Annotated in this window: 105 protein-coding genes, 1 tRNA gene and 1 pseudogene (2 of these 107 running past the window's edge); 36 read left to right on the top strand and 71 right to left on the bottom strand. The window is 65.2% G+C overall.

Annotated elements, in window-relative coordinates; genetic code table 11:
- Positions 1–1167: the 5' portion of an IMP dehydrogenase gene (guaB, locus tag XH93_RS18650; protein WP_194474672.1), read on the bottom strand. 324 nt of this gene lie to the left of the window's left edge; the window shows 1167 of its 1491 coding nt (coding positions 1–1167); it begins with the start codon at positions 1165–1167; the stop codon falls past the left edge of the window.
- Between the two features lie 204 nt (positions 1168–1371).
- Entirely contained in the window at positions 1372–1617 is a 246-nt protein-coding gene (locus tag XH93_RS18645) for a hypothetical protein (RefSeq protein ID WP_194474671.1), read from the bottom strand.
- Between the two features lie 140 nt (positions 1618–1757).
- Here XH93_RS18645 and XH93_RS18640 point away from each other — a divergent pair, with 140 nt between their 5' ends.
- From XH93_RS18640 to XH93_RS18630, 3 genes are all read left to right on the top strand, one after another.
- Positions 1758–3245: an MFS transporter gene (locus tag XH93_RS18640; protein WP_194474670.1), complete on the top strand. Its 1488-nt coding sequence runs from the start codon at positions 1758–1760 to the stop codon at positions 3243–3245.
- A 325-nt stretch (positions 3246–3570) separates the two neighbouring features.
- The gene (locus XH93_RS18635; RefSeq protein ID WP_194474669.1) at positions 3571–4029 is read left to right on the top strand and encodes a phasin family protein; all 459 of its coding nucleotides are present in this window, start codon (positions 3571–3573) and stop codon (positions 4027–4029) included.
- A gap of 109 nt (positions 4030–4138) precedes the next feature.
- On the top strand, positions 4139–4333 hold the full coding sequence (locus XH93_RS18630) for a hypothetical protein (protein WP_194474668.1): 195 nt from the start codon (positions 4139–4141) through the stop codon (positions 4331–4333).
- A gap of 73 nt (positions 4334–4406) precedes the next feature.
- On the opposite strand, the gene XH93_RS18625 is transcribed toward XH93_RS18630, so the two are convergent.
- From XH93_RS18625 to XH93_RS18615, 3 genes are all read right to left on the bottom strand, one after another.
- The gene (locus XH93_RS18625; RefSeq protein WP_246799659.1) at positions 4407–5189 is read right to left on the bottom strand and encodes a Crp/Fnr family transcriptional regulator; all 783 of its coding nucleotides are present in this window, start codon (positions 5187–5189) and stop codon (positions 4407–4409) included.
- A gap of 161 nt (positions 5190–5350) precedes the next feature.
- Positions 5351–6040, bottom strand: a complete 690-nt coding sequence (locus XH93_RS18620) for an RlmE family RNA methyltransferase (RefSeq protein WP_139482946.1) — start codon at positions 6038–6040, stop codon at positions 5351–5353.
- 194 nt (positions 6041–6234) lie between these two features.
- The gene (locus XH93_RS18615; protein ID WP_194474667.1) at positions 6235–7278 is read right to left on the bottom strand and encodes a Ppx/GppA phosphatase family protein; all 1044 of its coding nucleotides are present in this window, start codon (positions 7276–7278) and stop codon (positions 6235–6237) included.
- A 202-nt stretch (positions 7279–7480) separates the two neighbouring features.
- On the opposite strand from XH93_RS18615, the gene XH93_RS18610 reads away from it, so the two are divergent.
- A complete protein-coding gene (locus XH93_RS18610; protein ID WP_194474666.1) occupies positions 7481–9853 on the top strand; it encodes a xanthine dehydrogenase family protein molybdopterin-binding subunit in 2373 nt (790 codons plus the stop codon).
- A 336-nt stretch (positions 9854–10189) separates the two neighbouring features.
- Here the strand turns inward: XH93_RS18610 and XH93_RS18605 are convergent, their stop codons facing one another.
- Entirely contained in the window at positions 10190–10984 is a 795-nt protein-coding gene (locus tag XH93_RS18605) for a hypothetical protein (RefSeq protein ID WP_194474665.1), read from the bottom strand.
- A gap of 132 nt (positions 10985–11116) precedes the next feature.
- On the opposite strand from XH93_RS18605, the gene XH93_RS18600 reads away from it, so the two are divergent.
- From XH93_RS18600 to XH93_RS18590, 3 genes are all read left to right on the top strand, one after another.
- Positions 11117–11611 (top strand): YaiI/YqxD family protein, encoded by a 495-nt coding sequence (locus XH93_RS18600; RefSeq protein WP_194474664.1) that lies wholly within the window; start codon positions 11117–11119, stop codon positions 11609–11611.
- Positions 11612–11615: 4 nt separating this feature from the next.
- Positions 11616–13430 carry an ABC-F family ATP-binding cassette domain-containing protein gene (locus XH93_RS18595; RefSeq protein ID WP_194474663.1) on the top strand — a complete coding sequence of 605 codons (1815 nt, stop codon included), beginning with the start codon at positions 11616–11618 and terminating at the stop codon, positions 13428–13430.
- A 125-nt stretch (positions 13431–13555) separates the two neighbouring features.
- The gene (locus XH93_RS18590) at positions 13556–14635 is read left to right on the top strand and encodes a D-TA family PLP-dependent enzyme (RefSeq protein WP_194474662.1); all 1080 of its coding nucleotides are present in this window, start codon (positions 13556–13558) and stop codon (positions 14633–14635) included.
- Between the two features lie 112 nt (positions 14636–14747).
- On the opposite strand, the gene XH93_RS18585 is transcribed toward XH93_RS18590, so the two are convergent.
- On the bottom strand, positions 14748–15650 hold the full coding sequence (locus tag XH93_RS18585; protein ID WP_194474661.1) for a LysR family transcriptional regulator: 903 nt from the start codon (positions 15648–15650) through the stop codon (positions 14748–14750).
- 92 nt (positions 15651–15742) lie between these two features.
- On the opposite strand from XH93_RS18585, the gene XH93_RS18580 reads away from it, so the two are divergent.
- Positions 15743–16960, top strand: coding sequence for an MFS transporter (locus tag XH93_RS18580; RefSeq protein WP_194474660.1), 1218 nt, complete (start codon positions 15743–15745; stop codon positions 16958–16960).
- A 91-nt stretch (positions 16961–17051) separates the two neighbouring features.
- Here the strand turns inward: XH93_RS18580 and XH93_RS18575 are convergent, their stop codons facing one another.
- The 8 genes from XH93_RS18575 to XH93_RS18540 form a co-directional block, all read right to left on the bottom strand.
- Positions 17052–18227 carry a TIGR03862 family flavoprotein gene (locus XH93_RS18575; RefSeq protein ID WP_246799717.1) on the bottom strand — a complete coding sequence of 392 codons (1176 nt, stop codon included), beginning with the start codon at positions 18225–18227 and terminating at the stop codon, positions 17052–17054.
- Between the two features lie 165 nt (positions 18228–18392).
- Positions 18393–19310, bottom strand: a complete 918-nt coding sequence (locus XH93_RS18570; protein WP_194474658.1) for an SDR family NAD(P)-dependent oxidoreductase — start codon at positions 19308–19310, stop codon at positions 18393–18395.
- Between the two features lie 250 nt (positions 19311–19560).
- On the bottom strand, positions 19561–20040 hold the full coding sequence (locus tag XH93_RS18565) for a MaoC family dehydratase (protein ID WP_139861382.1): 480 nt from the start codon (positions 20038–20040) through the stop codon (positions 19561–19563).
- A 3-nt stretch (positions 20041–20043) separates the two neighbouring features.
- On the bottom strand, positions 20044–21774 hold the full coding sequence (locus XH93_RS18560; RefSeq protein WP_194474657.1) for an AMP-binding protein: 1731 nt from the start codon (positions 21772–21774) through the stop codon (positions 20044–20046).
- Between the two features lie 133 nt (positions 21775–21907).
- Complete coding sequence (gene mmsB / locus XH93_RS18555; RefSeq protein WP_194474656.1) at positions 21908–22795, bottom strand: 3-hydroxyisobutyrate dehydrogenase; 888 nt, start codon at positions 22793–22795, stop codon at positions 21908–21910.
- Positions 22796–22819: 24 nt separating this feature from the next.
- Entirely contained in the window at positions 22820–23902 is a 1083-nt protein-coding gene (locus XH93_RS18550) for an enoyl-CoA hydratase/isomerase family protein (RefSeq protein WP_194474655.1), read from the bottom strand.
- The gene (locus XH93_RS18545; protein ID WP_194474654.1) at positions 23899–25044 is read right to left on the bottom strand and encodes an isobutyryl-CoA dehydrogenase; all 1146 of its coding nucleotides are present in this window, start codon (positions 25042–25044) and stop codon (positions 23899–23901) included. Before XH93_RS18545 ends, XH93_RS18550 begins: the two co-directional genes overlap by 4 nt.
- Positions 25045–25168: 124 nt before the next feature.
- Positions 25169–26665, bottom strand: a complete 1497-nt coding sequence (locus tag XH93_RS18540) for a CoA-acylating methylmalonate-semialdehyde dehydrogenase (RefSeq protein WP_194474653.1) — start codon at positions 26663–26665, stop codon at positions 25169–25171.
- Between the two features lie 121 nt (positions 26666–26786).
- Between XH93_RS18540 and XH93_RS18535 the strand changes: the two genes are divergently transcribed.
- On the top strand, positions 26787–27725 hold the full coding sequence (locus XH93_RS18535; protein WP_194474652.1) for a LysR family transcriptional regulator: 939 nt from the start codon (positions 26787–26789) through the stop codon (positions 27723–27725).
- A gap of 235 nt (positions 27726–27960) precedes the next feature.
- On the opposite strand, the gene XH93_RS18530 is transcribed toward XH93_RS18535, so the two are convergent.
- Both XH93_RS18530 and XH93_RS18525 read right to left on the bottom strand, forming a co-directional pair.
- Positions 27961–28575: a TetR/AcrR family transcriptional regulator gene (locus XH93_RS18530; RefSeq protein WP_139484114.1), complete on the bottom strand. Its 615-nt coding sequence runs from the start codon at positions 28573–28575 to the stop codon at positions 27961–27963.
- A gap of 72 nt (positions 28576–28647) precedes the next feature.
- Entirely contained in the window at positions 28648–29184 is a 537-nt protein-coding gene (locus XH93_RS18525) for a PaaI family thioesterase (protein ID WP_139861390.1), read from the bottom strand.
- A 133-nt stretch (positions 29185–29317) separates the two neighbouring features.
- On the opposite strand from XH93_RS18525, the gene XH93_RS18520 reads away from it, so the two are divergent.
- Positions 29318–30088 (top strand): enoyl-CoA hydratase, encoded by a 771-nt coding sequence (locus XH93_RS18520; protein WP_194474651.1) that lies wholly within the window; start codon positions 29318–29320, stop codon positions 30086–30088.
- A gap of 114 nt (positions 30089–30202) precedes the next feature.
- Here the strand turns inward: XH93_RS18520 and XH93_RS18515 are convergent, their stop codons facing one another.
- Entirely contained in the window at positions 30203–31612 is a 1410-nt protein-coding gene (locus XH93_RS18515; RefSeq protein ID WP_194474650.1) for a sensor histidine kinase, read from the bottom strand.
- A 558-nt stretch (positions 31613–32170) separates the two neighbouring features.
- Positions 32171–33211, bottom strand: a complete 1041-nt coding sequence (locus XH93_RS18510) for an IS110 family transposase (RefSeq protein WP_194474649.1) — start codon at positions 33209–33211, stop codon at positions 32171–32173.
- A 340-nt stretch (positions 33212–33551) separates the two neighbouring features.
- Here XH93_RS18510 and XH93_RS18505 point away from each other — a divergent pair, with 340 nt between their 5' ends.
- Positions 33552–33956, top strand: a complete 405-nt coding sequence (locus XH93_RS18505) for a hypothetical protein (protein ID WP_194474648.1) — start codon at positions 33552–33554, stop codon at positions 33954–33956.
- An 85-nt stretch (positions 33957–34041) separates the two neighbouring features.
- Here the strand turns inward: XH93_RS18505 and XH93_RS18500 are convergent, their stop codons facing one another.
- Positions 34042–35304, bottom strand: coding sequence for an MFS transporter (locus tag XH93_RS18500; RefSeq protein ID WP_139861394.1), 1263 nt, complete (start codon positions 35302–35304; stop codon positions 34042–34044).
- 263 nt (positions 35305–35567) lie between these two features.
- On the opposite strand from XH93_RS18500, the gene XH93_RS18495 reads away from it, so the two are divergent.
- Complete coding sequence (locus XH93_RS18495; RefSeq protein WP_194474647.1) at positions 35568–35735, top strand: hypothetical protein; 168 nt, start codon at positions 35568–35570, stop codon at positions 35733–35735.
- Between the two features lie 12 nt (positions 35736–35747).
- Here the strand turns inward: XH93_RS18495 and XH93_RS18490 are convergent, their stop codons facing one another.
- The 9 genes from XH93_RS18490 to XH93_RS18450 all read right to left on the bottom strand — a co-directional run bounded on the left by XH93_RS18490 (position 35748) and on the right by XH93_RS18450 (position 46031).
- Complete coding sequence (locus tag XH93_RS18490) at positions 35748–36110, bottom strand: hypothetical protein (protein ID WP_194474646.1); 363 nt, start codon at positions 36108–36110, stop codon at positions 35748–35750.
- 295 nt (positions 36111–36405) lie between these two features.
- The gene (gene arcC, locus XH93_RS18485) at positions 36406–37365 is read right to left on the bottom strand and encodes a carbamate kinase (protein WP_194474645.1); all 960 of its coding nucleotides are present in this window, start codon (positions 37363–37365) and stop codon (positions 36406–36408) included.
- A 4-nt stretch (positions 37366–37369) separates the two neighbouring features.
- Positions 37370–38878, bottom strand: coding sequence for an acyl-CoA synthetase FdrA (gene fdrA, locus XH93_RS18480; RefSeq protein WP_194474644.1), 1509 nt, complete (start codon positions 38876–38878; stop codon positions 37370–37372).
- Positions 38875–40125: a DUF1116 domain-containing protein gene (locus tag XH93_RS18475; RefSeq protein WP_194474643.1), complete on the bottom strand. Its 1251-nt coding sequence runs from the start codon at positions 40123–40125 to the stop codon at positions 38875–38877. The genes fdrA and XH93_RS18475 overlap by 4 nt, the downstream gene beginning before the upstream one ends.
- Before the next feature lie 10 nt (positions 40126–40135).
- Complete coding sequence (locus XH93_RS18470) at positions 40136–40324, bottom strand: hypothetical protein (RefSeq protein ID WP_139861399.1); 189 nt, start codon at positions 40322–40324, stop codon at positions 40136–40138.
- 182 nt (positions 40325–40506) lie between these two features.
- On the bottom strand, positions 40507–41448 hold the full coding sequence (locus XH93_RS18465) for a DUF2877 domain-containing protein (RefSeq protein ID WP_194474642.1): 942 nt from the start codon (positions 41446–41448) through the stop codon (positions 40507–40509).
- Positions 41449–41462: 14 nt separating this feature from the next.
- The gene (locus XH93_RS18460; protein ID WP_194474641.1) at positions 41463–43997 is read right to left on the bottom strand and encodes a branched-chain amino acid ABC transporter ATP-binding protein/permease; all 2535 of its coding nucleotides are present in this window, start codon (positions 43995–43997) and stop codon (positions 41463–41465) included.
- Complete coding sequence (locus XH93_RS18455) at positions 43994–44869, bottom strand: branched-chain amino acid ABC transporter permease (RefSeq protein WP_139861402.1); 876 nt, start codon at positions 44867–44869, stop codon at positions 43994–43996. Before XH93_RS18455 ends, XH93_RS18460 begins: the two co-directional genes overlap by 4 nt.
- A gap of 40 nt (positions 44870–44909) precedes the next feature.
- Positions 44910–46031, bottom strand: coding sequence for an ABC transporter substrate-binding protein (locus XH93_RS18450; protein ID WP_246799716.1), 1122 nt, complete (start codon positions 46029–46031; stop codon positions 44910–44912).
- Between the two features lie 221 nt (positions 46032–46252).
- On the opposite strand from XH93_RS18450, the gene XH93_RS18445 reads away from it, so the two are divergent.
- The 3 genes from XH93_RS18445 (at position 46253) to XH93_RS18435 (ending at position 49354) form a co-directional block, all read left to right on the top strand.
- The gene (locus tag XH93_RS18445; RefSeq protein ID WP_194474639.1) at positions 46253–47236 is read left to right on the top strand and encodes a polysaccharide deacetylase family protein; all 984 of its coding nucleotides are present in this window, start codon (positions 46253–46255) and stop codon (positions 47234–47236) included.
- Positions 47237–47253: 17 nt separating this feature from the next.
- Positions 47254–48474, top strand: coding sequence for an amidohydrolase family protein (locus XH93_RS18440; protein ID WP_194474638.1), 1221 nt, complete (start codon positions 47254–47256; stop codon positions 48472–48474).
- A 142-nt stretch (positions 48475–48616) separates the two neighbouring features.
- Complete coding sequence (locus XH93_RS18435; protein WP_139861406.1) at positions 48617–49354, top strand: TetR/AcrR family transcriptional regulator; 738 nt, start codon at positions 48617–48619, stop codon at positions 49352–49354.
- Between the two features lie 151 nt (positions 49355–49505).
- Here the strand turns inward: XH93_RS18435 and XH93_RS18430 are convergent, their stop codons facing one another.
- On the bottom strand, positions 49506–51098 hold the full coding sequence (locus XH93_RS18430) for a gamma-glutamyltransferase family protein (protein ID WP_194474637.1): 1593 nt from the start codon (positions 51096–51098) through the stop codon (positions 49506–49508).
- A 244-nt stretch (positions 51099–51342) separates the two neighbouring features.
- On the opposite strand from XH93_RS18430, the gene XH93_RS18425 reads away from it, so the two are divergent.
- Positions 51343–52539, top strand: a complete 1197-nt coding sequence (locus XH93_RS18425; RefSeq protein WP_194474636.1) for an acetyl-CoA C-acyltransferase — start codon at positions 51343–51345, stop codon at positions 52537–52539.
- A 278-nt stretch (positions 52540–52817) separates the two neighbouring features.
- Positions 52818–54122, top strand: a complete 1305-nt coding sequence (locus tag XH93_RS18420; protein WP_194474635.1) for an MFS transporter — start codon at positions 52818–52820, stop codon at positions 54120–54122.
- An 8-nt stretch (positions 54123–54130) separates the two neighbouring features.
- Here the strand turns inward: XH93_RS18420 and XH93_RS18415 are convergent, their stop codons facing one another.
- The 3 genes from XH93_RS18415 to XH93_RS18405 all read right to left on the bottom strand — a co-directional run bounded on the left by XH93_RS18415 (position 54131) and on the right by XH93_RS18405 (position 57472).
- Entirely contained in the window at positions 54131–55480 is a 1350-nt protein-coding gene (locus XH93_RS18415; protein ID WP_194474634.1) for a carbohydrate porin, read from the bottom strand.
- 24 nt (positions 55481–55504) lie between these two features.
- Complete coding sequence (locus XH93_RS18410; protein WP_194474633.1) at positions 55505–56524, bottom strand: transporter; 1020 nt, start codon at positions 56522–56524, stop codon at positions 55505–55507.
- A 165-nt stretch (positions 56525–56689) separates the two neighbouring features.
- Positions 56690–57472: an acetoacetate decarboxylase gene (locus XH93_RS18405; protein ID WP_194474632.1), complete on the bottom strand. Its 783-nt coding sequence runs from the start codon at positions 57470–57472 to the stop codon at positions 56690–56692.
- Positions 57473–57694: 222 nt separating this feature from the next.
- Between XH93_RS18405 and XH93_RS18400 the strand changes: the two genes are divergently transcribed.
- Positions 57695–58870 (top strand): patatin-like phospholipase family protein, encoded by a 1176-nt coding sequence (locus XH93_RS18400; RefSeq protein WP_194474631.1) that lies wholly within the window; start codon positions 57695–57697, stop codon positions 58868–58870.
- A 143-nt stretch (positions 58871–59013) separates the two neighbouring features.
- Here XH93_RS18400 and XH93_RS18395 read toward each other — a convergent pair whose 3' ends face one another.
- Positions 59014–60573, bottom strand: a complete 1560-nt coding sequence (locus XH93_RS18395; protein WP_194474630.1) for an acyl-CoA carboxylase subunit beta — start codon at positions 60571–60573, stop codon at positions 59014–59016.
- On the bottom strand, positions 60503–61474 hold the full coding sequence (locus XH93_RS18390) for an IclR family transcriptional regulator (protein WP_194474629.1): 972 nt from the start codon (positions 61472–61474) through the stop codon (positions 60503–60505). Before XH93_RS18390 ends, XH93_RS18395 begins: the two co-directional genes overlap by 71 nt.
- Positions 61475–61619: 145 nt before the next feature.
- On the opposite strand from XH93_RS18390, the gene XH93_RS18385 reads away from it, so the two are divergent.
- The 4 genes from XH93_RS18385 to glsA all read left to right on the top strand — a co-directional run bounded on the left by XH93_RS18385 (position 61620) and on the right by glsA (position 67254).
- A complete protein-coding gene (locus tag XH93_RS18385) occupies positions 61620–61841 on the top strand; it encodes an acetyl-CoA carboxylase biotin carboxyl carrier protein subunit (RefSeq protein WP_194474628.1) in 222 nt (73 codons plus the stop codon).
- Between the two features lie 155 nt (positions 61842–61996).
- Positions 61997–63160: a TAXI family TRAP transporter solute-binding subunit gene (locus tag XH93_RS18380; RefSeq protein ID WP_194474627.1), complete on the top strand. Its 1164-nt coding sequence runs from the start codon at positions 61997–61999 to the stop codon at positions 63158–63160.
- A gap of 148 nt (positions 63161–63308) precedes the next feature.
- The gene (locus tag XH93_RS18375) at positions 63309–65372 is read left to right on the top strand and encodes a TRAP transporter permease (RefSeq protein WP_194474626.1); all 2064 of its coding nucleotides are present in this window, start codon (positions 63309–63311) and stop codon (positions 65370–65372) included.
- A 22-nt stretch (positions 65373–65394) separates the two neighbouring features.
- A complete protein-coding gene (gene glsA, locus XH93_RS18370) occupies positions 65395–67254 on the top strand; it encodes a glutaminase A (protein ID WP_194474625.1) in 1860 nt (619 codons plus the stop codon).
- 273 nt (positions 67255–67527) lie between these two features.
- On the opposite strand, the gene XH93_RS42345 is transcribed toward glsA, so the two are convergent.
- The 17 genes from XH93_RS42345 to XH93_RS18290 all read right to left on the bottom strand — a co-directional run bounded on the left by XH93_RS42345 (position 67528) and on the right by XH93_RS18290 (position 83716).
- Complete coding sequence (locus tag XH93_RS42345) at positions 67528–68097, bottom strand: class I SAM-dependent methyltransferase (protein WP_246799658.1); 570 nt, start codon at positions 68095–68097, stop codon at positions 67528–67530.
- Positions 68060–68317: a hypothetical protein gene (locus XH93_RS42340; RefSeq protein ID WP_246799657.1), complete on the bottom strand. Its 258-nt coding sequence runs from the start codon at positions 68315–68317 to the stop codon at positions 68060–68062. Before XH93_RS42340 ends, XH93_RS42345 begins: the two co-directional genes overlap by 38 nt.
- Before the next feature lie 31 nt (positions 68318–68348).
- Positions 68349–68876: a carboxymuconolactone decarboxylase family protein gene (locus tag XH93_RS18360; RefSeq protein WP_194474624.1), complete on the bottom strand. Its 528-nt coding sequence runs from the start codon at positions 68874–68876 to the stop codon at positions 68349–68351.
- A gap of 544 nt (positions 68877–69420) precedes the next feature.
- Positions 69421–69780 carry a Zn-ribbon domain-containing OB-fold protein gene (locus XH93_RS18355; protein ID WP_194474623.1) on the bottom strand — a complete coding sequence of 120 codons (360 nt, stop codon included), beginning with the start codon at positions 69778–69780 and terminating at the stop codon, positions 69421–69423.
- Positions 69777–70913: a thiolase family protein gene (locus tag XH93_RS18350; RefSeq protein ID WP_194474622.1), complete on the bottom strand. Its 1137-nt coding sequence runs from the start codon at positions 70911–70913 to the stop codon at positions 69777–69779. The genes XH93_RS18355 and XH93_RS18350 overlap by 4 nt, the downstream gene beginning before the upstream one ends.
- A gap of 29 nt (positions 70914–70942) precedes the next feature.
- Entirely contained in the window at positions 70943–72109 is a 1167-nt protein-coding gene (locus XH93_RS18345; protein WP_194474621.1) for an acyl-CoA dehydrogenase family protein, read from the bottom strand.
- 11 nt (positions 72110–72120) lie between these two features.
- On the bottom strand, positions 72121–73323 hold the full coding sequence (locus XH93_RS18340; protein WP_194474620.1) for a CaiB/BaiF CoA-transferase family protein: 1203 nt from the start codon (positions 73321–73323) through the stop codon (positions 72121–72123).
- Between the two features lie 136 nt (positions 73324–73459).
- Positions 73460–73666: a hypothetical protein gene (locus XH93_RS18335; RefSeq protein ID WP_194474619.1), complete on the bottom strand. Its 207-nt coding sequence runs from the start codon at positions 73664–73666 to the stop codon at positions 73460–73462.
- A gap of 56 nt (positions 73667–73722) precedes the next feature.
- Positions 73723–75255: a class I adenylate-forming enzyme family protein gene (locus XH93_RS18330; protein ID WP_194474618.1), complete on the bottom strand. Its 1533-nt coding sequence runs from the start codon at positions 75253–75255 to the stop codon at positions 73723–73725.
- A 127-nt stretch (positions 75256–75382) separates the two neighbouring features.
- On the bottom strand, positions 75383–76555 hold the full coding sequence (locus tag XH93_RS18325) for an acetyl-CoA acetyltransferase (RefSeq protein WP_194474617.1): 1173 nt from the start codon (positions 76553–76555) through the stop codon (positions 75383–75385).
- Between the two features lie 45 nt (positions 76556–76600).
- Complete coding sequence (gene eda, locus XH93_RS18320; protein WP_194474616.1) at positions 76601–77251, bottom strand: bifunctional 4-hydroxy-2-oxoglutarate aldolase/2-dehydro-3-deoxy-phosphogluconate aldolase; 651 nt, start codon at positions 77249–77251, stop codon at positions 76601–76603.
- Positions 77248–78204 carry a sugar kinase gene (locus XH93_RS18315; protein WP_194474615.1) on the bottom strand — a complete coding sequence of 319 codons (957 nt, stop codon included), beginning with the start codon at positions 78202–78204 and terminating at the stop codon, positions 77248–77250. The genes eda and XH93_RS18315 overlap by 4 nt, the downstream gene beginning before the upstream one ends.
- A gap of 30 nt (positions 78205–78234) precedes the next feature.
- The gene (gene denD, locus XH93_RS18310) at positions 78235–79221 is read right to left on the bottom strand and encodes a D-erythronate dehydrogenase (protein WP_194474614.1); all 987 of its coding nucleotides are present in this window, start codon (positions 79219–79221) and stop codon (positions 78235–78237) included.
- 49 nt (positions 79222–79270) lie between these two features.
- Entirely contained in the window at positions 79271–80194 is a 924-nt protein-coding gene (locus XH93_RS18305; protein ID WP_139482887.1) for a carbohydrate ABC transporter permease, read from the bottom strand.
- On the bottom strand, positions 80187–81146 hold the full coding sequence (locus XH93_RS18300) for a carbohydrate ABC transporter permease (protein ID WP_139861428.1): 960 nt from the start codon (positions 81144–81146) through the stop codon (positions 80187–80189). Before XH93_RS18300 ends, XH93_RS18305 begins: the two co-directional genes overlap by 8 nt.
- A gap of 107 nt (positions 81147–81253) precedes the next feature.
- Positions 81254–82573, bottom strand: coding sequence for an ABC transporter substrate-binding protein (locus XH93_RS18295; protein WP_139861429.1), 1320 nt, complete (start codon positions 82571–82573; stop codon positions 81254–81256).
- A gap of 75 nt (positions 82574–82648) precedes the next feature.
- Entirely contained in the window at positions 82649–83716 is a 1068-nt protein-coding gene (locus tag XH93_RS18290; RefSeq protein WP_194474613.1) for an ABC transporter ATP-binding protein, read from the bottom strand.
- A gap of 206 nt (positions 83717–83922) precedes the next feature.
- Here XH93_RS18290 and XH93_RS18285 point away from each other — a divergent pair, with 206 nt between their 5' ends.
- The 4 genes from XH93_RS18285 to XH93_RS18270 all read left to right on the top strand — a co-directional run bounded on the left by XH93_RS18285 (position 83923) and on the right by XH93_RS18270 (position 88836).
- Positions 83923–84951, top strand: a complete 1029-nt coding sequence (locus XH93_RS18285; RefSeq protein WP_139861430.1) for a LacI family DNA-binding transcriptional regulator — start codon at positions 83923–83925, stop codon at positions 84949–84951.
- 212 nt (positions 84952–85163) lie between these two features.
- Positions 85164–87014: an IlvD/Edd family dehydratase gene (locus XH93_RS18280; protein ID WP_194474612.1), complete on the top strand. Its 1851-nt coding sequence runs from the start codon at positions 85164–85166 to the stop codon at positions 87012–87014.
- Positions 87015–87131: 117 nt separating this feature from the next.
- Positions 87132–87863, top strand: coding sequence for an SDR family oxidoreductase (locus tag XH93_RS18275; RefSeq protein ID WP_194474611.1), 732 nt, complete (start codon positions 87132–87134; stop codon positions 87861–87863).
- A 226-nt stretch (positions 87864–88089) separates the two neighbouring features.
- A complete protein-coding gene (locus tag XH93_RS18270; RefSeq protein WP_194474610.1) occupies positions 88090–88836 on the top strand; it encodes an SDR family NAD(P)-dependent oxidoreductase in 747 nt (248 codons plus the stop codon).
- A 229-nt stretch (positions 88837–89065) separates the two neighbouring features.
- On the opposite strand, the gene XH93_RS18265 is transcribed toward XH93_RS18270, so the two are convergent.
- Entirely contained in the window at positions 89066–89935 is an 870-nt protein-coding gene (locus XH93_RS18265; protein WP_194474609.1) for a LysR substrate-binding domain-containing protein, read from the bottom strand.
- A gap of 89 nt (positions 89936–90024) precedes the next feature.
- On the opposite strand from XH93_RS18265, the gene XH93_RS18260 reads away from it, so the two are divergent.
- The 4 genes from XH93_RS18260 (at position 90025) to XH93_RS18245 (ending at position 93637) form a co-directional block, all read left to right on the top strand.
- Positions 90025–90921 (top strand): DMT family transporter, encoded by an 897-nt coding sequence (locus XH93_RS18260; RefSeq protein ID WP_194474608.1) that lies wholly within the window; start codon positions 90025–90027, stop codon positions 90919–90921.
- 69 nt (positions 90922–90990) lie between these two features.
- On the top strand, positions 90991–91671 hold the full coding sequence (locus XH93_RS18255; RefSeq protein ID WP_194474607.1) for a site-2 protease family protein: 681 nt from the start codon (positions 90991–90993) through the stop codon (positions 91669–91671).
- Positions 91672–91717: 46 nt separating this feature from the next.
- A complete protein-coding gene (locus XH93_RS18250) occupies positions 91718–92131 on the top strand; it encodes a hypothetical protein (protein ID WP_194475216.1) in 414 nt (137 codons plus the stop codon).
- Between the two features lie 285 nt (positions 92132–92416).
- Positions 92417–93637 carry an ABC transporter substrate-binding protein gene (locus XH93_RS18245; RefSeq protein WP_194474606.1) on the top strand — a complete coding sequence of 407 codons (1221 nt, stop codon included), beginning with the start codon at positions 92417–92419 and terminating at the stop codon, positions 93635–93637.
- 112 nt (positions 93638–93749) lie between these two features.
- Here the strand turns inward: XH93_RS18245 and XH93_RS18240 are convergent, their stop codons facing one another.
- The 7 genes from XH93_RS18240 to XH93_RS18210 all read right to left on the bottom strand — a co-directional run bounded on the left by XH93_RS18240 (position 93750) and on the right by XH93_RS18210 (position 100449).
- Positions 93750–94550 carry an energy transducer TonB gene (locus XH93_RS18240; RefSeq protein ID WP_194474605.1) on the bottom strand — a complete coding sequence of 267 codons (801 nt, stop codon included), beginning with the start codon at positions 94548–94550 and terminating at the stop codon, positions 93750–93752.
- 12 nt (positions 94551–94562) lie between these two features.
- Entirely contained in the window at positions 94563–95024 is a 462-nt protein-coding gene (gene exbD / locus XH93_RS18235; RefSeq protein ID WP_194474604.1) for a TonB system transport protein ExbD, read from the bottom strand.
- 3 nt (positions 95025–95027) lie between these two features.
- Positions 95028–96017 (bottom strand): tonB-system energizer ExbB, encoded by a 990-nt coding sequence (exbB, locus tag XH93_RS18230; protein ID WP_194474603.1) that lies wholly within the window; start codon positions 96015–96017, stop codon positions 95028–95030.
- A 3-nt stretch (positions 96018–96020) separates the two neighbouring features.
- Entirely contained in the window at positions 96021–96710 is a 690-nt protein-coding gene (locus tag XH93_RS18225; protein ID WP_139861439.1) for a Fe2+-dependent dioxygenase, read from the bottom strand.
- Between the two features lie 15 nt (positions 96711–96725).
- Positions 96726–99272, bottom strand: coding sequence for a TonB-dependent siderophore receptor (locus XH93_RS18220; protein ID WP_194474602.1), 2547 nt, complete (start codon positions 99270–99272; stop codon positions 96726–96728).
- A 360-nt stretch (positions 99273–99632) separates the two neighbouring features.
- Positions 99633–99872 carry a hypothetical protein gene (locus tag XH93_RS18215; RefSeq protein ID WP_139482822.1) on the bottom strand — a complete coding sequence of 80 codons (240 nt, stop codon included), beginning with the start codon at positions 99870–99872 and terminating at the stop codon, positions 99633–99635.
- A 115-nt stretch (positions 99873–99987) separates the two neighbouring features.
- Positions 99988–100449 carry a MarR family winged helix-turn-helix transcriptional regulator gene (locus tag XH93_RS18210; protein WP_139482752.1) on the bottom strand — a complete coding sequence of 154 codons (462 nt, stop codon included), beginning with the start codon at positions 100447–100449 and terminating at the stop codon, positions 99988–99990.
- A 183-nt stretch (positions 100450–100632) separates the two neighbouring features.
- On the opposite strand from XH93_RS18210, the gene XH93_RS18205 reads away from it, so the two are divergent.
- Genes XH93_RS18205 through XH93_RS18195 form a run of 3 tightly spaced genes read left to right on the top strand, consistent with a single transcriptional unit; the run spans position 100633 to position 105578 of the window.
- Positions 100633–101814 carry an efflux RND transporter periplasmic adaptor subunit gene (locus XH93_RS18205; RefSeq protein ID WP_194474601.1) on the top strand — a complete coding sequence of 394 codons (1182 nt, stop codon included), beginning with the start codon at positions 100633–100635 and terminating at the stop codon, positions 101812–101814.
- Positions 101811–104954: a multidrug efflux RND transporter permease subunit gene (locus XH93_RS18200; protein ID WP_194474600.1), complete on the top strand. Its 3144-nt coding sequence runs from the start codon at positions 101811–101813 to the stop codon at positions 104952–104954. The genes XH93_RS18205 and XH93_RS18200 overlap by 4 nt, the downstream gene beginning before the upstream one ends.
- Before the next feature lie 57 nt (positions 104955–105011).
- Complete coding sequence (locus XH93_RS18195; protein ID WP_194474599.1) at positions 105012–105578, top strand: invasion associated locus B family protein; 567 nt, start codon at positions 105012–105014, stop codon at positions 105576–105578.
- Positions 105579–105589: 11 nt separating this feature from the next.
- Here the strand turns inward: XH93_RS18195 and XH93_RS18190 are convergent, their stop codons facing one another.
- Positions 105590–105685, bottom strand: coding sequence for a GNAT family N-acetyltransferase (locus XH93_RS18190; protein ID WP_194474598.1), 96 nt, complete (start codon positions 105683–105685; stop codon positions 105590–105592).
- A gap of 47 nt (positions 105686–105732) precedes the next feature.
- On the opposite strand from XH93_RS18190, the gene XH93_RS18185 reads away from it, so the two are divergent.
- From XH93_RS18185 to XH93_RS18175, 3 genes and pseudogenes are all read left to right on the top strand, one after another.
- Complete coding sequence (locus tag XH93_RS18185) at positions 105733–105900, top strand: hypothetical protein (RefSeq protein WP_194474597.1); 168 nt, start codon at positions 105733–105735, stop codon at positions 105898–105900.
- Between the two features lie 175 nt (positions 105901–106075).
- Positions 106076–107896 carry a hypothetical protein gene (locus tag XH93_RS18180; protein WP_194474596.1) on the top strand — a complete coding sequence of 607 codons (1821 nt, stop codon included), beginning with the start codon at positions 106076–106078 and terminating at the stop codon, positions 107894–107896.
- Positions 107897–108175: 279 nt separating this feature from the next.
- Positions 108176–108312, top strand: a pseudogene (locus tag XH93_RS18175) (invasion associated locus B family protein); the annotation flags it as partial.
- 11 nt (positions 108313–108323) lie between these two features.
- Here XH93_RS18175 and XH93_RS18170 read toward each other — a convergent pair.
- The 10 genes from XH93_RS18170 to XH93_RS18125 form a co-directional block, all read right to left on the bottom strand.
- Positions 108324–108731, bottom strand: a complete 408-nt coding sequence (locus tag XH93_RS18170; protein ID WP_194474595.1) for a GNAT family N-acetyltransferase — start codon at positions 108729–108731, stop codon at positions 108324–108326.
- Between the two features lie 165 nt (positions 108732–108896).
- Positions 108897–108970 (bottom strand) — tRNA-Gln (locus XH93_RS18165).
- Positions 108971–109082: 112 nt separating this feature from the next.
- On the bottom strand, positions 109083–110270 hold the full coding sequence (locus XH93_RS18160; RefSeq protein WP_194474594.1) for a hypothetical protein: 1188 nt from the start codon (positions 110268–110270) through the stop codon (positions 109083–109085).
- Positions 110257–110550, bottom strand: coding sequence for an AlpA family transcriptional regulator (locus XH93_RS18155; RefSeq protein ID WP_194474593.1), 294 nt, complete (start codon positions 110548–110550; stop codon positions 110257–110259). Before XH93_RS18155 ends, XH93_RS18160 begins: the two co-directional genes overlap by 14 nt.
- 30 nt (positions 110551–110580) lie before the next feature.
- Complete coding sequence (locus XH93_RS18150; RefSeq protein ID WP_194474592.1) at positions 110581–111321, bottom strand: DUF5131 family protein; 741 nt, start codon at positions 111319–111321, stop codon at positions 110581–110583.
- Between the two features lies 1 nt (position 111322).
- Positions 111323–111466 (bottom strand): hypothetical protein, encoded by a 144-nt coding sequence (locus XH93_RS18145; protein ID WP_194474591.1) that lies wholly within the window; start codon positions 111464–111466, stop codon positions 111323–111325.
- On the bottom strand, positions 111463–111837 hold the full coding sequence (locus XH93_RS18140) for a hypothetical protein (RefSeq protein ID WP_194474590.1): 375 nt from the start codon (positions 111835–111837) through the stop codon (positions 111463–111465). Before XH93_RS18140 ends, XH93_RS18145 begins: the two co-directional genes overlap by 4 nt.
- Positions 111837–112262, bottom strand: coding sequence for a hypothetical protein (locus XH93_RS18135; RefSeq protein ID WP_194474589.1), 426 nt, complete (start codon positions 112260–112262; stop codon positions 111837–111839). The genes XH93_RS18140 and XH93_RS18135 overlap by 1 nt, the downstream gene beginning before the upstream one ends.
- A 1-nt stretch (position 112263) precedes the next feature.
- Complete coding sequence (locus XH93_RS18130) at positions 112264–112530, bottom strand: hypothetical protein (RefSeq protein WP_194474588.1); 267 nt, start codon at positions 112528–112530, stop codon at positions 112264–112266.
- Between the two features lie 2 nt (positions 112531–112532).
- Positions 112533–114088: the 3' portion of a ParB/RepB/Spo0J family partition protein gene (locus tag XH93_RS18125; protein WP_194474587.1), read on the bottom strand. It continues 79 nt past the right edge of the window; the window shows 1556 of its 1635 coding nt (coding positions 80–1635); its start codon lies off the right edge, out of view; the stop codon is at positions 112533–112535.

Here is a 114088-nt window from a genome sequence, read left to right as displayed (position 1 = left end):
GTAGGAGCGGCCCTGCCACAGGAACACCTCGCCCGGCGTCTCGTCGGTGCCGGCGAGCAGCGAGCCGACCATCGCGATGTCGGCGCCGGCGGCAAGCGCCTTGGCGAGATCACCGGAATATTTGATGCCGCCATCGGCGATCACGGGCACACCGGCCTTCTTGGCGGCCGCCACCGCATCCATGATCGCGGTGAGCTGCGGCACGCCGACGCCGGCAACGATGCGGGTGGTGCAGATCGAGCCGGGCCCGATGCCGACCTTGATGCAGTCGGCGCCGGCATCGATCAGGGCCTGCGCGCCGTCCTCGGTCGCGACATTGCCGGCCACCACTTGCACGGAGTTGGAGAGCCGCTTGATGCGGTCGACGGCGTTGAGCACGTGCTGGGAATGGCCATGCGCGGTGTCGACCACGACGACGTCGACGCCGGCATCGATCAGCCGCTCGGTGCGCTCATAGCCGGTCTCGCCGACCGTGGTGGCGGCGGCAACACGGAGACGGCCATGCTCGTCCTTGCAGGCGAGCGGATGCGCCACCGCCTTCTCGATGTCCTTCACGGTGATCAGGCCGACGCAGCGATACTGGTCGTCGACCACCAGCAGCTTCTCGATGCGATGCTGGTGCAGCATCCGCTTCGCCTCGTCCTGGCTGACGCTCTCGCGCACCGTGACGAGCTTCTCATGCGTCATCAACTCCCGGACCTTCTGCCGGGGATCGCTGGCAAAGCGCACGTCGCGGTTGGTCAGGATGCCGACCAGCTTGCCCGGCACGTTCTTCTCGGCGCCGGTGACGACCGGAATGCCGGAGATGCCATGGTCCTTCATCAGCGCCAGCGCGTCCGCCAGCGTGGCGTCGGGGCCGATGGTCAGCGGGTTAACCACCATGCCGGATTCGAACTTCTTGACCTGCCGCACCTGCGCGGCCTGGCCGTCGGGATCGAAGTTGCGGTGGATGACGCCGAGGCCGCCGGCCTGCGCCATCGCGATCGCCATGCGCGCTTCGGTGACCGTGTCCATGGCCGAGGCCATGATCGGGATGTTGAGCGGGATGGCGCGGGTGACGCGCGAGCGAATGTCGACTTCGGAGGGGAGAACGTCAGACAGACCGGGCTTCAGAAGCACATCGTCGAACGTAAAAGCTTCGCGGATAGCCGGAAATCCCGTGGCCATTGCCAACTCCTTTCGGCGGCCTCAGCCGCTTGCAAATCTGACGATGAACGTCTCCGGCGGCGACGCTGGCAGCGTCACCGGGGAATCGGTGCCCATCGATGGGGTTGACGCCGGTCGATAGCATGGCGGCATGACGAATCAAAGTGTTTGCCAGCCATGCACAGGCTTTTTACGGCGCCCGAGGCTTGGCGCCCGGTAGCCCCTTTAGCGGTAGCCTTGCGGCCGCCCGTGCCGGCGGATCGCCTCGACCACCTCCCGGTGGCGCCGGTCCTCGCGCTTCATATGGACCGCGATCACCGCATGGGCCGAGGGCACCAGCAGCAACACGTGGAAAAACAGCCCGAAAATCGCGCAAAACACGATCAGGACCAGATTGAAGATGGCCGAAAACGGCTGTCCGTTCAGGAGCAGCCCGATCGGCGGCAGCAGGACAGCAAGCACGTAGATCAATGCACACCTCTTTACGCCGGGGGATGCATACCAGCGTCACGCTGGATCTAGGTGGTTTGCCCGGTTCCGCAATGGCATGGCTGGCGGCAGGATGATATGGCCCCCTCGCCCGCCCTTTTCAGCACAGGCGTCCCATTTCGATGAACAAAGAACGCCTGATCCCGCTCATCGTGGCCACAGCTCTTTTCATGGAGAACATGGACTCCACGGTGATCGCGACCTCGTTGCCCGCGATCGCCGCCGACATCGGCACCAGCCCACTGACGCTGAAGCTGGCGATCACGTCCTACCTGCTGTCGCTCGCGGTGTTCATCCCGGCGAGCGGCTGGACCGCTGATCGATTCGGCGCGCGGATCGTGTTCGCCGGCGCGGTCGGCGTGTTCATGCTGGGCTCGATCGGGTGCGCGCTGTCTGGCTCGGTGACCGATTTCGTGTTCGCCCGCATCCTGCAGGGCCTCGGCGGGGCGATGATGACGCCGGTCGGGCGGCTGGTGCTGCTGCGCTCGGTCGACAAGAGCGCGCTGGTCAACGCGATGGCCTGGGTGACGGTGCCGGCGCTGATCGGCCCGGTGATCGGGCCGCCGCTCGGCGGCTTCATCACCACCTATTTCTCCTGGCACTGGATCTTCCTGATCAACATCCCGATCGGGCTGCTCGGCATCTTCCTGGCGCTGAAATACATCGACCCGATCAAGAGCGTCGATCCCGAGCGCTTCGATCTCTATGGCCTGGTGCTGGCCGGTATCGGGCTTGCCGGCATCGCCTTCGGGCTTTCGGTCGCCGGGCTCAACCTCTTGCCCTGGCCGATCGTCGCCGCCCTCGTCGGGGTCGGCACGGTCTCGATGACGCTCTATGTCATTCACGCGAAGCGCACCGGCTCACCGGTGCTGGATTTTTCGCTGCTGCGGCTGCCGACGATGCGCGCCTCGATCGTCGGCGGCTTCATGTTCCGCCTCGGCATCGGCGCGCTGCCGTTCCTGCTGCCGCTGTTGATGCAGGTCGGCTTCGGCCTGTCGCCGTTCCAGTCGGGTTTGGTGACCTTTGCCTCCGCGGTCGGCGCCATGGGCATGAAGACGCTGGCGGCGCGCATCATCAAGGCCTTCGGTTTCCGCAACATGATGACGGTCAATGCGGTGGTCAGCGCTGCCTTCCTCGCCGCCTGCGCCCTGTTCACGATCTCGACGCCGCTGATGCTGATCTTCACCATCCTGGTGGTCGGCGGTTTCTTCCGCTCGCTGCAGTTCACCGCGATCAACACCGTGGCCTATGCCGAGGTCGAGGCGCCGCAGATGAGCCGCGCCACCACCCTGGTCAGCGTCAACCAGCAGCTCGCGGTGTCCGCCGGCGTCGCGGTCGGCGCCTTCTCGGTCGAAACGACGCTGGCGTTGCATCACCAGACCGAGCTCACCGCCGACGTGTTCGGGCCGGCCTTCATCGTGGTGTCGCTGATCTCGGCAGCCTCGGCCTGGTTCTTCTGGCAAATGCCTGCCGATGCCGGCAACGAGATCGCCGGTCGCAAGGCGATCGACATTTCGAGCCGCAAGGGCGCCGAGAAGCGCGCCGCCACTGACGCCGTCAAGGCAGCGACCGAGGACACCCAGAACGCAAGGGATCAGCGGCTGGGGTAGTCGATCAAGGCCTTGTCCCGCGCGGCCCGGTCAGGCCGGTGCCGGGCCGCCATCTTTCCGGGGGCGATCACGGGCGATACCGGCGGCACGACCGCGGCCGATCGCCACGGCAAAAAATCTTCGCGAGAGTCAGAAAGCGAACGGAAGCTCCGCCCCCGATCCGGCATAGTCCGGCTCAGGCGGGCACGCAGTGATCCCGCATCAGCAGAAAATCACACGGAGGAAACGCTCCGGGCTCCCTTCCATGGCGTCCTCGCCATGGAAGGGCCGGGCCTTGCCAATTTAGCCCTTGCCAATTTAGCCTTTTCTGAAGGGATCAGAGCCAGTGAGTGATGCGCATACGACGGAAGTGAACGAAAATCCGAAAGCCGACGGCTTCAATCTGCCCCTGTTCGCCCTGCCCGAAGCGTTCCAGGGCGCCGCGGAGCAAAACGCGACACGGGCCAGGCAACAGATCGACAAGGTGAAGGAGGCGTCGTCGGAGATCGCCCTCCTGCTCAAGGAGGCATACGCAATCAATGCCAAGGGCGCTGCGGATTACGCGGCCAAACTGATCGAGATATCGAACACCAATACCAGCTCGGCTCTCGCATTGATGACCAATCTCATCAGCACCAAGTCGCTGTCGGAAGCGATCCAGCTTTCGGCCGACCACGGCCGCAAGAATTTCGAGATCACCGCCACGCAGAGCAAGGAGCTTTGGGACCTCGCGAAGAAGGTCACGACAGAAGGCTCCGAGCCCCTCAAGAAGGGCTTTGCAAGGGCGCTGCAGACCCTGTCCTGAGCCGCCCCCGCCCCGACATTCGGCTGGAAGCCAAGCGTTTCCGTTGAGAAGGGACGCACTCCGGCCGACGGCGCGCGGGTTCGACAATCTGACATTGCGGAGGAGCGAGATGGGCGTGATCATGATCAAGTGCCCGCGGACGGGACGCGCGATCACAACCGGTATGAATACTGACCGCGAGACATTCCAATGCAGTGCGGTGTTCTTCTCGCGCACCTACTGCACGACCTGTCGTATCACCCACGAGTGGTTCGCCCGGGACGCCTGGGTTGACGAACCCGAAGCGATGCGCAAGGCAGGCTGACGACAGCGCCCGAACCTGACCCTGACTTCAATGGCGACTTGTTCGCTCGCCTGCGATACGGGCTCCAGCCTTATTACCATTGCTCCAGGCGTGCCCGTGGGAACGCGCCGGTCCATGCGCCGGCGCGCCACGACCGGACTGTCTCATCCCTTCGGCCGAAACGATGCGATCGATCCTGCTCCCGCATGATCTCGTAGCACTCGCAGACGGCAGCCTCGAGCCGTCCCCTGTCGACCTCGATCGAGCTCCGGCGGTTTGATCGGATCGCCCCCGATCCGCGAAGCTTGGACACGACATGGGTCACGGTCGTGCGCCGCACGCCCAGCAATTCCGATAGCGTGTCCTGCGTCAGCGGGAGCGTGTCGTAACCGACCTGATCGTGAACCTGCAAAAGCCAGCGGGCCAGGCGAGCCTCCACCGAGTGCAGCGCATTGCACGCGGCGATGTGTTGGAACTGCACCAAAAGCGACCGCATATGGAGCTGGACCGCATCCTCAAGTGCGCGGCAGTGGGTGAGCGCGGCATGAAATCGCGCCGGCGAGATCTGCCAGGTCGTCCCGGCTACGCGAACCACCGCCGTCATCGGGGAGCGTCTTGACCCGAGTGTCGACAACACGCCTACCGCCCCCTCATTGCCGACCATCGTCGTCGCGACCGACTGCCCGTTCGGCATGTCCATGACGAACGCGATCAATGCCGTGCAGGGGAAATAGATCTGCTGGACGGGATCACCCGACCGCACCAGCACGACGTCACGCTCGAGCGATATCCTGCGCAGATGGGGCACAAGCAGCTGGAAATCGGCGGGCGACAAGGCCGCCAGGAGACGATTGCCTATGTTCGACCTGCGCTCCATCACGGGGAAACTCCGTGAGGCACGGCTCACTGCGCAAACCAGTCGGGGGGCGCCGGGCTGCGCTACGCAACGGACAGACCGCACCGAGAGAGTAGAATACGCCGTAAGGGCAAGAGTTCCAACGGTTTCAGAGCGACACACGTCGCCGGGCGGCGCGGCGGCTAGCCTCTGCCGGGCTGTCCGCGAAATCCCGTCGCCAGCACGTAGCGCTCCGACGAATCCTGCCGGCTGGCCGCCGGCTTGACGTGACGCACCGTGGCAAAATCGCGCTTGAGCTGCGCCAGCAGTTCGGCGTCGGCGCCGCTCTGGAACACCTTTGCCAGGAACGCGCCGCCGGGATTGAGCACCTCGCAGGCGAAGTGGGCGGCGGTCTCGACCAGGCCGATGATGCGGAGCTGGTCGGTCTTGCGGTGGCCGGTGGTGTTGGCGGCCATGTCGGACATCACGATGTCGGCGCGGCCGCCCATCATCGCGATCAGCTTTTCCGGCGCGTCATGATCGAGGAAGTCGAGCTGCGCGAAGGTGACGCCGGGGATCTCGCCCATCTCCAGGAGATCGATCGCGACCACCTTGCCCTTGCCGTCGGCTGCTCCCGTGCGTTTCGCCGCGATCTGGCTCCAGCCGCCGGGCGCGGCGCCGAGGTCGACCACCGTCATGCCCGGCTTGAGCATGCGGTACTTGTCGTCGATCTCGAGCAGCTTGAACGCCGCGCGCGAGCGATAGCCCATCGCCTTGGCCTTGGCGACGTAGGGATCGTTGAGCTGGCGCTCGAGCCAGAGTTTTGACGACAGCTTTCGCTTGCCGCCGCTCTTGACCGTGACGTGCAGCCGCCCGGTGGTGTCTTTCGCCATGACCTTCTCTTCTCCCTCGCCCCGCTCTTACGGGGAGAGGGCATAGGCGGCCTTTCGGCCGCCGTTCCTAAAAAATGCGTGAGGGGCTGCCTCAGCGATGGTGAGAGATGAGTTCGTGGAGAGTCCCCCTCACCCGGATCGCATTTCATGCGATCCGGCCTCTCCCCGCAGGCGGGGAGAGGCGAAGAAAGCGTCTAGCATGCCCGCAGCGCGCCGTCCTCGCGCATCATCTCGACCAGCATGCCCTCGCGCAGGCCGCGGTCGGCGACGCGCAGCCGCGGCAGCGGGAAGGCGTTGCGGATGGCATCGAGGATGGCGCAGCCGGCCAGCACGAGGTCGGCGCGCTCGACGCTGATGCAGTTGTTGTGGACGCGCTGCTCGTAGCTCATGCAGAGCAGCTTCTGGATCGTCGCCGTGACGTCGAAATCGTTCATCCAGATGCCGTCGATGCGGCGGCGGTCGTAGCGCGGCAGATTGAGGAACACGCCGGCGAGCGTGGTCACGGTGCCGGAGGTGCCGAGCAAGTGCATGTCGCGCAGATCCTGGCCGTGCTCAGCCGCGAACGGCGCGACGTGCTGGGCGACCTCATCGATCATGCGGGCATACAGATTCGGCGTGACGTTCCTGCCGCCAAAATGCTCCGCCAGCGTGACGACGCCGAGCGGGATCGACATCCACGCCTTGATGCGCGGCGGCGCGTCCGGCGTCGCGGGATCGCGCTCGATCCGTACCAACTCGGTCGAGCCACCGCCGATGTCGAACAGGATGGCGCCTCGCCCCCTAGGGTCGAGCAGCGGCGAGCAGCCGATCACGGCCAGCGTCGCCTCGGTCTCGCGGTCGATCACTTCGAGCTTGATGCCAGTCTCGGCGGCGACGCGGGCGCGAAAACTCTCGGCGTTGCCGGCGGCGCGGCAGGCTTCGGTGGCGATCAGCCGCAGCCGGCGCGCCTTGCGATAGCGGATCTTGTCGCTGCAAATGGCGAGCGCCGCGATGGCGCGCTCGATCGCCGCCTCGCTGATGGAACCGGTCGCGGCAATGCCCTCGCCGAGCCGGATGATCCGCGAGAAGGAATCGACCACGCGGAACCCGTCGCCCGCGGGACAGGCGATCAGGAGCCGACAGTTGTTGGTGCCAAGGTCGAGCGCTGCGTAGACACCGGTCTCGGCGCCCGCCGCAGCGAACCTTGACAGGGCTTCGGCGGCCGGAATGCCGTCGCAAAGCCGCACTTCGTCATTCATCAAACTGTCTTTCCGCGGGACCGCGGTTCGGGCCCGCCGAAGAAAATTGTCGTTCACGGAAACTTTAGCAGCGCCAAGGGCCTACGCAAACTCTGTTCACATTGGCTCCATGTCCAATCGGGCGTTGTCGTTAAGAGGGGTGTGCGTTATCTCGGGAATGCCCGCAAAACCCACCAAATCCGGGCATTTCAGGTCATTTCCGATGCAAGATCATACGTCGCCCCGCTCGCTCGAGAACTCCATCGCACTGCAAAAACACGGTGTCGGCCAACCGGTCCGACGAAAGGAGGACGACACCCTGGTGCGCGGCAAGGGCCGCTACACCGACGACTTCTCGCTTCCCGGCCAGGCCTACTGCTGGATGGTCCGATCGTCCCATGCCCACGGCATCATCAAGGGCATCGACACGACGGCCGCCCGCACGATGCCGGGCGTGCTCGGGGTCTGGACCGGCGCCGACCTCGCGACTGCCGGTTACAAGCCGCTGACCTGCGGGATCCCGTTCAAGAGCCGCGACGGCTCGCCGCTGCTGCAGACCAACCGCCCGGTGCTGCCGACCGACAAGGTGCGCTTCGTCGGCGATCCCGTCGCCTTCGTGGTCGCCGAGACCGCGGCCCAGGCGCGCGATGCGGCGGAGGCAGTCGAGCTCGACATCGAACCGCTGCCTGCGGTGACCGACGCCGCCGAGGCAGCAAAGCCCGGCGCGCCGCAGCTCTATGATCACATCCCGAACAATGTCGCGCTCGACTATCACTATGGCGATGCCGAGAAGATCGAGGCGGCGTTCGCCAGTGCCGCGCATGTGACGAAGCTCGACATCGTCAACACCCGCGTCGCCGTGGTCTCGATGGAGCCGCGCGTTGCGCTTGCCGCCTACGACGGCAAGACCGAGCGCTATACGCTGCAGGTGCCGACCCAGGGCGTCTCCGGCAACAAGGCGATTCTGGCGCGCATCCTCAACGTGCCGCCGGAGAAGGTGCGCATCCTCACCGCCAATGTCGGCGGCTCGTTCGGCATGAAGAACCTCAACTACCCCGAATACACCTGCATCGCGCATGCGGCGAAGGCGTTGGGCCGGCCGGTGAAGTGGCTGGACGAGCGTTCGACCAGCTTCCTTTCCGACAGCCACGGCCGCGCGCAGTCGATCCATGCCGAGCTGGCGCTCGATGCCGACGGCAAGTTCCTGGCGGTGCGGCTGTCCGGCTACGGCAATCTCGGCGCCTACATCACCGGCGTCGCGCCGGGCCCGCTGTCGGTCAACACCGGCAAGAACCTGGCCAGCGTCTACCGCACGCCGCTGCTCGGCGTCGACATCAAGACGGTCGTGACCAACACCACGCTGATGGGCGCCTATCGCGGCGCCGGCCGGCCCGAGGCCAACTACTACATGGAGCGGCTGATCGACGCCGCCGCCGACGAGATGGGCATCAACCGTCTCACCTTGCGCAAGCGCAATTTCATCAAGCCGCAGCAGCTGCCGTTCCCGGCTGCGTCGGGCGTGACCTATGACAGCGGCGATTTCGGCGGCGTGTTCCAGAAGGCGCTGGAGATCGCCGACTACGAGAATTTTGCCAGGCGCAAGAAGGATAGCAGGAAGAACGGCAGGCTGCGCGGCATCGCCGTCGGCTCCTATCTCGAGGTCACCGCGCCGCCGAGCGGCGAGCTCGGCAAGATCACCTTCGAGCCTGATGGTTCGGTGAAGCTCACCACCGGCACGCTCGACTACGGCCAGGGCCATGCCACGCCGTTTGCGCAAGTGCTGGCGGATCAGCTCGGCGTCCCCTTCGAGAAGATCACACTGGAGCAGAACGACAGCGACCTCGTCCGCTTCGGCAACGGCACCGGCGGCTCGCGCTCGATCACCGCGACCGGGCAAGCGATCGTCGAAGCCTCCGCGCTCGTGGTCGAGAAGGGCAAGCAGGCCGCGGCGCACATGCTGGAGGCGTCCGAGGCCGATATCGAGTTCCGAGGCGGCCGCTTCACCATCGCCGGCACCGACCGCTCGATCGGCATCATGGAGCTCGCCGAGCGGATGCGCGACGGTAAGCTGCCGGAAGGCACGCCCGAGACGCTCGACGTCGATCACGCCACCAAGGAGACTGCGTCGACCTTCCCGAACGGCTGCCACGTCGCCGAGGTCGAGATCGACCCTGATACGGGCGTGATCAGGATCGTGCGCTACGCCGCGGTCAACGACTTCGGCACCGTGGTCAACCCGATGATCGTCGCGGGCCAGCTGCATGGCGGCGTCGCGCAGGGCATCGGCCAGGCGCTGATGGAGGAAGTGAACTACGACGGCTCAGGCCAGCCGATCACCGGCTCGTTCATGGACTACGCGCTGCCGCGCGCCGGCGACGTGCCCTCGATGCAGATCGGCGACCACCCCTCGCCCGCCAAGTCGAATCCGCTGGGGACAAAGGGCTGCGGCGAAGCCGGCTGCGCCGGCAGCCTGGTCTGCATCGTCAATGCGGTGGTCGACGCGCTGTCGGAGTACGGCATCAAGCACATCAACATGCCGCTGACGCCTGAAAAGGTCTGGCGCGCGATCCAGGATGCGAAAAAGACGGCGGCGTAGCTCTCTCGACTCCCTCTCCCCGTTCTTACGCGGTCGAGACGAGCGAAGCTCGCTCTTAGAGGGTTGGGGTGAGGGGCTGCCTCCGCGTGTGATGCAAGCGGACGCACCTGTACCCCCTCACCCGGATCGCATCTGCGATGCGATCCGACCTCTCCCCGCAAGCGGGGCGAGGTGAAAGGACAGGCCGTCGCCGCCAACACCACTGTCATCACCCGCGAAAGCGGGTGATCCAGTATTCCAGAGACGTCAGCGATAGAGCCGAGCGGCCGCGGCGTACTGGATACCCCGCATGCGCGGGGTATGACACCTGTGGCGTGGAGACGGCGCGCCCCTTCCCTACGCCGCGGCCTGCTCGCGCGGCTGGACGATTGCGATGTGCCAGCAATGCGCCAGCGGGGTGGTGCCGTTGGCGACGACCAGCGCGTCGAGCTCGACGAACCGGTGGCCCTTCTTGTCGTAATTGCCGGTGACTTTTGCGCGCGCCGTGAGCTCGTCGCCGATCTTGGCGGCCGACAGCAGCTGCATCCTGGTGCCGACGTGAATCCAGGGCCCGAGGATGGCGTTGTCGACCAAAACCTTGTTCATCACCCGCGGCAGCAGGCCGGGATGGCCGAGACCTTCGCGCAGATAGATCGGATCGGTCTCCCTGATATCGGCGAGATACTCCTTCGCGGCGTCGCCCGACCAGTCGCGCGGGATGGTGCCGAGCCATTTGCCCTGCTCGTAGGACGCTGCGCTCACCGGCTTGCGCTCGGCGACGGCAGCGACCCGCTGGTAGTCGTCGATCGCGAATTTCGGCGCCTCGGCCGGCAGCGAGGCAGTGCCGGTGGCGCAGAGCTCGCCGCGGCTGTGCAGCTCGATCGTCATCCCGTTGCCGGTCTCCTGTCCCGTCAGCTCGGCGATCTCGCCGTCATAGACCGGCTTCACGAACCGCGCCTCGATCAGGCCGCGTTCGAGGAAATCGCGGCCCCATGCCTCCGCCGGCAGATGCATCATGTAGGCCATGACGTCGACGCCGGGCACCAAGCCACCGGAAAAGCCGAATTTCCGCGCCACCGTGTCGTCATGGATCTTGTTCTCGGACAGTTTTGAGGTGTTGTACGCCGAGACGCGGTAGGTCTGCGAAGGCATCAGTTTCCCCTTATTTTGGTGGTTTTTCTGATGCAATCGTAGTCGAACCGAACAGCGTGGCAAGCCTCTCGTTCTGCTCGCAATTTTCCGCCCGATGGAGTACATGGAGCGCGCTTGCCAACCCATGAATCGATGACCGAAGCCACAGCCCCCACCCGAATCTATGTCGATGCCGACGCCTGCCCGGTGAAGGACGAGATCTATCGCGTCGCGATCCGGCTCGGCGTTCCCGTCAGCGTGGTCGCCGGCAATTTCATCCGCGTGCCGCAGGATCCGCTGATCGAGCGCATCGCGGCGGGCGCCGCGATGGATGCCGCCGACGACTGGATCGCGGAACGCGCCCATGCTGGCGACGTCGTGATTACCGCTGATATCCCGCTGGCGAGCCGCTGCGTGAAGGCCGGCGCCGAGGTGATTGCGCCGAATGGCAAGCCGTTCACCGAGCAGTCGATCGGCATGACGCTCGCCGTGCGCAACCTGATGACCGATTTGCGCTCGTCGGGTGAAGTCACCGGCGGACCGAAATCGTTCTCGCCGCGCGACCGCTCGACCTTCATCTCGACGCTCGACCAGACCATCCGCCGCATCCAGCGCCGCCGCACCGAGCCGGCGGCGGGCCAAGGTTAGCGCGATGGCTCCGCCTCTCATCCAGCTCAAGGACATCAGCCTGACTTTTGGCGGCACGCCGCTGCTGTCGGGCGTCGAGCTGTCGGTCTCCGCGGGCGAGCGCGTCTGCCTGATCGGCCGCAACGGGTCCGGCAAATCGACCTTGCTGCGGATTGCTGCCGGGCTCGTCGAGCCTGACGCCGGCAGCCGCTTCGTGCAGCCCGGCGCCACCATCCGCTACCTGCCGCAGGAGCCGGATTTCGGCGACCACAAGACGACGCTGTCCTATGTGGAAGCCGGCCTCGGCCCCGGCGACGACCACTACCAGACGCGCTATCTGCTGGAGCAGCTCGGCCTCACCGGCGAGGAAGACCCCGCGCACGTCTCCGGCGGCGAGGCGCGGCGCGCGGCGCTCGCTCGCGTGCTGGCGCCCTCGCCCGACATCCTGCTGCTGGACGAGCCGACCAACCATCTCGATCTGCCGACCATCGAATGGCTGGAGGCCGAGCTGGAGAGCCGCCGCTGCGCGCTGGTGCTGATCAGCCACGACCGCCGCTTCCTCACCAATCTGTCGCGCAGCACCGCCTGGCTCGACCGCGGCCAGATCCGGCAGATCGACCGCGGCTTTGGCGCCTTCGAGGCCTGGCGCGACGAGGTGTTGGAGGAGGAGGAGCGCGAGCAGCACAAGCTCGACCGCAAGATCGTCAACGAGGAGCATTGGCTGCGCCACGGCGTCTCCGGGCGCCGCAAGCGCAACGTCAAGCGGCTCGGCAATCTCTTCGCGCTGCGCGACCAGCGCCGCAACTATCGCGGCGCCACCGGCAATGCCACCCTCACCGCCTCGGAAGCCGACAAGTCCGGGCGCCTCGTGATCGAGGCCAAGAACATCAGCAAGGCGTTCGGCGAGCGCGTGATCGTCGACGGCTTTTCCACCCGGATCCAACGCGGCGACCGGCTCGGCATCGTCGGCCCGAACGGCGCCGGCAAGACCACGCTGGTGCATCTTCTGATCGGCAACGATCCGCCCGACTCCGGCTCGGTGCGGCTGGGCGCCAATATCGAGATGGCGACGCTGGATCAGCATCGCGAAAGCCTCGATCCAAAACTGACGCTGGCCGAAGCTTTGACCGGCGGCCGCGGCGACCATGTGATGGTCGGCGACAAGCCGAAGCACGTGATCGGCTACATGAAGGATTTTCTGTTCGCGCAGGAGCAGCGCGGCACGCCGCTGGAGGCACTGTCCGGCGGCGAGCGCGGGCGGCTGATGCTGGCGCGCGCGCTGGCAAAGCCGTCAAACCTGCTGGTGCTGGACGAACCGACCAACGACCTCGACCTGGAAACCCTTGACGTGCTCGAGGAAATGCTCGGCGACTATGAGGGCACCGTGATCCTGATCAGCCACGACCGCGACTTCCTCGATCGCGTCGTGACCTCGGTGGTGGTGCCCGAAGGTCAGGGCCGCTGGATCGAATATGCCGGCGGCTATTCGGACATGCTGGCGCAGCGCGGCGCCGATGTGAAGCGCGAGACGGTGAAGGCGCAGGCCGCCGTCGAAGAGAAGAAAGAGGCGAAAGTCGCGGCGCCCGAAGCGGCACCCAGACGCCGGCTGAGCTTCAACGAGAAGCACGCGCTGGATACACTGCCGAAAACCATCGACAAGCTGAACGCCGAGATCGCAAAGCAGCAGAAGCTGCTCGACGACCCGAACCTTTACAGCAAGGATCGCAAGAAGTTCGACGCCGCATCCGCCGCGATCGCCAAGGCGCAGGAAGAATTGACCGCCGCGGAAGATCGCTGGCTCGAGTTAGAGGTGCTGCGCGAGGAGATCGAACAGGCTTGATGATCAATGTCTCACCGTCATTGCGAGCGAAGCGAAGCAATCCATAGCCCCGCATAACGGATAGATGGATTGCTTCGTCGCTGTGCTCCTCGCAATGACGAGAAACTAGAACCGGAGTTGACCCGATGACCACGCCCCTCGCCGCCAAGATCGCCAAGGAGTACGGCACGCCCTGCGCCGTGATCGACATGGACAAGGTCGAGCGCAACATCGCGCGCATCCAGGCCGCCTGCGATGCCGCCGGGATCGCCAACCGTCCCCACATCAAGACCCACAAGAACCCGACCCTGGCGCAGCTGCAGATCAAGGCAGGAGCAAAGGGCATCACCTGCCAGAAACTCGGCGAGGCCGAGATCATGGCCGATGCCGGGATCGACAACATCCTGATCTCCTACAATCTGCTCGGCGACGAGAAGATGGCGCGGCTCGGCGCGCTGCAGGGCAAGGCGAATGTCACCGTCGCGGCCGACAACTCGGTCGTGGTCGGCGACCTGCCGAAGGCCGCCGCCGTCTCCGGCCGTCCGCTCTCGGTGGTGGTCGAATGCGACACCGGCCGCAAGCGCGCCGGCGTCGAGACGCCGGCCGAAGCGATCGCGCTGGCGCGAGAGATCGCTGCGTCGAAGGGCCTGAGCTTCGCCGGCTTCATGCTGTATCCGACCGAGACCGGCTGGGCGGATGCGCAAAAGTTCTACGACGAGGCGCTGGCCGGCGTCCGCGCCCACGGCCTCGATGCCAGCATCGTCTCGACCGGCGGCACGCCGAACCTGAAAAATCTCGGCAAGCTGAAGGGCGGCACCGAGCACCGCTTCGGCACCTACATCTACAACGACCGCATGCAGGTCGCGGCCGGCGTCGCCACCTGGGACGACTGCGCGCTGCATATCTATTCCACCGTCGTCAGCCGCGCCGGCCCGGAGCGCGGCATCCTCGATGCCGGCTCGAAGACGCTGACCACGGATACCGGCGGCCTCGAAGGCCACGGCCTGATCCTCGAGCATCCCGAAGCCAAGATCGCGCGCTTCGCCGAGGAGCACGGCTTTCTCGACCTTTCCCGCAGCAACACCCGCCCCAACGTCGGTGATGTCGTGCGCATCGTGCCCAATCACGTCTGCGTCGTCGTCAACATGATGGACGAGGTCGTGATGGTGCGCGGCGAGGAGATCATCGGCACGCTGCCGGTCGCGGCGCGAGGGAAATTGCGGTAGCGATCTGTAGATCTGTAGGATGGGTAGAGCGCAGCGAAACCCATCAACTTCGTTCCGCACGGAAGAATGATGGGTTTCGCTTCGCTCTACCCATCCTACGGCCTTGGCCGCATCATCCGCGCAGCAGCGCCTGCAACTCCTGCTCCAGCGCGGTGCGAAACACCTCGATCGGCCGCGCCAGGCGGCCGGCCGGCGGGCGATGCACGATCCAGGCGCGAACCGCGGGATTGAAATCGGCGATCTTCACGATCTTGAGCTTGCTGCGCAGCGCACTGCGCTTCAGTGCCAGCGGCGTCACCAGGCCGACGCCGAGCCCGCGCGCCACCAGCGACAGCCGCAATTCGCTGTCGAGCGCCTCGACCGCGACGTTGAACGGCAGATGCGCCGCATCGAAATGGCGCTTCAGCACCTGGCGAAAGCCGCAACCGTCCTGGTTGATCACCCAGCCGATCCGCGACAGCCATTCGAGATCGACCGACTTCGGCGTCTTCATGTCGCGCGCGACCACGAACACCACCGGCTGCGCGCCGAGATCGTCGGCAACGAGATCGGCCGGCGGCGCTACGCCGTCGGGCAGGCAGATCGCGGCCGCATCGAGCTCGTTGCGGCTGACGCGCTCCGCGTGATGCGGCGACCAGCCGGAGACGACGCGCACGGCGAGCGCGGGAAATTCGCCGCGCACCGCATCGAGCGGCCCGGTCAGTCCCGCCTCCGACAAAAACGGCGTCAGGCCGAGCCTGAACTCGCCGCGCACCACGCCGTCACTGGCGACCCCGGTCTTGAGGTCGTCGAGCATGCGCAGCACGCGGCGGCCCTGCTCATAGGCCTCGACGCCGGCCGCCGTCGGCTTCAGCGGTTTTGACAGCCGGTCGAGCAGCTGCGCGCCCAGCATCTCCTCGAGGTTCTGGATCCGACGCGTCACGCCGGGCTGCGTGAGATTGAGCCGCGCCGAGGCCGCGACAATCGATCCGGTCTCGACCACCGCGACGAACGCGACCAGGTCATGGGTGTTCATAACAATCTCGCATATTCTTTATTGGATTATTTGAATTGTAGCATATTAGCCCGATCCCCTAAAGGGGCCTCGCAATCACCTCGCGAGGTTCCATGACCATCTCCGACGCCACAAAGCTTTCACCCGCCGGCGCGGTCTCCGTGCGCCCGCTGATCTGGATCGGCGCCGTCACCACCGGCACCGTCGTCACCAATCTGTTTGCGCCGCAGATCCTGGTCGGCTTGATCGGCGGTTCGCTCGGAATGACCGCGTTGCAGGCCGGACTGATCTCGACGCTGACCCTGCTCGGTTATGCGCTCGGGCTGCTGCTATTGGTGCCGCTGGTCGACCTCGTCGAGAACAAGCGGCTGATCCTGCGCACGCTCGGCTGCGCCATCGTGGCCGCAATCGGCACCGCGCTGGCGCCGACGCCGTGGATCCTGCTCACCGCCACCTTCATTCTCGGCGCCTCCTGCGCGGCGATCCAGATGGTGGTGCCGCTGGTGGCCTCGATGGTGCCGCCGGAGCGCCGCGGACAGGCGATCGGCGACGTCATGAGCGGATTGATGATCGGCATCCTGCTGTCGCGGCCGCTGGCCAGCCTGATCGCGGATGCCTGGGACTGGCGCGGCTACTACGTCACGTCAGCCGTCCTGATGATGGTGCTCGCCGGCGCATTGGCGCGCGCGCTGCCGACGCTGCAGCCGGCAGCGCATGTCGGCTATGGCGCGCTGCTGCGCTCGTTCCCAAAACTGCTGCGCGAGGAGCCGGTGCTGCGCGTCCGCGCCTGGACCGCGGCGCTGGTGATGGCGTCGTTCACCGCGTTCTGGGCAGCAGTCGCGCTGCGCCTGCCCGACGCGCCGTTCCACCTCGACGCCAAGGGCATCGCGCTGTTCGCCCTGATCGGTGTCGCCGGCGCGGTGGCGACGCCGCTGGCGGGCCGCTGGGGCGACCGCGGCTACGCTCGGCCGATGCTGATCGGCTCGCATCTCCTGATCGCCGGCGCGCTGGCGCTGTGCGCCTGGGCCGCGGTGCTGGAGTCGCGGATCGCAGCGCTGCTGGCGCTGAGCGTCGGCACCATCCTGCTCGACCTCGGCATCACCACGGACCAGACGCTCGGCCGCCGCGCGGTCAACCTGCTGCGGCCGGAGGCGCGCGGCCGGATCAACGGCCTGTTCGTGGCGCTGTTCTTCATCGGTGGCGCCGTCGGCGCGGCCGCCGCCTCCGCGGCCTGGAGCTTTGGCGGCTGGACCATGGTCTGCGTGGTCGCCGGAGCGTTCGGCGTGCTCGGCCTCATCACGGACATCGCGACAAGGACGGGATCATCATGAGCCGTATCCAGTAGGATGGGTAGAGCGCAGCGAAACCCATCAACGTCTTCCCGCGCGGAAGAATGATGGGTTTCGCTTCGCTCTACCCATCCTACGGAGCGAGCCACCTCAGCGCGCCCCTCCCGGCGGCCACGCCGGTCGCGAATGACGCCTGCAGCAGATAGCCGCCGGTCGGCGCTTCCCAGTCTAGCATCTCGCCGGCAGCGAAGACGCCGGGCAGCTTCCGCAGCATGAAGTGCTCGTCGAGCTCGGCGAAGCTGATGCCGCCGGCACTCGAGATCGCGCGCGCGATCGGCGCGACACCCGTCAGCTGAACCGGAATTGCGTTGATCAACTGCGCGAGCTCTGCCGGCGAGAACGATGCCAGCGGCCGGCCGGACGCAATGGCCGCCTCCTGCATCAGGCCGATGCCGACAGGTGAGAGTTGCGCCGCCTTGCGCAGGAAATTCGCCAGCGATTGCTTGCCGCGCGTCCCCGACAGGCGGGTGGTCAGCGCGGCGACGTCGAGGTCCGGCCGCAGCGCGACCGTCAGTGTCGCCTGCCCGACACCGAGCACCGCGTCGCGCAGTTCGGCCGACAATGCGTAGATCGCGCCACCCTCGATGCCGGCGCGGGTGATGATCGCCTCGCCGCGCACGGTGTGCGCTCCGATCGTCAGCGCGACGCCCTTCAGCGGCTGGCCCTCGAAGCGATCACGGAAGACATTTGACCACGCGACGGTGAAACCGGAATTGGCCGCGCGCATCGGCGCGATGGCGATGCCCTTCGCGGCGAGGGTTGCCGTCCACGCGCCGTCGGAGCCGAGCCGCGGCCAGCTCGCGCCGCCGAGCGCAAGCACCGTCGCATCGGCCTTGACCGCGCGCGGACCATCCGGCGTTGCGAACAGCAGCCCGCCGGACTCGTCCCAGCCGAGCCAGCGATGCCGGAATGCAAAACGCACCCCCGCGCCATCGAGCCGCCGCAGCCAGGCACGCAGCAGCGGCGAAGCCTTGAACGCCTTTGGAAACACGCGGCCGCTCGAGCCGACGAAGGTCGGCTGCCCCAGCGCCTCGGTCCAGGTGCGCAACGCATTTGGCGGAAATGCCTCGACCGCAGCTTTCAGATGCGGCATCGCCTCGCGGTAACGCGCGAGAAAATCCGGCAGCGGTTCGGAGTGGGTGAGATTGAGCCCGCCGCGGCCAGCCATCAAGAATTTGCGCCCCGCCGACGGCATCGCGTCGAAGACGGTGACGTCAGCGCCACCTTGCGCCAGCACCTCGGCAGCCATCAGGCCGGCGGGGCCGGCGCCGATGACGGCAGTGTGCTTGGCGGGAGATGGGGACATGGGATGCGTCCATTTGCATGAACGTCATTCCGGGGCGATGCAAAGCATCGAACCCGGAATCTCGAGATTCCGGGTCTGGTGCTTACGCACCATCCCGGAATGACAGCCTCACAGCTTGATCCCCGCCCTTGCTGCCGCCTGCGCCACGTATTTCTGCGTCTGCTCGAAGGCGCCCTGCAGCGCCTTGGCGGTCGACATGTCGCCGATCTTGGCAAAGTTTGCGGCGATCGCGTCCGGGGTCCATTCGGATTGCGGCAGGTTGACGCCTTCGGTCTCCAGCACCTTGATCACCGCGAACGAGCCGGCGCCGGCGCCCATGATGGTGCGGGTCGGCGCGTCCTCGCTGAGCAAAAATTCCACCGCGGGCGTGATCGCTTCGGGCCGCATCAGTTGCAGCGCCTGCGGCGGCAGCAGCTCTTCGGTCATCCGGGTCGCGGCGGTCGGCGAGATGATATTGACCTTGATGTTGTTCTTGCGGCCCTCTTCCGCCAGCACGTTCATCAGGCCGACCATGCCGGCCTTCGCTGCACCGTAATTGGCCTGGCCGAAATTGCCGAACAGGCCGGATGACGAGGTCGTCAGCACGATGCGGCCGTAGTTGCGCTCGCGCATGCCGGCCCACACCGCCTTGCAGCAGTAGAAGGTGCCGGTCAGATGCACGCCGAGCACCTTGTCCCAATCGGCGACCTCGAGTTTTGCGAACGACTTGTCGCGCAGGATGCCGGCATTGGCGCACAGCAGGTCGACGCTGCCCCACTCCTTGGTGGCGCGCTCGACCATCGCGGTGACCTGCTCGAAATTGGAGACGTCGGCGCCGTCGGCCATCGCGGTGCCGCCGGCTTTGCGGATCTCCTCGACCACGGCCTCGGCCGGCGACAGCGAGGCGCCGGTGCCATCGCGCGCGCCGCCGAAATCATTGACCACGACCTTGGCGCCGCGGCTGGCCAGCCCCAGCGCATGCGCCCGCCCAAGACCATTGCCCGCGCCGGTGACGATAGCGACGCGTCCGTCAAACCTGATTGCCATTGTCGGTTCCTGCTCTTACTTTCCTTCTCCCCTTGTGGGAGAAGGTGGCGCGAAGCGCCGGATGAGGGGTATCTCTCCGCGAGCTGAGCGCGTGGAGAGATACCCCTCACCCGGCTTCATCTCGCTGCGCTCGATTTCGCCACCCTCTCCCACAGGGGGAGAGGGTGCACCGAGCAAGATTGGCAAGCTTTTGAGCAGCGATGGATGGCCGGGTCAAGTCCGGCCGTGACGGCCGAGAGACGACCAAAGGCTAGTTGAAATAGATCAGGCCGAGCCAATCGGCGACCAGCGCGGGCTTCTCCTCGCCCTCGATCTCGACGGTGACGCTGGTGCGCGACAGCAGCTCCTTCGGCTTGCGCAAGGTCGCCTCCGCCAGCACGAAGCGGCCGCGGACGCGTTTACCGGAGCGGACTGGCGAGAGGAAGCGGAGCTTGTCAAAACCGTAGTTGACGCCCATCGCGGTGCCCTCGACGACCGGCATCACCTCGTAGGACATGATCGACATCAGCGACATCGTCAGAAAGCCGTGCGCGATCGTGGTGCCGAAGGCGGTCTCCTTCTTCGCCCGCTCGGGATCGACATGGATGAACTGATGATCCTCGATCACCCCGGCATAGGTGTCGATACGGCCCTGATCGATCAGGTGCCAGGACGACACGCCGATCTCCTTGCCGACCATGCCCTGGTAGGTTTCCAGCGACACCGGCGGCTTCTTCCAGACTTCGTTCATTGATCAGCTCTCCGATCCGGCCGTCCGCACCCTCTGCAGCTCCGGAAATTCTTCCTCGCGGAACTCTTTTCCGCGCAATGCATCGCTCCGGTTATCGTCATGTTCGAGCCGGCGCAACTGCACGCGGCGGATTTTTCCGGAGATCGTCTTCGGCAGCTCGGTGACCAGCTCGAGCTTGCGGATGCGCTTGAACGGCGCCAGCCGCGTGTGCAAATGCTTGAAGATCGACAGCGCCGTCTCCGGCGTCCGCTCGACGCCGGCCACTAGCAGCACATAGGCCTTCGGGATCGCGAGCCGGATCGGATCCGGGCTCGGCACCACCGCGGCTTCCGCAACCGCATCGTGCTCGAGCAGCACGCTCTCCAGCTCGAACGGCGAGATGCGGTAATCGGAGGATTTGAACACGTCGTCGGTGCGGCCGACGAAGGTGAGATAGCCCTCCTCGTCGGTGAACACGACGTCGCCGCTGCGATAGATCTCGCCGTCGGCACCAACGAGCTTGCCGTCGTCGCCCTGGTAGCCCTGCATCAACCCGGCCGGCCGGTCAGCGCCGAGCAGCAAGGTCACCTCGCCCTCGGTGGCGGCATGGCCGTCATTGTCGGTGACCTGGACCCGATAGCCCGGCAGCGGCCGGCCCATCGAGCCGACCTTCACCTTTTGCCCAGGCGAGTTGCCGGCGAGCGCGGTGGTCTCGGTCTGGCCGTAGCCGTCGCGGATGGTCAGGCCCCAGGCCGCCTGCACCTGGTCGATCACTTCGGGATTGAGCGGCTCGCCGGCGCCGCAGACCTCGCGCAGGGAGACCTTGAAGCTCGAAAGCTGCTCCTGGATGAACAGACGCCACACCGTCGGCGGCGCGCACAGCGTGGTGACGCCGCAGCGGCCGATGGTGGCGAGCAAGCCCTTGGCGTCGAAGCGCGGCTGGTTGACCACGAACACGCATGCGCCGGCATTCCAGGGCGCGAAGAAGCAGCTCCACGCATGCTTGGCCCAGCCCGGCGAGGAGATGTTGAGATGGACGTCGCCGGGCTGCAGCCCGATCCAGTACATGGTCGAGAGATGGCCGACCGGATAGCTGCGCTGGCTGTGCCGCACCAGCTTCGGTTTTGCCGTGGTGCCCGAGGTGAAATAGAGCAGCATCGGGTCGTCGGCCTTGGTCGGGCCGTCGGGCGTGAATACCTCCGGCGCCTTCGCCGCGTCCTCGAACGGCAGCCAGCCGTCGTGCGTCTGCGTCGCGCCGACCACGATGCGCACCAGCTTCTCGCTACCGAGGCCTGCGAACTTCGCGACCTGGTCCTGTGTCGCAACCACCGCCTTCGCCCGCCCGCGGTCGAGCCGGTCGCGCAATTCATCCGGGGTCAGCAGCGTGGTCGCAGGGATCACGACGACGCCGAGCTTCATCGCCGCCAGCATGGTCTCCCACAGCGGCACGACATTGCCGAGCAACAGCAGCAGATGATCGCCGCGCCGCAGCCCCTGCGCGCGCAGGAAATTTGCCACCTGGTTGGAGCGGCGCGACAGGTCGGCGAAGGAGAGCTTTGTTTCGTTGCCGCTGGCGGCGTCGACGATCCACAGCGCCGGACGCTCGCGGCTGTCGGCAGCGCGTCCCAGCTCGTCGAACCAATCCAGCGCCCAGTTGAACGGCACCGGATCCGGCCAGCGAAAATCCCTCACCGCGACCTCGTAGTCGGTGCGGTGCTTGAGCAGAAAGGCGCGTGCGTCCTGGAATGTCGTCATCTTCTTCCGAGCCCGTCGAAGGTGCGTTCAACGTAGCCCGGATGGAGCGCAGCGCAATCCGGGGCCGGTCGCGCAAGCTGGCAAAACTGTCCCGGATTTCGCTGCGCTCCATCCGGGTTACGGCGGAGCCCCGCTATTTCCCAGCGAGGCTGCGAACGTGCTGGATAATTCCGGAAAAGTCGACCCCGCCGTGGCCGGACGCGTCGAAGGCCTTATAGAGCTCCTGCGCATGCTTGCCGAGCGGCGTGACGGCGCCGGCGGCATTCGCCGCGTCCTGCGCCAAGGTCAGGTCCTTCACCATCAGGTTGGAGGCAAAACCCGGCTTGTAATCGTTGTTGGCCGGCGAGGTCGGCACCGGGCCGGGAACCGGGCAATAGGTGGTCAGCGACCAGCACTGCCCCGACGACGTCGAGGCGACGTCGAACAGCGCCTGATGCGACAGGCCGAGCTTTTCGGCCAGCACGAAGGCTTCACCGACCGCGATCATGGAAATGCCCAATATCATGTTGTTGCAGATCTTGGCCGCCTGCCCCGCGCCGCCGCCGCCGCAATGCACGATCTTCTTGCCCATGTTGGCGAGCACCGGCTGCGCCGCCGCGAACGCCTTGGCCTCGCCGCCGCACATGAAGGTCAGCGTCGCGCCCTTGGCGCCGCCGGTGCCGCCGGAGACCGGCGCGTCGACCGAGGCCATGCCGTGTTTCGCCGCCAGCGCATGCGCCTGCTTGGCGCTCTCGACGTCGATGGTCGAGCAATCGATGATCAGCGTGCCCTTGCTCATCGCGGGCAGCACCTCGTTCCAGACGCCGAGCACGTGCTTGCCGGCCGGCAGCATGGTGATGACGACATCGGCGCCCTTCACCGCGCTGGCGCCGCTGTCGGCGATCGCGGCACCATCGCTCTTGGCCTGATCCCGCGAGGCGGCGACCAGATCGAACGCGGTCAACTTGTGGCCGGCCTTGACCAGATTGGCCGCCATCGGCCCGCCCATATTGCCGAGCCCAATGAATGCGACTGCTGCCATGACGGTTCTCCCCTTGCGACGTTTCTATTTGCTGTCTGGAAATTTCAATTCGTCGGCGCCGATCTCGGCGAAGTAAGGCGCGACCATGTCCGGCGTCACGTCCTCGATCCGATCGGGCTGCCATTTCGGATTGCGATCCTTGTCGATCACGGCGGCGCGCACGCCCTCGCGGAAATCGTCGCTGGCAAACACTTCGAGCGCGGCGCGATATTCGCGCACCAGGCACTCTTCCAGCGTCGCGGTCGCCCGCGCCAGCCGCAGCAGCTTGAGCGTCACCACCATGCCGCGCGGCGACTTCTCGCCGAGCGTCTTCAAGGTCGCCTGCGCCAGCTCGGAGCCGTCGGCCTGCAGCGCGGCGACGATGTCTTCCATCTTGCCGCGCGCGAACCAGCCGTCGATCCGAGCCTGCATCGCGGCAACAGGGCCTGCCTTCTCGCCGGTGGCAAAGCCCGCGATCAACCGGTCGATCTCGGCCGAGCTGGTGCGAGGTGCAACCTTGGTTAGCGCCTCGCGCAGCGCCGGCAGCTTTGCGCTCGGCACCACGGCGTCGGCGAATTGCGCGTAGACCGCGTCGGGGCCGTTCATCGTGGTGCCGGTCAGGCCAAAATAGGTGCCGGTCTCGCCGGGCGAGCGCGACAGCAGATAGGTGCCGCCGACATCCGGGAAGAAGCCGAGGCCGACCTCGGGCATTGCGAGCTTGGTCTTATCCGTCACCACGCGATGCCGCGCATGGGCCGACAGGCCGACACCGCCGCCCATCACAATGCCGTCCATGAACGCGACGTATGGCTTCGGAAACTTCTTGATCCGGGCGTTGAGGATGTACTCGTCGCGCCACAGGATCTTGCCGAGATCGCCCTTGACCTTCGAGCTTTCCCAGAGCGCGCGAATGTCGCCGCCGGCGCACAGGCCGCGCTCGCCGGCGCCTTCCAGCACGATCACCGCAACCTCGGGATCGGCCTCGAAGGCGTCGAGCGCGCGGTCAATGTCGTGAAACATCTCCAGCGTCACCGCATTGATCGCCTTCGGCCGGTTGAGGCGGATGATGCCGGCCGTCCCCTCCCTGCGCGCGATCAGGTCGCCGTCGGCAATCGTCGCATCATTCATCGCGCGCCCTCGATCAGTTTGCGCGACACGATCAGCCGCATGATTTCATTGGTGCCTTCGAGGATCTGATGCACGCGCAGGTCGCGCACGATCTTCTCGACGCCGTATTCGCTGAGGTAACCGTAGCCGCCATGGAGTTGCAGCGCCTGGTTGGCCACCTCGAAGCCGACATCTGTGCCGAAGCGCTTTGCCATCGCGCAGAGCATGCCGGCGTCCGGATCCTTGCGGTCGAGCGCCGCCGCCGCGCGCCACAGGAAGGTGCGCGCCGCTTCCAGCTCGGTCGCCATGTCGGCGATCTTGAACTGCAGCGCCTGGAACTCGTCGAGGCGCTTTCCGAACGCCTTGCGGTCCTTCATGTAGGCCAGCGCCTTGTCGAGCGCCGCCTGCGCGCCGCCGAGCGAGCACGCCGCGATGTTGAGGCGGCCACCGTCGAGGCCAGCCATCGCGATCTTGAAGCCGATGCCCTCCTCGCCGAGCCGGTTCTCGACCGGCACCCGGGCGTTCTCGAACATCACGGCGCGGGTCGGCTGCGCATTCCAGCCCATCTTGCGCTCATTGGCGCCGAACGAGACGCCCGGCGTCTTGCCGTCGATGACGATGGTCGAGACGCCGCCGGGACCATCGCCGCCGGTGCGCACCATCGCGACCAGGATGTCGGTGTCGCCGGCGCCGGAGATGAACTGCTTCTGACCGTTGAGGACGTAATGATCGCCGTCGCGCACCGCGCGGGTGCGCAAGGCGGCGGCATCGGAGCCGGCGCCCGGCTCAGTCAGGCAGTAGCTCGCCAACAGCTCCATGGTGCAGAGTTTTGGCAGCCATTTGTGACGCTGGGCGTCGTTGCCATAGGCATCGATCATCCAGGACGCCATGTTGTGGATCGAGATGAAGGCCGAGGTGGTCGGGCACCCCGTCGCCAGTGCCTCGAAGATCAGCGCCGCGTCGAAGCGCGTCATCGCTGAGCCGCCGACGTCGTCCTTGATGTAGATGCCGCCGATGCCGAGGCTCGCCGCCTCGCGCATCACGTCGACCGGAAAATGTTTCTTCTCGTCCCATTCCAGGGCGTGCGGCGCGATCTTCTCCGCCGCAAACGCACGCGCCATGTCGCGAACCGCGATCTGGTCCTCATTGAGAGCGAACTGCATCGCGGCTACCCTTTAAGGCAATCCGCCGTCATTGCGAGGAGCGAAGCGACGAAGCAATCCATTCCTCCATGCGGGGATAGATGGATTGCTTCGCTGCGCTCGCAATGACGGCCAGGCTACACCATCACTTCATCGTCGGGATCGAGAACTCCGCACCCTCCTTGACGCCGGACGGCCAGCGCGAGGTCACCGTCTTGGTCTTGGTGTAGAAGCGGATCGAATCCGGACCGTGCTGGTTGAGGTCGCCGAAGCCCGACTTCTTCCAGCCGCCGAAGGTGTAATAGGCGATCGGCACTGGGATCGGCACGTTGATGCCGACCATGCCGACGTTTACCTTGGCCGCGAAGTCGCGCGCGGCGTCGCCGTCGCGGGTGAAGATCGCAACGCCGTTGCCGTAGTCATGCTCGGACGGCAGCGCCAGCGCCTCGCGATAGTCGTGGGCGCGCACCACCGAGAGCACGGGCCCAAAGATCTCTTCCTTGTAGATCCGCATGTCCTTGGTGACGTTGTCGAACAGCGAACCGCCGAGATAAAAACCCTTCTCGTAGCCCTGCATCTTGAAGCCGCGGCCGTCGACCGCCAGCGTCGCGCCTTCCTTGATGCCGATGTCGATGTAGTTCTTCACCTTCTCGACCGCCTCGCGCGTCACCAGCGGGCCGTAATCCGCCGACGGATCGACCGAGGTGCCGATCTTGAGCGACTCGACGCGCGGGATCAGCTTTTCCATCAGACGGTCGGCGGTGGTCTTGCCGACGGGGACGGCGACCGACACCGCCATGCAGCGCTCACCGGCCGAGCCGTAGCCGGCGCCGATCAGCGCGTCGACGGTCTGGTCCATGTCGGCGTCGGGCATCACGATGGCGTGGTTCTTGGCGCCGCCGAAGCACTGGCAGCGCTTGCCGGTCTGCGCCGCGCGCTCATAGATGTACTGTGCGATCGGGGTCGAGCCGACGAAGCCGATCGCCTTGATATCGGGATCGTCGAGGATGGCGTCGACCGCCTCCTTGTCGCCGTTGACGACGTTGAGGATGCCGGGCGGCAGGCCCGCCTCGATCATCAGCTCGGCGAGCTTCATCGGCACGCCGGGATCGCGCTCCGACGGCTTCAGGATGAACGCGTTGCCGCAGGCGATCGCCGGCGCAAACTTCCACATCGGGATCATGGCCGGGAAGTTGAACGGCGTGATGCCGGCGACCACTCCCAGGGGCTGGCGCAGCGAATAGATGTCGATGCCGGGGCCGGCGCCTTCGGTGTACTCGCCCTTCATCAGATGCGGGATGCCGCAGGCGAACTCGGCGACTTCGAGGCCGCGCTGGATGTCGCCCTTGGCGTCGGGGACAGTCTTGCCGTGCTCGCGCGCGAGCAGCTCGGCGAGCTTGTCATAGTCGCGCTGCACCAGCTCGACGAACTTCATCATGACGCGGGCGCGGCGCTGCGGGTTGGTCGCGGCCCATTCGCCCTGCGCCGCCCTGGCGTTCTCGACCGCGGCGCGGACTTCGGCCTTGGAGGCCAGCGCCACCTTGGCCTGGACCTCGCCGGTCATCGGCTCGAAGACGTCGGCCGTGCGGCCCGACGTGCCCTTGACCTCCTTGCCACCGATGAAATGTCCGACTGAGCGCATGAATAACCTCCCTCTGAGGACCTGAATCGCCGCTTCCAGCGGCAGGATCGCTTTACAAACTCTATTGACCCTGCATTTTACAGGATACAAGTCCGATAAATTGCACCATAGATGTGCGGAAATGCTGGATCAAGGCGGCGGCACCATCGACTGGGACGACTTCCGTTTCGTGCTGGCCATCGTGCGCGGCGGGTCGGTTTCGGCTGCCGCCAAGCAGCTCGGCGTCGATCATGCCACAGTGATCCGGCGTGTCGACCGGCTGGAGCGCCACCTCTCCGCAAAACTGTTTGATCGCCGCAAGACCGGATACTTGCTGACCGAAGCCGGCCAGCGCGTCGCCGACAGTGCCGAGGCGATGGAATCCACCATCGTCGCCAACCAGGAGGCGGTGGGCGGCTCGCGCGCGCATCTCACCGGCACGGTGCGGATCGGGGCGCCCGACGGCTTCGGCAGCCACTTTTTGGCCTCGCGGCTGGTCAAGTTCACCGAGCGGTATCCCGATCTCGATCTTCAGCTGGTCGCCACCGCGCGGCTGTTCTCGCTCTCCAAGCGCGAGGCCGACATTGCGATCAGCCTGACCATGCCGAAGGAAGGCCGCATCGTCGGCCGCAAGCTCTTGGACTACACGCTCGGGCTTTATGCCGCACCGGCCTATCTCGCCAAGGCGCCTGATATCGCCGCGCGCGCCGATCTGCCGAAGCACCGCTTCGTCGGCTACATCGAGGAATTGCTGTTCACGCCGGAACTGGACTATCTGCCGCAGGTCTCGCCGAAGATTTCCGCCAAATTCCGCAGCGCCAATCTGATCGCGCAGCTCAACGCCACCATCGCCGGCTTCGGCATCGCCGTGCTGCCGCATTTCATGGCGACGGCGCATCCGGAGCTGGTGCCGGTGCTGCCGGACGAGGTGCGGATCTCCCGCACCTTCTGGCTCCTGATGCACGCCGACAGCAAGGACCTGGCGCGCATCCGCGCGGTGGCGGATTACACCTACGAGACGGTGGAAGCCGAGCGGGCGTTGTTTGGGGGAAGTGTAACTCCATCCACCCCGCCATCCTGAGAAGGAGTGAAGCTTTGTCCTCACCCACCGCTGTCATCGCCCGGCCTGTGCGCAATTGCGCAGATGGACCGGGCGATCCAGTATTCCAGAGACGGTGGTGAATGAACCGAGAGGCCGCGGCGTACTGGATCGCCCGGTCAAGCCGGGCGATGACAGGTGAGAGGACAAAGCGTCACACCCTCTCAGGATGACGGGTCTGGCTTCGAGCGCGCTGCTCCAGTCCGGCTCGACGGGCTTAATTCACCTTCTTCTTCGCCGGCGCCTTCACCGCCGGCGCGGCACGGCCGAGCACTGCCTCACGGCCGGCACCCAAAATCTCGTCCGACAATTCGCCGGTGCCCGCGATCCGCGACATCACGATGGTGCCCATCATGGTGGCCAGCACACCCATCGCCTGCTTGCGCGCGGCCTTGCGCGGCACGTCGACGATCTGGTCGGCGATCATGTCGATCATCTGCTCGAGCTTGAGCGCAAACGCCTTGCGGGTCTTCGGGCTCTCGCGGGCGATCTCGGCGCCGAGCGACGGCACCGCGCAGCCCTGGCCCGGATCGTCGCGGTGAGCCGCGGTCAGGTAGCCGTCGACGACGGTGGCCAGCCGCTTCTCCGGCGCCACATCGGCGGTGACCTTGCGCCAGCGCTCGGTGGCGCGGTCCATCGCATAATTGAAGGCCTCGATCACCAGCGCCTCGCGCGAGTCGAAATGCGCGTAGAAGCCGCCATGGGTCAGCCCGGCGTCCTTCATCAAATCGGCGACGCCGATGCCGTGGGCGCCCTTCTCGCGCAGCCGGGTTGCGGCCTTGCGCACGATTCGCGCGTGGGTCTCCTGCTTGTGTTCCTTGGAATAGCGCATGCCACTCTCATGAAATGTTTCTAATCATATAACAGCAGATGTACGGCGGAAAAGCTCCAGCTATTTCGCCTTCTATTTCGCCTTGGCCGGCTCGCCGACCATGGAAAAGGTCGCGGTTGCGTGCACTGCGAGATTGCCCTTGCCGTCGCGGACGAAGCCCTCGGTGTAGCTGGTCTGGCGGCCGAGCTTGATGATCTTGCCCTCGGCGGTGATGGTTCCCGAGCGCACCGACAGCGGGCGCAGATAGGCCAGCTTGAGGTCGAGCGTCACCGAGGTCTGCCCGGCCGGCAGCATGGTCGAGATGGCGCAGCCCATGGCGGTATCGAGCAGCGCCGCCGCGGTGGCGCCGTGCAAGAGGCCAATGGTGTTTTCGAGGCTCTCGTGCGGCTCGAGTTCCATCACGATCCGCCCCTCCTCGACCACGCTCATGCGCAGACCGATCAGCCTGGCCATCGGCGGCGGCGGCAGAACGCCGTCGCGGATCGCCCGCATCGCCTCGATGCCCGACATCGGCGCCGCCGCCTGCGCGGCCGGCCCCGGCGCCTGCCACTCCACCACGCGCACGCGCAGCAGGTCGGGCGAAAACAGGTCGGTCGTCTCGGCGGTCATGATGGCTCCATTGGAATGATGATCATAATTCTATAGATGCGATCCTCCCGGCGCAACCCTGGTGCCGCTCCCTTGACAAAGCCGTGCCTTGTCCGGGACATGGCGCGATCAACTCCGGCGCCGGGACCATTCCATGGACATGCTCAATCCCCATTGCGGCATCGACCGCGACTTAAGAGGCGTCGTCCGCCTGACCATCTGCAACGCCGGCAAGCTGAACATCGTCAGCTCTGCGGTGACCGACGGCGTCCGCGCCGGCTTCGAGCATCTGGCGTCCGATCCGACGATCCGTGCGGTGATCCTCGCCGGCGAGAGCGAGCGCAGCATGATCGGCGGCGCCGACATCAAGGAAATGGCGAAGCTCGATCAGAAGTCCGCCGAGGCATTCATCACCCGGCTGCGCGACCTCTGCGAGGCGATACGAAAGTTTCCGGCGCCGGTGATCGCCCGCCTGCCCGGCTGGTGCCTCGGCGGCGGCCTCGAGGTCGCGGCGGCCTGCGATGTCCGCATTGCGGCGCATGATGCGATGTTCGGCATGCCCGAGGTGCGCGTCGGCATCCCCTCGGTGATCCACGCCGCGCTGCTGCCGCGCCTGGTCGGCTGGGGCCGCGCCCGCTGGCTGATGATGACCGCGGAGAACATCGACGCCCCGACCGCGCTGGCCTGGGGCCTGGTCGACACGGTGGCAAAGCCCGGCGGCCTCAATGAGGCCGTCGAGCACACGGTCAAGGCGCTGCTGGAATGCGGCCCCGAGGCGCTGCGCATCCAGAAGGATCTGCTGCGGCAATGGGAAGAGTTGCCGCTGACCGAGTCAGTCAACCTCAGCGTCGGCGTGTTCGGAAAGTCCTTCCTGACCGGCGAGCCGCAGCGCCTGCTGCAGGGGTTTCTGGACCGGAAGCGGTAGCGGTCAGGCACTTGTAGCCCGGATGCAGCGCAGCGCAATCCGGGGCCGCGTTGTCCGCGGATCGACCTGCCCCGGATTGCGCTCCGCTCCATCCGGGCTACGCTTGCTACGAGACTACGACACCGGAATCTCGATCGCCACCAGCGTGCCGCAGTTCGGCTTGCTGTCCAGTTCGATACGCCCGCTGAGCGACGACGCGACGATGTTGAAGACGACGTGCAGTCCGAGGCCGATATTGCCCCTCTCCCGTCCGGTGGTGACGAACGGATCGAACACGCGCCCCTGCATATCGCTTGGAATTCCGATTCCCCTATCGGCACAAACGATCCGCACCGCAGTCGGCTCCGGTTGCGAGACCGTCACGTGGAAGGCGCCTCCTTTGCCGTCCGGATAGGCGTGCACCGCCGCGTTGAAGGCGAGGTTGCTGATCACCTGCGCCAGCGCACCCGGATAGCTGTTGAGGATGATCCCCTGCGGGCAGGTGACGTCGACGATCAAGCCCTGGCGCGACAGCAGTGGCCCGAGCTTTGCGACGAGCTCTGAAAGCCATCCCCCGAGTTCGAACGTATGGCGCTCCTCGTCGGCCTGGTGGATGGCGACCTGCTTGAAGCTGTGCACCATCTCGGACGCCCGATGCAGGTTTTCAAAGGTGATCCGCAGCCCCTCCCCCAGCCGTCCAATGCCTTTCATCAGGTCGGACCGCCGGACCGCCGTTCCATTCAGTACGCGGACGATGGTGCGAAGGTCGCTCTCCATGGCCGTGGACGTGGTCAGCGCGAGGCCAAGCGGCGTGCTCACCTCGTGGGCGACCCCGGCGACGAGTTGCCCGAGCGAAGCCAGCTTCTCGGCCTGGACGAGATGCGATTGGGTCGCGTGCAGCTCGCGCAGCGAGGCCTCCGAGCGTTCCTTCTCCTGCTTCAGGGCCTCGGCAGTGCGGAACTGCCTGCGCGCGCGAAATTCGCGGGCGGCGACGGCATAGAGCGACAGCGCATAGGCGTTGCAGACCAGCGAATGGTTGATGAAGCGCAGCCCCGGCGGCAAGGCGGGGGCAAAGGATTCAGCGATGCACAGGGCGATCCAGGTCGTAAAGCAGAACACGGCCAGCGAGCCGACCCGCAGCGGCAGCATGGTCGAGACGAACAGGATCACCATGATCATGCCGGGCGCGGCGTAGGTGAACCCCGAGGGCAGCACCAGATAGACGCTCGGCAGCACGCAGCCCGGAACCACGCAATAGACCAGGAAGATGGTTTCGGCCCAGCCCTTCGCGGCCCGAACCGAAAGCAGCAAGGTCAGCGGCAGCAGCACGAACAGCGCGGTTCCACCGCGGATCGCGAGCGTGGTCGACACGACTTCGGGGTAAAGCACCCAGTCCCAGAAGGCATATCCGGCGTAGGTGAGCACGCCGAGCAGCATCGCTACCTGGGTCCAGCCGATATTGCCCCGCACATACTGGTCGACGAACCGGCGCTCTTCGACGACGTCTTCAAAGCGCAGTCCAAGGCGGGTCAAAAGGCCATGCATTACGGGTATTGCGGGTGAAAAGTCTCGGCACTGGAAAATGGAGCTCGGAAAATGATCTACGACAGCTGCGCCGCGCTGTCGCTGGCTTTTTGGTACGTCCTTAGTGGAAGCGCGGCAACACGCCGCGCCCGCTCCCTCACCTTGCATTCGCCGGCGCGTGGGGGTCGGCCACAGATCGGCGCGCCAATTCTGCGCCCGTAGCCCACATGAGCGCAGCGACATGCGGGGCCGATCACCCGGATATCGCTTCCGCCGTCGCTCTTCGAGCTATGGCGGACAGGTCGCTCATCCGGGCTTCTGTAACGGGCCTTGGTTAGTCAATCCCTTTTTGCATCATCCGCTCGCCGGGAACCTGCTTCTGTACGGGATCGGCGCGGTGGCCGTCGCCTGATGGGGTTCTAAGAGGAGCAGGTCGGCCAATCTACGGAAGCGTGATCGCATCGTGGGATGCGTCGACAACCCGGATGACGGCCTGACCTGATCCATCGTCCCGGCGAAGGGACTTCGCTTCGGGAAGGCTGGTGTGGTGACCCGCCCGAAAACTTGTTTGCTCCTGTTTTAAGCCGCCATGGCGGTTACCTTGGCAGTCGCGTTGAAGGGGACGTTGTCCTTGAGCATGCGCAGCATGATCACGGCGAGCTTGCGCGCCAGCGCCACCTTGGCCTTGCTGATGCCGGCGCGGCGGGCGATCCGCATCGCCCAGCTCTTGAGCTGCGCGCAGCCCTTGATCGGCTTGCTCAGGATGCTGTGGGCGGCCTCATAGAGCGCCTCGCGCACCGCGGCGTCGCCGTTTTTGCTGATGCGGCCGGAATAGTCGGTCTCGCCCGACTGATACTTCTTCGGCGTCAACCCGAACAGCGGCCCCGCCCGCTTCGACGAAATGAAGCGGGAGGTGTCGTCGATGGCGCTGGCATAGGTCAGCGAGGTGACCGGCCCTACGCCCGGCGTCGACATCAGCAGCCTGGCCTTGGCATCCAACCGCGACATCGCCCGCACCCGCTTCTCAAATCCGTTGAACTCGCGCACCAGCACCGTGTGGGCCGCGAGCAGCGCCTCGGCGATCGTCTCGAGCGCCGGATGGCCGGCCACCAGCTCGCGGATCCGTGGCGCAAAGCTGCGCTTGGTTGTCTTGCCGACCTTCAAGCCGAAGCCACGCAAGATCCCGCGCAGGCTGTTCTCGACGTCCTGGAGCTTGTTCTGGACCAGCTTGCGCGCCGTCAGCATTGCGCGGGTCTCCTGCGCGCTCATCGACTTGCAGTGGACCGGCCGGAACCAGCCGAGCCGGATCAATTGCGCGATATTGCGGGCATCGTTGCGGTCAGACTTCACCGGCATCGCCTTGAACGCGTCGCTCACATGGCGCGTCTCCAGAAGCTCGACCGCCAGACAGGCCTTCTTCATCGCCGCATAGAGCCATTGCGACAGCGGTCCGGCTTCAAGTCCGATCCTGGCCAGATCGAACCCGAGCGAGCGGAACCAGTCGATCAGCGCCTCCGGCTCGCTCGCCACCTTGGCCTCGCGAACGATCTTGCCGTTCGCATCGACAACGCACACGCTGGAGCATTCCAATGACACGTCGATTCCGGCATAATGGTCCATGGTCGTCTCTCCTCGATGCTTGGAGCGGGCTCAAGCCCCGACTCCGTTACACCATCAATGTGAGGGACGACCGCCTCCCTTCCAAGCAAGCCGCGCGACGCGCGCATCAAAACAGCGCCGTAGCTAGCGCGGCTTGCTTGGAAGGGAGGACCGCGGGCCCGTTACCCCATCTACTTGCTCCTTGTATCATGCCGTAGCCCGGATGGAGCGCAGCGCAATCCGGGAACGCATGATCCGCGGATCGCATTATCCCGGATTGCGCTCCGCTCCATCCGGGCTACGCTTTTCAGTGCGTGGGAAATGGGACCATGAGGTCGCCTTCACATTGTCAGGCCCCACAATGAAATATCCGAATTCGCAGTCCGTCATTCTCACCATCCTCGCGCTATGGATTCTGTGGAGCTTCGGGTTTCAAACCTTGTGGGCGCGATACGCCACCGAGCTTGATGGGGTCGTCGTTTCCAGCCTGGATAGGCCGTCAAAAGGGGCTCCCAGATATGCGACCGAATACGTGGTTCGCGATGCGAGCAACCACGACACCCCCTATGTCGCAGGCCCGACCGACGCTTTCCTGGAGCGAAGCATTCCCGTCGGCAGCCGAATAGAAAAGAAATGGGGTCAGCTGGGCTATCGGTTGGATGACCGGTGGCGGAGCTTCCCGGTCACTTTCTATTCAGCCGTCATGGGAGCGGCATTCTTCATGCTTTTCTGGGCGGCACTCGTGCAGTGGCGGACCAGGGAATAGCCCGTAGCCGTGGCCCGCATGAGCGCAGCGACATGCGGGATCCTGGCATCCCCGGATATCGCTTCGCTCATCCGGGCTACGCGCCTCACCTCGCATTCGCCGGCGCGTGGGTCGGCCACAGATCGGCGCGCCAGTGCAGGGCGATGCCGAGCATCGCGAGGAAGCCGGCGGCGGCGAGCAACGTGCCGGTGGCGGTGTAGCCGATCAGGTCGATCAGGCTGCCGGCGGCGAGCAGGCCGAGCGGCAGGCCGTAGATCACCATCATCCGCACGCCCATCACTCGGCCGCGCAGATGCGCGCTGGCGTTGCGCATCAGCATCACGGCGGCGGCGATCATCGACATGCTCTGGGCGATGCCGGCCAGCACCAGGCAGGCCATCGCCACCGGCATGGTGCGGAGCTCGACGAACACCAGAAGCATCGCGTACCAGGCGAGCGTGGCCCCGATCAGGAGCCGCGCAATGCGCACGCCGCCGGCCATGCTGAGCGTGATCGAGCCGATCAGCGAGCCGACCGCAAAGCTCGCCGAGAGATAGCCGAGCCCGGTCTGGTCGGTCTGGAAGATGTCGCGCGCGACATAGGGCAATAGGCCGTTGGTCAGCGGAAACGCGGTGAGGTTGGCGAGGAACGCGACGCAGAGCGCGGCGCGCATGCCCGGGCCGCTCCAGGCATAGACGATGCCTTCCTTGAGGTCGCGCAGCAGCGTCGCGCTGAAGGTGGCGCCCGCGGCGTGATCCGCCATGACATGGGTCTTCGCCGGCCGCCTCATGCAGAGCATCAGCACGGCGGCGATGAAATAGAAGCAGGTGATGCCGACATAGACATAGCCGAGGCCGAGCGCGGCAAACAGCCCGGCGCCGGTCAGGGCGCCGGCGATGCGCGCCGAATCCTGCGTGGTGCGCGCCAGGCTGATGGCGCCGACTAGCCGCTCGGGCGGCATGATGTCGGCGAGCAGCGCGCCGCGCACGCCGAGATCCGACGGACGGATCAGGCCCATCAGCGCGACGATGATCATGACATTGAGCGGCGCGAGGTGCCCGGTCAGCGCCATCGTCATGATGGTCCCTGCCAGCGCCGTGTAGGCAAAGCGCATCACCGCCAGGAGATCGCGGTGCCCCATGCGGTCGCCGATCATGCCGACCACCGGCGCCACCAGCGTGCCGACATATTGCAGCGAGGCGAGCACGGTCAGCAGCAGCACCGAGCCGGTCTCGACCATGATGTACCAGCCGAGCACCAGCGTCTCGACCTCGAACGCCCAGGAGGTGAGCAAGTCGGACGGCCACTGAAAGCGATAGCTGCGGATGCGAAATGGCGCGAGCGCGGAGGTCCGCGTGGGCCCGCTCAAGACGCGATGACAGGATTCACGGCGCTCCCTGCCCCTTTTCTTGGTTCTTCTGGGCTTGATTCCCTGGGAAAACTTCCCTGTTGCGGCAGGGTAGCCCCGAGGCTGCCGGTGTCAATTGATGCCGCCGCATGCGGCCATGCGCGCCGCCGCGCGTCCGGCCAGCCCGGCGGCTCGCGATCTGATTCCGGCAATTGCGATCATGGCTGGCCCCTTTACCCGGCCATCGTGGTATGATCCCGGTCTCGAAATCGCGGAGGAACGCCATGAGGGCCTTCGAAGTTTTCGCGATCTATGTCACGCCGTTCGTGATCGTCGCGGTGGCGATCAGGCTGTTGATGAAACGTTACGCCGTCGATCTGCCCGAGGTCCGCAAGCAGGCAAGGCCGCCGCCAAAACGCCGGTTCTTGCTCGGCGCCTGGCGCTCGGACTAGGCGAGATCGGATTCAACGCGCACGCGCGCGGCGCGACGCCCTGCGTGCCAGCACCAGAAATGGATGGACGACGCCAAGCACAAGGATGGCGTCAAGACCCGCAACGAAAAGCACGAGGAAGCCGTTTGGCGGGACAAGCCCGGAAGCCGTGAAGATGGGCGCGAACACCAGCAGAAGCGGCCAGTTGAGCAGCACTTCGGCAGCACGACCAGGCAGTCCCGGCCCGCAGGTAAAGACTGCCACCACCCCTGTGGTCCAAGTGCACCCGCTCGCGCCGATGATGGCTTGCGGGAGCACCATCTCGCAAACCGCAGCGGCGCTGCCAAAGGCCAGAATGCAGAAGCAGGCGAAGCACAAATCCCGAAAGCTCTCCATCTTCCTTGACTCCCATTGCCGGGTCGATGCAGGCGCAGGACAGTTTCGGAAGAAATCGCGGGCAAGGCGATGGCACGTACGTGCTAGCCGTGCCGTCGTCGCTGATGATGCGCAGCGCCGCGTGTCAGCGCAATGCGAGGTGCGCTTCGTAGGATGGATGGAGCGAAGCGATACCCATCATCCCGCGGCGCGGATGCAATCGATGGGTTTCGGACAAATCATGTCGCGGGAATGCGGAAGCATGGCTGCGCTGCTCCGCGCGGGCGAATGTCCCGCCGACGCGCCAATCCCGGCGCTACTGAACGACGTGCGTCCCCGTCTCGCCCCGCAGCGCCGCCATGGCGCAATCGAGGTGACTGATGATCGCGCGCTTGCCGCCGCCCTCGAGAAACCGGATCGCCGCATCGACCTTGGGTCCCATGCTTCCCGGGGGGAAATGGCCCTCACGGTGGTAGGCCTTGATCTCCTCGAGACTGACCTGATCCAGATCCCTCTTGTTCGGCTTGCCGAAATTCACCGCGACGCGCGGGACTGCCGTCAGGATCAGCAACTCTTCGATGCCCAACACATTCGCGATATGAGCGGAGGTCAGGTCCTTGTCGATCACCGCCGGCACGCCGGTGCGCACGCCCCTTGCATCACGAACCACGGGAACGCCGCCGCCGCCTCCCGCAATGACGATCGTTCCCCGCTTGACTAAGGCGTCGACCAGCGAGATGTCGCAGACATGCTTTGGCTTCGGCGAGGGCACGACGTGACGCCAGCCCCGCCCCGAATCCTCACGCATCGCCCAATTGAGCTCGGCGCCGATCTTCCTGGCCTCGTCCTCGGAAAAGAACGGTCCGACGAACTTCGTCGGATTCTTGAACGCGGGATCGTCCTTGTCGACTTCTACCTGGGTCAACAGGCTTGCCACATGGCGCTGGTTGCCCTGTTCGCGCAGTGCATTCTCGATCGCCTGCATCAAGAGGTAGCCGATGCCGCCCTGGCTGTGCGCGACGCAGATGTCCATGTCCATCGGCGGAATTCGGCTCATCGTCAGCATCTGGCGCATCATGATCTTGCCGACGACCGGGCCGTTGCCATGCGTGATGACCAGTTCATTGTCGAGTTGCGCAAGCGGCAGCAGCGCTTCCGCAGTTATCTGCGCGACGGACTTCTGCTCCTGGGACGTGCCCCTGATGTCCTCGGGGTGAACCGCATTGCCACCGATTGCGACCACCAGGCGACGCGGCACCTCATTGAGTGTACGCATTTCCCTACCTCCCGGCATTCTGGACGATGGCGACCGCAAGCTCGCACGCCTGCGCGTTCGACGGCGCAACGAGGATTCCAGCCTGCTCCAGTTTGCTGACCTGCGCGGAGCGCCCTTGCGGATCCTGCTCGGTGCCGACGACGGACGCGACCAAAGCCGGCGCATCCTGCCCGCGATCAGCGACGATCCTGGTCAGATGCCCGGCGGGATCGGCATGCGCGCCATAGCCGAGCACCAGGTCGAGCAGGACCACCGAAAGATCGCGGTTCTTCAGCGCGGCGCGCAGCGCATCATCGCGCACTGACGGGTCGATCATCGGGTGCGGCCGGCCACGGGTATATTCGTCGTCGCCGAGGTCGATCAGCCGATCCCGTCCGTCGTTCGGCTCGACGCCGAGCTTGACCACGCCGGGGATGGCGGCGTTCGACGTCACTTTTCGACCTGCGGCGGCGAGGATCACCTGAGCTTCGGCACACAGCGTTCCGCCGGCGAACAAGCCCTCGATCCCGCCTCGACCGTTTCGCGGAAGCCGTGACGCGACAGCGTTCGCATCGAAGCCTGCGCCGATCTTCTTGTGTCCCAGTGCGAGCTCCGCGGCGCCCTTCAGCGTCGGCGAGAAGCGGGCGTTCGGCGGCAGCTCGATGTCCGAGGCACCGATGAAGCACACGGTGAACGACTTCCTGCTTCTGCCGATCCGCTCAAGGACGGACCTGGCGACATCGGGATGCGGCGGCTTCGAGATCAGCACCACGTGGTCGGTTTCCGGATCGGAATCGAACGCATCGATCGCCATCAGCGTGGTGATGCTGCCGATATCCTTCTTCAGATCGCGCCCGCCGACCCCGATGGCATGGGAGATTCCCGCGCCGGCTTCCGAGATCAGGCACGAGACCTCCTGCGTTCCGGTACCCGACGCGCCGATGATGCCGATCCTGCCGCGCCGGATCTTGTTGGCGAACGCCAGCGGCGCACCGCCGATCACGGCGGTTCCGCAATCCGGCCCCATCATCAGGAGGCCGGCCGCCCGCGCCTGCTGCTTGAGCGACAATTCGTCCTCGAGGGACACGTTGTCGCTGAACATCAGGACATGCAGCCCGCGATTGAGCGCCTTGCGGGCCTCGGCGGCGGCGAACTCGCCGGGAACGGAGATCAGCGCGAGATTGATCTCCGGCCGGGCCTTCACGGCGGCGGCGATCGAGTGCGGCCGCCAGGCGGCCTGCGCCTCGCCTTGGGTCTTCGGCTTGTCGAGCGACTTGATCGCCTTGTCGAGGGCTTCGCGGGCAGCGGACTCGGATTCAGCCTTGACCGCGATCACGAGGTCATTGCCCTTGACGACAGCGCCCTCCTCCAGCAGTCCCGCATTGCGCATGATCGCGGCGTTCGACGGAGTCCCCATCATCAACGCTGCCTCGATCACGCCGGCCGATCCGGCCACCTCGCGCGACAGCCGCATCAGCGCGACCGAGTCGAGATAGAATCCCTTGCGGACCTCGTTCAGGACAACGACGTTCATGACACCCCCAAATCCCTGGCGATGGCCACGATGGCCTGCTGGAAGCACGCCAACGGCGCCTTGACCACGCCGGCACCGACCTGACCGATGCCGGGCTCGCGATGCGCGATGCCGGTGTTGATGACAGGCACCACGCCGGAATCGACGACCAGGCGGATATCGATGCCGGTCGGCACGCCGGCGAAGTCCATTGCGGCGATGGTCCATTCCGGATTCTGCGCAACCGTGATCTCGCCCATCGAGCGGGTGAAGTTGCCGGCCTCGGACGGCGCGCCGGCACCCACGAAGCCCGCGACGGCGGGCGCCGCCGCCATGGCAAAACCACCCAGGCCGATCGTCTCGACGATGGCGGAATCGCCCATGTCCGGATTGGCGTCCTTCTCGGAATAGCCGGCGAAATACAGCCCCTCCGGCATTTCGACCGGCGCGGTGAACCATTGCTCGCCGAGCCCGCTGACGCGGATTCCGAAATCGGTGCCGTTGCGGCACATGGTGGTGACGATGGTCGAACCACGAATGCCGTTCGCGGGATCGGTGATTGCCTTGCCCATCGCCATCGCGATGTTGAGAAAGAACTGATCGTTCTGCCCGATGAACGCGAGGCATTCGGCGAGAACGGCGTTGTCGGTCGAGGTTCGCGCCATCCAGGGCGCGATCTCGCGAAGGAAAACGCTCGAGCAGGCGAGATTGCGCTGATGCAGCTCGTCGCCCATCGACAAGCCCCGTGCGACGATCGATTTCAGGTCGATGCCGCCGGCGGCACGGATCGCCTTGCCTAGCGTTGGCCCGAACACGTCGCGCAGCCAGGCGAGCCGCTGCAGCACGCTCGCGTCGTTGCCGCCGAAGCGCATCACCTTGCCGAGCCCCTCGTTGATCGCGCAATAGGCGCGGTTGGAGAAGCGCGCGTTCTCGACCACGAACAACGGCATCGACATCGTGGTCATGCCGGTCATCGGGCCGACCGCCCCGAAGTGATGGTTCGGGTGAAATTCGATCTCGCCACCGGCGGCGAGCTTGGTCGCAGTCGGCAGATCCTGCGCCCATCCCTCGAACACGATGGCGCCTGCGACGGCACCGCGCATCGGGCCGCACATCCGGTCCCAGGAGATCGGCGGTCCGGCGTGAAGGATCATCCGCTCGCGCAAGGCCGGGATCACTTGGCGGGCCGGAACGATGTCGACCAGCCGCGGCTCTCCTTCGAGGATCCGGGCGAGCACCTGCTGGTTTGCGTCTTCGATCAGCTTCATCGGTGCGCCCTCACACACCGAGTTTCGCGAGCAGCGCCGCCATCTGCGGATCGCCGCCCGCCGACGGCTTCCAGTCGACGTGAACGACGTCGATGCCGCAGTCGCGGAGGTCCTTCACGAACCCTTCGAGCCCGACATTTACGACTTCGACCTTGCTCGCCAGCAACTGCTGATACTGCGGCCTATCCTGATCCGTCATCGCCTCCGCCCTAACAAAGCTGGTTTCGTTGTGCCGAGCTAATAAGAAAACACTTACTTAGTCAAGATTGGATTCTCGCAAGATGCGAATCTCGGTGGCGAAGAAAATCCCGGCTCTAAAAAAGAACTCCGAACTTGGTTCGGAGCAGTTTGGGAGAACTCGAAATTCGATTCGCAACGGCATCATCGCTCGCGGAGGGCGTGACGCAGGACGATCAGACTGCCCGCAAAGGCATCCAGTCCGGATGTATGCCCGATCTCCATCAGGGCCGTGAGCGCGCGACGAAATCCGGCGACCTCGCCGCGCATCGTTGCATCAATGGCAGCGTGCAGCGCCGCCGCGCCGTAACCCAGCGCCGCCGCGCGCAGATGGATTCGGCTGATGTCGTTGGTGCCGTCGAGCAGCGGGCGGCAGTGTCCCCACAATGCATCGCGGCATTCGATGCGCCCCAGCGCCGCCAACGCAATCAGCGCACCGCCGATCAGATCGTCGCCGGACGGCGTAAGCCCCGGCCCGAGACCGATCAAGCCGGCAAGCCCGGGCTCTCGATCCGCATCGGCGTCGGAGCCCGTCAGGACTCGCCCCAGCGCAGCGAGACCGGGCATGGCAGCCCGAACGAGGAGAGAAGCGTCGCTCGGAACGTGTCCGGAGCCAGCCACGGCGAGCCCCTCCGAAATCAGATCACCGCCCCACACCGCATCGACGGCATCAAGGCCGCGTCGCAGGCTGCTCATCGACCAATGCGGTGCAGCGCGCGGCGCCCAGACCAACCGCGCGGCGAGATTTGCGAGCGGCGCTCCTGCGACCCACAGCATGGAGCCCGCGATCCGCACCGGATCGCCGACCGTCAGTCCCGGCCATCGGAAGTCGCCGAGCACTTGCAACGGACCCGATCCGATACCGGTCTGTCCAACGCAGATCCAGATTCCATCGATGACGGCGTAGAACGACCTTTCGAACACGGCGACGATCTGGCCCGCGGCGCGATCATGAAGCGCCCTGTCGGCAAGCAGCCCCACTTCCACACCGGCACAGACCGCCGCTGCGGGCTTGGGACGCCGCTCGGCCGGCACGCTCCCCCGACCCGGCGACCTCCCGTCGGCTTGATGGCCTTCGACAAACATCCGCCCTCGCCTCCTCAGCGTGCCTGGGCCGCGAACCGTTGCGGCGCGCCGGCCTGGGCCTCGCCGCCCAGATAGGCCGCCTCAAGCAGCGGATCCTCGGCGATGATGTCGGCGGCGCCGCTCTTCAGGATCGCACCGGTCTCCAAAAGATAGGCCCGGTCGGCCAGCGCGAGCGCGTGGCCCGCCATCTGATCGACCACGATGATGGTCATGCCCTCGCTCCGCAGCCGCTCGAACGACGCAAACAGTTCGTCGACGACCAGCGGCGCCAATCCGAGCGACGGCTCGTCCAGCATGAAGATCTTCGGCCCGGTCAGAAGCCCGCGCGCGACCGCCAGCATCTGCTGCTCGCCTCCGGACAACAGGCCGGCGCGCTGGTCGATGCGCTCCTTCAGCCGCGGGAAGCGCACGAACATCGCCTCGATCTCGGCATCGAGGTCGAGCCCCTTGCGTGCATAGGCGCCGAGCTGGAGGTTCTGCTTCACCGTCAGCTCCGGAAACACCTGCCGCCCTTCCGGCACCAGCACGACGCCGGAGCGGGCACGAACATGCGCGGGGAGCGTCTCGATGCGCGTCTCGGCGAGCCGGACTTCACCCGTCGATCGCGGCGGTTCGAGACCGGCGATCGACCGCATCAGGGTGGTCTTGCCGGCGCCGTTGGCGCCGAGCACGGCGACCGCCTCGCCGGGAGCCACCACGAGATCGATACCGTTCAAGGCGCGCGACAGGCCGTAGAATGCGTCGAGCGTCTTGACCTCGAGTGCGGTGCCCTGCCGCGCCGGGCGCGGCGCGCGGCTCTTCTCACCCGGCGTGGCGTCGCCAAGATAGGCCTTGCGGACCAGCGGGTCGTTGCGGATCGCCGCCGCATCGCCGATCGCGATGCGCTTGCCGCCGTCGAGCACGACGATGAGATCGCTCAGCGACATGATCATCGGCATGTCGTGCTCGACGATGATGACGGCAATCCCGAGATCGGCGATCCGGCGCAGCAGCGCGGTCAGGCGCTGCTTGTCGCCCTTCGAGAGACCGGCCGCGGGCTCGTCGAGCAACAGGATGCGGGGCCGCAACGCCAGCGCGCGCGCGATCTCGACCAGCCGCTTTTCGCCATGGGACAGCGAATCCGCAAGACGATCGACGTCACCGTCGACGCCGGCAAAGCGCAGCAGGAACCGCGCGAAACCCTCCGTCTCGGCGTTGCGCAGCGCGGAGACAATGCCGCCGAGACGGCCGACCCGCTCGGCCAGCAGGATGTTTTCCAGGATCGAGAGCGAGCCGAACAACTGCGTGGTCTGGAACGTGCGTGCCACCCCGACCCGTGCCAGCAAATGCGACGTCATGCCCGTGACATCGCGATCACCGAGCTTCACCGTCCCTGCCTGCGGCCGGTAGAAGCCGCTGAGCAGATTGAGCGCGCTGGTCTTGCCGGCGCCGTTGGGGCCGATGATGCTGGTGACGGCACCGGGCGCCGCCTTGAACGTCACGCCCTGGACCGCGCGCACGCCGCCGAACGAGATCGAGAGATCGGTGACGTCGAGCCCGGCAGCGCTGCGTGTCGCGAGGATCGCCGCATCGACATTGGCCGCCGCGATCGCGGGCTCCGCCACGGGCTTGCGCGCCGGCAGCAGTTTTGCGGCGAGCTGTTCGGCGAGGCCAACGATGCCGGAGGGCGCGGCGCGCAGCACGACGAACAGCAACACGCCGAAGGCCAGCAGGCGATACTCGGCGAGATCCGACAGCGCTTCCGGCAGCAGCACCACCAGCGCAGCGCCGATCACCGGGCCGAACGCCGAGCCGGCGCCTCCGACCATGACGCCGAACAACAGCAGCACCGATTGCAGGAACGGAAACGAGCTTGGGCTGATATAGCCCTGCAGCGGCGCGAACAGCGCGCCGGCCAGCGCCATCGCGGCCGCCGAGATCACGAAAGCCACGGCGCGGACATGCACCAGATCGATGCCGAGCGAGCGCGTCGCGACCTCGGTATCGCGGGCAGCGCGCATGGCATAGCCCCAGCCGCTGCGCTTCAACCGCTCGAAGAGGATAAGGCCGGCAAACACCAGCACGATGCCGGCGATGGCAAGCGAACGCTCGGACAGCGCATAGCCGAACACGCTCGGCGGCGCGCTCAGCATCAGGCCGTTGCCGCCGCCGGTGAGATCGCGCCACTCGATCGTGACATGCTCGACGATGAAACCGAAGGCAATCGTCACCATCGCCAGATACGGTCCGCGCACGCGCAGCGCCGGCATCGCGAGCAGGCCGCCGACGATGCTGACCAGCACGATGGCCCCCGCCGTCGCGGCGAGGTAGGGCCAGCCGGCCTTCTCCATCAGCAGCACGGTGGTGTAGGCACCGATGGCCATGAAGCCGATATGTCCGAGCGAGATCTGGCCCGCGAGGCCGAGCAGGACGTTGAGGCCGATGCAGGCGATCGCGGTCAGCGAAATCGTCGCGATCAGGAACACCGCATAGCTGTCCGCGACCGCGGCGTAGCCGATGGCAATCGCGAACACCGCGACCGCAACGAGAAGGGAAGCGCGAGAGGTCATACCTTCTTAACTCCAGCTCGGCCGAGCAGCCCGTGCGGCATGATGACGAGGATGACGATGACGGAAGCGAACGTGATGATCTGGGTGTAGACCGAGCCGAGGTAGTTGGTCGCGAACACCTCGATCAGGCCAAGGCACAGTCCGGCCAGCATGACGCCCCAGGCGCTGGCAAGACCGCCGATGATCGCAGCGGCAAACGCCTTGATGCCGAACAGCGTGCCCATCTCGGACGAGACGTTGAACAGCGGCGCAATCAGCAGCGCGGCAACACCGGCCAGCATGGCCGACACCGCGTAGCTTGCGGCGATGGCGCCGCTGACATTGATGCCCATCAGCCGTGCGGCGTTGGGATTTTGCACCACCGCAAGCATCGCGACACCATGCCGCGTGCGGCGGCTGATCAGATGCAGCGCCAGCGCAAGCAGGAGGCCGACCACGGGAATCAGGAGCTGCAGCGGGTAGACCCCCGCGCCCTCCACGATCTGGATCGGCTTGGCCGCCAGCATCGACGGGAAGCTGCGAGGCTCCTTGCCGAACACGAACAGCATCACATTGTCGACGATGATGCCGACCGCAACGGTCGCCATCAGCCAGTTGTCCGAGCCGCGCTGCACGAACGGACGAACCGCGAAGCGTTCAATCAGGACGCCGTATACCGCGCAGACCAGCAACACCGCCGGGATGCCGATCGCGGCCGGCCAGCCCCACACGACGAGGAAGAAATATCCGGCAACGGCCCCCAGGGTCATTGAGCTGCCCTGCGAGAAGTTGACCGTGCCGGACACGGCGTAAGTGACGTGAAAGCCCAGCGCGAGCAGACCGTACATGCTCCCCAGCGCCATTCCGGTTATTATCGCCGAAAGAAACGACATCGATGATCACCCCGATCTGCTTGCTGGACGACCCTTGCCGTCACTTCTTGAACGGCAGGATGTGGTTGTCTTCGAAGTGGGCCCAGATGTAGTCCTGTGCCGTCAGCGCATCGTGCTTGTTCTGGGCGAACGGCTTTTCATAGGTCTTGATCAGGCCCTCCAGCCGGTCGATTCCGTAGAAGCCGTCGCGAATCGCAGCCGGATCAATGCTGCCGGCTTTCTGGATCGCGCTGGCGATCACCATGACGCTGTCATAGGCATTGGCGAAGCCGACCGCAGGCGTCACGTCCTCGGGCCCCTTGATATCCGGATACTTCGCCTGCAACGTGGCGAGCACGCGCTTGCCGACTGGCGAGAGGTTGCCGAAAAAGCTGTAGGTCTGGACGAAGACGACGTTCCCGGCGCTCGGACCGGCGAGCTCGGTGAAGCGGCCGCCGGCCGGCCCCCAATGCGAGACGATTGGCGGCGCCCAGCCCATCCGGTCGAGCGATTTCACGACCTGCGAGGATGGACCGACATTGCCCACCAGGAACAGGGAGTCGGCGCCCGCCTGCTTGAGACGAGACAATTGCGCGACAACGTCGACATCGTTCGCCTCGAACTTCTCGACACCCGCCGGTTCGATACCGGCCGCCTTCAGCGCCGCGCGCAGGCCATGCTCGTTCGATTCACCCCAGGGATTGTTGACGAGGATGAGGCCCGGCTTCTTGGCTGCGAAGGTCTTGCCGGCGAACGCAACGATCGCCTTGTCGACCTCGTCGTCCATCGCCGAGATGCGGAACACATAGTTGGTCGCGGCGCCGTTCTGCGTGATGTTGGTTCCGGCGGCCCATGGCACCACGAACGGCATCTTGACGTTGTTGACGAACGGCACGATCGCAAGCTGGACGGGCGTATCGAGACCGCCGAGCAGCACCGCGACCTTCTCGCGCTGGATCAGCTCGCGCGCGGCGGTCAGCCCCTTCGCGGGATTGCTTTCATCGTCGCGGCGTACCAGCTCCAGCGGACGGCCGAGCACGCCGCCCTTGGCGTTGATGTCCTCGATCGCGATCGTGGCGCCGCGGGTCAAGGCTTCGCCGGCGCGCGCCGACTGCCCCGACAGCGCCGTGACCAGGCCGATCTTGATCGGCTCGGCGGCCAGCGCCCGCTCCGCAAACGGCAGAGAACCAATGAGAATTGCGAGCGCGCCCTGCAAGACAACACGGCGGCACGGCCCGGTGATGGGGGTACAAGCGTAATTCATTTCTGCAATTCCTCCCGCTCCGGCGGCCTCCCCGGCCGCCCTGGTCCGTTGCCGCCGTTTCCGCGGCCTTGACGGAAGTAAAAACTTTCTTCACAAATTCACAAATGTCAAGCGGCCGATCGCGACGAACGGAGATTGCAATGCAGCGGGAGATTGGATCGAGGCCGGACCGAGCCGCCCCGGATGGCGGCCTCGGCGGCGCAACAGGCGCGCAAACGCCGGACTCAGCGCGCGGTCTGCGCTCGCATAACCGCTACCGCTACAGCGCGATCACGCGCCGCCCCGACTTCGCGTGGCCGAACGGAAAGCGGCTCGCGGTTTACGTCGCGCTCAACCTCGAGCATTTCGCTTTCGGCGACGGTCTCGGCGCGGAACTCTGCCCGGGCGGACCGCATCCGGACGTCCTCAACTACGCCTGGCGCGACTATGGCAACCGGGTCGGCGTGTGGCGGCTCATCGATCTGTTCGACGAACTGAAACTGCCGATCTCCGTGCTCGTGAACAGCAGCATCTATCACTATTGCCCGGAAGTGATGAACGCATTTCGCGCACGCGGCGACGAGGTCGTCGGCCATGGACGGACCAATTCCGAACGCCAGGGCGTGCTCTCGCCCGCCGAGGAGCAGCGACTGATCGAGGAGGCGACGGACATCATCGCGCGCGCCGAGGGACGACGGCCGCTCGGCTGGCTCGGTCCGTGGATCTCGCAATCCGATGTGACGCCGGACCTGCTCGCCGAAGCGGGCTACCAATACCTGCTCGACTGGTGCATGGACGATCAGCCGGTGTGGTTCTCGACACGGGGAGGCGGACGCATCCTGTCCGTCCCCTATCCGCAGGAACTGAACGACATCCCCTCGATTGTCGGACGCAAGGACAGCGGTGAACAGTTTGCGACCATGATCGCAGACACGTTCGAGGAAATGCTCGCTCAATCCGCAAAGCAGTCGCTGGTGATGGGCATCGCGCTGCATCCGTACCTGGTCGGCCAGCCGCACCGGCTGCGGCCGCTGCGACGTGCGCTGCAGGCGATCGCCGCAAGGCGCGAGGACATCTGGATCACCACCGCCGGCGAGATCGCGGCATTTTCGCGCACCCTGCCCGACGGCATCGTGCCGACTTGAGAAACTGGAGACCCGAATTGACAACCATCGACACACTTTTTCAGAACGCGCGGCTGGCCGACGGCCAACTGGTCGACATCGCTGTCCGCGGCGACAAGATCGCGGCGATCACGTCGTCCCGGCAAAGCTACGGCGCAGTCGGCGAGTTCCGCGATCTTGGCCGACGCCTGGTGCTCCCAGGCATGGTCGAAGGTCATATCCACCTGGACAAATGCTTCATCGGCGATGACTGGAAGCCGCACCGGCCCTGCACCGCGGGCTTCAGCGTGCGCGAGCGCGTCAAATTCGAGAAGGAAGCGCTCGCCCACGCGAAGCCCATCGCAGTGCGAGCGGCGGCCCTGATCGATCTCTGCGTCTCGCAAGGCACGACTCACATGCGCAGCCATGTGGATGTCGACGCAGAAGTCGGCCTGCGCCATTTCGAACCGATCGCCGCCGCGCGGGAAGCTCACCGGGAGAAAGTTTCGATCCAGATCGTGGCGTTCCCGCAGAGCGGCATCCTGACATCGCCCGGAACGGCCGACTTGCTCGAGGAGGCCGTTCGCGCCGGCGCCGATCTGGTCGGCGGACTAGACCCTGCAAGCCATGATGGTGACGTAGCCGGCCATCTTGACGTCGTCTTTGGTATCGCCGAGCGGCATGGCGTCGGCATCGACATTCATCTGCATGACGGCGGTCTGCAGGGCATCTCGGAGATCGAGGAGATCGCGCGGCGGACCAAGGCGTCGGGCCTCGGCGGCAAGGTCACGATCAGTCATGCCTACGCGCTCGGCGAAGTGGCGACCGACGTGGTGCAGCGTACCGCGCACCAGCTTGCCGAGGCCGGCGTCGCCATTCTCACCAATGCCCCGGGTGCGCACGCCTTTCCGCCGGTGTTGCTGCTTCGCGATGCCGGCGTGAATATGTTCTCCGGCAACGACAACATCAGGGATTCCTGGTGGCCCTACGGCGACGGCGACCTGCTCGAACGCGCAATGATGGTCGGCTACCGCTCCGGGTTCAACAGCGATGATCAATTGGCCGTGGCCTTCGACATGGTGACGGCCAACGCAGCCCGCGCGCTCGGCCTGACGGACTACGGCCTCACTGTCGGCGGGACGGCGGATTTCGTCGTGCTGGACGCCCGGCATGTCCAGGAAGCCGTGGTCGCCCGTCCCAAGCCACGCGATGTCTACAAGGCTGGCCGACTCGTCGCGCACGACGGCGTGACGGTGACCGCCGGCGCCCGGAGGCAGTGAACATGGAGCAAACGCCCTTGACGAACCGCCGTATTGCCGATCTCAATCCGAGCTGCTTGCGCCGGGAACTGGTCCGCAGCCACATGCGGCCTGATGGCGACCTGCCTTGCGCGAATACCCGAGCCCAGCCAAGGTTGACGCCGTGACAGAGACGACAGCACAGAGCAACCCTAGCCGCAGTACCACGCGCGGAAGGCGACCTCGCGACTCAGCGCTCACCAAGGAGGCGATCCTGCGTGCGGCGACCTTCGAGTTCTGCCACAATGGCCTCGGCGGCGCACGGGTCGAGGCCATTGCGCAACGCGCCAAGGCCAACATGCGCCTGCTGTACGCCTATTTCGGCGACAAGAACGGGCTCTACATCGCGGTCCTCGAGGACGTCTACACCGAAATTCGTGCGGCCGAACAGCGGCTGAAACTGGATGATCTCGAGCCGATCGCCGCAATGAGCGAGCTGATCGATTTTACATTCACGTTTTTCGGGCAGCACCAGAACTACATCGCCCTTATCAACACCGAGAACCTTCAACGCGGGCGCAATATGCGCAAGTCGCGCAAGATTGCCGATCTTACCCTACCCCTGGTTGCAAGCATCGAAAGCATTCTGCGGCGCGGCGTGGCTGCCGGCCTGTTTCGCAGTGATGTTGATCCCATCCAGCTTTATGTCTCAATCACTGCGATGAGCTATTTCCACGTTTCCAACAGGTACACGCTGTCGGCGATGTTCGACAAGGACCTCGGCGATTCGGACTGGCTGGCGCGACGCCGTGAGCATGCGCAGGACATGATCTTGACCTGGCTGACGGCCGCCGCCGGGGAACGCAAGCACAAGTCTGCAGGATCGAAGGCGACGGCGCGCCTCGGCAAGCCCTCCCGCTAAAGCGCGACGAGATTGGGTCGAATCATCATCGCGCTTTGGCTCTTTGCTCGAGCGTGATCTCCGCGCAAACGCTCCGCGTTCGTCGCGAGGGAAAACCGCTTCACCCGAGCCGCACGTGCCGCAATCCTGCGGATCGTGCGCCGGGAATCCCTCAGCGGGTCGCCACGACGCCGTCGCTGCGCGGATCGCTGGCCCCTTCCATCAGGCCATCCGGATGCCAGACGATTGCGCCGGCGTGTCCCATGAACTCCTCGAACGGACCGGCCATCTGAATGTCGTGGCCGAGCGCGCGCAGCCGATCGATGATCGCGGGATCGAAGCGGGATTCGATCTTCAGGTTGTTGTTTTCCTCGCCCCAGGTGCGACCGAGCAGCCAGCGGGGCGCCGTAATCGCGGACTGCAGCTCCTGGCCGTGCATGGCGTAGCGGCTGAAGATGGCGGCCTGGGTTTGCGGCTGCCCTTCGCCGCCCATCGTGCCATAGGATATCAGCCGGCCATCGCCGAGTTCTGCCATCGCGGGCTGGATCGTGTGAAACGGCAGGCGTCCCGGATCCAACCGATTGGTGTCGGTATCGCCGAGGCTAAAGCTCGTTCCGCGATTTTGCCAGGTCACTCCGCTCTCGGGGAGGATGACGCCCGAGCCAAATTCCCAATAGACGCTTTGAATGAAGCTGACGCTGAGCCCGCTACGATCGGTCGCGGCGAGCCACACCGTATCGCCTGGTTTGGACGGATCCGGCCACGGCGCGGCGCGACGGTCGGATACGGTTTCGTGAAGCGCGGCCAGCGATTCCTCGGACAGGAATTCGGCGGCGGGGCGCTTCATGTAGTCGGGATCGGTCACATGGTTGTTGCGAATGCGGAACGCAGCCTTGGTGCACTCGACGAGCCTGTGCAGATGATCGACGCCATCGGCTTCGTCGGCCATGCGCCGGGCATAAAGTGCCAGGATCAAGAGCGAGGCAAGCCCCTGCGTCGGCGGAGGCATGTTGAAGATCTTGTGTCCGGACACCTCGACCGACAGCGGCGTCACCAGCGCTGCTTGATGTCGCTCCAGATCGGCGAGCCGCAGCGGGCTCCCTACCCGCTCGAGATCGGCCGCCATCGAGCGCGCCAGGTCGCCGCGATAGAAATCGGTCAGGCCGACCTTGGCCAATCGCCGCAACGTCTCGGCGACACGCGGCTGCCGCAGCCGCGCACCGACCGCAAGCGGGATGCCTTGCGGCAGATAGACCTCGGCATAGCCGGGCACGCTTTCGAGTTCGTGCCGCTTTTTGCGAATGTTTTCATGCAGCGTGCTGGTGACGGCTACGCCCTCCTCGGCATGCCGGATTGCCGGCTCGAGCAGCCGCGCCATCGGCAGCCGGCCGTCATGACGATCGCGGCTGAGTTCATAGGCCTTCTGCCAACCGTCGACGGTACCGGCGACGGTGAGCGCGGCAAGCGGGCCGCGACCGGGAATGCTGCTGCAGCCTCGCTGCCGATACCAGCCGCGATCCGCGGCCATCGCGGCGCGTCCGCAAGCCTGAATTCCGACCGGCATCGAGCCGGCGCGGCCGACGAGCCAGAAGCTATCGCCACCGAGGCCGTTCATGTGGGGATACGCCACGGCGATCGTCGCGGCCGAGGCGATCATGGCCTCAATGGCATTGCCACCTTCCGACAAGACGGCGAGTCCAGCCTGCGCCGCGAGGTGGTGCGGCGCGGTTACCATGCCGCCATAGCTTCGTTTCGTTTGCAACATTAGCCGCTTCTCCGAACACAGCTTTGTAATAATATTTTTACTTACAATGTCAAGCAACCAAAAGCGCCCTGTCTGAGGCCGCATTGCCCGCCAATTCGCACAGCCGCGGCCTCGAGATGGTCACGCCAAGTAATCCGAAAGTCATCCGAGCACGACAATTTGTCATGCCCGTTGCACTTTTTTGCGGCGCATCATATGATGCGTATAATTCAAACAAATCTCCGGCACCCAAGGGAGTCCTGCCATGTCATCCAGCGCCGATCCCGTCGTCATCCTGTCCGCCGCCCGCACCCCGCTCGGCCGTTTCATGGGGGAACTGACGCCGCTCGCCGCGCACAAGCTCGGCTCTCATGTGATCGGCGCGGCGCTGGAGCGCGCCAAGCTGGCGCCGGAACGGGTCGACGAGGTGTTCATGGGCAATGTGCTGCCGGCCGGCCAGGGCCAGGCCCCTGCCCGCCAGGCCGCGCGCGGCGCAAAGCTGCCCGATGCCACCGGCGCCACCACCGTCAACAAGGTTTGCGGCTCCGGCATGAAGGCGACGATGCTCGGCCACGACATCATCATGGCCGGCTCCGCCGAGATCGTGGTGTCAGGCGGCATGGAGAGCATGAGCAACGCGCCGTATCTCCTGCAGAAGGCGCGCGGCGGCTATCGCGCCGGCCACGACCGCATCATCGACCACATGATGATGGACGGGCTCGAGGACGCCTATGAGACGGGACGCTCGATGGGCGATTTCGGTGAGGCGACCGCCGAGGCCTACCAGTTTACCCGCGCCGATCAGGACACCTATGCGATGGAGACGCTGACCCGCGCCCGCAAGGCGGTCGAGGGCGGCGCGTTCAAGGCCGAGATCGCGCCGATCACGCTGGCAGAGAAGGCCGGCCCGCGCATCATCGGCAATGACGAGCATCCGCTGAAGGTCGATCCGGCCAAGATCCCCGGCCTGAAGCCGGCGTTCCGCGCCAATGGCACCATCACGCCGGCCGCCTCTTCGGCCAATGCCGACGGCGCCGCGGCGCTGGTGCTGGCCCGCCGTTCGCTGGCCGATCGCGACGGGCTTCCGGTATTCGCCGAGATCAAGGGCCATGCCACCCACAGCCAGGAGCCGCAGTGGTTCACCACCGCGCCGATCCCGGCGATCCGCAAGCTGCTCGACAAGGTCGGCTGGAGCGTCGACGACGTCGACCTGTTCGAGATCAACGAGGCGTTTGCCGTGGTCGCGATGGCGGCGCAGCGCGACCTCGGGATTCCGCGTGACCGGCTCAACATCAATGGCGGCGCCTGCGCGCTCGGCCACCCGATCGGCGCCACCGGCGCGCGGCTGATCGTGACCCTGCTGCACGCACTGGAGGCGCAGAATCTGAAGCGCGGCGTCGCCGCGTTGTGCATCGGCGGCGGCGAAGCCACTGCGATCGCGGTGGAGCGGGTGACGAATTAAGCCGCGGGGGCGCGAGCCACACTCATAACGATGTGCGGCTCTATCCCCGTCATTGCGAGCGAAGCGAAGCAATCCATTTCACCGCGTATGCGGACCGATGGATTGCTTCGTCGCGGAGCCTGTCATCGGGCGCGCGTTCGCGTGACCCGTTGGCTCCTCGCAATGACGCCCAAGTACCGAGTCCTAAAACGAGGGAACTACGTCATTTTAGACATAGCGCCCTCGTGGCATATTAGGCATCACGAACAATACCCTCATCGCATTTCATCCGAGGCCCAATGATCTCGAACTGGCTTGCTTCCACCCTCGCCCGCCGCAACATCCACTATGGCTGGGTGATGGTTGCCGTCACCTTCTTCGCTGCGCTGATCTCAGCCGGCACCGTCGGCGCGCCCGGCGTCTTCATCGTTCCGCTGCAGAAGGAGTTCGGCTGGTCGACCGCGGAGATCTCCTCGGCGCTTTCGATCCGCTTCATCCTGTTCGGGCTGATGGCGCCGTTCGCCGCCGCGCTGCTCAACCGCTACGGCCTGCGCAACGTCACGCTGGCGGCGCAGCTGATCGTGGTCACGGGATTGGTGGCGTCGCTGGCGATGACGCAGGTCTGGCAATTGATTCTGCTGTGGGGCGTCGTGATCGGGATCGGCACCGGCATGACCGCGCTGGTGCTCGGCGCCACCATTGCATCACGCTGGTTCGTGGCGCGGCGCGGGCTTGTGATCGGGATCATGACCGCGAGCGTCGCAACCGGGCAGCTCGCCTTCCTGCCGCTGATCGCCACGCTTACCGAGCGCTACGGCTGGCGTCCCGCGCTGGCCGTGGTTTGCGCCGCTCTCGGCGTCGCCGCCTTTGCCGTGCTGATGGTGATGCGCGACCGGCCGAGCGATCTCGGCCTGCGTCCGTTCGGCGACGACGGCACCGCGCCGCTGGCAGCCCCGCCGCCGGCCAATGCGCCGATCATGGCGGCGGCGCTCGGCACGCTGCGCGACTCCTCGAAATCGTCGGTGTTCTGGATCCTGTTCGCGACCTTCTTCGTCTGCGGCGCCTCGACCAACGGCCTGGTCCAGGTCCATCTGATCCCGATGTGCCTCGACTTCGGCATCCCGCAGGTGCAGGCCGCGAGCCTGCTCGCCGCGATGGGCATCTTCGACTTCTTCGGCACCATCATCTCGGGCTGGCTGTCCGACCGCTACGACAATCGCTGGCTGTTGTTCTGGTATTACGGCCTGCGCGGACTGTCGCTGCTGTTCCTGCCGTTCTCCGACTTCACGTTCTACGGCCTGTCGCTGTTTGCGATGTTCTACGGGCTCGACTGGATCGCCACCGTGCCGCCCACGGTGCGGCTGACCGCGCAACGCTTCGGCGCCGAGCGCGCCAACCTGGTGTTCGGCTGGATCTTCGCCGGCCATCAGCTCGGCGCTGGCGCTGCGGCATTCGGCGCCGGCGTGTCGCGCACGCTCTATGCGAGCTACCTGCCAGCGTTCTTCATCGCCGGCGCGCTCTGCGTGTTCGCCGCGCTGATCGCGCTGGCGATCGCGCGGCCGCAGCCGAAGCCCGTTGCGGAGCCGAAACCGGCCGCGGCCTGAGCGCGTATTCAGTACGACAGGATGGTGCGCATCCCGAACACCATGCTGTCCCTGATCCGATGCGTCTGCGTCGGATCGTTGGGGTCGACCGCGCCGCCGCCGGGATGGGCGATGAACTGAAACATCGGCTGCATGGTGAAATTGGCGCTGACGACGTGCTGGTAGGTGATCTCGAGGATCGCCTCATAGTCGCGGATCGGATACGCCGTGCCGGTGAAGATCTGGGTATCGCGGTCGAGCGCGCGGGCGGCGCTGGAGATCTTGCCAAAGATCCCGGCGATGCCGAACCGGTCGTCCGGGAAGCTTTCGCTGAAGCCGGCGAACAGCAAGCCGCCGTCGACATAGGCGCTGATCAGATTGCGGTCGGAGGGGCTGATCGAGGCGCGCATGAAGAACGCGATGCCCTTGTCCGCGTCCGGCTTGGCGCGCGCCAGCAGCTGTTCGTAGACCATGAAGATGCCGTTGTCCCGCCGCAGCCAGCGCGGATCGCCGGAGCTGTCCGGATCGGCCAGCGACAGCCCATCGGCGCCAAAGCGCTGATCGGCGAACGACATCATGTGATACCAGGCGCCGCCGGTGATGGTCGCCGGCAGCCTGCTCTCACCGATATCGAATTTGTACTTGAGCTGGCCGATCCACCACGGCGGATCATTGACGCGGAACAGGATGCCGTGCGGGTTGGCGAGCTGCGGGTCCACGGTTGCCTGCGGCGGCGCGGACGAGCCGTCGAACAGTCCGAGATAGGCCGTGAGGCGGTCGGTCAGACTAGCCTTGATGCGGATGCCGGGCACCGCAAGCGCCGGCGAGGGTCCACCGGCCGGAAGATTGACGCCGGTGATGCCGGGCCAGCCCAGCGCCGAATTGATGAAGATGTCGTCGTACTGGCTGTCGATGAACTCGACGTCGGAGCCCTGCTGGCCGACGCGGATCGCGAGCCGGCCGTCCAATAGCTTCTGCTCGATCCAGAGCTCGTAGAGCCGCGTCGCGGGTAGCGACTCGACGCCGGACACCAGAAACAGATTGCCGACATAGCCGCGCGACAGCCCGTCGCCGTGGATCTGAAACATGTTGGCGTGGAAGGTCGCGCCGGTCCAGCCCATCACCTTCTCGAGATCGATCGTGGTGCCGAGGTCGAGACGGCCGGTGTAGGCCTTGCCGGTGCTGACGCCGCCCGAGGCGTTGCCGAACCCCTCGCCGATATAGGTGATGCTGAACTGGTAGCCGGCCTCCTCCAGCGCGGCGCGCGCATCGGCGATGCGGTCGGCGACCGGCTTGTCCTCGGCGCGCGCCGGCATCGCGGACGCGCAGAGCGCGAGGGCCGCGGACACCAGTGTTGCGCGGAAGAGGCCTCTGCACATGGCTGTTATCGCGGAGCGCTCGCGCTATTTGACGATACCGAGCCGCCGCATGATCAGATAGGCCAGCAACGACGAGCCGACCAGCAGACCTGCCGCGACCAGGAAGCCGCTTTCGTTCTCGGTCAGCGGCAGCCCCTTGGTGTTCATGCCGAAGATGCCGGTCACCAAGGTCGGCGGCAGCAGCATCATGGTGACGACGGAGAGCGCATGCAGATGCTTGTTGCTCTGCTCCTCGAGCTTGAAGCGCAGCTCCTCTTCCAGCAGGCGGCTGCGCTCGTGCAGCTCGACGATGTCATGGTCGAGGCCGTCGAGCCGCTGCGCCAGCTTGCCGGCCTGCAGCCGCAGCGCCGGCGTGAGATTGTCGGTGTTCTTCTGCTCGAGCCGGTGGAACAGCACGCGCAGCCCCGCGAGCTGGCGATGCAGCCGCACGCAGGTGCGCCGCATCTTGCTGAGACTGCTGCGCAGCTGGGATCCGGTGTCGTCGGCGAGCACCTTCTCCTCGATGCCGTCGAGATCGGTGCCGATCTTGTCGGCCATGCGGTCCATGGTGTCGGCGATCTCGTCGACGATCTTCTCCAAGAGCGCCGCGACGCTTTCGACGCGGTGGCCGCCCTCGAGCACGCGGCGCGCCGCATCGACCGAGCTCAAGGCCTGATGACGGCCGCTGAGCAACAGACGCTCGGTCATCGCAAAGCGGAGGAAGCCGGTCTCCCTGGTCGCGGCATCGATGTCGCGGACCAGATCGGAGAACACGCCATAGACGCAGTTGTCGACGATGTGGATCTGCTGGAAATTGTCGTTCGACAGCAACAAGTCGCGCGCCAGCTGCGGAACATGGAGATTGGCAAGCCACGCCCGGGTGCGCAGATCGGTGAGGTTGAAGTGCAGCCAGAGCCGTCCGTCATGGCTCGGCTCGATCGGCACATCGATCGGAAGCGGCTCGGCGCTGCCGTCGTGGTGCAGGCGAAACGCCCACACCAGCCCGGGGACCGCGCCCGGCGTCAGCAGCGGCGCAACATTGGCAGCAGGCGGATTAGCCAGCATGGCCAGCCTCCGGGAAAACCGCCAGGAAAACTGCCAAGCACACAACGAAGGCAATCGCGTGAAATGCCATGCTCAATACCCGCCCCCGCGCAAAACCAACAGGCGCGTCCCTCTGTCGCAGCATAGGAGGACGCGCTTGTTACAGTTTTATGTCAAGGCCCGGCCCTACTCGGCCGCGAGACCGGTCGGCGCCACTGCTGCTGCTTCCTTGTTGTAGTCATGCACCACGCGACCGAACGGCAGCGTCAGGTCGGCGAGGAAGTGATGCGCACCGACCACGCGCTTGACCGGGAAGTCGGCGACCGGCGCGTTGACGTGCGGCACCAGATGCAGCCGGCCCGGCCCGATCCACGAGCCCTTGACGACGATGTCGGTCAGGTTGATCGCAACCAGCTGGCAAACTTCGAGATGGCCGTCGACGCCCGGGATCATCTTCAGATTAACTTGCGTCTTGGACAGCGTGGCGCGGGTGATGTCGCCATTGCCCGCCATGCTCTCGTGCTTGTAGCCCATGGTGCCCATGGCGACGAGCTGCCCAGCATATTCCAGCGTGCCGGTCAGCGTGTCCTTGACGATCTCGAGCTTCGGATGGGCGTACTTCTTCGGAAAGCCCCAGATCTCGCGGCCGGCCGCGATCGGCGGATCATCGTCGAGATACATCTGGCAGACGAAGTTGACCTCCTCGCCATACAGGCGCGCCGGAATCACGAGGCCGGACTCGGTGTAGCTGCCGAAGCCGGATGAATCGGGCATCTTGATCCATTCATAGTGCACGATCGGCTGCGCGATCGGCTCCAGCGGCTCGGGCAGGCCGGCGCGGATCAGCTCCGGATCGGTCTCGTAGGTGATGACGAGGAATTCGCGATCGACGAACCGATAAGGGCCGGCGGGATAGCTCGGGCCGGCAGCCGGCATCGACGGAAGCTTGAGCAGATCTTCCCTGCGCATCGCAATAATCCCCTGTTTCGAAATGATTGCGCGGGAGGCTAGCGGCCGAGATTGACAGCGATGTGAGGGATTTCCGTCAGCGGCATGACCTGCGCTTCAGGCAAGCGACCAATGCCAACCATGCAGGCAAGCGCATCGGATCTGCGCGGTGCGCGCGCGGCGCTTGTCATCACGGCGTCATCGCCGCGCTGAATTCTCGCCGCGCATATTGGAGTGTCAGTTATGGATGCGCGAGCCCCTCATTTCCAAGACCATTTCCAGGACATTGATCACGCGACGCCCGGCTGGCGTCCGGCGGGCTGCGATCGGGTGGCGCTGGTTCTACAGGGCGGCGGCGCGCTCGGCGCCTATCAGGCCGGCGTCTATCAGGCGCTGCATGAATCCAACATCGAGCCCGACTGGGTCTGCGGCGTCTCGATCGGCGCGATCAACTCGGCGATCATCGCCGGCAATCCGCCGGAAAAGCGGCTGGAGCGGCTGCACACGTTCTGGGACCGCATCACCAGCCGCAAGATCTGGCACTACACGCCGGATGGCGACATCTTCCGCAAGGCGCGCAACTTCACCAGTTCATGGATGACGACGACGCTGGGCCAGCCCGGCTTCTTCAGCCCGCACGCGACCAATCCGTGGTTCAGCCCGGCCGGCGCCCGCACCGCCACCAGCTATTACGACACCACGCCGCTGCGCGAGTCGCTGCTCGAACTGGTCGACTTCGATCGCATCAATTCCAAGAAGATCCGTTTTGCGGTCGGCGCAGTGAACGTGCTGTCGGGCAACTTCATCTATTTCGACAACGCCCATGACGAGATCATCCCCGAGCACATCATGGCGAGCGGCGCGCTGCCGCCGGCGCTGCCGATGGTGAAGGTCGGCACCGATCATTTCTGGGACGGCGGCATCGTCTCCAACACGCCGCTGCAGCATCTGCTCGACCAGGAGGACAACGCCAACTCGCTGGTGTTCCAGGTCGACCTGTTCTCGGCGCGCGGCGCGCTGCCGCGCGACATCCAGGACGTGATGGCCCGCCACAAGGACATCATGTATTCCTCGCGCACCCGCTACAACACCGACGTCTACCGCAAGACCTATGCGCTGCGCACCGCCCTGCACAACGCGCTCGGCAAAATTCCCGACGACCAGCTGTCGGAGGACGAGCGCCAGCTCAAGAAGTCGAACAGCAAACTGCCGGGCATCACGCTGCTGCAGCTGATCTATCAGCAGAAGGCCTATGAGGGCGACGCCAAGGACCACGAGTTCTCGGGCACCTCGATGCGCGAGCACTGGGTGAGCGGACACGAGGACACCAAGCGCTCGCTGAAGCGGCGCGACTGGATCAAGATGCCCGAGAACGGCATGGGCATCGTGATCCACGACGTGCATCGGGAGAGCGAGTAGCAGCCCGCTCTTTCCCCGTCATTGCGAGGAGCGCGCGACAAAATTGCGAAGCAATTTTGCGCTGAAGCGACGAAGCAATCCATATCTCCGCTTGTGGAGAGATGGATTGCTTCGCTTCGCTCGCAATGACGGTTGGGAGAGCCCTACGGCCGCGTCGACATGTTCCGCGGCGGCCCGACCTCGCGGATCGGCTCGGCGAGGCGCACGAACTCGCAGAGCAGCGAGCGCGTCTTGCGCGGGTCGATCACCTCCTCGACCCAGAATTTTTCGGCCGAGCGGAACGGCGAGCGCAGCTTGTTGAGGCGGTCCTCGATCTCCCGCAGCTTCGCGGCGGGATCGGCGGCGGCGTCGATCTCGGCACGATAGGCCGCCTCGATGCCGCCTTCGAGCGGCAGCGAGCCCCAATAGGCCGACGGCCAGGCGTAGCGCATCGAGAAGCGGTTGGCCGGCTGATGCACCACGCCGGCAACCCCGAAGGCGTTGCGGACGATGATCGTGCACCACGGCACCGTGCTCTGGTTGACCGCCGCCATCGCCCGCACGCCGTGACGGATGGTGGCGGATTTCTCCGCCTCGAGCCCGATCATGAAGCCGGGGCAATCCATCAGATAGACCACCGGCAGATGGAAGGTCTCGGCGAAGTCGACCCAGCGTATCACCTTCTGGCAGGCGTCCGATGTCCAGGAGCCGCCGTAGTGGAACGGATCGCTCGCCAGCAGCAGCACCGCCCTGCCCTCGATCCGCGCGAGGCCCGTGATGATCGACCGGCCGAAGTTGGCGGCAACCTCGAAGAACGAGCCCTTGTCGACGACAGCCTCGATGATCGGCCGCATCTTGTAGACCTGCCGGCGGTTGCGCGGCACGGCCTTCAGCAACGACTCCTCGGCACGCTCGGGATCGTCGGTGCAGGGAATGGTCGGCGGCAGCTCGTAGACCGACGACGGCAGGTAGGACAGGAAGCGCTTTGCGCAGTCGAACGCCTCCTCCTCGGTCTCGACGGCCTGATCGATCGCGCCGGCGCGGGTCTGGATGTCGGCGCCGCCGAGCTCCTGCTTGGTGAGGTCCTGCCCGAGGCGCTTCACCACCGGCGGACCGGCGACGAACATCGCCGAGTTCCTGGTCATGACCGAATAATGCGTGGCGGCGAGCCGCGCGGCACCTAAGCCGGCGACGGAGCCGAGCCCGAGCCCGACCACCGGCACCCGCGCCAGATTGGCGGTCGTGTACCAGTACCAGCGCGTGCCGCCGACGCCGCCGGGCAGATTGGCCGCGCCCCGCGTCTCGATCGTCTTCACCGAACCGCCGCCGCCGGAGCCTTCGATCACGCGGATGATCGGCAGGCGGAAGTCGTGCGCCATCTCCTCGGCCATCAGCGGCTTGGCGGAGATCGATGCGTCCGCAGAACCGCCGCGCACGGTAAAGTCGTCGCCGACCACCACCACGGTGCGGCCGTCGACCTTGGCGCGGCCGAACACGCAGTTCGCCGGCGTCAGATGCCTGAGTTCGTTGTTCTCGTCGTATTCAGCGATGCCGGAGATGGCACCGATCTCGTGAAAACTGTCGGGGTCGACGAGCTTGTCGAAGCGCTCACGAACCGTGAGCCGGCCCTGGTCGCGTTGCCGCTTGACCTTGTCAACGCCTCCCATCTCCCGCGCGAACGCTTCGCGCCGGGCGAGGTCGTCGAGTTCCGGCTTCCAGTTCATTCAGGGCCTCCGTCTTGATCATTTTATTGTTATGGGCGGTCACCGGAAGCGATTTGCGCTCGATCCGATTAGCGAAGATGTCACCGTCGGCGCCTTCCAGCAGGCTGCCGATCGCAGCACCGAGTTCGACCATCTGCGGCGCCACCTCGCGATGCAGCCGCTTCTCGTCATACATCGCCGAGAGCAGGCCGATCGTGGTGACCACGTAGGTCTGATACTGCGGCGACCACATCGGCACCGCGACGCCGTTGATATGCGGGCTCCACAGGCCGCAGGCGACGACATAGCCGTGCTCCTGCAGATGACGGCGGTTGGCCTCGATGCGCGGCGTCAGCAGCTTGGCACTGTCGGGCAATTCGCGCTCCATCTCCGCGATCAGCGCGTCGCCGATCATCGGATCGAGCGCCGCGGTGTAGGCGTGGCCGGCGGCGGTGGTCGCCATCGAGATCCGGCTGCCGGTGGCCTCGTGCAGGCCGAGCGCGTTCGCCGCGCGGGCGAATTCCAGATAGACCAGATGAAAGCGGTCGGGGATCACGAAGCCGACGGTGCCGGGCAGTTGATCGGCGACGTCCTGCAGGCGCAGCCGGATCAGATTGCGCAGCTGCAGCCCCTTCATCATCGAGGTGCTCATCGCCACCGCGCTCGGGCCGATGCGATACTTCTGATCGCGCGGCAGATACACCAGCTGCCCCATCCGCGTCAGCGTGTGCGTGAGCCGCGACACCGTCGAGCGCGGCAGTCCGCAGCGGTTGGAGATTTCGAGATTGCCGAGACGGGCCTCGTGCCCCTCGAAGCATCGCAACACATCGAAAGCGCGCGACACCACCTGGATAACATCGCCATCGCCTGTTTCGCTGGCGAGCATTCCCTGCCTGCTAAGCCGTTCCGAGCGCCGTCCCATTTTTTATTGGCTCCGTTTTTATGGCTCCATTCCGTCCTGCGGAATAAAATTCCACTTGAAGAACACGCTACCTCAGGCAATCTGCCGCCACAACAAAAAGCCGTTCGCCGGATGAAATTTCCGCTAGACGGTATCGGAGAGTGGAATGTCTGAGATCAAGGTCGTGACCGAAGTTGCCGGGCGCGTTTGCGCGCTTTCCGTCGAAGCCGGCAGCCGCGTCGGCGACGGCGACGAGATCGCTTTCGTCGAAGCGATGAAGATGGAAATACCTGTTACCTCGACCACAGCAGGCAAAATCAAGTCGATTCTGGTCAAAATCGACGATGTCATCGCCGAAGGCCAAGCGGTCGCGATCGTCGAGACCTGAGCAGCGCCCGCCAAATCCTCCGCCGCGACAATCTGTCCTGTGATGTGACCGCCAAAACCGCGGGCATGCGTCGGAGGTAGCGTTGCCATCGCCGGGAGGCGATGCAATCATCCGACCCATAAAAGTTTCGCAGAGCGAAACAAAAGGGAGGAAACATGATGCATTGGCTGCTGGCGTTTGCGCCTGCCCTTCTCGCCGGCCTTTCCGTAGCTTTGGCCGCGCCCGCCTCGGCCGAAGACGTCAAGCTGCCGCCGACGATGGCGGTGACCGCCTATGACACCGGCACCGCCGGCTTCAACATCGCGGTCGGCGTCGGCAAGATGATGAAGGACAAATACGGCACCGATGTCCGCGTGCTGCCGGCCGGCAACGACGTCGCGCGCCTCGCGCCGCTGCGCGCCAAGCGCGCGGTCTCCTCGGCGATGGGATCGGGCACCTATTTCGCGCAGGAAGGCGTGTTCGAATTCGGCGCCAGAGAATGGGGTCCGCAGGCGCTGCAACTGCTGCTGTCATCGGTCGACTGCAATTGCGGCGCGCTCGGCGTCGCGGCCGATGCCGGCGTCAAGGAGATGAAGGACCTCAAGGGCAAGCGCGTCGGCTTCGTGGTCGGCTCGCCGGCGCTGAACCAGAACGCGCTGGCGATGCTCGCGTTCGGCGGCCTCACCCAGAACGACGTCAAGATCGTCGAGTTCGCGAGCTACGGCGCGATGTGGAAGGGCCTGATCAACAACGACACCGACGCCGCGTTCGGCACCACCATCACCGGCCCCGCCAAGGAGGCCGAGACCTCGCCGCGCGGCCTGATGTGGCCGCCGCTGCCCGCCAAGGACAAGGAGGGTTGGGCGCGGGTGCAGAAGGTCGGCTCGTTCTTCTTCCCGCAAACCGCGACTTGCGGCGCCGGCATCTCGCCGGACAAGCCGATCGAGCTCGGCAACTACCCCTATCCGATCTTCGTCGCCTATGCCTCGCAGCCGGCCGAGCAGGTCTATTCGATCACCAAGGCGATGATCGTCAATTACGACGCCTACAAGGATTCAGCGCCGGGTGCCGGCGGGCTCGCAGCCAGCCGGCAGACCAAGAACTGGGTGGTGCCGGTGCATCCCGGCGCCGTGAAGGCGCTGAAGGAAGCCGGGCAATGGACCGACGAGCAGGAGGCGCACAACAACGCGCTGTACAAGCGCCAGGAGGTGCTGGCGACGGCCTGGGCGGACTACGGCAAGTCCAATCCGCCGTCCGACGACAAGGCGTTCCTCGACGGCTGGATGAAGGCGCGTGCCGCGGCACTCGCCAAGGCCAATATGCCTAATGGCTTCGAGTGAGACCTGCCAAATGCGCGATGAGATCGGGTGAGTCGTCATCGCGCTTTGGCGCTTTGTTCGAGCATGATCTTTTGCGGAAAACCGCTTCACAGCTTTCCGGGTCATGCTCTAGGCTGCGGCCAAAACCAACAGCATTGGGGGATGCGTGATGCCCGATAGCGCCGCGGCTGCGCCTGCGAAGAAGATCGAGTTCGAAGATCCCCATGCCGGGCTCGGCAATCTGCAGGAGGCCGAGGTCACGCGCGTGCGCACGTTGCGCGGCGTCTGGCGCTGGGCGCTGGTGATCGCGACGGCCGCGACCATCCTGCTATGCATCAACCAGCAATTCTCGCTGCGCTTCTTCATCGACTACACCCAGCTCAACACCGAATATTTCTATTTGCTGATCGCGCTGATGCTGCCCTTCACGTTCCTGATCTTCCCGGGAACGGAGACTGCGCCGCTCAACCGCATTCCCTGGTACGACCTCCTGCTGGCGCTCGCCACCTTTGCGGCCTCGATCTGGCTGATGCTGAACGTGCGCAAGGCGGCGCAGTACGGCTGGGAATCCGACGGTGCGCCACGCAATGTCATCGTCGCCGGCCTCGTGATGTGGGTGATGCTGATGGAGGCGCTGCGGCGCACCGGCGGCTGGAGCCTTTTGCTCAGCGTGTTCCCCTTCACCGTCTATCCGCTGTTCGCCGAGGCGAGCTGGCTCGGCCCGTTCAGAGGCTCGCAGCTCACGCTCGACCAGGCCACGGCCTATCACGTGCTGTCGGGCGAGAGCCTGCTCGGCATTCCGATCCAGGCCTTTGCCGACACCGTGATCGGCTTTTTGGTGTTCGGCACCGCGCTGATGATGACCGGCGCCGGAAAATTCTTCATCAACATTGCCTTCGCGCTGTGCGGCACGTTCCGCGGCGGTGCGGCCAAGGTCTGCATCTTCGCCTCCGGCCTGCTCGGCATGATGTCGGGCTCGATCATCTCCAACGTGCTGACCGCCGGCACCATGACCATTCCGGTGATGAAGAAGAGCGGCTTTCGCGCCTCCTATGCCGGCGCGATCGAAGCCTGCGCTTCGACCGGCGCGGTGCTGGCGCCGCCGGTGATGGGCGCGACCGCGTTCGTGATCGCGCAATTCCTCAATGTCAGCTATGCCGAGGTGGCGGTCGCCGCGATCATCCCGGCCGCGCTCTATTACATCGGCCTGTTCATGCAGGTCGATTCCTACGCGGCCCGCCACGGGCTGAAGGGCATTCCGCGCGCCGAGCTGCCGCGGGTGATGGATACCATCAAGGACGGCTGGTACTACGTCTTCGTCATCGCGCTCTTGATCGTGATGCTGCTCTACTTCAAGCGCGAGAGCCACGCGCCGTTCTACGCCACCGCGCTGCTGCTGGTGCTGAACCAGGTGTTCTCCAAGGACACCCGCTGGACGCTGGGAACGATCGCCAAATTCCTCGAGGTCAACGGCCGCACCTTCGTCGAGCTGGTCGGCATCCTCGCCGGCTGCGGCCTCCTGATCGGCGCGTTCTCGATGACCGGCGTGGTCTCGAGCCTCGCCAACGACCTGCTGACACTGGCCGGTGACAACGCGTTCCTGCTGCTCGCGATGTGCGCTTTCACCAGCCTGATCCTCGGCCTCGGGCTGACCACCACGGCCTGCTACATCTTCCTCGCCATCCTGGTTGCGCCCGCGCTGGAGAAGCTCGGGTTGAACCGGATGGCGGTGCACATGTTCATCTTCTACTGGGGCATGCTATCGTCGATCACCCCGCCGGTTGCGATCGCTTCCTTCGCCGCGGCCGGCATCGCCGGCTCGCCGGCAATGAAGACCGGCTGGGAATCGATGTGGGTCGGCAGCATCATCTATTTCATCCCGTTCTTCTTCGTGCTGAACCCGGCGCTGGTGCTGCAGGGACCGAGCCCCTATCTCGCAGGGCTCGGCCTGATGGCGATTGCGGCCTTCGGCACGCTATTCATCTGCGGCGGCATTCAGGGCTATCAGGCCTTCGTCGGCGACCTGCGCGGCACCGGGCCGCTGGAATGGCCGCTGCGGGTGCTGCTGGTGATCGGCGGCTTCGTGATCGCAACGCCGGGCGGCGGCATCAACCCGCTGTCGCAGCTGCACATGACGCTGCTCGGGCTTGCGATCCTGGCGCCGACCGCCCTGCTCGCGCTGGTGCTGATCCGCCGCCAGGCGCTGGTTCCGAACCAGTTGCGCGCGCCCTGATTGCGTTGCAAAACAGCGGGCGATGAAACAATCGCCGCCGCCCGTCACCGCCAGCACCGTCAACTGGACCCGCGCGCAGCCGCCGCTGCTGCGGTTTCTGCACGCTTGTTACGCAGATTTCCTGCCCGAGGATGGCGGCGCCGTTGCCGACTACATCCCCGAGCTCAGCAAGGCCGACCCTGCCCATTTCGGCATCAGCCTCGCGACCCTGGACGGCCATGTCTACGAGGTCGGCGACACCAGGATCCCCTTCACGATCCAGTCGATGTCGAAACCGTTCGTGTTCGCGCTGGCGCTGGACACGCTGGGCGCCGAGCGGGTCGAGCGCGTGATCGGCGTCGAACCATCAGGCGATCCCTTCAACTCGATCCGGCTCAATGCCGAAAACCACCCGTTCAACCCGATGGTCAACGCCGGCGCGATCGCCTGCTCCGGCCTGATCCATGCCGACAAGGGCGGCGGCGCATTCGAATATATCCGCCAGGCGCTCGGCCGTTTCGCCGGCCGCGAGCTTGACGTCGACGAGGCGGTCTACGCCTCCGAGAGCGCGACCGGCGACCGCAACCGGGCGATCGGCTATCTCTTACGCACCAACGGCGTGATCACCGAGAACGTCCCTGCGGTGCTCGACGTCTATTTCCGGCAATGCGCCATCCTCGTCACCGCGCGCGACATCGCGGTGATGGCGGCAACATTGGCCAACCGCGGCATCAACCCGCTGACCGAGCAGCAGGTGATGACGCCTTATGCGATCTCCCGCGCGCTGTCGGTGATGACGTCGTCGGGCATGTACGACTTTGCCGGCGAATGGATCTACCGGGTCGGCGTTCCCGCCAAGAGCGGCGTCGGCGGCGGCATTCTGGCAGCGCTCCCCGCGCGGCTCGGGCTCGGCAGCTATTCGCCAAAGCTCGACAAGCACGGCAACAGCGTGCGCGGCATCAAGGTCTGCCAGGCGCTGTCGGCGCATTACGACCTGCACATGCTCAACCGCAGCGACGACGCCCGCCACAGCATCATCGCCGACTACAATATCGGCAAGAACCCGTCGCGGCGGCTGCGCCGGCCGCAGGAGCAGGAGATCCTGGCCAGGCATTTCCAGGAGGTGCGCGTGATCGAGCTGGTCGGCACGCTGTCGCTCTCCAATGTCGACTACGTCTCGCGCCGCCTCGGCGGCGGGCCGCGGCCGGAATTCGTGATCTTCGATTTGCGCCGCGTCACCGCGACGACGCGCGCCGGCGCCCGGCTGGTGGCGGAGGCCTTCAAGGAGCTCGCCGAGCTCGGCGTCACCGTGATTCTATCCGGCATCAAGCGGACGTCGCGGGAGTGGAGTGGCATCAGCGAGTGGACCGGCCGGCTCGGCAATATCAGGGATTTCTATCTGCTCGACACCGCGATCGAATGGGCCGAGGACCAGATCGTCTACCGCTATGGCGGCTCGATCGACTTCCTCGAGACCACCGAGCTTGCCGAGCAGCCGCTGCTCGCCGGGCTGGACGCCGCCGAGCTCGCCGATCTGGCCTCGCTCTGCACGGTCCGGACCTACCAGCCGCACCAGACCATCATCGCCGCAGGCGATGCGGCGACCTCGCTGTTCTTCCTGCGCAGCGGCGTGGTCCACGTCACCCTGCCCGACGGCGTCCGCTTGGCGACGCTGACCGCCGGCATGGCGTTCGGCGAGATGGCGCTGCTGGAGCCGAAGCGGTCCGCCGACGTGCTGGCCGACATGTCGGCGACCGCCTACGAGGTGACGATCGCGGACTTCGAGCGCTTCCGCACCCGGCACCCGCGCGCCTGCGAGCGGATCATGCGCAACCTCGCGCAGCTGCTCGCCGAGCGGCTGATCGTCGCCAATGCCAAGGTCGACCTGCTGACGTCGGGCTAGCTGTTTGCTCTTTCCCTCGTCCCGGGGTGAGGGCATCCATGGAGTGGCAGAGAGAGCCGTGCGGCCCTTTTCACCTCTCCCCGCCCTTCTGCGGGGAGAGGTCGGATCGCGCTAGCGATCCGGGTGAGGGGCGAGGCACGCCGCCCAACACATCGCAAACTGCTCGCCGGATGCCGGCCTCGGGTGAAGAGCGCACTATTTCGGAATGATAGAATAATACCCGTGAGTTGCCCGACGTGTCAAGTCGTCGGGTCGAGCGCCGGCCGCCGCCGGCTACTTTGCATGGGGTTGTTTTTCGGGTTTTGGACAGGCCGCGAGGCAAGCCCGGCCGGAGAGCTCGACAACCCTTACCCCGGGCGCTGCCATTCCATCACGACGAACCACGGCACGCGGCGAAAATCGGCCTGCCGGGAGGCTTCGCCGGACACCGGGGCCGGTTCGGCAAAGAAACCTCAGCAGCAAACCCTGCTCCAGCAGCGCCGTCATGTAGGCCGACAGCGGCCGATGCCAGTTCTCGATGCGGATTCCCGCCCAGGCGAACGACATCGGAAACTCGTCGAGATAGCGGTCGACCGGGAAATGCAGACGGCGCCCGGCCTCGTCCCTGACCCAGCCCTGCTCGGCGCCGGCCGAGGTGAAGCCAGTGAGGTTTGCGATCAAGAGCGCGCCGCCCGGCCGCAGCACCCGCGCCATCTCTCGGATCGCCGCCCTGAAGTCGGGGATGTCGACCAGCGTGATGTAGCTGACGACGAGGTCGAAGCTCGCATCAGGGAATTCGAGCTGCTCGGCGCGGCCGTACCGATAGTCACCGGACGGATCGCGCTGCCTCGCGGTGTCGAGCAAGGCCGTCGTCGGCTCGATGCCGATCGGAACTGACGCCGGCGGCCTTGAGGACCCGGCAGAACCGCCCCTCGCCGCAGCCGACATCGAGCGCATTGCCGAACCGGCCGCGGCCGATCCGCTCCAGCATGACCGGATCGAGCACATGCTCGCGGCCCCAGTCGCCGCGCTCGCGCTGCGACTCGATCCAGGCCTGCGCGGAGGTCTCCCACCCGTTGTCCATGAAGCGTTCCTCCGAACCGCGGAGGAAGCGGCTAGCTCACCACTTCCGTCACCGGCTGCATGTCGATCGCAAACGTCTCGAGGAATTTTGAGGTCATGATGTAGAAGCCGACCGAGAGCTGCAGCTCGATCAGCGCCGCCGGCGAAAGCTTTGCCGCGATCGCGTTGAAGGTTGCATCGGTCGGCTTCTTCAGCTTGACGATCTCGTCGGTGAAGGCGAGCGCGGCGCGCTGCACCTCGTTGAAGCAGGCTGCCTGCTGCCAGTTCTCCAGCGCCTCGTTCTGCTCGTCGGTGACGCCGACATTCTTGCCGATGCGCTTGTGCGCGACGATCTCGTAGGGCGCTTCGCAGAGGATGCCGGTGCGGGTGATCGCGAGCTCGCGCACCACGGGATCAAGCTCGCCCTTGTGGCGGATCGCGCCGCCGAGCCGGCAGTACTGCTCAAAATAGCTCGGCGAATGCGCCATCATGCGGAAGATGTTGGCGTTGCGGTTCTTGTCGAGGATTTCGCGGGTGCGCGGGCTTGCCTTTGTGGGATCGGAGTAGTCGATGCGGGCCATTTCCTAACCTTCGTCGTTGCCGTTTCTGTCGAGTTTCGAACAGTATCCGCCGCCTGTCGCGGGAGCAACACGCCCGAGTCAAATTGCCGCCGCATTCCCGGACAACCCTGATACCGCCGGTATTCGCTGAGTGGGGACTCATCAAGCGAATGCCCGGCGCGGGGTGTTCCGAGTAAAAAATCTGGCCGTCTAGCGCGCTCGTCGCGCAACGATGAGTCACGCCCGAAGTCTAGGGGAAACGCATGAAGGAAGCCACCAAGAGGGCGGCCTCGGAGGCGCTTGCGCAAGCGCTGGCGGTGACGGCAATGCTCGTCATCGCCAGCGTTGTACTCTATTGGCGGTGACGCCTGTCCAGTCACGCGTAACAGCCGTCACCGCGAGGAGTTCGCGCCAAAATTGCCGAGCAAAGTTGCGCTGAAGCCACCGCCGTAGCTTCAGCGATGCCGGAAGTGATCCATGCTTCCCCGTCCAGCCATGGATCGCTTCACTGCACCTGTCACCCGGCGGCGCTCTCGCGCCGACCGGGTGACTCGCAGTGATGGCGTCACTTCGCCTTTGCGAAATAGGGCACCAGCCGTCCGGCAAATTGCGTGAAGCGCGCCGAAACCTTGTCGCCGATGGCGAGGTCGTTGTCGCCATGGGCCATCATGCGAAACCCCTCATCGGCATCGATCAGCACGATGTTGTAGGGCACGTGTGCGCGGGTCTCGACCGTTGCGGCACGGCAGACCAGCGAGGTCGCATACACCGTCCCTGCCCCGCTGGCGCGATGCTCGGCGAGATCGGACGAGCCGCAGGCGGCGCAGAAGCTGCGGCGGAAATATTGCCGCGCGCCGCAGGCGCTGCAGGTCTGGTAGACAATGGCTTCCGCGCCCTTGGTCCAGTCGGCAATCGGTCCGCTCATCGCACGCGCTCCAGGAACATGCTGACATGCGACGACAGCACACCACCGTCGCCGTGCAGCAGCGCGACCGAGGCGTCGCGGACCTGACGGTTTTCGGCGCGGCCGGTCATCTGCAAATGCGCCTCGACCAGATGCGCCATCGCACCACCGACGCCGCAATGGCCGTAGCTGAGCAGGCCGCCATGGGTGTTAAGCGGCATCTCGCCATCGGTGTTGAAATAGCCGGCGCGCACCCGCGCCGCCGCCTCGCCGCGCCCGGCGAGGCCGAGATCCTCCAGCAGCATCGCCAGCGTGATAGTAAAGCTGTCGTAAACCGCGGCGTAACGGACATCGGATATCGCCAGGCCCGCCGCCTGCTTCGCCTTGGCGATCGAAATCTCGGCGCCGAGCTCGCTCAGCGCCGGCGCTGCCGTGATGTGCTGATGGGTGTGCGCCTGGGCGCAGCCGCGGACGCGGACCTGCCGGTCGCCGGTCGGCTCGCGGCTGATCACGCAGGCCGCGCCGCCGTCCGACACCGGGCAGCAGTCCAATAGCTTGAGCGGCAGCGCCACCGGCTTTGAGGCCATCACATCGGCAACCGTGATCGGCTCGTGGAACTGGGCGCCGGGATGCGTCAGCGCATGCTTGCGCATCAGCACCGCGAATTCGGCGAGGTCGCCCTCGGTGACGCCGTACTCGTGCATGTAGCGGGTCGCGACCAGACCGTAATAGGCCGGGATGGTCGGGCCCAGCGTCACCTCGTATTCGGGATGGCCGACCTGGGCCAGCGCCTGGATCGAGGCGTCGCGGCTCTGTCCGGTCAGGCGGTTCTCGCCGCCGACCACCAGCACGTGCCTTGCGACGCCGGCGTCGACGAGGTGATGCGCCAACATGGTCATCGCGAGCCCGGTGGCGCCGCCGACCTGCACGGCGTGGGCGTAGGCCGGGCGGATACCAAAATGCTCGGCGAACACGGTGGCCAGCATGATGTGCGGCGAGACCGTGGAGTAGCCGCAGAGGATGCCGTCGATCTCGGACCGCTTCAGCCCGGCATCCGCAATCGCAAGCTCGGCCGCCATGCTCATCAGGTCGAGCGAGGACGAGCCCTCATGCTTGCCATAGGATGTCAAGCCGACGCCGGTGACGAAGCTCATGGTTGCTATCCCCTCGTCATTCCGGAGAATCAATACGACTTCGGAAGGCCGAGCACCTTCTCGCCGATGAAGCTGAGGATCAGTTGCGGGCTGATCGGCGCGATGCGCGGGATCAGCGATTCTCGCAAGTAACGCTCGACGTGATATTCCTTGGCATAGCCGAAGCCGCCATGCGTCATCACGGCCTGTTCGCAGGCATGGAAGCCGGCTTCGGCGGCGAGATATTTTGCCGCATTCGCGGCCGGGCCGCATGGCAGGTTCTGGTCGTACTGCCACCCGGCGCGCAGCACCATCAGCCAGGCGGCTTCCAGCTCCATCCAGCATTTCGCCAGCGGATGCTGGATCGCCTGGTTCATGCCGATCGGGCGGTTGAACACGATGCGGCCCTTGGCGTAGTCCGACGCCTTCTTCAGCGCGATCTGGCCGAGGCCGACGGCTTCGGCGGCGATCAGGATGCGCTCGGGGTTCATGCCGTGCAGGATGTATTCGAAGCCGCGGCCCTCGTCGCCGATACGGTCCTCGACCGGAATTTCAAAATTCTCGAAGAACAGCTCGTTGGAATCGACCGGCTTGCGGCCCATCTTCTCGATCTCGTGCACGGTGACGCGCTTGCGGTCGAAATCGGTGTAGAACAGGCTGAGGCCGTGGGTCGGGCTGCGCACCTCCTCCAGCGGCGTGGTGCGTGCCAGCAGCAGGATCTTGCTGGCAACCTGCGCGGTCGAGATCCACACCTTCTGGCCGTTGACGATGTATTTGTCGCCCTGGCGCACCGCGCGGGTCTTGAGCTGGGTGGTGTTGAGGCCGGTGTTCGGCTCGGTCACCGCAAAGCAGGACTTGTCGCGGCCGTCGATGATCGGCGGCAGCATGCGCTGGCACTGCTCTTTGGTGCCGAACACCACCACCGGATTGAGCCCGAACACGTTCATATGCACGGCCGAGGCGCCGGACATCCCGGCGCCCGACTCCGCGATGGTGCGCATCATGATCGCGGCATCGGTGATGCCGAGCCCGGAACCGCCATATTCCTCGGGGATGCAGATGCCGAGCCAGCCGGCATCCGCCAGCGCACGGTGGAAGTCGGCCGGGAAGCCGCCCTCCTTGTCCTTCTTCAGCCAGTAGGCATCGTCAAAGCGCGAGCAGATTTTTGCGACGGCATCGCGGATCGATTCCTGGTTGGCCGAGAGTGCAAAATCCATCTGTCGTGCTCCTATGCCGTGCCGGCCGCTTTGGCGACGCCGTCGCGGAGCATCGCCGCGATCTCCTCGTCGGAATAGCCCGCCTCGCGCAAGACCTCTGCGCTGTGCTCGCCGAGCCGCGGCGCCAGCCGGCTCGGCTCGACCTTGGTCTCCGACCAGCGCGCCGACGCCGTCATGCTGCGGATGCGGCCCTCGGTCGGGTGCTCGACGACGGGAAACACGCCGGTCGCGACCATATGCGGGTCCTGCAGCAGGCTTTCGAGATCATGCATCGGCATGACCGGCACGTCGGCCTTTTCGAGAATCTCGTTCCACTCGGCCGTGGTCCTGGTCGCGAGGATGCGGGCGAGCTCGGCATAGACGACGTCGATATTGCTGGCGCGGCCGGCGAAGGTCGCAAACTTCGGATTGCTACGCAGATCGTCGCGGCCGGTGGCCTTGAAGAAATTCTCCCACTGCTTGTCGTTGTAGACGATCACGCAGATGTAGCCGTCCAGCGTCTTGTACGGCCGCCGGTCCGGCGAGAGGTGGCGCGCATAGCCGCCCTTGTCGAGCGGCGGATCGTAGGTCAGCCCGCCCATGTGGTCGCCCATCACGAAGCCGGCCATGGTCTCGAACATCGGAATGTCGACGCGCTGGCCCTGCCCGGTGCGGTCGCGATGCACCAGGCTGGCGCAGATCGCGCCGACCGCGGTGAGACCGACGATGCGATCGACCAGCGCGTTCGGCACGTAGCGCGGCACGCCGTCCGAGGTCTGCGCCATCAGCGCCGGCAGTGCGGTGGCGCCCTGGATCAGGTCGTCATAGGCGGGCTTGGCGGCATACGGCCCTTCCTGGCCGAAGCCGAACACGCCGGCATAGATCAGCCGCGGATTGATCTGCGCGACCACGTCGTAGCCGAGCTGCAGCCGCGCCATCGCCTGCGGGCGCACGTTGTAGACCAGCACGTCGGTATCGGCGATCAGCCGCAGCACCGCCTCACGCCCGGCGGGCTTCTTGAGGTCGAGACAGATCGAGCGCTTGCTGCGGTTGGTGTTGAGGAACACCGGCCCCATGCCGGGATGCCGCGTCGGCCCGATCTGCCGCGTCACGTCGCCGTCGGGCGATTCCACCTTGATGACGTCGGCGCCGTAATCGCCCAGCATCTGCGTGGCATAGGGTCCCATCAGCACGGTCGTCATGTCGACGACCTTGATGCCCTGCAGCGGTCCCATCGTCCTGTGCGCTCCCGGCTGTTCTGGTTACGAACCTAGTAACGGGAGGTTTTTGCCAAGATCAAGCGGCGCCCGGCGTATAGCCGTATGCGCACCGGCGGCTCGGGCGGGCCGCAGTTCCGCAGGGCGGGCAAAGCTAGGGCGAGCCGCCCGTCATCGCGTCGCGCGCCGCCACCAGCTTTTCCAGCTCCGCGTTCTGCTGCTCGATGCGCTGGGAGATGCGCTCCTCGACCTCGGCTCCGGAGGCCGCCGCGGCCTGCTCGATCAATTGCCTGATGTTGTCGCGCAGGATCGCGATGCGATTATTCAGTTCGGACAACGACAGCGACGTTTCAATGCCCATGGACGATTCTCCGGGTGACAGGCGTTGCCGAGATTAGCGCGGCCGGGCGCTGCGGCCTATCCCTTCGCCATCATCTCGCGCAGCGTGGTTTTCAGCACCTTGCCATAATTGTTCTTCGGCAGCGCATCGAGATAGACATAGCGCTTCGGCCGCTTGAACCGGGCGATCGAGGCGAGGCAGTGCGCGTCGAGCTTGCCGTCATCGGCCACGGCCCCGTCCGCCAGCACGACGCAGGCGACGACGATCTCACCCCATTCCGGGTCCGGTACGCCAATCGCCGAGACCTCGCGGACATCGGGATGGGTCAGCAGGGCTTCCTCGACCTCGCGCGGGTAGATGTTGGTGCCGCCGGAGATGATCACGTCCTTGGACCGGTCCGACAGGGTCAGGAAGCCGTCGGCGTCGAGCCGGCCGACGTCGCCGGTGCGCAGCCAGCCGTCCCGCAGCGTCTCGGCATTGGCCTTCGGGTTGTTCCAGTAGCCGAGCATGACGGTCGCACCCTTGACCTCGATCTCGCCGGTCTCACCCGTGGGCAAGGGATTGGAGTCCTTGTCGGTGATCCGCACCGTGACGACGCTCTGCGCTGACCCGACCGAGGCCAGCCGTTCGAGGTAGCGCGGGTGATCGCTGCGCCGGTGCCACTCGCGCGACAGCGCGGTGATGGTCATCGGCGACTCGCCCTGGCCGTAGATCTGCACGAAGCGCTGGCCCATGGTCGCGATCGCATCGCGGATGTCGGCGGTATACATCGGCCCGCCGCCATAGATGATGGTGCGCAGCCCCTCGCCGTTCTCGCCGCGCCTCTTCGCGGCATCGACCAGGCGGCGCACCATGGTCGGCGCGGCGAACATCACGACGTTGTCGAGCTGGCGGCCGAGGTTGAGCACCTCGTCGGGATCGAAGCCGCCGGATTCCGGCACGACGTGGCGGCCGCCCATCCTGACATGCGGGAAATTGTAGAGGCCGGCGCCATGCGAGATCGGCGCGGCATAGAGCGAGGCGTCGTTCGGGGTCGCCGGATCGACATCGGCGAGATAGCACAGCGACATCGCGAGCAGATTGCCATGGCTGAGCATGACGCCCTTGGGCCGGCCGGTGGTGCCCGAGGTGTAGAACAGCCAGGCGAGGTCACCGGTCTCGCGCGGCAGCGGCGCCGGCGCGCCCTCACCGCTGCGCATCGCCTTGTAGGCGTCGCTGTCGACCAACAGCATGGTCATGCCGGCGGGACAATCGTCCTTGGCTTCGGTCAGCGCGTCGATCGTGTCATCGGAGACGAAGGCGAGTTTTGCGCCGCCATTGCCGCAGATCCAGGCCGCCTCGCGGCCGTGCAGTTTTGCGTTGATCGGGATCGCCGCCGCGCCGATCCACCAGATGCCGTAGAGGCATTCGAGATATTGCGTGCAGTTCGACGCGAATAGCGCGACGCGGTCGCCGGCGGCAATGCCGTGATCGCGCGCCAGCGCCGCCCCGATCGAGGCGGCGCGGCGGGCGAAGGTCGCGTAATCGGCGTCGAGGTCGAAGCCGGTCAGCAGCGCCGGCGCGTCGGGACGCGCCCGCGCCGTCGCCGCCAGCCATTCGGCAATGTTCATCGCGATTACCCCAAGCAAGCTGTCATGCCCGGGCCTGACCCGGGCATCCACGTCTCTGGTGCCACATAAGAAAGGAAGACGTGGATGGCCGGGTCAAGCCCGGCCATGACGAATGGAGAAATATCGCCTACTTCGCCGGCTCGAGGATCGAGACGTAGTTGGCGACCGCGGCGCCGCCCATGTTGAAGATGCCGCCGAGCTGCGCGTTCTTCAGCTGCATGCCCTCGGGCGCCTGGCCCGTGAGCTGCATCGCGCTCATCACGTGCATCGAAACGCCGGTGGCGCCGATCGGATGGCCCTTGGCCTTGAGGCCGCCGGACGGATTGACCGGCAGCTTGCCGTCCTTCTGGGTCCAGCCTTCCATGATGGCGCGGGCGCCCTGCCCCTTCGGCGTCAGGCCCATCGCTTCATATTCGATCAGCTCGGCGACGGTGAAGCAGTCATGGGTCTCGACAAAGGAGAGATCGGAGAGCTGCAGGCCGCCCTTCTGCAGCGCGCGCTGCCATGCGGTGGTGCAGCCCTCGAACTGCAAAATGTCGCGCTTCGACATCGGCAGAAAATCCTGCGCATGCGCGGTGGCGCGGATGTTGACCGCCTTGCCCATGGTTTTCGCGGTATCGGCATCGGTCAGCACCAGCGCCGCGGCGCCGTCGGATACCAGCGAGCAGTCGGTGCGTTTCAAGGGACCGGCGACGAACGGGTTCTTTTCGCTCTCGGCGCGGCAGAACTCGAAGCCAAAATCCTTGCGCATCTGCGCATAGGGATTGGCGACGCCGTTCTTGTGGTTCTTGGCGGCGATCATCGCCAGCGCATCCGACTGGTCGCCGTATTTCTGGAAATAGGCCTGCGCAATCTTGCCGAACACGCCGGCAAAGCCGCCGACGGTGTCGCCGTCCTCCGGCAGATACGACGCCTTCAACAGGTTCTTGCCGATCTCCGGGCCCGGCGTCCGCGTCATCTGCTCGACGCCGACCACCAGCACGATCTTGGCGGCACCGGCCTCGATGGCGCGGATGCCCTGATGCACGGCGGCGGAACCGGTCGCGCAGGCATTCTCGACCCGCGTGGTCGGCTTGAAGCGCAGCGCGGGATTGGCCTGCAGCACCAGCGAGGCCGTAAAATCCTGCGGCGAGAAGCCGGCGTTGAAATGGCCGAGCATGATTTCGTCGACGTCGGACGCCGCAATGCCGGCATCGGCGAGCGCCTCGTTGGCGACCTTGACGACGAGGCCCTCGACGGTCTCCGCGTCGAATTTTCCGAATGGCGTGTGCGCCCAACCTACGATGCTGGCGGCGGTCATGGCCGTATCTCCCTGTTCCTGTTCAGGGAGTTATGTAACCTACCTTCAGGCCGATTTCAGCGTTTTCATCGCCTTCGCACACATGGCGGTTATGCCGGCCCAATTGCCGGCGCGGATGTCGGCGGCCGGGCACAGCCAGGACCCGCCGACCGCCAGCACGTTCGGCTCGGCGAGCCAGGTTGCCGCATTGGCCTCACCGATCCCGCCGGTCGGGCAAACCCTGACGTTCGGGAACGGTCCTGCCAGCGCCCGCAGTGCCTTGATACCGCCGGCCTGCTCGGCCGGAAAGAATTTGACCACGTCAAAGCCGTGCGCCAGCGCCTGCATCAGCTCGGACGCGGTCGCGATCCCTGGCGCAAACGGCAGCCGGCTCGCTGCTGCCGCCTGCAACAGCTCGGGTGTCGCGCCGGGGCTGATGCCGAACCTGGCGCCGAGCGCCTCGGCGCGCGCCAGATCCTCGCCGTTGAGGATGGTGCCGATGCCGACGATCGCTTCGGGCACCTCGGCGATGATGGCTTTGGCGGCATCGGCTGCGACCGGCGTCCTCAGCGTCACCTCGAGCGTGCGAACGCCCCCGGCGACCAGCGCCCGGGCGAGCGGCACTGCATCCTCGAGCCGTTCGATGGTCAGCACCGGGATCACGGTGGCCTGGCGGATCAGATCGGCGATCCGGGCCTGCTTGGGGTTCGCGGTCATTGGGAGGCCTTGCGGGAGGTTGAGGGCCGTGACGCCTTCTTCGGCGGCATGGCGTAGCGGGGAATGATCGCGCCGGGATAGCCCACCACGACGCCGGCGAGACGATGGCCGGCGCGCGCGGCATCTTCGGGCGCGGCACCGCCGAGGCGCGCGGCGAGATAGGCGGCGGCAAAACTGTCGCCGGCCGCCGTGGTGTCGACCACGGGTTTTATCAGCGGCTCCGCCCTCACCTCGCGCGTCGCGCCGGCGGCGCGCAGTATGCAGGCGGGCTCGGCAAGCTTCAGCACCACCTCGGGGCTCGAGATGCCGGCGAGCAGTGCGGTATGGCTCTCGCCGGGATAGAGCGGCGCCAGATCTTCGGTCGAGGCGAGCACGATATCGGCGGCCTCGAACGCGCTACTAAAGACTTTTCGCGCGACAGCGAGGTCAGGCCAGCCGCGCGCGCGGAAATTGGTGTCGAATGCGAAGCGTGTGCCCAGAAGCCGCGCGCGCTTCAGCGCCGCCATCAGCCGGTCGCGGCCGTCCTGGCGCATGATCGAGAGCGTAATCGCCGAGAGATAGACGATGTCATAGCTCGCGAGCGAGTTCAGGATGTCGTCGGTCTCGGACAGATCCATCAACTCGCGCGCGGCGGCGCTGTCGCGCCAATGGAAGAACCGCCGCTCGCCCTTGTCGTCGGTCTGGATCAGATAGAGCCCGGGCAGCTTGCCGGCCAGCCGCGCGACTCGCTTGGTCCCGATGCCTTCCGCCGCCCAGCCGGCGATCATCTCGTCGCTCAGCGCATCGTCGCCGAGCGCGGTGATGTAATCGACGTCGACGCCGAGCCGCGACAGGTAGACCGCGGTGTTGAGCGTGTCGCCGCCGTAGCCACGCGAATACAGGCCGCCAGGCTGCGCACCGGGACCCTGGCGCAGCTCAATCATGCATTCGCCGATGCTGGCAACCCTGGTCATCGCACGCGCCGTGTTCGCCCGGACGTTGCCTCAGGCGGCGAACTTGCCGCCGAGCTCGTCCTCGATGTGGATGCGGATGATATCATCAAACGTCTTCTCGGCCGTGGTGAAGCCGAGCTTGAGCGCGCGGTCGGCGACGAAATCGCGCGGCCAGCCCGAGACGATGCCGATGATGGTCGGATCGGGCACCCGCTTGATGCGCGCGACGACGTTCTTGCCGGCGACGCGCTCCAGCGCCGCGATCTGCTCGCCGACGGTGACCGACATGCCGGGCATGCTGAGATTGCGCCGCGGGCCCATGGCGTCGAGGTCCATGGTGCCGGCATGGACCAGGAAGCCGACCGCCGATTTCGGCGAGGCGTGCCAGTGCCGCACATCCTCGGAGACCGGCAGGATCGCCTCCTCGCCCGCGAGCGGCTCGCGGATGATGTTGGAGAAGAAGCCGGACGCCGCCTTGTTCGGCCGGCCCGGCCGCACGCAGATCGTCGGCAGGCGGATCGAGATGCCGTCGAGCAGGCCTTTGCGGGTGTAGTCGTTGATCAGCAGCTCGCAGATCGACTTCTGCGTGCCGTAGCTGGTGAGCGGCGTGTGGAAGAACTCGTCGCCGATCTTTTCCGGGAACGGCGCGCCGAACACCGCAATCGAGGAGGTGAACACCAGCCGTGGCTTGTAGCCGCCTCCGACGGCGCGGATCGCGTCGATCAGATAGCGGGTGCCGTCGAGGTTGATGCGGTAGCCCTTGTCGAACTCGGCCTCCGCCTCACCCGAGACGATGGCGGCGAGATGGAAGATCACGTCCGGCCGCTCGGCGATCAAAGGCACTGCTGCGCCGGAATCGGCGAAGTCGGAGCCGATCACCTTGACCGGGATTTTTGCATTGGCGGGCTTCTGCGGCTCGACCACGTCCTGCAGCGTCATCATGCCGATGTCGCGGTTGCCGAGCCGTCCCTCGCGCAGCAGACGCTCCGTCAGCTTGCGCCCGACCATGCCGGCGGCGCCGAGAATCAGAATGTGCACGACCCTGCTCCTTTTCTTCTGTTCGAATTCAGACGCGGGCCTTGTGCGCTCATTCCTTCACGGCGCCGGTCATCGCCGAGACATAATGCTCAACGAAGAAGGCGTAAAGAATAACCAGCGGCAGCGAGCCGCATAGCGCCCCTGCCATCAGCGAACCCCAGCGATAGATGTCGCCGTCAACGAATTCGTTGACGATGGCGACCGGCACCGTCTTGTTCGGGGTCGATTGCAGGAACGTCAGCGCGTAGATGAACTCATTCCAGCACAGCGTGAAGCAGAAGATGAAGGCCGAGATCAGGCCGGGAACGGCGAGCGGCAGCACGATCTTGATCAGGATCTGCCAGCGGCTGGCGCCGTCGATCAGCGCGCATTCTTCGAGCTCGAACGGGATGGTCTTGAAATAGCCCATCAAGAGCCAGGTCGAGAACGGGATCAGGATGGTCGGATAGGTCAGGATCAGCGCCAAGGGCGAATCGAACAGGCCGTACTGGAACACGACGGTCGCCAGCGGGATGAACAGGATCGACGGCGGCACGAGGTACGCCAGGAAGATCAGGCCGCCGACCAGATTGGCGCCCTTGTAGCGCAGCCGCACGATCGCATAAGCCGCGAGCACGCTGGCGATGATCGACAGCACGGTGGCGCCGATCGCCACATACATCGTGTTCCAAAGCCAGTGCGGATAGTAGCTCTCGAACAAGAGCTTGTGGATGTGCTTGAAGGTCGGACTCCAGGTCCAGAACGGATTGAATCTTTCGAGATCGAGCAGCTGCTCGTCCGGTTTGATCGCGGTCAGCGCCATCCAGTAGAACGGGAACAGCAGGATCACGACGATGATCGACAGCGGCAGATAGAGCGTCACGATCCGCCGCGGCACCGACTGCAGGTAGCTCATGCCCTCGCTGTTGTCGACGCGGGCCGACGTCGACAGGATGGACTTGAGGTCGACCTTCTGTGCAGGAAGATCAGTCATTGCTTTCTCCCTGCTGCCACTTGCGGCGCTGCAGACCGAACCAGGACACCATGATCGCGGCGAGCAGGAACGGGATCATCGCGCTCGAGATCGCGGCGCCCTCGCCCAATTGTCCGGCGATGATCGCGCGCTGATAAGACAGCGTCGCCATCAAATGGGTGGCGTTGACCGGGCCGCCGCGGGTCATCGCCCAGATCAGCTGGAAGTCGGTGAAGGTAAACAGCACCGAGAAGGTCATCACCACGGCGATGATCGGCGTCAGCAACGGATAGGTGATGTAGCGGAACATCTGCCAGCGCGTCGCGCCGTCGAGCGTCGCCGCCTCATAGAGCGACGGCTGCACGGTCTGCAGGCCGGCCAGCAGCGTGATCGCGACGAACGGCACGCCGCGCCAGATGTTGGCAAAGATCACGCAGATCCGGGCCCAGGTGGTGTCGCCCAGGAAGTTGATGTTCTGGGTGATCAGGCCGAGATGCTTCAGCGACCACGAGATGATCGAGAACTGGGAATCGAAGATCCACCAGAACGCCAGCGCCGACAGCACGGTCGGCACGATGAACGGGATCAGCACCGCGGCGCGCAGCAGCGCCTTGAACGGCATGCGCTCGTTGAGCAGCAGCGCCAGATAGAGCCCGATCGCGAATTTCACCGCGCTGGCGATGAAGGTGTAGATCAGCGTGTTGAACACCGACAGCCAGAAGATGGCGTCGTCCCACAGCCATTCATAGTTCTCGCTGCCGACGAAGTGGCCGACCCGGCCGATCCTGGTGTCGGTGAACGACAGCCAGATCCCGAGCCCCAGCGGATAGGCCAGGAAGAAGATCAGGAACGCCATCGCCGGCAGCATGAACCAGAAGCCGAGCCAGTTCCTGTTGTGGCGCAGCTGCTCCCAGGCGGTCGCTTCGCGGATTTCGGTCTTCGCGCGGCGCGGCGCAAGGGCGATGTCAGCCATAGGCGATGTCCCTATTGCTCATGTGATGAGCATGACTACGCAAGAGTCCAATGATGGCATTCCAATGATCAGGCGCGGGCAGCGGCATGCCGCCCGCGCCGATCACATCAGCGATAGATGCGCTTCAGCTGCCGCTCGGCCTCAGCCATCGCGGCCTTGCCGTCCTTGGCGCCGGTGCAGTAGTTCGCGAACATGTCGACCACGATGAAGTCGGCGATCGCGGTCGCCGCCTTCTCGCCGGGCGTGCCGATGCCGGAGGCCGGCAGCGCGCGCTTTGAGGCCTGGCCGAACACGGCATTGTTCGGATCGGCGGTCCAGACCGGCGCCGAGTCGTAGGCGTTCAGCGTCTGGGTCAGATAGCCCCGCGCGCCGGACAGCCACTTCTCGAAGTTTTCCTTCTCCAGCATGAAGGCGATGAACGCCTTTGCCGCATTCGGATATTTGCAGAAGTTGAAGGCCAGGATTGGCACCGCGAGCTGCAGTTCGGTCGGCTTGCCGATCGGCCCGACCGGCCACAGCGCGTGGCCGATGTCCTCGGCGAGCTCCTTCTTGCTCGGATCGTCCTTGGCGGCGACATAGATCGAGATGCCGTTCGAGGTCAGGAACAGTTCGCCGGACAGGAAGGCCTTGTTGTTGGAGGAGTCGTTCCAGGACGCGACGCCCGGAATGAAGGTCTCCGACAGCTGCTTGGCGTAGTCCAGCGCCTTCATCGTCTCCGGCGAGTTGATGATGACCTTGTCGTCCTTGTCGACGGTCCAGGCGTTGTGGCCCCAGAGAATGTTGTGCACCCAGGCATTGGCGTCGCCGGTGGCGTGACCGAGCGCGAACCCGGCCGGCGTGTTGTTCTTCTTGAGCGCCTTGCAGAGCTCGAGATAGGCCGGGAAGTCCGACGGCACCTGCTTGAAGCCGGCCTTCTCCACCGCCGACTTGCGGTAGGTCAGATAGCCGCCGACGGTGGCGACGGGGATGCCCAGCCAGTCATTGCCCTGCTTGCAGGTCTTGGCCGCGGCCTCAGTCCAGCCGCCATACTTGTTGCCGAGATAGTCGGCAACGTCGTTCAGCTTGAGAACCTTGGTCGGGAACAGCTGCGGCAGCGTGTGCAGGCCCCAGGCGAGGTCGAGGCCCGAGCCGGTGTTGGCGGCAACGGACGCCTTCGGCTGCACGTCCTCGAAGGACTCGCTGAACACGTTCATCTCGGTGCCGGTCGCCGTCTTGAACGCCGCGACCATCGCATTGAAAGCGTCGTCTTCCGCCGGCACGAAGCGCTTCCAGCGCATCACGGTGAGCTTGGCGCCGGGCTCGGCCTTCCAGGGCGCGCTCTGCGCCCAGGCCTTGGCGAAATCGAGCAGCGCCGGCCCGGTAAGCATGCCGGTTGCAGCCAGCGCAGTGCCGCCCTGAAGCAGCGAGCGGCGAGTCAAATCGTGCATCGTCCTTCCTCCTATGAATGATTTTTATTATTGTTGAGCCCGGCTTGTTGGTCAGCCGTTGCAGCCGTCAATCCATCAGCTGTTAAGTCGCTTCCCCGTCGAGTCGTCGAAAAGATGAACCAGCGACGGATCCGGCTTCAGCCGAACCTTGTCGCCGGGGTTGAACAGATGCCGCTCGCGGAACACGGCGACGACCTGCTCGCCGCCGAGCTTGGCGAACACCTGGGTCTCCGAGCCGGTCGGCTCGACCACGACGATCTCCGCCTCCGCGCCGTCATCGGCAATGGTGAAATGTTCGGGACGCACGCCATAGACCGCGGGCTTGCCGTCGGAATTGGCCGGCGCCGATGCCAGCGGCAGCTTGACGCCGTTCGGTCCCTCGAAGAACGCGGAGCCGTTAACCTTGACCTGACCCTTCAGGAAATTCATCGCCGGTGAGCCGATGAAGCCGGCGACGAACTGGTTCTCCGGCTTGTCGTAGAGTTCGAGCGGCGAGCCCATCTGCTCGACGATGCCGTCATGCATCACCACGATCTTGTCGGCCATGGTCATGGCCTCGATCTGGTCGTGGGTCACGTAGACGGTGGTGGTGCGCAGCCGCTGATGCAGTTCCTTGATCTCGGTGCGCATCGCAACGCGCAGCTTGGCGTCGAGGTTGGAGAGCGGCTCGTCGAACAGGAACACCTGGGGATCGCGTACGATGGCGCGGCCCATCGCGACGCGCTGGCGCTGGCCGCCGGAGAGCTGCCGCGGATAACGGTCGAGCAGCGGGGTCAGCGCCAGGATTTCCGCGGCGCGCTTGACGCCGGTCGAGATTTCCTCGGCCTTGGCGCCGCGCAGCTTCAGCGAGAAGCCCATATTGTCGGCAACCGTCATGTGCGGATAGAGCGCGTAGTTCTGGAACACCATCGCAATGTCGCGCTCTTTGGGCTGGACATTGTTGACGACGCGGTCGCCGATCGAGATCGTGCCCGAGGTGATGTTCTCCAGCCCTGCCAGCATCCGCAGCAAGGTCGACTTGCCGCAGCCGGAGGGACCGACCAGGACGACGAACTCGCCATCCTCGATCGGGATCGTCACGCCGTGCAGGACTTCAAAATTGCCGAACGATTTCCGCACGTCGCGAATCTGGACCGACGACATCCACTTCCCTCCCTCGAGTTCCCGGCGGCATACGACTGATGCCGCAACCGCTCTGTTTTGTTCCGGCCGCGCTGGGCACGCGGCGCTGTTGGACTGCTGTTATTGTCCGCAGTTTATTCGGTTTTGGCAATCGTTCGATTAGCAACCGTTTGGTAGCGCTGTCAATAATTCTTTGTCCGCCGCGGCGCCTGTGATATGAGCGGCAAATGGCCCGAAAGCGCATCACGCCAGGCAAGATCAGGCTCACCGAAGTTGCAAAACTCGCCGGCGTCAGCCCCATCACCGCCTCGCGCTTCTTCAGGAATCCCGAGGCGCTCTCGGTCGGCAAGCGCGCGCGGGTCGAAAGTGCGGCAAAGGAGCTCGGCTACGTCCCCAACCTCGCCGCGCGGGCGCTCGCCTCGCAGCGTACCGAGGTGATCGGTGTCCTGATCCCGTCGCTGACCAACAACGTGTTCGCAGACGTGCTGCGCGGCATCTATGACGCACTCGACGGCAGCCGCTACAGCATCCAGCTGGCCAACACCCGCTACAGCATCTTGCTGGAAGAGCGCCTGCTGCGGCTGTTTCTGGCACAGAAGCCGGCCGGACTGATCGTCACCGGCATCAATCAGACGCCGGATTCCCGCAGCATCATGGAGACGGTCGATTGCCCGATCGTCCAGATCATGGAGATCGGCCCCTCGCCGGTCGACATGATGATCGGATTCTCGCATTTCGACGCGGCAAAAGCCGCCATTTCGCACCTGCTCGCGCAGGGCTACCGGCGGATCGGCTTCCTCGGCGCGCGGATGGACCCGCGGGTGCAACGGCGGCTCGACGGCTATCGCTTCGCCATGACCGAGGCCGGGCTGTTCGATCTGCGGCTGATTGTCACGACGGCGATCCCCACCTCGGTGACGCTGGGCGGCACGTTGTTCGCCGACCTGCTTGCCAAGGCGCCCGACATCGACGCCGTATTCTGCGTCAATGACGACCTCGCGCTCGGTGCGCTGTTCGAATGCAAGCGGCGGCACATGGCAGTCCCGGAGCAGATGGCGATCGTCGGCTTCAACGACCTCGAATTCATGGCGTCGAGCGAGCCGACGCTGAGCAGCGTACGCACCAACCGCTACGAAATGGGCAGGAACGCTGCCATGATGGTGCTGGAGACGCTGGACGGACGCCGTCCGACCGAGCCGGTGGTCGATCTCGGCTTCAGTGTCATGGAACGGCAAAGCTCGACCCGGCGCAACTGACATCAAGGCGACAAAAGCCCGTCACATCTGAACGAAAATGACAAAATGATAGCGCAACCAAAACTGTTCAACTAAGGTCCAATTCAGCCGGCGAGACACCTGTGCGTGATCGAGCGGGTTTGTAATGCGCGGCGATTTGCGCAAGGTAGAGACAACGTGGAAATCAGAGCCCTTGAACGGGCCCAAGCAAGTTTGCATTGCGGGAGAAACCAATGACAGAACCCCACACCAACGGGCACAGCGCCGGCAAGACCAACGGCAAGGGCCAGGGAACAGGAAAGGGCCGCAGGCTCCGCTCCCAGGAATGGTTCGACAACCCGCACAATCCCGGCATGACCGCGCTCTATCTTGAGCGCTATCTCAATTACGGCCTGACCCGGGAGGAACTGCAGTCGGGCAAGCCGATCATCGGCATCGCGCAGACCGGCAACGACCTGTCGCCCTGCAATCGCCATCACCTCGAGCTCGCGCACCGGGTTCGCGAAGGCATCCGCGCCGCCGGCGGCATTGCGATGGAATTCCCCACGCATCCGATCCAGGAAACCGGCAAGCGCCCGACCGCGGCGCTTGACCGCAACCTCGCCTATCTCGGCCTGGTCGAGATCCTGTTCGGCTATCCGCTCGACGGCGTGGTGCTGACCACCGGCTGCGACAAGACCACGCCGGCCTGCATGATGGCCGCCGCGACCGTCAACCTGCCGGCGATCGTGCTGTCGGGCGGGCCGATGCTGAACGGCTGGCATGAAGGCCAGCGCACCGGCTCCGGCACCGTGGTGTGGAAGGCGCGCGAGCGGCTCGCCGCCGGCGAGATCGACTATGAGCAGTTCATCGAGATCGTCGCCTCTTCGGCGCCGTCGGTCGGCCATTGCAACACGATGGGCACCGCCTCGACCATGAACTCGCTGGCGGAGGCGCTCGGCTTCTCGCTGCCAGGCTGCGCGGCGATCCCGGCGCCCTATCGCGAGCGCGGTCAGATCGCCTACGAGACCGGCAAGCGCATCGTCGACATGGTCTGGGAAGATTTGAAGCCGTCGGACTTCCTGACCCGCCAGGCGTTCGAGAACTGCATCGTGGTCAATTCCGCGATCGGCGGCTCGACCAATGCGCCGATCCACATCAACGCGCTGGCGCGCCATGTCGGCGTCGAACTGTCGATCGACGACTGGCAGAAATACGGCCACGACGTGCCGCTCTTGGTAAACATGCAGCCGGCCGGCTTCTATCTCGGCGAGGAATATCACCGCGCCGGCGGCGTGCCCTCGGTGGTGCGCGAACTGATCAAGCACAAGCGCATCCATGAAGGCGCGCTGACCGTCAACGGCCGCACCATGGGCGAGAACTGCAAGGAAGCGCCGCCGCCCGACGGCGAGGTGATCTGGAGCTACGACAAGCCGCTGGTGAAGGATGCCGGCTTCATCGTGCTGCGCGGCAATCTGTTCGATTCCGCGATCATGAAGACCAGCGTGATCTCCAAGGAATTCCGCGACCGCTACCTCTCCAACCCGAACGACCTCAACGCCTTCGAGGGCCGCGCCATCGTGTTCGAGGGTCCGGAGGATTATCACAACAGGATCGAGGATCCGGCGCTCGGCATCGACGAGCACTGCATCCTGTTCATCCGCGGCACCGGCCCGGTCGGCTATCCCGGCGGCGCCGAGGTCGTGAACATGCAGCCGCCGGCGGCACTGATCAAACGCGGCATCCTGTCCCTGCCCTGCATCGGCGACGGCAGGCAGTCCGGCACCTCGGGCTCGCCGTCGATCCTCAACGCCTCGCCGGAAGCCGCCGCCGATGGCGGGCTCGCGATTCTCAGGAGCGGCGACAAGGTGCGCATCGACCTCAACAAGGGCAGCGCCAACATCATGATCTCGGAGGACGAGCTGCGCACCCGCCGCGCCGAGCTGAAGGCCAAGGGCGGCTTCCCGCATCCGGCGAACCAGACGCCGTGGCAGGAGCTTTACCGCCAGACCGTCGGCCAGCACGCGACCGGCGCCTGTCTCGAACTCGCCACGCGCTACCACGACATCGCCGGCAAGGTCGGCGTTGCCCGGGATAATCACTAGCACCGTACCCATCCCCGTCATTCCGGGATGGTGCGCCAGCACCAGACCCGGAATCTCGAGATTCCGGGTTCGCGCTGTGCGCGCCCCGGAATGACCGACAAGAGAAGGAAGCAACGCATGTCAGACCGCCTAAAGGGCAAACGTGCCGTCGTCACCGCAGCTGCAGCGGGCATCGGGCGCGCCTGCGCCATCGCATTCGCGCGCGAGGGCGCCACTGTGATCGCCACCGACATCAATGAAAGTGGCATCGCCAGCCTCAACAAGGAAGGCATTGCGGAGACGGCGCGGCTCGACGTTCGCAACACCGCCGACGTCAACGCCTTTGCCCAGCGCGTCGGCAAGATCGACATCCTGCTCAACGCGGCGGGCTTCGTGCACCACGGCACCATTTTGGAGTGCTCGGAGGAAGACTGGGATTTCTCGTTCGATCTCAACGTCAAGTCGATGCACCGGACCATCAAGGCGTTCCTGCCGGCGATGCTGGCCGGCGGCGGCGGCAGCATCGTCAACATCTCGTCCTGCGCGGCGCTGCGGCCGCCGGCCAACCGGTATGCCTACAGCGCGTCGAAGGCTGCGGTGTCGCTGCTCACGCGCGCGGTCGCGCTCGACTTCATCACCCAGGGCATCCGCTGCAACGCGATCTGCCCCGGCACCGTGGAAACACCGTCGATGCTCGAGCGCGCGGCCGCCGCCGGTCCCGACGGACGCGAGAAATTCGTTGCCCGCCAGAAGATGGGCCGGCTCGGCACTGCAGAAGAGATCGCGGCGATGGCGGTCTATCTCGCGAGCGACGAAGCCGCGTTCACCACCGGCGTCGACATGGTCGTCGACGGCGGCTTCATGCTCTGATCTTTAAACCTCTCCCCGCCCTTTGCGGGGAGAGGTCGGAAGCGCAGCTTCCGGGTGAGGGGCGAGGCACAATACCTCCGCAGGCGCATGCGGAGACAACCCCTCACCCCAACCCTCTCCCCGCATCCGCCTTCGCCCAAAGGCGGGCTTCGGCGGACAAGAGAGCGGGGCGAGGGAGCAGAACGTCCGTGCGGCGGCACCGAGGGAACGTCAAAGGATAACACCAATGAACAAGATCGATCTCAACGGCCGCTGCGCCGTCGTCACCGGAGGCGCGCAAGGCTTTGGCCGCGCCATCACCGAGCGCTTCGTCGCTTCCGGCGCCAGGGTCGCGATCTGGGACTTCGACCAGCCGCTGGCGGCGAAAACAGCGCAGGCCATCGGCGAGAACGTGATCGCGATCAAGACCGACGTCACCGATCCCGCCACCGTCGACGCTGCCCGCGACCAGACGCTGCGCGAGTTCGGCAAGATCGACATCCTGGTCAACAATGCCGGCATCACCGGCGCCAACAAGCCGGTGTGGGAAACCGAGCTCGAGGACTGGCGCAGGGTGATGCGCATCAACCTCGAGGGGCCCTTCATCTGCTGCAAGGCGATCGTGCCGGTAATGATCGGCCAGAAATACGGCCGCATCGTCAACATCGCCTCGATCGCCGGCAAGGAAGGCAATCCGAACGCCGCGCACTACTCGTCGTCGAAGGCCGGCCTGATCGCGCTGACCAAGTCGCTCGGCAAGGAGCTCGCGCAGCACGACATCCTGGTCAACGCGGTGACGCCGGCCGCCGCGAAGACCGCGATCTTCGACCAGATGACGCAGGCACATATCGACTTCATGCTGTCGAAGATTCCAAAGGGCCGCTTCGTGCTGGTCGAGGAGCTGGCATCGATGGTGGCCTGGCTGGCGTCGCAGGACTGCGCCTTCTCCACCGGCGCGGTGTTCGACATCTCCGGCGGCCGCGCGACGTACTAGAGCCGGCTGACTTTGGTTGCAGCGGCATGGCCGCGAACTCGTTTCGCCTCTCCCGCTTGCGGGGGAGGCCGACGCGCTCGGCAGCGCGCTTGCGCGCCAGAGCGCGGCGGGTGGGGGCTCTCTCCACGATAGGATTCGCTGTGATACCCCCACCCCAGCCCTCCCCCGCAAGCGGGAGAGGGAGCACACCGGCTTTGCGGCCGCCAATTCAATCTAATCTCGTCACGCTCTAACGCCCCCGCCTGTCCGGCTGGCGCAACGCCATCACCAGATGATCGGCCAGCAGCGACGCAGCGCGCGTCAGGTTGGGCGCGCGATGCAGGCGGATCTCGGCGCGCGGCAGCCGCGGCATGCCGTCGCGCGCGGTCAGACGCCGCAGCGCCGGCGGGAACGTGCCTGACTTGACCACGGTCACCGCGAGCCCCTGCGCCGCGATCGCCTCGACCGCGGACAGGCTGTGGCTGACGAAGGCCAGCCGCCACGGCCGCTTCGCCTCGTCGAGCGCCTGCATCGCCCAGCTCCGGAACAGGCAGCCCTGCGGATAAAGCGCGACCGGCAGCGGATCGATCTGCTCGACGCGATGCTCCGTGCTCGCCGCCCACACCGCCTGCTCGGTGCGCAACAGTTCGCCCTCGCCGCGCCCTTCCGGATGCATGGCGATGACGAGGTCGTAGGCCTCGCCGAGCCGGTCGGTCATCGTCGACGTCAGCCCGGTCTCCATCTCGACATGGACCAGCGGATAGTTGGCGACAAAGCTCGCCAGCAGCGGCGGCACGATCAATGTCCCGTAATCGTCCATCACGCCGAGGCGAACCCGTCCGTCCATGCCATGGGCGCGCACCCGCCCGACCGCCTCCTCATTGAGGCTGAGGATGCGCCGGGCATAGCCGATCAACCCCTCACCGGCGGCGCTGAGATCGACATTGGTTGTGCTGCGGTGAAACAGCTCGGCCTGCAGCCGCTCCTCGAGCCGCTTCACCTGCATGCTGATCGCCGATTGCGTGCGGTTCAACGCCGCCGCGGCGCGGGTGAAGGAGCGATGGTCCGCTACCGCGACGAAGGCGCGCAGCAGGTCGGGGTCGAGGACAGGCGCATTCATAATGAACCGTGATCTTGTCTATCAAGGATATTCCATTCCTTGATTATCCCCCGCTCCCTAGATTGCGCAAGCGAAACAAGGGGAACGGGATGGGCGAGATCTGGGGAGTAGCGGCGGCGGTGCTGTCGAGTGCACTCGGCGGCACCTCGATCGGGGCGACGCGGTTTCTGGTCGGCGCCATCGATCCGCTGGCGATCGGCTCGTTCCGGTTCGGCATCGGCGTCGTGCTGCTGCTGCCGCTGGCCTTGCTGCAGCCTCGCGCCTGGCCGCCGCGCCGCGACTGGCCAGCCGTCGCCGGCCTCGGCCTGTTGTTCTTTGCGGCGTTTCCGATCCTGTTCAATGCGTCGCTGATCTTCACCACGGCGGCGCGCGGGGCGCTGGCGCTGTCGACACTGCCGCTGCTGACGATGCTCGTCGGCGCCGCGCTCGGCGTCGAGCCGCTGACGGCGCGCAAGACCACCGGCGTGCTGGTCACGATTTTCGGCGTCGCGATGGCCCTGCTCTCCGGCCTCGCCGCGGCGCCGCCGGGCGCCTGGCGCGGCGACCTGCTGATGGTGGCAGCCGCGCTGTGCATGGCGCTCTACAGCATCTGGTCGAAGCCCTACATCCGCCGCTCCGGGCCGATCCCGTTCACCACACTGGCGATGGCGGCCGGCGGCGCGGTGCTCATCATCGGCTCGCTGCTGCGCGGCAGCTTTGCGCCGGTCGCGGATTTCGGTGCGCCGCAATGGTTCGGCGCGATCTATCTCGGCGCCTTCGGCGCGGCGCTGACCTTCTACCTCTGGGCGTTCGCGCTGGAGCGGACCACGCCGACGCGGGTGGCGATCTCGGTCACCGTCAATCCGATCGCGGCAGCGCTGGTCGGCGCCGCCCTGCTCGGCGAGCCGCTGCGCTGGAATCTGATGGCCGGAATCGTCACCGTCTTCGCCGGCATCTGGATCGCCACCACCCGGCCGCGCCCGACGCTGGATTGGCAAAGACCTTAGCAATTCGTGCTAGCCTGACGTTCCGATCCGGAATGATCCCAATCCGGGACGAACCAGGGGCGGCACGCATTGAACATCTCACTTTATGACGTCTCGGTCTGGGTGCTGCCGGTCATCATCGCCATCACCTTTCACGAGGCCGCACACGGCTTTGTCGCGCACCGGCTCGGCGACAACACAGCCTGGCAGCTCGGCCGCGTCAGCTTCAACCCGTTCAAGCACATCGACCCGTTCGGGACGATCATTCTGCCCGGCGTGCTGCTGCTTGCGCATTCGCCGTTCCTGTTCGGCTACGCCAAACCGGTGCCGGTGAATTTTCGCAACCTCAAGCATCCCCGGCTCGACATGGTGTGGGTCGCGCTGGCCGGCCCGGCGACCAACATCATCCTGGCGACCGCGGCAGCGCTGGCATTCCACGCGCTGCCATTCGTGCCGGCCAATGCCGCGCAATGGACCCTCGACAATCTGAAAAACGCGTTCCTGATCAACATCGTGCTCGCGATCTTCAACATGATGCCGATCCCGCCGCTGGACGGCGGCCGGGTCGCGGTCGGGCTTTTGCCGCGGCCGCTGGCCTATCCGCTGTCCCGGCTGGAGCCTTACGGGCTCCTGATCCTGATCGGGCTGTTGATACTGCTGCCGATGCTCGGCGCCCAGCTCGGCCTAAATCTTGATGTTATTTCCACGATACTGCGGACACTGACCGGCTATGTGATCCAGGCCCTTCTCGTCATCACCGGAAACACATAGGCTGGGAGTGGGAACGCTTGAGGCCATGGTGATCAAAGCTGCAGATATGCTGATTGCGCGCCGCGCCGATACCCGCGCGCGGGCCGATTTTGCCACCTGGAAGATGATGGCCAAGCTGAACGGCGCCTCCGCCTTGCCTCCCGAGGCGCAGAACTTCCTCGCCAGCTACAAGAAGCTGCTGGAACAAATGGGCGACGCCGACGCCAGCGAGGCGACCATCCAGCTGATGTACCGCAGCTACTACGCCGAGATGGGCGGCGCCGGCAAAGCGCCGGAAGTTCCCGCCCGCTCGCGCGAGCCGGTCGCCGCCGACAGCGGCAACGTCACCGCGTTCCGCCGCCTCCCCGCCAAGCCGAAGGCCGGCACGTCCGACCCGAACGCCAAGCGTCCGCTCCCGGTGATGCTGATCTTCGCCTGCCTCGTCGTGGTCTACGTCGCGATCCGCTACTACTGGAAGTAGCCGCTTCTCCAATCGAAATCTGCACTCGTTCAACCCGTCATCCTGAGGTGCGAGCCTCTTCGGCGAGCCTCGAAGGATGCACGGCCACCAGCCGGGCCGTCGACCCTTCGAGGGCCGCTGAAGAAGCGGCCACCTCAGGGTGACGGGTCAGATAGCGTCGCCACCATCAAGCGCCCGCGTCCCGGAATATACGACCTTCGGACCGCCGCCCGCGCCCGCCTAGGCGGCATCGCCGTTGCCGGGCATACTGCGGGCCTCAAAAAACAAAATCATACTGGAGGAGACATGAAGCGTTCTATCGCAGCCGTTGTCGTGACCACGAGCCTGGCGCTCGCAGGCGGCGCGCTGGCGCAGACCATGGACAAGACGGTCCGGGTCGGCAGCCTCGGCGACCAGTCCGGGCTTTACCAGGACATCGGCGGCCCCGGCTCGACGGTCGCAGCGCAGATGGCGATCGAGGATTCCGGGCTGCTCAAGAAGGGCTGGAAGATCGACGTCATCGCGGCCGATCACCAGAACAAGCCCGACGTCGGCGTCAACATCGGCAAGCAATGGATCGACGTCGAGAAGGTCGACGTGTTCGTCGATCTCGCAAGCTCCGGCGTTGGGCTTGCGATCGCCAACCTCGCCAAGGAGAAGAACGTCGTCAATCTGAACTCCGGCTCGGCCTCCTCCGACCTCACCGGCGCGCAGTGCTCGCCGAACACCGTGCACTGGGTCTACGACACCTACATGCTCGCCAACGGCACCGGCAAGGCGCTGGTGAAATCCGGCGGCGACACCTGGTTCTTCCTCACCGCGGACTATGCGTTCGGCCAGGCGCTGGAGCGCGACACCGCAGCGGTCGTCACCGCGAACGGCGGCAAGGTGCTCGGCAGCGTCAAGCATCCGCTCAACAACGCCGACTTCTCCTCCTTCCTGCTGCAGGCGCAGAGCTCGAAGGCCAAGATCGTCGGGCTCGCCAATGCCGGCGGCGACACCACCAACGCGATCAAGCAGGCCGCCGAATTCGGCATCGTCGCGGGCGGCCAGAAGCTCGCGGGCATGCTGATGTTCCTGACCGACGTCAACGCGCTCGGGCTCAACGTCGCGCAGGGCCTCAACTTCACCGAGACGTTCTACTGGGACCTGAACGACGAGACCCGCGCCTTCTCGAAGCGCTTCATGGAGCGGTTCAAGAAGAACCCGCCGACCATGGTGCAGGCCGGCGTCTATTCGTCGCTGATCCACTACTTCAAGGCGCTGGAGGCGCTCGGCGGCAATCCGCATGACGGTCGTGCCGTGGTCGCCAAGATGAAGGAGCTGCCGACCGACGATCCCCTGTTCGGCAAGGGCTCGATCCGCGTCGACGGCCGCAAGATTCATCCGGCCTATCTGTTCGAGGTGAAGAAGCCGTCTGAATCGAAATATCCGTGGGACTATTACCGGCTAGTCGCCACCATTCCGGCCGACGAAGCCTTCCTGCCGCTGGAGAAGAGCGTCTGCCCGCTGGTGAAGAAGAGCTGAGTACCTCGCGTAGGGCGGATTAGCGAAAGCGTAATCCGCCGCTCGTCGCAAAAGAATGGCGGGTTACGCTGCCGCTAACCCGCCCTACGCAACGACCGATCCCTCGCTCGCGCTACTTCTTCGACTTGTTGAAGTTGACGTCGAGGCTGAAGGAGAACTGATCTTCGGTCAGATCGGCCGGAGGCGCCGGGACCGGATCGGAGCGGTGCACCATCGAGATCGCCGCGTCGTCGTACAGCGCATCGCCGGACGATTCCATCACGGCGACCGACAGCACCTTGCCGACGCGGTTGAGCACCAGGGCGATCTTCACCTTGGCCGACTTGGCCTTGTTGCTGGTCTCCGGGAATTTCTTGTGCATGTCGAGATAGGCGCTGATCTTCTTGCCCCATTTCGCCGTCAGCGCCAGCTTGTCCTTGCCGATGCCGGGATTGGGCGCCTTGGTGGTCTCGGACTGACGCGTTGCCTCGTCCAGCTTGGTCGGCGCACGCTGCTCGGAAGCCTGCTGGGCTTCCTGGGCATTGGTCTCGACCTTGGCGACCTTGGCCTCCTCCTCCTTCTCCTTCTTGTTGTTGTCCTCGGTGACGATGCGATCGGGGTCCTCGACCTCCTGCGGCTGGGCCTGCGGAAGGTCGGTGTCCTTCACCTCCGCCTTCTGCTGCGTCATCTCCTGCACCGCCTGTTGCTCGGCGGACTCCACCGGCGCGGGCGGTGCCACATTCTCGTCCATGGTCGCGGTCGCCAATTCGACCGCGTATTCCGCGCCGGCGGCGCCGAGCCCTTCGTCGCCGTCGTCACCGCGCAAATTCGCCAGCGCCAGCGCCGCGCCACCGAGATGCAGCCCGACCGCAACCACGGCCGCCATGATCCAGAGCGACTTTGACGTGCGCAGATCGAGTGCGGGATCAGACATCGCCGTCCGCCCTCAAGGCTTGGCCGGTTCGGCCGGCGCCGCGGGTGCGCCGGGAACGCCCTCGAGCGTCACCAGCTTCACCTTGGTGTAGCCGCCTGCGCGCAGCAGCTCCATCACGCCCATCAGCTCGCCATAGGGCACGACGCGATCGGCGCGCAGGAAAAGGTACTTGTCGCGACCCATGTCCGGCATCGCATCGAGCGAATTGATCAGGTCGGTACGCTTCACCGCGTTCTCGCCGATCGCCAAGGTCAGATCCGGCTTGATGCTGAGATAGGTCGGCTTGTCCGGCTTCTTCTGCGGCGTCGAGCTGGAGGTTGGCAGATCGATCGGCAGGTCGACGGTCGAGAGCGGCGCCGCCACCATGAAGATGATCAAGAGCACCAGCATCACGTCGATGAACGGCGTGACGTTGATCTCGTGCGACTCCGCAAAGTCGTCGTCGCCATCGTTCTCGGAGATCGAGACCGCCATCGCCTACTCCGCCGCTGCGGCGCGTGCGCCGTGCGGAACGCTGCCGGGCACGCTTCCATGGGTCCGGTCGAGATCGCGCGACAACAGCCGTCCCGCGGCGCCCGAGGCGCGGCCGACCAGCTCGAGATAGCCCTTCGTCACGCGCGAGAAGTGGTTGTAGATGATCACGGCGGGGATCGCCGCGACGAGGCCGATCGCGGTGGCGAGCAGCGCTTCGGCGATGCCGGGCGCGACCACGGCAAGGTTCGTGGTCTGCGACTTCGAGATGCCGATGAAGCTGTTCATGATGCCCCAGACCGTGCCGAACAGGCCGACGAAGGGCGAAGTTGCGCCGATCGTCGCAAGCAGACCCATGCCGACGCGGATGCGGCGCGCCTCGGCGCGCGCGATTTCGGCGAAGCTCGAGGCCGCACGTTCCTTGATGCCGCTGTCGCTGGAGATCCCGGCCGACAGCCGGCCCTCGCGCATCGCGGCGGCGATGAACGACGACAGCACGCTGCCCTTGGCGCCTAGCGCGAACTGCGCTTCGGCGAGCGAACGGGATTCACCGATCTTGGCCAGCGCGCGGCGCAGCTTGCCCTGCACCACGGTCAGCTCGATCATCTTCGCGATGAACACGGTCCAGGTGACCAGCGAGGCGAAGGCGAGGCCAATCATCACCGCCTTCACGATGATGTCGGCGTTCAGGAACATATTCCACGGCGACAATTCGCGCAGGCCGGTGCTGCTCGACTTCAGCAGCTTGCCTTCGCCTCCCGCAGGCGCGGCCTGTGCATCGAGCGCGGTCGGCGTCGGCGCGGCAGCCGCCGCGGCAGGCGCTTGCGGCGCTGCAGCAGCCGGCGGGGCCGGCGGCTGCGACTGGGCCGGTGCCGTCTGCGACCGAGGTTGCGCCGCAGGCGCCGCCGGCTGCTGTGCCGATGACGGCACGGCGAGCGTGAGGATCGCCAGCGAGGCGATCATGGCGAATGCAGCGCGGAGCATGGATGTCTTCATTACTTACACTTCAGCCCAGTGACGGATCAGGTTGTGATAGATGCCGGTCAATTTGACCGTTTCGGGGTCATCGCGCCCCAGCCGTTCCACCAGGGCCTGGATCGCGGTATCGAGATCAAAGATCAGGCTGCGCGCGTGTGCATCCCGTACCATGCTCTGGAGCCAGAAAAAAGACGCAACCCGGGTCCCCCGGGTGACCGGCGTCACCAGATGCAAACTGGAAGCAGGATAAACCACGAGATCGCCCGCCGACAGCTTGATTTCATGGGATCCGTAGCGGTCCTCGATGACGAGCTCGCCGCCGTCATAGTCCTCCGGCTCCGATAAAAACAGCGTGACCGAGAGGTCGGTGCGGATCCGCAGGCCGGTCAGGCGGTCGCCGCGCACCGCATTGTCGACATGCAGGCCGAAATGGTGCCCGTCGCTGGCGGCATAGCGGTTGAACAAGGGTGGAAAGATTCTAAGCGGGATCGCCGCCGAGATGAAGCGCGGGCTCGCCGACAGCGCCGACAGGACACGGTTGCCGAGCTGCCTGGCGACCTCGCTGTCGGGCGGCAGCTGCTCGTTGCGCTTGACCAGCGCGGAGGCGGCGCCTGCGGTCGAGCGGCCGTCCTCCCAATCGCTGGCATCCAGGATGCGGCGGAAGTCCGCCACATCCTGCTTGCTCAACACATTGGGAACACAGACCAGCATCGCGCCGCTTCAGCCTCAGTAACGCGCAGAAATGACCAGATACGCAGCGCGTCCCGGCGCCTCCAGCACGAAGGGAGCCGCGCTCTGGTACAGCGCGTCGTAGTAGCGCTTGTCGAAGATGTTGTTGACGAACAGTTTGACCGTCCAGTTCTTGTCGATCTTGGCCTCGGCAAAGGCGTCGAAGCGCCAATAGCTCGGGATCGAGGTGCCCTGGTTGGCCGCCAGGAACGTGCCGCCGTAGATCTTCGAGCGATAGACCGCCTGGCCGCCCAGCTCCCAGGTGTCGTTCAACTGGTATTTGCTGAGCATGCTGAACGATTGGTGGGCGATATTAGCGAGCGGCAGCCCGACATTCGAGCCAAACAGGATCGTGTTCGCCGGCGGAATATTCGATTTGGTCACCTCCGACTGCATCAGCACGAGACCGCCGAACACGCTCCACTTGTCGGTGATCTTGCCGCCGACGCCGAGGTCGATGCCGCGGATGCGATAGGCGGCGCCGGCGCTGATGCAGGAGACGGTCCCGGTCGTGCCAGCCGGATAAGGACAGGCGGCAGTCTGGGTCGCCGCGGTGACGTTCATGGATTCACGCGCGTTCTCCTTCTCGGTCTGGAACAGCGCGGCCGTCAGCAACAGGTGCCGGTCGAACAGCTCCCATTTGGTGCCGAGTTCGATCGCCTTGTTCTTCTCCGGGCCGAAGATCTGGCTTGGATTGCCGTTGAGGACCGGCGCGAGGCCGCCATACTGAACGCTGGTGCCGTCAAATTCCGCGCCGACCGGGTTGGATGACGTGGCATAGGCGGCATAGACGCTGCCGTTCGGCAACGGCTTGAGCGTCAGGCCGAGGTTGAAGTTCGGCATGCCGTAGTCTTGCTGCTGCTGACCGAAGACGTTGGCGACACCGTTGACCGTGCCGTAGCCACTGGTCTTGATGTTATAGTCGTCGTAGCGGACACCGCCGTTGAGGATCACGAGATCGTTGTAGTTCGCAGTATCCAGGACATAAACACTCTTGGTGTCGATGGTGAGCTTGGTCGGCAGTCCTGACAGGCCAGCGGGTATGCCGAAGGGCAAATTCGTGAATTGCGGGCTGAATACGCTGACGCCAGTCAGCGATCCGTTGCCGCTGAAGCCGCCGGGCAGCGCTTCCGAGCTCAGGCCGAGATACTTGTCGATCGAGGACCTTTCGTTGTCATACTCGAACCCGGCAAGCGCCGTGTGCTTGAAGCCAACGCCGTCGTTGAACTTGTAGGTCGCCTCGGTCTGATTGGCGAACACGTCGGTGACCTGGAAACGGCTCTGCGGATTGGCACTCAGCGTCGAGGCCGAGAGCGGATTCTTGATGACCGGCGCTTCCGGCAGCGTGCCGATGTAGTTCTGGGTGGAGCGCGATTCCCGCGTCTTGTTGCTGATCATCAGGTCCGGGGTGATCTGCACCTCGGCGTTGATGGTGCCGATGTCCTGCCCGGTCCTGTAGAAGTCGCGGTTGACGAAGCCGTAGAAATTGTGGCGGTTGACGCCGAAATCCGTGAACGGGCCGCCGGCCGTGCTCGCGGTGCTCGGCCGATAATACGGCACGCCGAAATCCGGGATGCCGGTCAGCTCGGTGTGGATGTAGTTGCCGGTGATCTTGACCGCGTCGATCGGCTTCCATGTCCCGGCGACGAAGGCGCCGTTGCGGTCGTCGGTGACGTAGCTCCGGCCGGCGACGTTGGCGTCCTGGAACAGGCCGCCGGCGCGCACCGCCAGCGTCGGCGAGATCACCTGGTTGACGTCGAGCACCACCCGCTTGGTCTGGTCGGTGCCGAACGTGGTGTCCATGTTGTAGAAGCTCTTCTCCGTCGTCGCCTGCTTGGTGACGATGTTGATCGCGCCGCCGGTGGTGCCGCGGCCGGCAAACGAGGAGCCCGGACCGCGCAGGATCTCGACCTGCTCGGTGAAGAAGTTCTCGCGGACGCTGACGCCGGCGTCGCGCACGCCGTCGATGACGACGTCGTTGCGCGCGTCGAAGCCGCGGATGAAGAAGCGGTCGCCGAAGGCATTGCCGCCCTCGCCGGTGCCGAGCGTCACGCCGGCCGTCGACAGGATCGCCTGCTTCAGCGTGGTGGCGTTCTTGTCCTCCAGCACTTGCTTCGTCAGCACGGTGACCGACTTCGGCGTGTTCAGGATCGGCTCCGGAAACTTTCCGGATGCCTGCACACGATCACCCTTGTACGGCGCCGCCGGGTCGGCATAGGGATCGCGATCGGGCGGCAGGCCGCCGGCATTGGGAAACGCGACCGGTGCAGCCTGCGTCGGCTGGGCGCGACGCGCGGCACGTAGCGCGGTGCGGGCGCGAACATGGTCCGCCGACGGTTTTGACGCGGCTGGGCGCGGGCGCGCCACCGGGGCATCGACCGTCACCGGCGGCAGGTTGGACTGCTGCGCCTCGGCCCCCGAGAACGACGCCACCGCAATCAGGCCCGCGACCGCAGAAACCTTCTTGCCCGAGTAGTTTGTATCGTCAGCCGAGCCGGCCGCTGCCTCAAAGCGCAGCGATCTCGGCGCCCTCACATTGCCCATTCCGAACGCCCCCAAGAAATCCCGAGAAATCGAGTCCGCCCGCAACATCCGGAAATCGGGTGCGACGAACTGTCTCCCTCGGTTATCGAGCGTGAATTTTTCGGTCAATGCGATCGCGGCAACAGCGCGCTTGAATCGCCCCAATTCAAAGCGATTCTAATGTTCGATCTAAAACGGTTCTAAATACCAGAGCGTTTTCCAGCGAAGTGGACACCGGTTCACGTCAAGAAAACGCGTCAAAGCAAAAATCTAGAGCTCCGTCCGATTCCATCGGAACGGAGCTCTAGTTTTTAAGCGTTCTAATAATCGTTCTAAATTGGCGCGAGCCGTGCTCCGATCGATAACGGCACAGACGCCGAGTCACTCGGCGCTCGGCGGCTTCATCAGCGAAAACAATTCGTCGACGGTCCGCTGCGCGACCTGGCGGACGCGTTCGGTGTTATCCATGCCCGCGATGTTGACGCCGTTGACCACGGCTTTGATCTCGTCGCGGAAGTCGGTGAGGAAGCGCAGCGGGTCGCGCTGCTCGTTGGCGACACGCGCGATCAATCCGGTGATCAATATCTGGCACGCCATCATGCGCCCGTTCAACTCGTCCATCGCAGCCCTTCCCGTCTCAGATCGGCGATGCGCGATATGAACGACATCGCGCGGCGTTTCAACCATGCCGCGTCGACCGATGACGATGGACGGATTTCAGGTTGCGCAACGCGCGCTATTTCGCGGCGATGCTCTCCGGTCCATCCCCGAGCGCCTTGATGCGATCCTTGACCTCGCGCAGCGTGGCAAGTCCGCTCTCGACATGTTTGGCCGAGACGTCGCGCAGCACGTCGCTCGCGATCGCGTCACGCAGACTGTCGAGATCGTCGACGAGTTGGCGTCCGCCCCTCGTCAAGAACAGGCGGTTGGTGCGGCGGTCCCGCGGGTCAGGACGCCGTTCGAGCAGACCATGCTCGACCAGACGATCGAGCAGCCGCACCAGCGAGATTGGCTGCAGCTCCAGCACGTCAGCGAGATCGACCTGCGACAGCCCCTCCTGCTCGCGCAGCCGGAACAGCACGATCCACTGCGCGCGGGTGGTGCCACGCGCCTTGGCGCGGTGGTCGATATAGTTGCGCAGCAGCCGCGAGCTCTCGACGAGCTGGGCAATGAACTGGCGTTTGAGATCGAGCGACATGAGGGTTCTCGGAAGCGTTCCCGGGGCGAACTATTGCTGTTCGTTTCTGACCCTAAACCTTTCCAAATGTTTAGGATTCTCAAGTTGTAGTGTGTTTACACATTAAGTGCACGCATATTATATCCGCAAGCTCTGGGAACCGTTTCAATCACCCTTTATTGTTCGTCGAACCCAAGAGCCCGTATGTCCAAGTCACGTACCATCGGTTGGGTCCTGCTGATCGCTGCGATCGGTGCAGCGGGCTACTTTGGCTGGCAAAAATACGAGGGAAACAGGCAGGCCGCGGAGGCCGCCCAGAAGCGTGCGGCCCAGCGCCCGCCGGTCCCGGTCAAGATCGCCCCGGTCGAGAAGGCGGATTTCCCGGTCTATCTGACCGGTCTCGGTACCGTGCAGGCGTTCAACACCGTCCAGGTCCGCACCCGGGTCGATGGCCAGATCGTCAAGATCGCCTTCAAGGAAGGCCAGTTCGTCAAGGCCGGCGACACCCTGGTCGAGATCGACCCGCGGCCGTATCAAGCGGTGCTTGACCAGGCCAAGGCCAAGAAGGCGCAGGACGAGGCCAATCTCGCCAACGCCAATCTCGACCTTGGGCGCTACACCAAGCTCGGCGAGTTCGCCACCCGCCAGCAGCTCGACACCCAGCGTTCCACGGTGGCCCAGCTCACCGCCCAGATCGCGTCCGACGAGGCCGCGATCTTCAACGCACAGACCCAGGTCGACTACACCACCGTGAAGTCGCCGATCGACGGCATTGTCGGGCTGCGGCTGGTCGATATCGGCAACATCGTCAACGCCTCGGGCGCCACCGGCATTGTCACGATCACCCAGATCGAACCGATCACGGTGATCTTCACTGCGCCGGAAGACCAATTACCTGATATCAAGGCGGCTCTTGCGGTGGCGCCGCCGAAGACCATCGCGCTGACCACCGACGGCAAGAAGGCGCTGTCCACCGGCACGCTGGCGCTGATCAACAACCAGGTCGACACCACGAGCGGGACTGTCCGGCTCAAGGCGGTGTTTGACAACAAGGACCATGCGCTGTGGCCGGGCCAGTCGGTCTCGACCCGGCTGCTGGTCAGGACGTTGAAGGACGCCACCGTGGTTCCCGATGACGCCGTGCAGCACGGCGCCAATGGCCTCTACGCCTATTCAGTCAACCAGGAGAACAAGGCCGAGCTGCGCAATATCAAGGTCACGCAGTCGATCGACGGCAGATCGGTGATCGACGAGGGCCTCACGCCGGGACAGCAGGTAATCACCGCGGGCCAATACAAGGTCTCGCCGGGAACCCTGGTGACGACGGCGGTGGCGAGCTCGGACCAATCCAAAGATGAGCCCAAGGCGAAAGTGACGCAGGAATGAGCGACGGAATTTCCGCACCATTCATTCGCTACCCGATCGGCACCTCGCTGCTGATGGCCGGCATCCTGTTTGTCGGCCTCGTCGCCTATCCGCTGTTGCCGGTGGCGCCGCTGCCGCAGGTCGACTTCCCGACCATCCAGATCACCGCGACGCTGCCGGGCGGCAGCCCGGAGACCATGGCGACCTCGGTCGCCCAGCCGCTGGAGCGCCAGTTCGCGCAGATCCCCGGCATCGCGCAGATGACCTCGACGAGCTATCTCGGCACCGCGTCGGTCACCATCCAGTTCGACCTCAACCGCTCGATCGACGGCGCCGCCAACGACGTGCAGGCCGCCATCAACGCCGCCAGCGGCCAGCTGCCGAAGAACCTGCCCTCGCCGCCGACCTATCGCAAGGTGAACCCGGCGGATTCGCCGATCATGCTGCTGTCGGCCACCTCGGACACGCTGCCGCTCACCACGGTCAGCGACTCCGTCGACGCCCAGCTCGCGCAGCAGATCAGCCAGATTTCCGGTGTCGCGCAGGTCATCATCGGCGGTCAGCAGAAGCCGTCGGTTCGGGTCCAGATCGATCCGGCCAAGCTGGTGGCGAAAGGCCTATCGCTGGAAGACGTCCGCGCCGCGATCAACATCGCGACCGTCGACAGCCCGAAGGGCAATATCGACGGCCCGACCCGCGCCTACACCATCTATGCCAACGACCAGCTGCTGACGGCGGATCCCTGGAACGACGTCATCATCGCCTATCGCAACGGCGGCCCCTTGCGGATCCGCGACATCGGCCAGGCCGTCACCGGGCCCGAGGACGCCAAGCAGGCCGCCTGGGCCAACGGCAAGCGCGGCGTGTTCCTCGTCATCTTCAAGCAGCCCGGCGCCAACGTCATCGACACCGTCGACAAGATCAAGGCGACGCTGCCGCGGCTGGTCGCGGCGATACCGCCGGCGGTCAAGATCGATGTCATCAGCGACCGCACCACCACGATCCGCGCCGCGGTGGAAGACGTCCAGTTCACCCTGCTGCTGACCATCTTCCTGGTCGTGATGGTGATCTTTGCCTTCCTGCGCAGCTTCTGGGCGACCGTGATCCCCGCCGTAACGGTGCCGCTGGCGTTGCTCGGCGCCTGCGCATTGATGTGGATCTTCGGCTACACCCTCGACAATCTGTCGCTGATGGCGCTGACGATCGCGGTCGGCTTCGTGGTCGACGACGCCATCGTGATGCTGGAGAACATCAGCCGCTACATCGAGCAGGGCGAGAAGCCGATGGCCGCCGCCTTCAAGGGCTCGAGCGAAATCGGCTTCACCATCGTCTCGATCAGCATCTCGCTGGTCGCGGTGCTGATCCCGCTGCTGCTGATGGGTGGCATCATCGGCCGCCTGTTCCGCGAGTTTGCGGTGGTGCTGGCGATGACGATCTTCGTGTCGATGTTCGTGTCGCTGACCTTGACCCCGATGATGGCCTCGCGGTTCCTGCGCGCCCACAACGAGGAGCGGCATGGCCGCCTGTACCAGCTCAGCGAGCGGGCTTTCGACGCGATGCTGCGCGGCTACGAGATCGTCCTCGATCACGCGCTCGCCTGGAAGCGCACCACGCTCGTGATCTTCTTCGCGACGCTGGCGCTGTCGGTCTACCTGTTCGTCATCATCCCGAAGGGCTTCTTCCCGCAGCAGGACGTCGGCCTGATCACCGCGACCTCGGAAGCCAACCAGGACATCTCGTTCGCCGACATGAAGGGCAAGCAGGAAGAGCTCAGCAAGATCGTGATGGCCGATCCCGCGGTCGCGACGGTCGCGATGGCGATCGGCGGCAGCGGCCGTGCCGGCAACAACGGCACCATGTTCATCACGCTGAAGGCGCTGAAGGACCGCGACGCCAATGCGCAGCAGGTGATCGGCCGGCTGCGGCCGAAGCTGGAAAAGGTGCTGGGCGCCCGGCTGTTCATGCAGGCGGCGCAGGACGTCCGTCTCGGTGGCCGCCCGACCCGCACCCAGTTCGAGTTCACGCTGCAGGATGCCAACCTTGCCGAGCTGAACGAGTGGGCGCCGAAGATCCTCGGTAAGATGCAGACGCTGCCGCAATTGCGCGACGTCGCCACCGACCAGCAGACCAACGGCACCACGCTCGAACTGAAGATCAACCGCGACACCGCCTCGCGCTACGGCATCCAGCCGCAGCTGATCGACGACACGCTCTATGACGCGTTCGGCCAGCGTCAGGTGACGCAGTACTTCACCCAGCTCAACAGCTATCACGTCATCCTCGAGGTGCTGCCGGAGCTGCAGGGCTCGGTCGACACCCTGAACAATCTCTACGTCAAGTCGCCGCTGACCGGCGAACAGGTGCCGCTGTCGACCTTCGCGAAGTGGACCACCGCGCCGGTGCGTCCGCTCTCGATCAGCCACCAGGGCCAGTTCCCGGCGATCACCATCTCGTTCAACCTGGCGCAGGGCACAGCGCTCGGCCAGGCGACCGAAGCGGTGCAGAAGGCGATGGTCGAGCTCGGCGCGCCGCCGACCCTGAGCTCGAGCTTCCAGGGCACCGCGCAGGCGTTCCAGCAGTCGCTGTCGACCGTGCCGCTCTTGATCCTCGCCGCGCTGGTGGTGGTCTACCTGATCCTCGGCATTCTCTACGAGAGCTACATCCACCCGATCACGATTCTGTCGACGCTGCCCTCGGCCGGCGTCGGCGCGCTGGCGATCCTGATGGCGGCCGGCTTCGACTTCTCGCTGATCGCGCTGATCGGCATCATCCTCCTGATCGGCATCGTGAAGAAGAACGGCATCATGATGGTCGACTTCGCGATCGCCGCCGAGCGCGACAATCACATGGAGCCGGAGGCCGCGATCCGTCAGGCCGCCCTGCTCCGCTTCCGCCCCATTATGATGACGACGATGGCCGCGCTGCTCGGCGGCGTACCGCTGATGCTTGGAACCGGCACCGGCTCGGAGATCCGCCAGCCGCTCGGCTACGCCATGGTCGGCGGCCTGATCGTCAGCCAGGCGCTGACGCTGTTCACGACGCCGGTGGTCTATCTCTATCTCGACCGGCTCTCCAACGCGTTCGCCAATTGGGGCCGCTCGCCGCGCGCCGAGGGCGACGACGACGGCGAGCATGGATCGGTCAAGGAAGCCGCCGAGTGACTTGACTTTGCGCCCGCCGCGGCACATCCGAAGGCTGTTCAGTTCGGAGCCGGTGCCGTGAAAATTGTCGCAAAGTCGCTCGTCGTCCTGTTGACCGCGCTCGGCGTGGCCGGCGCTGGCCACGCCCAGGCTCCGAAGGCCAAGAACGCACCGGCCGCCGCGCCTGCACCTGCGCAGCCCACGGCGCCCCAGCAGGCCGACGCGCCGCCCGGCAGCAACACCGGCTGGGTCGCTCGCTGCACCAGCGCGAGCCGCGACGCGCCGCTCGAATGCGCCATGGAGCAGACCGCGGTTCTCACCAAGACCGGCCAGCTCATCGTGCTGGTCAATATCCGCGTCGCCGCCGACACCCGCACCCCGGTCGCGCTGATCCAGCTGCCGCTCGGACTGAACCTGCCGGTCGGCGCCAAGCTACAGGTCGACGAGGGCAAGGCCGTCGACGTCGCGATCCAGACCTGCGAGCAGCGCGGTTGCTACATCAACGCGCCGATCGCCGCCGACGTGCTGGCGCAGCTGAAATCAGGCAAGCAGCTGAAAGTGTCGTTCCAGAATCTGGCGAAGGAAACCATCACCATCCCGATGCCGCTCAACGATTTTGCGACGGTGTACGACAAGATCAAGTAGCCGCGCCGGCGCTAGCCGGCGTGGCGCCGCGTCTCCTCGATCAGGCGCTTGCCGATGCCGTGTCCCTGATACGCCCGATCGACCGCAAGATCCGACAATAGCAGCAAAAGCAGAAATCCGTCAGCGCACGCGAGGCGCCGACGAGCTTGCCCGCTTGGCGCGCGGTGACGACGAGATCGGCATTGGCGATTATCCGCCCGATCCGGTCGGCGTCGGCGATCGGACGCCGCTCGTCAAGGCCGGACTGGCGCAGCACGTCGATGAACTCGTCGACGCCAACTGCGGGGCAAAACGCTGGAAGTCGTTGAACTCTGGCCGATAGGCAACGACTAACGGAATAGAAGGTGAGGAAGGGAGGCGCGCTCTTGCTTGCAAACGGGGATGATACGCCTTTGCTGATAGGTGTTTCTCGCGTGAACCTGTCGCCGCAAACGCTCTAGCGGTTGGCGGCGTTTCCACCACCGCTCAATTCTCGCTCATCGGATTGGAGGTGTGAAATGACCTCATTCGAGCCATGGCCACAGCGGACGGCGCCTAATTTTTATGCCGGAGTGGACGCGTCGTTCAGCGCGCCCGGACAGTCGAACAAAGAGTTCTTTACCTCGCAACTTTCCCTTCAAGCGGAGCAAGTGCAGGAAGTATGTCTGCGCGATCCGCCTGAGACGAAAGTCGATCTGCGTGACTCGATCCCAAAGAGCCTCCAATCGCCTTTTTCGCAGAATGTCGTCCTCGGTCCGGACGTCCACTCTGACAAACCGCATGTGGTCGATATTCAGTTCAAGCAAAAGAGCGGCGCTACGTATATCTATCTAGTGACCGCAAAAAAAACTGCTGACAGCGCTTTGATCGAGGCGCGACCTGCAGGCTCAAGCGGGGCCGCTTTTGCATTCATGCGGGTCAAGGTCGCTGTGCCTGAGGTCGCAAAAAGCGTCAGCGACGCCACTGTGAGATTTGACGCAGCGGCGGCGCTGAAAGACGTCTACGCTGGATTTGTCGAGGGCCTCGCACCCCACACGACGGAAACGGCCAACGCCTTCAAAAAGGCTTTGGGAGGCTCGCTGGAAAGCGTAATTCCCGGTGGCAACGTCGTGCTTGGCGGCAAGTTTGCGGAGGGCTTCTTTAGGGGACTAAAGGAAGGAGGAGAAGCGTTCCTCAACATGTTGAAAGACGCCAAGAACCTGGCCTTTGACGCGAAATTCCGTGATGAGGTGATGAAGAACGCTGCGGAAATTATTGGCCCGATGTCGGAGACGCTACTCCTGATTCAGACAAATCCGGGCAAATTTTTTGCACCGCTGGCCGCCAATGCGAAGCCCATTGGCAAGGTGCTGGGTGACGAGCTCGGTAAAGGAGTGAGTGAACAGATCGTCGGCAAGACTAATTCCGAGCTCTTCCAATGGGCTGGCCGTCTTACCGGCCTGGTCGCCTTCGAAGTCATTCTGCAGGTCGCCACTGATGCGGCCGGGATCGGCGTGGTTCAGGGCGTGAAATGGATGGGAGAAGGGGCCGGCATGATTGGCCGTCTGCTGCCCAGGCTGAAGGGTCTGCTGGTTGCGGCGGAAGAGCTCAAGAACGTACTTCGGCTCAAGTTTCAGACGCGAGCTGCAAGGGAGGCTGCGAAAGCTGCCGAAGAGGCCGTCAAAGCTGCCGAGGAGGCGCAGAAGGCCCTCAAGATGGTCGAGGAAGCCGCGCGGGGCGCTGGCAAGCTTCCACCGGGTTACACCCCGCCGACTCACCAATTGCCGCCACACGTTCCCCGGGGAGGATTGCGTCCCGGACCGGCTAACGCAGCCAGTTACGGCGAAAGCGTCGTAGAGCCGGAGGTCCTCAGACACTTCTTGCCGGACCATCTCCAAATGTCGGCAAAGGCCATCGGGTTTGACACCTGCGACCGTGTCGCCGTGGTGGGTACGCGCTTGACCGAAGAGGTGCGAGCAGGACAGACGATAAGGGTCTACGAGGAGCGGATCAGAGGTGGAACGTGGACCACCATAAAGGGTGTGTCTCGACCCGATAGCAGATTGATTAGGGAAAATGTGGAGTTGGCCGTCCAGAAGGCGTCTGAGGGACTTAAGCTAGCCAGAGCCAACCAATTCGAACGAATTGAGGGAAATATCGCCTATCGTACTGTTTATGCAGGACAGCCGGACAAGATTCTGATTGTCATCAGGTTGGAGACTGGCACGCCATTTGGTTACGAGCCGGGCTTGGGGCTCGAACAGCTGGCGGCGAAAGCAATTAAGGAATCTCCTTACCGCAGCGATATTCCGGCGGGAGTCGAGGTCGTTGCTGCAATCGTTCGCGTCGGCCGCCCATGACCTTGGCCCGGAGAGCTTCTGGTTCGCCGAAACGCGGAGCTTTTTAGTATGCTTCATCGTGAAGCCGCCAATTTCGGCCGCTTGCTGCTGATGTTGTCGCGGTGGGCATGTGGGCAACGCGATTGCGGGTGGGTAGGCCGGCGGGATTTCACCTCCGGCCTCTCACAGAACTGAGCGTGAGACTCTCGCCTCACTCAGCTCCCATCAGGCAAACACGCCGGTCAGTCCGAGACGCTTCTTGGTATGAATAAGTGCAGCGGCGAGCGAGGCCGAGGTGCGCCGATCGCCGCCGACATCCTGGCCAGCTGAAATCCGGCAAGCAGCTGAAAGCGTCGTTCCAGAACCTGGCGAAGGAAACCATCGCCATCCCGATGCCGCTCAACGATTTCGCGACGGTGTACGACAAGATCAAGTAGCCGCGCCGGCGCTAGCGCTCGCGCTTGTAGAGGAATGCGTTGTCCGCCTGCGGCATGCCGATCGACTCGTAGAACGACGTCGCGCCCGGCGCTGACAGCAGCAGGCACATCGACTCGGGGCCGGCGTGGCGCCGTGTCTCCTCGATCAGGCGCTTGCCGATGCCGTGTCCCTGATACGCCCGATCGACCGCAAGGTCCGACAGATAGCAGCAAAAGCAAAAATCCGTCAGCGCGCGCGAGACGCCGACCAGCTTGCCGTCCTTGCGCGCGGTGACGATGAGATTGGCGTTGGCGATCATCCGTCCGATCCGGTCGCTGTCGGTGATCGGACGCCGCTCGCCGAGGCCGGACTGGCGCAGCACGTCGATGAACTCGTCGACCCCGATCGACGGCTCGCGGGAATAGGAGATCGCATCCATCACTTCACCTCTGTCGCAAGATTCCGGCGCGGGCCGGCACGTGACAATGGTGGATTACGCTCCGCCGATCCACCTGCAGACCGCAGCAGCCAGCGCATGGCACATCTCCGCGCGACTGCGAATCTCGTCGGGATTTCTTGACGGCGGTCACGCCATGCGGCGGATTGGCTGGGGAACCTGGATTCGAACCAAGACAAACAGAGTCAGAGTCTGTTGTGCTACCGTTACACCATTCCCCACCGAAGTAGCTGAAAAGGCTTAGCTTTCTTCGGAAGTTTTGCAAGCCGGGCCGATGGTTTTGCAAACGGCGCGCTTTGCAGGCGCCCATATAGCCGTCCCGGCGTTCGCGGTCTAGTCCTTCTTGTCGCTGCTCACAAGCCGTAGCCGCTGCTGGCCCTCGGCGCCGACCTTCATCTGATCCTTGAAGCGCATGTAGTGCTCGACGTTCTGGCGCGACATGCCGATGTCGTTGGCGATCTGGTCGACGTTGTAGCCGACCTCGGCCCGGGCCAGGATGCCGGTTCCGCGCAGGCCGTGGATTGTCGGGTGGTCGGCGTCGTCCGGATCGATATCCCATTCGTATTTCTTGACCTGGGCAGCGACCCATTCCTTCCAGCGGCGGCGCAGCGCGCGGCCTTCCTGCGTGTCGGCCAGCCAGCGCCCGTAGCGGGCGCGCAGGCCGTCCGCGGTGTATTGGGCACCCTTCGGCGAGTAGAGGTAGAGGTCCCCCCGGAAGCGGTCGATCGGCTTCAGCCAACGGGTGTTCGTGAAGGTCACCGGCGTCTCGGCCCAGCGGTCGAGCTCGAGCGCGTCGGCGGTCGCGAGCGGGATATGAAACGAGCGTCGCCGCTTCCGGGTCTTCTTCGGCCGACACCAGATGCCATTGTGCTCGCGGTGCTCTGGTCCCATCCGGATCAGGTCGCTGATCCGCTGGCAGGTCATGATGCCGAGCCGCTCCATCCTCACCAGATCAGGCCAGGCGTGCGTGCGGACATCTTCGATGACCCACGCCGGCCACGGCACATGGCCGCGATCGGGGACGTCCAGATCCTTCACCTTGTCGAATGGATTGATGGTGGCGAGACCGAGCGGGATCGCCCAGTCCCAGATCGTGCGGCCGACCGACAGCATCTGGTTGGCCATCACAGGCGTGTCCTTCATGGCATCGCGTGCGGTCTGAACGACCAGAGGCAGCAGGTCGCGGACCGCCACGAGGCCCCAGTTGTCGCGATCCTCGAAGCGGCGCATCGTCACTTCGTAATTGGATTGCGTCCCATCCGAGTTGCTCTTGAACTCCTCGCTGTCGCGGTAGCGCGTGACTAGATCGCCAACCGAGCCGGCGGGATATGTGGTCGGTGCGGCGACGCGCCGGCGCTCCACCTCTGTCCAGAACGCCTTCGGATCGGTGTCGGCGTTCGGCAGCTTGATGCGGTCGCCCTCGCGATCAGTGCCGCGGCCAGGGTTCCAGTAGTAGTAGGTGTAGACCTTGCCGCCCTTCTTCTTGACGGTGGTCTTCTCGACCCCCTCAGGCAGCATCACGCCGGACACCCTTCTTCTTGCCAAAGTTCAGCGCTCCCCGCATGGCCGCATCGGTTGTGTCCGACGCCGTCCGGCCGGAGAGCTTACGGTCAACGTCTTCCCAGCGCCAGCGCGGGGTCCCGCTCGGGAAAGTGTCACAGGCAGGGGGAAGCCGCCCCTCCTTTACCCATTGGTCCCAAGTATCTGGAGAGATTTGCAGTTCTGCGGCTCCGGTCTCGCGGCCGACATAGGCCGGGGTGCGGTCGCCGCGGAGAAGATTCTCGGATTTACGCGCCGTCATGACACATCATTTCCACAAGGTTCTTTGCTTTCAACGAGCCCCGACGTGAGGGAATTCCCGGACCATCAGCTGAGGCGGAATCGGCTTCTTGCCCGTCATCTGCTTCATGAAGAAGGCGGTCATGTTGACCTCGCACTGCCACATCGCTTGCTCGGCCCATTCGGCCGGCATGTAGCGCGCGCCGTGCCCGCTCTCGCCACCGCAGATCAGCCAGTCAGGCGTCCTGAAGACGTTCCCGACGACGACGCCGTGAGGAACCAGCGGACCGATGGCTGGCTCATAGCTGATGAAGCGAACCGGCACATTGCTCTGCGCTGCCAGCAGCGGCCATCGCCGATCATATCGTTCCTGGTCTTCGCAGGTCGTACCGAGCCAAACGTTCAGCCAAGGCCCTGTCGGAAACATCCGCACCAGGTTTTCGGGCCGCTTCGTGAGCAGCAGCCAATCCAGCTCCGGTGTCGCCGCGATCAGATCGAAGAGATCCTTGCGCCAATCGTCCGGCACCTGGTTGTCGAACACGTCGGCAAGGCTCGCGCAGAACACCCGCGGGCGACGGCTGGCACCGCGCGCAGCAGCCGCCCACTGCCGCGGCTTCTTCCAATTCGCCGCGCTGGTGCGCTTGCGCTCGCCGTGCGGCCCCCATTCGACCCACCCGTAGCGCTTCGCCAGCGATTCTGCGTAGCAGCGATCGCAGCCAGGCGAGACCTTCTGGCATCCGATCCACGGATTGAAGGTATGGTCAGTCCACTCGATCTTGCTGTTCTCGGCCATATCAATCCGCCCTCGCCGGTCCGTACCAGCAGTTCAGGCAGATGCTGTCGTCGAAGCGGTCGCTGCTCGGCCGATACACGCGCGCGCCGCACTTCTGGCAGAAGAAGGTGCGCGGCTGGCGCGGGTATGTTGACGGTTGCTTCATTCGGCGCGCGCCCGGTGCAGGTATCGACAGTCGTCGCTCTTGTCCTCGCAGGTCTCGCCGCAGCCGCACGGATTGTTGGCTTGGTGCTGCTCGGCCTCGCGACGCAGCCGGTACATGATCTTGCGGTGACGATTGTTCTGCGCCCGCCAGGTCTGTGCGAGCGTGCCCTGAGCCGCGAGCTCCTCGATGAGGCTACCGGCCACGCCGCCGGGCCCGATGCCCAGCCGTTGGCCGAGCTCGTCGAGCAACGCCTTCGTCTCGGGCGTGACTTTAACCTTGTTCAAGGCCTCGGTCCTGCCGTCGAGGAACCTGACCGGTGGCTCGTAGTCGTCGGGCACCGCAACATTGAGCCATCGGTCGAGGTCGATCATCAGAATGGCCCCTCGTCATCGTCGTCATCGCGATGCGGCTCGTCATCTTCGGTCGGACCGAAGCCATCCTCTGCTGGCGTTGACGCGCGGTAGGTAAGTCGCGACGGCGACTGATACGGCTTGTTCGCCTGCATGACGGTTGCCTCATCCGTCAGGCGGAACGAGAAGATCGAGGCACCGCTGTAATAGTGCGTCTCCCAGGCCAGTATGGGCTCGGATCGCTCCTTGGCGCCGACGGCCTCGAGGTAGGCCTGCTGGTTCTCGAAGCTCGGTACGTCGATCCGAAGCATCTTCGTTCCGAAGCGCTCCTCCTCGCGGACGCGGCCCCAATGTGAGCGGTGGCCCATCACCTCGAGGTGAACCCATTGCCAGCCGTTATCGGCGGAGGCAGCTGCAGGCTGTTCGATTGTCGCGGTATCGTTCATGTCAGAGCTCGAATGTTGATTTGTAGAATCGTGGTGAGGTTGATCGCGGAGTTGGGCTTGGCCGCTCGGTGTCTTTGATGACGCCTTCAGCTTTGAAGAAGCCGTAGTATTTGTTGACCGTCCGGGTCGCACATTTGAGCGTGCGCTCGGCATCCCTCGATCGCGTGCCGGCCCTATAGGCCACTTTCAGCTGAGCGATCTCTGCATCGGTCAGATGGGTACCCTTTGACCGAGGCTTCTCCCAATCGTCTTTCGGCTGGGTAACCATGGTCAGCGCTTGGCCTTCTTCGCAGGCATCTTCTTCAACTTCGCCGCCGACGCTGGCCCGTCATAGAACGCCGTCCGCATCTCTGGCGGCAGATAGCCGGCCTTCCCGCCGGCGTTCGATTCCTTCACCAGCTTGGCCGCCAGCTTGGCGAGCTCGGACTTCTTCTCCTTGCCGGTGAACGGATACTTCGGGTCGCAGAGCTTGATCGCGTCCTGGCAGGCCTGCGCGGTGACGCCTGCGAAGTAGTCGGCGGCATCGAAGCCGGCGCGCAGCGCGGCGTTCAACTTCTTGGCATCAAGCGCCTCGAGCAGCGCGCGGTCGTTGTCGCTGTTCCTGGCCAGCGGCAGGTTGTCCTGGCTCTGCGCGCCGATTGAGATAGAATCGGCCGCGACGCTCGCGAGCACCGTGAACAGCTCGACCGTGCTCTTCTTGCGCATCAGCTCCAGCTGCGCCGCGAATTTCGTCTTGCCGGGGCTGTTGTCGCCGCGAATGTTGATCGGGGAATCGTAGCAGGTCAGCGCCGCGCAGACCGCGGCGAGACCGAGCGTCTTGTCGGACTTGAGCACGTGCTCGGCGGCCTTCGTGATCTGGTCGGTCAGGCGTCCACACAGCGCCGCTGAGATCGCAACACCGCCGGCGGCCTTGGTCGCTTTCTTCCGCTCGGCCGCGGCCTTCTGCGCAGGCTTCTCGACACCATACTTGATGTTGACACGGCCGTTGTAGTCGATGTCGACGATCACGCCATACTTAATTCGATCATCGACTTTAATGTCCTTCTTCGCCTTGGATGACCACCACGACGAGCCCGACGGCAGCTCGGAATCGAGGGAGACCCATTTCCACCCCTCGGCCTTGAGCTCCTCAATCCTCCTCTCGAGCTTCTCGTCGTAGAGCTTCTTAAGCAGCTTGCTGTCGGTCGCGATGCTGGTCGCATCCTTCGCATCGGCGAACAGGTCTTCCGTCGTCGCGCCGCCGGCCGCCTTGTAGGCGTCCATCCCGACGAACTCGAGCATGGCCTCGATCTTGCGGGATTCGCCGAGAACGGCGGTTCGGACACCCCAAGCAGTTAAACCGTGGCTCTTCTTCAGGGAGACCAGCAGCGCGGCCTGTCGCTTCTGATCCGTCTCCAGCGTGAACGCGCGCGCCACATCTTCGCTGATCTTGCCCTCGCGCCAGGCCTCCCGGACCTCCGGAGCCAGCTTGCCGAGCGCCAACGACCGGGTGATCTCCTTCAACGAAATCCCGTAGCCGCTCTTGATGTCTTCCGGCGACTTGCCCTCGTCGATCAGCTTGGCGATCGCCTCGAACTCGTCGACCGGATGCATGTCGTCGCGCATCAGGTTCGTGGTCAGGCTGATGTCGGTGGCGTCGGCGACATTGTTTTCCCGCAGGATGCAGGTGATCGGCGTCGCCTTGTCGAACTCGCCGTCCATGGCCAGCTTCTGGGCGGCCGCAAGGCGCTTGCCGCCGTCGGTGACATAGAAGCCCTCCTCGCCGTTCTTGCGGACCAGAAGCGGCATGATGATGCCCTTCTGCCGGATGCTGGCGAGCATTCCCT

Source organism: Bradyrhizobium sp. CCBAU 51753 (assembly GCF_015291565.1).
GTDB lineage: Bacteria > Pseudomonadota > Alphaproteobacteria > Rhizobiales > Xanthobacteraceae > Bradyrhizobium > Bradyrhizobium ivorense.
This window is presented reverse-complemented; position numbering and strand designations above follow the sequence as displayed.

Excerpts from the sequence above, each read along its gene's own strand:
- XH93_RS18640 (WP_194474670.1), top strand. The coding sequence starts at position 1,758 with ATGAACAAAGAACGCCTGATCCCGCTCATCGTGGCCACAGCTCTTTTC.
- XH93_RS18630 (WP_194474668.1), top strand. The coding sequence starts at position 4,139 with ATGGGCGTGATCATGATCAAGTGCCCGCGGACGGGACGCGCGATCACA.
- XH93_RS18625 (WP_246799659.1), bottom strand. The coding sequence starts at position 5,189 with ATGGAGCGCAGGTCGAACATAGGCAATCGTCTCCTGGCGGCCTTGTCG.
- XH93_RS18620 (WP_139482946.1), bottom strand. The coding sequence starts at position 6,040 with ATGGCGAAAGACACCACCGGGCGGCTGCACGTCACGGTCAAGAGCGGC.
- XH93_RS18615 (WP_194474667.1), bottom strand. The coding sequence starts at position 7,278 with ATGAATGACGAAGTGCGGCTTTGCGACGGCATTCCGGCCGCCGAAGCC.
- XH93_RS18610 (WP_194474666.1), top strand. The coding sequence starts at position 7,481 with ATGCAAGATCATACGTCGCCCCGCTCGCTCGAGAACTCCATCGCACTG.
- XH93_RS18605 (WP_194474665.1), bottom strand. The coding sequence starts at position 10,984 with ATGCCTTCGCAGACCTACCGCGTCTCGGCGTACAACACCTCAAAACTG.
- XH93_RS18600 (WP_194474664.1), top strand. The coding sequence starts at position 11,117 with ATGACCGAAGCCACAGCCCCCACCCGAATCTATGTCGATGCCGACGCC.
- XH93_RS18595 (WP_194474663.1), top strand. The coding sequence starts at position 11,616 with ATGGCTCCGCCTCTCATCCAGCTCAAGGACATCAGCCTGACTTTTGGC.
- XH93_RS18590 (WP_194474662.1), top strand. The coding sequence starts at position 13,556 with ATGACCACGCCCCTCGCCGCCAAGATCGCCAAGGAGTACGGCACGCCC.
- XH93_RS18585 (WP_194474661.1), bottom strand. The coding sequence starts at position 15,650 with ATGAACACCCATGACCTGGTCGCGTTCGTCGCGGTGGTCGAGACCGGA.
- XH93_RS18580 (WP_194474660.1), top strand. The coding sequence starts at position 15,743 with ATGACCATCTCCGACGCCACAAAGCTTTCACCCGCCGGCGCGGTCTCC.
- XH93_RS18575 (WP_246799717.1), bottom strand. The coding sequence starts at position 18,227 with ATGGCTGCCGAGGTGCTGGCGCAAGGTGGCGCTGACGTCACCGTCTTC.
- XH93_RS18570 (WP_194474658.1), bottom strand. The coding sequence starts at position 19,310 with ATGGCAATCAGGTTTGACGGACGCGTCGCTATCGTCACCGGCGCGGGC.
- XH93_RS18565 (WP_139861382.1), bottom strand. The coding sequence starts at position 20,040 with ATGAACGAAGTCTGGAAGAAGCCGCCGGTGTCGCTGGAAACCTACCAG.
- XH93_RS18560 (WP_194474657.1), bottom strand. The coding sequence starts at position 21,774 with ATGACGACATTCCAGGACGCACGCGCCTTTCTGCTCAAGCACCGCACC.
- mmsB (WP_194474656.1), bottom strand. The coding sequence starts at position 22,795 with ATGGCAGCAGTCGCATTCATTGGGCTCGGCAATATGGGCGGGCCGATG.
- XH93_RS18550 (WP_194474655.1), bottom strand. The coding sequence starts at position 23,902 with ATGAATGATGCGACGATTGCCGACGGCGACCTGATCGCGCGCAGGGAG.
- XH93_RS18545 (WP_194474654.1), bottom strand. The coding sequence starts at position 25,044 with ATGCAGTTCGCTCTCAATGAGGACCAGATCGCGGTTCGCGACATGGCG.
- XH93_RS18540 (WP_194474653.1), bottom strand. The coding sequence starts at position 26,665 with ATGCGCTCAGTCGGACATTTCATCGGTGGCAAGGAGGTCAAGGGCACG.
- XH93_RS18535 (WP_194474652.1), top strand. The coding sequence starts at position 26,787 with ATGCTGGATCAAGGCGGCGGCACCATCGACTGGGACGACTTCCGTTTC.
- XH93_RS18530 (WP_139484114.1), bottom strand. The coding sequence starts at position 28,575 with ATGCGCTATTCCAAGGAACACAAGCAGGAGACCCACGCGCGAATCGTG.
- XH93_RS18525 (WP_139861390.1), bottom strand. The coding sequence starts at position 29,184 with ATGACCGCCGAGACGACCGACCTGTTTTCGCCCGACCTGCTGCGCGTG.
- XH93_RS18520 (WP_194474651.1), top strand. The coding sequence starts at position 29,318 with ATGGACATGCTCAATCCCCATTGCGGCATCGACCGCGACTTAAGAGGC.
- XH93_RS18515 (WP_194474650.1), bottom strand. The coding sequence starts at position 31,612 with ATGCATGGCCTTTTGACCCGCCTTGGACTGCGCTTTGAAGACGTCGTC.
- XH93_RS18510 (WP_194474649.1), bottom strand. The coding sequence starts at position 33,211 with ATGGACCATTATGCCGGAATCGACGTGTCATTGGAATGCTCCAGCGTG.
- XH93_RS18505 (WP_194474648.1), top strand. The coding sequence starts at position 33,552 with ATGAAATATCCGAATTCGCAGTCCGTCATTCTCACCATCCTCGCGCTA.
- XH93_RS18495 (WP_194474647.1), top strand. The coding sequence starts at position 35,568 with ATGAGGGCCTTCGAAGTTTTCGCGATCTATGTCACGCCGTTCGTGATC.
- XH93_RS18490 (WP_194474646.1), bottom strand. The coding sequence starts at position 36,110 with ATGGAGAGCTTTCGGGATTTGTGCTTCGCCTGCTTCTGCATTCTGGCC.
- arcC (WP_194474645.1), bottom strand. The coding sequence starts at position 37,365 with ATGCGTACACTCAATGAGGTGCCGCGTCGCCTGGTGGTCGCAATCGGT.
- fdrA (WP_194474644.1), bottom strand. The coding sequence starts at position 38,878 with ATGAACGTCGTTGTCCTGAACGAGGTCCGCAAGGGATTCTATCTCGAC.
- XH93_RS18475 (WP_194474643.1), bottom strand. The coding sequence starts at position 40,125 with ATGAAGCTGATCGAAGACGCAAACCAGCAGGTGCTCGCCCGGATCCTC.
- XH93_RS18470 (WP_139861399.1), bottom strand. The coding sequence starts at position 40,324 with ATGACGGATCAGGATAGGCCGCAGTATCAGCAGTTGCTGGCGAGCAAG.
- XH93_RS18465 (WP_194474642.1), bottom strand. The coding sequence starts at position 41,448 with ATGTTTGTCGAAGGCCATCAAGCCGACGGGAGGTCGCCGGGTCGGGGG.
- XH93_RS18460 (WP_194474641.1), bottom strand. The coding sequence starts at position 43,997 with ATGACCTCTCGCGCTTCCCTTCTCGTTGCGGTCGCGGTGTTCGCGATT.
- XH93_RS18455 (WP_139861402.1), bottom strand. The coding sequence starts at position 44,869 with ATGTCGTTTCTTTCGGCGATAATAACCGGAATGGCGCTGGGGAGCATG.
- XH93_RS18445 (WP_194474639.1), top strand. The coding sequence starts at position 46,253 with ATGCAGCGGGAGATTGGATCGAGGCCGGACCGAGCCGCCCCGGATGGC.
- XH93_RS18430 (WP_194474637.1), bottom strand. The coding sequence starts at position 51,098 with ATGTTGCAAACGAAACGAAGCTATGGCGGCATGGTAACCGCGCCGCAC.
- XH93_RS18425 (WP_194474636.1), top strand. The coding sequence starts at position 51,343 with ATGTCATCCAGCGCCGATCCCGTCGTCATCCTGTCCGCCGCCCGCACC.
- XH93_RS18420 (WP_194474635.1), top strand. The coding sequence starts at position 52,818 with ATGATCTCGAACTGGCTTGCTTCCACCCTCGCCCGCCGCAACATCCAC.
- XH93_RS18415 (WP_194474634.1), bottom strand. The coding sequence starts at position 55,480 with ATGTGCAGAGGCCTCTTCCGCGCAACACTGGTGTCCGCGGCCCTCGCG.
- XH93_RS18410 (WP_194474633.1), bottom strand. The coding sequence starts at position 56,524 with ATGCTGGCTAATCCGCCTGCTGCCAATGTTGCGCCGCTGCTGACGCCG.
- XH93_RS18405 (WP_194474632.1), bottom strand. The coding sequence starts at position 57,472 with ATGCGCAGGGAAGATCTGCTCAAGCTTCCGTCGATGCCGGCTGCCGGC.
- XH93_RS18400 (WP_194474631.1), top strand. The coding sequence starts at position 57,695 with ATGGATGCGCGAGCCCCTCATTTCCAAGACCATTTCCAGGACATTGAT.
- XH93_RS18395 (WP_194474630.1), bottom strand. The coding sequence starts at position 60,573 with ATGAACTGGAAGCCGGAACTCGACGACCTCGCCCGGCGCGAAGCGTTC.
- XH93_RS18390 (WP_194474629.1), bottom strand. The coding sequence starts at position 61,474 with ATGGGACGGCGCTCGGAACGGCTTAGCAGGCAGGGAATGCTCGCCAGC.
- XH93_RS18385 (WP_194474628.1), top strand. The coding sequence starts at position 61,620 with ATGTCTGAGATCAAGGTCGTGACCGAAGTTGCCGGGCGCGTTTGCGCG.
- XH93_RS18380 (WP_194474627.1), top strand. The coding sequence starts at position 61,997 with ATGATGCATTGGCTGCTGGCGTTTGCGCCTGCCCTTCTCGCCGGCCTT.
- XH93_RS18375 (WP_194474626.1), top strand. The coding sequence starts at position 63,309 with ATGCCCGATAGCGCCGCGGCTGCGCCTGCGAAGAAGATCGAGTTCGAA.
- glsA (WP_194474625.1), top strand. The coding sequence starts at position 65,395 with ATGAAACAATCGCCGCCGCCCGTCACCGCCAGCACCGTCAACTGGACC.
- XH93_RS42340 (WP_246799657.1), bottom strand. The coding sequence starts at position 68,317 with ATGGACAACGGGTGGGAGACCTCCGCGCAGGCCTGGATCGAGTCGCAG.
- XH93_RS18360 (WP_194474624.1), bottom strand. The coding sequence starts at position 68,876 with ATGGCCCGCATCGACTACTCCGATCCCACAAAGGCAAGCCCGCGCACC.
- XH93_RS18355 (WP_194474623.1), bottom strand. The coding sequence starts at position 69,780 with ATGAGCGGACCGATTGCCGACTGGACCAAGGGCGCGGAAGCCATTGTC.
- XH93_RS18350 (WP_194474622.1), bottom strand. The coding sequence starts at position 70,913 with ATGAGCTTCGTCACCGGCGTCGGCTTGACATCCTATGGCAAGCATGAG.
- XH93_RS18345 (WP_194474621.1), bottom strand. The coding sequence starts at position 72,109 with ATGGATTTTGCACTCTCGGCCAACCAGGAATCGATCCGCGATGCCGTC.
- XH93_RS18340 (WP_194474620.1), bottom strand. The coding sequence starts at position 73,323 with ATGGGACCGCTGCAGGGCATCAAGGTCGTCGACATGACGACCGTGCTG.
- XH93_RS18335 (WP_194474619.1), bottom strand. The coding sequence starts at position 73,666 with ATGGGCATTGAAACGTCGCTGTCGTTGTCCGAACTGAATAATCGCATC.
- XH93_RS18330 (WP_194474618.1), bottom strand. The coding sequence starts at position 75,255 with ATGAACATTGCCGAATGGCTGGCGGCGACGGCGCGGGCGCGTCCCGAC.
- XH93_RS18325 (WP_194474617.1), bottom strand. The coding sequence starts at position 76,555 with ATGACCGCCGCCAGCATCGTAGGTTGGGCGCACACGCCATTCGGAAAA.
- eda (WP_194474616.1), bottom strand. The coding sequence starts at position 77,251 with ATGACCGCGAACCCCAAGCAGGCCCGGATCGCCGATCTGATCCGCCAG.
- XH93_RS18315 (WP_194474615.1), bottom strand. The coding sequence starts at position 78,204 with ATGACCAGGGTTGCCAGCATCGGCGAATGCATGATTGAGCTGCGCCAG.
- XH93_RS18305 (WP_139482887.1), bottom strand. The coding sequence starts at position 80,194 with ATGACTGATCTTCCTGCACAGAAGGTCGACCTCAAGTCCATCCTGTCG.
- XH93_RS18300 (WP_139861428.1), bottom strand. The coding sequence starts at position 81,146 with ATGGCTGACATCGCCCTTGCGCCGCGCCGCGCGAAGACCGAAATCCGC.
- XH93_RS18295 (WP_139861429.1), bottom strand. The coding sequence starts at position 82,573 with ATGCACGATTTGACTCGCCGCTCGCTGCTTCAGGGCGGCACTGCGCTG.
- XH93_RS18290 (WP_194474613.1), bottom strand. The coding sequence starts at position 83,716 with ATGTCGTCGGTCCAGATTCGCGACGTGCGGAAATCGTTCGGCAATTTT.
- XH93_RS18285 (WP_139861430.1), top strand. The coding sequence starts at position 83,923 with ATGGCCCGAAAGCGCATCACGCCAGGCAAGATCAGGCTCACCGAAGTT.
- XH93_RS18280 (WP_194474612.1), top strand. The coding sequence starts at position 85,164 with ATGACAGAACCCCACACCAACGGGCACAGCGCCGGCAAGACCAACGGC.
- XH93_RS18275 (WP_194474611.1), top strand. The coding sequence starts at position 87,132 with ATGTCAGACCGCCTAAAGGGCAAACGTGCCGTCGTCACCGCAGCTGCA.
- XH93_RS18270 (WP_194474610.1), top strand. The coding sequence starts at position 88,090 with ATGAACAAGATCGATCTCAACGGCCGCTGCGCCGTCGTCACCGGAGGC.
- XH93_RS18265 (WP_194474609.1), bottom strand. The coding sequence starts at position 89,935 with ATGAATGCGCCTGTCCTCGACCCCGACCTGCTGCGCGCCTTCGTCGCG.
- XH93_RS18260 (WP_194474608.1), top strand. The coding sequence starts at position 90,025 with ATGGGCGAGATCTGGGGAGTAGCGGCGGCGGTGCTGTCGAGTGCACTC.
- XH93_RS18250 (WP_194475216.1), top strand. The coding sequence starts at position 91,718 with ATGCTGATTGCGCGCCGCGCCGATACCCGCGCGCGGGCCGATTTTGCC.
- XH93_RS18245 (WP_194474606.1), top strand. The coding sequence starts at position 92,417 with ATGAAGCGTTCTATCGCAGCCGTTGTCGTGACCACGAGCCTGGCGCTC.
- XH93_RS18240 (WP_194474605.1), bottom strand. The coding sequence starts at position 94,550 with ATGTCTGATCCCGCACTCGATCTGCGCACGTCAAAGTCGCTCTGGATC.
- exbD (WP_194474604.1), bottom strand. The coding sequence starts at position 95,024 with ATGGCGGTCTCGATCTCCGAGAACGATGGCGACGACGACTTTGCGGAG.
- exbB (WP_194474603.1), bottom strand. The coding sequence starts at position 96,017 with ATGAAGACATCCATGCTCCGCGCTGCATTCGCCATGATCGCCTCGCTG.
- XH93_RS18225 (WP_139861439.1), bottom strand. The coding sequence starts at position 96,710 with ATGCTGGTCTGTGTTCCCAATGTGTTGAGCAAGCAGGATGTGGCGGAC.
- XH93_RS18220 (WP_194474602.1), bottom strand. The coding sequence starts at position 99,272 with ATGGGCAATGTGAGGGCGCCGAGATCGCTGCGCTTTGAGGCAGCGGCC.
- XH93_RS18215 (WP_139482822.1), bottom strand. The coding sequence starts at position 99,872 with ATGGACGAGTTGAACGGGCGCATGATGGCGTGCCAGATATTGATCACC.
- XH93_RS18210 (WP_139482752.1), bottom strand. The coding sequence starts at position 100,449 with ATGTCGCTCGATCTCAAACGCCAGTTCATTGCCCAGCTCGTCGAGAGC.
- XH93_RS18205 (WP_194474601.1), top strand. The coding sequence starts at position 100,633 with ATGTCCAAGTCACGTACCATCGGTTGGGTCCTGCTGATCGCTGCGATC.
- XH93_RS18200 (WP_194474600.1), top strand. The coding sequence starts at position 101,811 with ATGAGCGACGGAATTTCCGCACCATTCATTCGCTACCCGATCGGCACC.
- XH93_RS18180 (WP_194474596.1), top strand. The coding sequence starts at position 106,076 with ATGACCTCATTCGAGCCATGGCCACAGCGGACGGCGCCTAATTTTTAT.
- XH93_RS18170 (WP_194474595.1), bottom strand. The coding sequence starts at position 108,731 with ATGGATGCGATCTCCTATTCCCGCGAGCCGTCGATCGGGGTCGACGAG.
- XH93_RS18155 (WP_194474593.1), bottom strand. The coding sequence starts at position 110,550 with ATGACGGCGCGTAAATCCGAGAATCTTCTCCGCGGCGACCGCACCCCG.
- XH93_RS18150 (WP_194474592.1), bottom strand. The coding sequence starts at position 111,321 with ATGGCCGAGAACAGCAAGATCGAGTGGACTGACCATACCTTCAATCCG.
- XH93_RS18145 (WP_194474591.1), bottom strand. The coding sequence starts at position 111,466 with ATGAAGCAACCGTCAACATACCCGCGCCAGCCGCGCACCTTCTTCTGC.
- XH93_RS18140 (WP_194474590.1), bottom strand. The coding sequence starts at position 111,837 with ATGATCGACCTCGACCGATGGCTCAATGTTGCGGTGCCCGACGACTAC.
- XH93_RS18135 (WP_194474589.1), bottom strand. The coding sequence starts at position 112,262 with ATGAACGATACCGCGACAATCGAACAGCCTGCAGCTGCCTCCGCCGAT.
- XH93_RS18130 (WP_194474588.1), bottom strand. The coding sequence starts at position 112,530 with ATGGTTACCCAGCCGAAAGACGATTGGGAGAAGCCTCGGTCAAAGGGT.